This is a genomic window from Massilia sp. Masssp93 (assembly GCF_059491295.1).
On sequence record NZ_CP168502.1, the window covers coordinates 5,096,783 to 5,212,125 of the forward strand.

General features: G+C 66.0%; 95 protein-coding genes and 3 tRNA genes (1 of these 98 cut by a window edge). 54 read left to right on the plus strand and 44 right to left on the minus strand.

Annotation, left to right across the window (positions count from 1 at the left end; genetic code table 11):
* The first annotated feature begins 51 nt into the window (after positions 1 to 51).
* Both ACEN9Q_RS21060 and ACEN9Q_RS21065 read left to right on the plus strand, forming a co-directional pair.
* Positions 52 to 2,304 (plus strand): family 1 glycosylhydrolase, encoded by a 2,253-nt coding sequence (locus ACEN9Q_RS21060; protein WP_495625921.1) that lies wholly within the window; start codon positions 52 to 54, stop codon positions 2,302 to 2,304.
* Between the two features lie 209 nt (positions 2,305 to 2,513).
* A complete protein-coding gene (locus ACEN9Q_RS21065) occupies positions 2,514 to 3,455 on the plus strand; it encodes a DUF535 family protein (RefSeq protein ID WP_495625922.1) in 942 nt (313 codons plus the stop codon).
* 82 nt (positions 3,456 to 3,537) lie between these two features.
* Here ACEN9Q_RS21065 and waaF read toward each other — a convergent pair whose 3' ends face one another.
* The 3 genes from waaF to ACEN9Q_RS21080 are packed head-to-tail and all read right to left on the minus strand — an operon-like array spanning position 3,538 to position 7,593.
* Positions 3,538 to 4,626: a lipopolysaccharide heptosyltransferase II gene (waaF, locus tag ACEN9Q_RS21070; RefSeq protein ID WP_495625923.1), complete on the minus strand. Its 1,089-nt coding sequence runs from the start codon at positions 4,624 to 4,626 to the stop codon at positions 3,538 to 3,540.
* On the minus strand, positions 4,623 to 6,353 hold the full coding sequence (gene msbA, locus ACEN9Q_RS21075; protein ID WP_056449815.1) for a lipid A export permease/ATP-binding protein MsbA: 1,731 nt from the start codon (positions 6,351 to 6,353) through the stop codon (positions 4,623 to 4,625). Before msbA ends, waaF begins: the two co-directional genes overlap by 4 nt.
* Positions 6,346 to 7,593, minus strand: a complete 1,248-nt coding sequence (locus ACEN9Q_RS21080; protein ID WP_495625924.1) for an O-antigen ligase family protein — start codon at positions 7,591 to 7,593, stop codon at positions 6,346 to 6,348. Before ACEN9Q_RS21080 ends, msbA begins: the two co-directional genes overlap by 8 nt.
* Positions 7,594 to 7,648: 55 nt before the next feature.
* Here ACEN9Q_RS21080 and ACEN9Q_RS21085 point away from each other — a divergent pair, with 55 nt between their 5' ends.
* Positions 7,649 to 8,485 (plus strand): glycosyltransferase family 2 protein, encoded by an 837-nt coding sequence (locus ACEN9Q_RS21085; RefSeq protein WP_495625925.1) that lies wholly within the window; start codon positions 7,649 to 7,651, stop codon positions 8,483 to 8,485.
* A gap of 104 nt (positions 8,486 to 8,589) precedes the next feature.
* Positions 8,590 to 9,321, plus strand: a complete 732-nt coding sequence (locus ACEN9Q_RS21090; RefSeq protein ID WP_056449821.1) for a class I SAM-dependent methyltransferase — start codon at positions 8,590 to 8,592, stop codon at positions 9,319 to 9,321.
* Between the two features lie 143 nt (positions 9,322 to 9,464).
* Here the strand turns inward: ACEN9Q_RS21090 and dnaE are convergent, their stop codons facing one another.
* Entirely contained in the window at positions 9,465 to 12,959 is a 3,495-nt protein-coding gene (gene dnaE, locus ACEN9Q_RS21095) for a DNA polymerase III subunit alpha (RefSeq protein WP_056449823.1), read from the minus strand.
* Between the two features lie 89 nt (positions 12,960 to 13,048).
* A complete protein-coding gene (locus tag ACEN9Q_RS21100) occupies positions 13,049 to 14,161 on the minus strand; it encodes an acyltransferase family protein (RefSeq protein ID WP_495625926.1) in 1,113 nt (370 codons plus the stop codon).
* Positions 14,162 to 14,300: 139 nt separating this feature from the next.
* Here ACEN9Q_RS21100 and ACEN9Q_RS21105 point away from each other — a divergent pair, with 139 nt between their 5' ends.
* Positions 14,301 to 15,170, plus strand: a complete 870-nt coding sequence (locus tag ACEN9Q_RS21105) for a sulfurtransferase (protein ID WP_495628977.1) — start codon at positions 14,301 to 14,303, stop codon at positions 15,168 to 15,170.
* 16 nt (positions 15,171 to 15,186) lie between these two features.
* Here the strand turns inward: ACEN9Q_RS21105 and ACEN9Q_RS21110 are convergent, their stop codons facing one another.
* From ACEN9Q_RS21110 to ACEN9Q_RS21140, 7 genes are all read right to left on the minus strand, one after another.
* On the minus strand, positions 15,187 to 15,777 hold the full coding sequence (locus tag ACEN9Q_RS21110; RefSeq protein WP_495625927.1) for a DUF4214 domain-containing protein: 591 nt from the start codon (positions 15,775 to 15,777) through the stop codon (positions 15,187 to 15,189).
* Between the two features lie 121 nt (positions 15,778 to 15,898).
* Positions 15,899 to 16,486: a DUF4214 domain-containing protein gene (locus ACEN9Q_RS21115; RefSeq protein WP_495625928.1), complete on the minus strand. Its 588-nt coding sequence runs from the start codon at positions 16,484 to 16,486 to the stop codon at positions 15,899 to 15,901.
* A gap of 227 nt (positions 16,487 to 16,713) precedes the next feature.
* The gene (locus ACEN9Q_RS21120) at positions 16,714 to 18,060 is read right to left on the minus strand and encodes a TolC family outer membrane protein (RefSeq protein ID WP_495625929.1); all 1,347 of its coding nucleotides are present in this window, start codon (positions 18,058 to 18,060) and stop codon (positions 16,714 to 16,716) included.
* Between the two features lie 6 nt (positions 18,061 to 18,066).
* Complete coding sequence (locus ACEN9Q_RS21125; RefSeq protein WP_056449835.1) at positions 18,067 to 19,425, minus strand: HlyD family type I secretion periplasmic adaptor subunit; 1,359 nt, start codon at positions 19,423 to 19,425, stop codon at positions 18,067 to 18,069.
* Positions 19,426 to 21,219, minus strand: coding sequence for a type I secretion system permease/ATPase (locus tag ACEN9Q_RS21130; protein WP_495625930.1), 1,794 nt, complete (start codon positions 21,217 to 21,219; stop codon positions 19,426 to 19,428).
* Positions 21,220 to 21,766: 547 nt separating this feature from the next.
* Positions 21,767 to 24,331, minus strand: a complete 2,565-nt coding sequence (locus ACEN9Q_RS21135; protein ID WP_495625931.1) for a DUF4214 domain-containing protein — start codon at positions 24,329 to 24,331, stop codon at positions 21,767 to 21,769.
* A gap of 431 nt (positions 24,332 to 24,762) precedes the next feature.
* Positions 24,763 to 26,052, minus strand: coding sequence for a FecR family protein (locus ACEN9Q_RS21140; RefSeq protein WP_495625932.1), 1,290 nt, complete (start codon positions 26,050 to 26,052; stop codon positions 24,763 to 24,765).
* Positions 26,053 to 26,298: 246 nt separating this feature from the next.
* On the opposite strand from ACEN9Q_RS21140, the gene ACEN9Q_RS21145 reads away from it, so the two are divergent.
* The 11 genes from ACEN9Q_RS21145 to ACEN9Q_RS21195 all read left to right on the plus strand — a co-directional run bounded on the left by ACEN9Q_RS21145 (position 26,299) and on the right by ACEN9Q_RS21195 (position 41,393).
* Positions 26,299 to 28,143: a CHASE2 domain-containing protein gene (locus ACEN9Q_RS21145; RefSeq protein ID WP_267874988.1), complete on the plus strand. Its 1,845-nt coding sequence runs from the start codon at positions 26,299 to 26,301 to the stop codon at positions 28,141 to 28,143.
* Positions 28,140 to 29,381 (plus strand): tetratricopeptide repeat protein, encoded by a 1,242-nt coding sequence (locus ACEN9Q_RS21150; RefSeq protein ID WP_056449842.1) that lies wholly within the window; start codon positions 28,140 to 28,142, stop codon positions 29,379 to 29,381. Before ACEN9Q_RS21145 ends, ACEN9Q_RS21150 begins: the two co-directional genes overlap by 4 nt.
* Position 29,382: 1 nt before the next feature.
* Positions 29,383 to 30,507 carry an acyltransferase family protein gene (locus ACEN9Q_RS21155; RefSeq protein ID WP_495625933.1) on the plus strand — a complete coding sequence of 375 codons (1,125 nt, stop codon included), beginning with the start codon at positions 29,383 to 29,385 and terminating at the stop codon, positions 30,505 to 30,507.
* Positions 30,508 to 30,618: 111 nt separating this feature from the next.
* Positions 30,619 to 30,954, plus strand: a complete 336-nt coding sequence (locus ACEN9Q_RS21160; RefSeq protein ID WP_056449846.1) for a VanZ family protein — start codon at positions 30,619 to 30,621, stop codon at positions 30,952 to 30,954.
* Between the two features lie 35 nt (positions 30,955 to 30,989).
* On the plus strand, positions 30,990 to 31,712 hold the full coding sequence (locus ACEN9Q_RS21165) for a Crp/Fnr family transcriptional regulator (protein ID WP_157202132.1): 723 nt from the start codon (positions 30,990 to 30,992) through the stop codon (positions 31,710 to 31,712).
* Positions 31,713 to 31,872: 160 nt separating this feature from the next.
* The gene (locus ACEN9Q_RS21170) at positions 31,873 to 32,679 is read left to right on the plus strand and encodes an ABC transporter permease (RefSeq protein WP_495625934.1); all 807 of its coding nucleotides are present in this window, start codon (positions 31,873 to 31,875) and stop codon (positions 32,677 to 32,679) included.
* Positions 32,679 to 33,899 (plus strand): ABC transporter ATP-binding protein, encoded by a 1,221-nt coding sequence (locus ACEN9Q_RS21175; RefSeq protein WP_495625935.1) that lies wholly within the window; start codon positions 32,679 to 32,681, stop codon positions 33,897 to 33,899. The genes ACEN9Q_RS21170 and ACEN9Q_RS21175 overlap by 1 nt, the downstream gene beginning before the upstream one ends.
* Positions 33,896 to 35,143 carry an FkbM family methyltransferase gene (locus ACEN9Q_RS21180; RefSeq protein WP_495625936.1) on the plus strand — a complete coding sequence of 416 codons (1,248 nt, stop codon included), beginning with the start codon at positions 33,896 to 33,898 and terminating at the stop codon, positions 35,141 to 35,143. Before ACEN9Q_RS21175 ends, ACEN9Q_RS21180 begins: the two co-directional genes overlap by 4 nt.
* A 3-nt stretch (positions 35,144 to 35,146) precedes the next feature.
* Positions 35,147 to 38,053 (plus strand): glycosyltransferase, encoded by a 2,907-nt coding sequence (locus ACEN9Q_RS21185; RefSeq protein ID WP_495625937.1) that lies wholly within the window; start codon positions 35,147 to 35,149, stop codon positions 38,051 to 38,053.
* A 6-nt stretch (positions 38,054 to 38,059) separates the two neighbouring features.
* Positions 38,060 to 39,583, plus strand: a complete 1,524-nt coding sequence (locus ACEN9Q_RS21190; RefSeq protein WP_495625938.1) for a hypothetical protein — start codon at positions 38,060 to 38,062, stop codon at positions 39,581 to 39,583.
* Between the two features lie 103 nt (positions 39,584 to 39,686).
* A complete protein-coding gene (locus ACEN9Q_RS21195; protein WP_495625939.1) occupies positions 39,687 to 41,393 on the plus strand; it encodes a histidine kinase famiy protein in 1,707 nt (568 codons plus the stop codon).
* A gap of 74 nt (positions 41,394 to 41,467) precedes the next feature.
* On the opposite strand, the gene ACEN9Q_RS21200 is transcribed toward ACEN9Q_RS21195, so the two are convergent.
* Positions 41,468 to 42,922: a DEAD/DEAH box helicase gene (locus tag ACEN9Q_RS21200; protein ID WP_056449862.1), complete on the minus strand. Its 1,455-nt coding sequence runs from the start codon at positions 42,920 to 42,922 to the stop codon at positions 41,468 to 41,470.
* 361 nt (positions 42,923 to 43,283) lie between these two features.
* On the opposite strand from ACEN9Q_RS21200, the gene ACEN9Q_RS21205 reads away from it, so the two are divergent.
* Positions 43,284 to 44,108 carry an EF-hand domain-containing protein gene (locus tag ACEN9Q_RS21205; RefSeq protein ID WP_495625940.1) on the plus strand — a complete coding sequence of 275 codons (825 nt, stop codon included), beginning with the start codon at positions 43,284 to 43,286 and terminating at the stop codon, positions 44,106 to 44,108.
* Between the two features lie 311 nt (positions 44,109 to 44,419).
* On the opposite strand, the gene ACEN9Q_RS21210 is transcribed toward ACEN9Q_RS21205, so the two are convergent.
* Positions 44,420 to 45,037: an LON peptidase substrate-binding domain-containing protein gene (locus tag ACEN9Q_RS21210; RefSeq protein ID WP_056449865.1), complete on the minus strand. Its 618-nt coding sequence runs from the start codon at positions 45,035 to 45,037 to the stop codon at positions 44,420 to 44,422.
* A gap of 52 nt (positions 45,038 to 45,089) precedes the next feature.
* Complete coding sequence (locus tag ACEN9Q_RS21215; RefSeq protein ID WP_056449902.1) at positions 45,090 to 45,536, minus strand: cupredoxin domain-containing protein; 447 nt, start codon at positions 45,534 to 45,536, stop codon at positions 45,090 to 45,092.
* Between the two features lie 180 nt (positions 45,537 to 45,716).
* Here ACEN9Q_RS21215 and ACEN9Q_RS21220 point away from each other — a divergent pair, with 180 nt between their 5' ends.
* Positions 45,717 to 47,999 (plus strand): CHASE domain-containing protein, encoded by a 2,283-nt coding sequence (locus ACEN9Q_RS21220; RefSeq protein WP_495625941.1) that lies wholly within the window; start codon positions 45,717 to 45,719, stop codon positions 47,997 to 47,999.
* Positions 48,000 to 48,001: 2 nt separating this feature from the next.
* Positions 48,002 to 49,294, plus strand: coding sequence for a cytochrome P450 (locus ACEN9Q_RS21225; RefSeq protein ID WP_495625942.1), 1,293 nt, complete (start codon positions 48,002 to 48,004; stop codon positions 49,292 to 49,294).
* Positions 49,295 to 49,299: 5 nt separating this feature from the next.
* Here the strand turns inward: ACEN9Q_RS21225 and ACEN9Q_RS21230 are convergent, their stop codons facing one another.
* Complete coding sequence (locus tag ACEN9Q_RS21230) at positions 49,300 to 49,746, minus strand: glycine zipper 2TM domain-containing protein (RefSeq protein WP_495625943.1); 447 nt, start codon at positions 49,744 to 49,746, stop codon at positions 49,300 to 49,302.
* A 271-nt stretch (positions 49,747 to 50,017) separates the two neighbouring features.
* Between ACEN9Q_RS21230 and ACEN9Q_RS21235 the strand changes: the two genes are divergently transcribed.
* The 4 genes from ACEN9Q_RS21235 to ACEN9Q_RS21250 all read left to right on the plus strand — a co-directional run bounded on the left by ACEN9Q_RS21235 (position 50,018) and on the right by ACEN9Q_RS21250 (position 55,082).
* Positions 50,018 to 52,048 carry a TonB-dependent receptor plug domain-containing protein gene (locus ACEN9Q_RS21235; RefSeq protein WP_495625944.1) on the plus strand — a complete coding sequence of 677 codons (2,031 nt, stop codon included), beginning with the start codon at positions 50,018 to 50,020 and terminating at the stop codon, positions 52,046 to 52,048.
* Between the two features lie 2 nt (positions 52,049 to 52,050).
* Entirely contained in the window at positions 52,051 to 52,539 is a 489-nt protein-coding gene (locus ACEN9Q_RS21240; RefSeq protein WP_495625945.1) for a YfiR family protein, read from the plus strand.
* Complete coding sequence (locus ACEN9Q_RS21245) at positions 52,536 to 54,401, plus strand: putative bifunctional diguanylate cyclase/phosphodiesterase (protein ID WP_056449875.1); 1,866 nt, start codon at positions 52,536 to 52,538, stop codon at positions 54,399 to 54,401. Before ACEN9Q_RS21240 ends, ACEN9Q_RS21245 begins: the two co-directional genes overlap by 4 nt.
* A gap of 99 nt (positions 54,402 to 54,500) precedes the next feature.
* Entirely contained in the window at positions 54,501 to 55,082 is a 582-nt protein-coding gene (locus tag ACEN9Q_RS21250; protein WP_056449877.1) for a DJ-1/PfpI family protein, read from the plus strand.
* A 4-nt stretch (positions 55,083 to 55,086) separates the two neighbouring features.
* Here ACEN9Q_RS21250 and ACEN9Q_RS21255 read toward each other — a convergent pair whose 3' ends face one another.
* Positions 55,087 to 56,205, minus strand: coding sequence for a GGDEF domain-containing protein (locus tag ACEN9Q_RS21255; RefSeq protein WP_495625946.1), 1,119 nt, complete (start codon positions 56,203 to 56,205; stop codon positions 55,087 to 55,089).
* Here ACEN9Q_RS21255 and ACEN9Q_RS21260 point away from each other — a divergent pair.
* On the plus strand, positions 56,200 to 56,418 hold the full coding sequence (locus ACEN9Q_RS21260; protein WP_495625947.1) for a hypothetical protein: 219 nt from the start codon (positions 56,200 to 56,202) through the stop codon (positions 56,416 to 56,418). The two genes, ACEN9Q_RS21255 and ACEN9Q_RS21260, sit on opposite strands and share 6 nt — an antisense overlap.
* 129 nt (positions 56,419 to 56,547) lie before the next feature.
* Here ACEN9Q_RS21260 and ACEN9Q_RS21265 read toward each other — a convergent pair whose 3' ends face one another.
* Entirely contained in the window at positions 56,548 to 57,210 is a 663-nt protein-coding gene (locus ACEN9Q_RS21265) for a class I SAM-dependent methyltransferase (RefSeq protein WP_495625948.1), read from the minus strand.
* Positions 57,211 to 57,371: 161 nt separating this feature from the next.
* Here ACEN9Q_RS21265 and ACEN9Q_RS21270 point away from each other — a divergent pair, with 161 nt between their 5' ends.
* From ACEN9Q_RS21270 to ACEN9Q_RS21300, 7 genes are all read left to right on the plus strand, one after another.
* Complete coding sequence (locus ACEN9Q_RS21270; RefSeq protein WP_495625949.1) at positions 57,372 to 58,037, plus strand: endonuclease III domain-containing protein; 666 nt, start codon at positions 57,372 to 57,374, stop codon at positions 58,035 to 58,037.
* A gap of 292 nt (positions 58,038 to 58,329) precedes the next feature.
* A complete protein-coding gene (locus ACEN9Q_RS21275) occupies positions 58,330 to 60,972 on the plus strand; it encodes a type VI secretion system Vgr family protein (RefSeq protein ID WP_495625950.1) in 2,643 nt (880 codons plus the stop codon).
* A 17-nt stretch (positions 60,973 to 60,989) separates the two neighbouring features.
* Positions 60,990 to 61,976: a hypothetical protein gene (locus ACEN9Q_RS21280; RefSeq protein ID WP_495625951.1), complete on the plus strand. Its 987-nt coding sequence runs from the start codon at positions 60,990 to 60,992 to the stop codon at positions 61,974 to 61,976.
* Positions 61,960 to 62,556, plus strand: coding sequence for a hypothetical protein (locus ACEN9Q_RS21285; RefSeq protein WP_495625952.1), 597 nt, complete (start codon positions 61,960 to 61,962; stop codon positions 62,554 to 62,556). The genes ACEN9Q_RS21280 and ACEN9Q_RS21285 overlap by 17 nt, the downstream gene beginning before the upstream one ends.
* Before the next feature lie 152 nt (positions 62,557 to 62,708).
* A protein-coding gene (locus ACEN9Q_RS21290; RefSeq protein ID WP_495625953.1) for an IS3 family transposase occupies positions 62,709 to 63,796 on the plus strand; the annotation gives its coding sequence in 2 pieces (ribosomal slippage) (positions 62,709 to 62,961 and positions 62,961 to 63,796; 1,089 coding nt in all).
* 225 nt (positions 63,797 to 64,021) lie between these two features.
* A complete protein-coding gene (locus ACEN9Q_RS21295; RefSeq protein WP_495625954.1) occupies positions 64,022 to 64,330 on the plus strand; it encodes a hypothetical protein in 309 nt (102 codons plus the stop codon).
* Positions 64,331 to 64,780, plus strand: coding sequence for a hypothetical protein (locus ACEN9Q_RS21300; protein ID WP_495625955.1), 450 nt, complete (start codon positions 64,331 to 64,333; stop codon positions 64,778 to 64,780). It abuts the gene before it with no gap.
* A gap of 6 nt (positions 64,781 to 64,786) precedes the next feature.
* Here ACEN9Q_RS21300 and ACEN9Q_RS21305 read toward each other — a convergent pair whose 3' ends face one another.
* From ACEN9Q_RS21305 to ybiB, 8 genes are all read right to left on the minus strand, one after another.
* Positions 64,787 to 65,254, minus strand: coding sequence for a hypothetical protein (locus tag ACEN9Q_RS21305; RefSeq protein WP_495625956.1), 468 nt, complete (start codon positions 65,252 to 65,254; stop codon positions 64,787 to 64,789).
* Between the two features lie 169 nt (positions 65,255 to 65,423).
* Positions 65,424 to 65,502 (minus strand) — tRNA-Ile (locus ACEN9Q_RS21310).
* Positions 65,503 to 65,613: 111 nt separating this feature from the next.
* Positions 65,614 to 67,824, minus strand: coding sequence for an RNA polymerase sigma factor RpoD (rpoD, locus tag ACEN9Q_RS21315; RefSeq protein ID WP_056441195.1), 2,211 nt, complete (start codon positions 67,822 to 67,824; stop codon positions 65,614 to 65,616).
* Positions 67,825 to 68,093: 269 nt separating this feature from the next.
* The gene (gene dnaG / locus ACEN9Q_RS21320; RefSeq protein ID WP_495625957.1) at positions 68,094 to 69,896 is read right to left on the minus strand and encodes a DNA primase; all 1,803 of its coding nucleotides are present in this window, start codon (positions 69,894 to 69,896) and stop codon (positions 68,094 to 68,096) included.
* 161 nt (positions 69,897 to 70,057) lie between these two features.
* Positions 70,058 to 70,507 carry a GatB/YqeY domain-containing protein gene (locus ACEN9Q_RS21325; RefSeq protein WP_495625958.1) on the minus strand — a complete coding sequence of 150 codons (450 nt, stop codon included), beginning with the start codon at positions 70,505 to 70,507 and terminating at the stop codon, positions 70,058 to 70,060.
* Positions 70,508 to 70,636: 129 nt separating this feature from the next.
* Positions 70,637 to 70,849: a 30S ribosomal protein S21 gene (rpsU, locus tag ACEN9Q_RS21330; RefSeq protein ID WP_005665410.1), complete on the minus strand. Its 213-nt coding sequence runs from the start codon at positions 70,847 to 70,849 to the stop codon at positions 70,637 to 70,639.
* Between the two features lie 105 nt (positions 70,850 to 70,954).
* Positions 70,955 to 72,166: a BaiN/RdsA family NAD(P)/FAD-dependent oxidoreductase gene (locus ACEN9Q_RS21335; protein WP_495625959.1), complete on the minus strand. Its 1,212-nt coding sequence runs from the start codon at positions 72,164 to 72,166 to the stop codon at positions 70,955 to 70,957.
* A gap of 141 nt (positions 72,167 to 72,307) precedes the next feature.
* The gene (gene ybiB, locus ACEN9Q_RS21340) at positions 72,308 to 73,279 is read right to left on the minus strand and encodes a DNA-binding protein YbiB (protein WP_495625960.1); all 972 of its coding nucleotides are present in this window, start codon (positions 73,277 to 73,279) and stop codon (positions 72,308 to 72,310) included.
* A gap of 123 nt (positions 73,280 to 73,402) precedes the next feature.
* Between ybiB and ACEN9Q_RS21345 the strand changes: the two genes are divergently transcribed.
* Positions 73,403 to 74,461 carry a 3-deoxy-7-phosphoheptulonate synthase gene (locus ACEN9Q_RS21345; RefSeq protein ID WP_495628978.1) on the plus strand — a complete coding sequence of 353 codons (1,059 nt, stop codon included), beginning with the start codon at positions 73,403 to 73,405 and terminating at the stop codon, positions 74,459 to 74,461.
* A gap of 259 nt (positions 74,462 to 74,720) precedes the next feature.
* Here the strand turns inward: ACEN9Q_RS21345 and ACEN9Q_RS21350 are convergent, their stop codons facing one another.
* A complete protein-coding gene (locus tag ACEN9Q_RS21350) occupies positions 74,721 to 76,082 on the minus strand; it encodes a tetratricopeptide repeat protein (protein WP_495625961.1) in 1,362 nt (453 codons plus the stop codon).
* A 114-nt stretch (positions 76,083 to 76,196) separates the two neighbouring features.
* Here ACEN9Q_RS21350 and tsaD point away from each other — a divergent pair, with 114 nt between their 5' ends.
* Entirely contained in the window at positions 76,197 to 77,234 is a 1,038-nt protein-coding gene (tsaD, locus tag ACEN9Q_RS21355; protein ID WP_495625962.1) for a tRNA (adenosine(37)-N6)-threonylcarbamoyltransferase complex transferase subunit TsaD, read from the plus strand.
* Positions 77,235 to 77,404: 170 nt separating this feature from the next.
* The gene (locus tag ACEN9Q_RS21360; RefSeq protein ID WP_495625963.1) at positions 77,405 to 78,250 is read left to right on the plus strand and encodes an endonuclease/exonuclease/phosphatase family protein; all 846 of its coding nucleotides are present in this window, start codon (positions 77,405 to 77,407) and stop codon (positions 78,248 to 78,250) included.
* 18 nt (positions 78,251 to 78,268) lie between these two features.
* Here the strand turns inward: ACEN9Q_RS21360 and ACEN9Q_RS21365 are convergent, their stop codons facing one another.
* The 3 genes from ACEN9Q_RS21365 to ybaK form a co-directional block, all read right to left on the minus strand.
* The gene (locus ACEN9Q_RS21365) at positions 78,269 to 78,949 is read right to left on the minus strand and encodes a DsbA family oxidoreductase (RefSeq protein ID WP_056441220.1); all 681 of its coding nucleotides are present in this window, start codon (positions 78,947 to 78,949) and stop codon (positions 78,269 to 78,271) included.
* Positions 78,950 to 79,093: 144 nt separating this feature from the next.
* Positions 79,094 to 79,735, minus strand: coding sequence for a glycerol-3-phosphate 1-O-acyltransferase PlsY (plsY, locus tag ACEN9Q_RS21370; RefSeq protein WP_056441221.1), 642 nt, complete (start codon positions 79,733 to 79,735; stop codon positions 79,094 to 79,096).
* Between the two features lie 97 nt (positions 79,736 to 79,832).
* Positions 79,833 to 80,324 carry a Cys-tRNA(Pro) deacylase gene (gene ybaK, locus ACEN9Q_RS21375; RefSeq protein WP_056441225.1) on the minus strand — a complete coding sequence of 164 codons (492 nt, stop codon included), beginning with the start codon at positions 80,322 to 80,324 and terminating at the stop codon, positions 79,833 to 79,835.
* A 38-nt stretch (positions 80,325 to 80,362) separates the two neighbouring features.
* Here ybaK and ACEN9Q_RS21380 point away from each other — a divergent pair, with 38 nt between their 5' ends.
* The 3 genes from ACEN9Q_RS21380 to ACEN9Q_RS21390 all read left to right on the plus strand — a co-directional run bounded on the left by ACEN9Q_RS21380 (position 80,363) and on the right by ACEN9Q_RS21390 (position 85,935).
* On the plus strand, positions 80,363 to 81,334 hold the full coding sequence (locus ACEN9Q_RS21380; RefSeq protein ID WP_056441228.1) for an endonuclease/exonuclease/phosphatase family protein: 972 nt from the start codon (positions 80,363 to 80,365) through the stop codon (positions 81,332 to 81,334).
* A 268-nt stretch (positions 81,335 to 81,602) separates the two neighbouring features.
* Positions 81,603 to 82,832 (plus strand): efflux RND transporter periplasmic adaptor subunit, encoded by a 1,230-nt coding sequence (locus tag ACEN9Q_RS21385; RefSeq protein WP_495625964.1) that lies wholly within the window; start codon positions 81,603 to 81,605, stop codon positions 82,830 to 82,832.
* Positions 82,833 to 82,836: 4 nt separating this feature from the next.
* Positions 82,837 to 85,935, plus strand: coding sequence for an efflux RND transporter permease subunit (locus ACEN9Q_RS21390; RefSeq protein WP_495625965.1), 3,099 nt, complete (start codon positions 82,837 to 82,839; stop codon positions 85,933 to 85,935).
* Positions 85,936 to 86,300: 365 nt separating this feature from the next.
* On the opposite strand, the gene ACEN9Q_RS21395 is transcribed toward ACEN9Q_RS21390, so the two are convergent.
* The 4 genes from ACEN9Q_RS21395 to ACEN9Q_RS21410 form a co-directional block, all read right to left on the minus strand.
* Positions 86,301 to 86,483, minus strand: a complete 183-nt coding sequence (locus ACEN9Q_RS21395; protein WP_056441236.1) for a hypothetical protein — start codon at positions 86,481 to 86,483, stop codon at positions 86,301 to 86,303.
* 72 nt (positions 86,484 to 86,555) lie between these two features.
* Complete coding sequence (xerD, locus tag ACEN9Q_RS21400; RefSeq protein ID WP_056441239.1) at positions 86,556 to 87,461, minus strand: site-specific tyrosine recombinase XerD; 906 nt, start codon at positions 87,459 to 87,461, stop codon at positions 86,556 to 86,558.
* Positions 87,434 to 87,964, minus strand: coding sequence for a methylated-DNA--[protein]-cysteine S-methyltransferase (locus ACEN9Q_RS21405; RefSeq protein ID WP_056441242.1), 531 nt, complete (start codon positions 87,962 to 87,964; stop codon positions 87,434 to 87,436). The genes xerD and ACEN9Q_RS21405 overlap by 28 nt, the downstream gene beginning before the upstream one ends.
* A gap of 386 nt (positions 87,965 to 88,350) precedes the next feature.
* Positions 88,351 to 89,364, minus strand: coding sequence for a TRAP transporter substrate-binding protein (locus ACEN9Q_RS21410; RefSeq protein WP_495628979.1), 1,014 nt, complete (start codon positions 89,362 to 89,364; stop codon positions 88,351 to 88,353).
* Positions 89,365 to 89,501: 137 nt separating this feature from the next.
* On the opposite strand from ACEN9Q_RS21410, the gene ACEN9Q_RS21415 reads away from it, so the two are divergent.
* From ACEN9Q_RS21415 to ACEN9Q_RS21425, 3 genes are all read left to right on the plus strand, one after another.
* The gene (locus ACEN9Q_RS21415; protein ID WP_495625966.1) at positions 89,502 to 91,514 is read left to right on the plus strand and encodes a two-component system sensor histidine kinase NtrB; all 2,013 of its coding nucleotides are present in this window, start codon (positions 89,502 to 89,504) and stop codon (positions 91,512 to 91,514) included.
* A gap of 37 nt (positions 91,515 to 91,551) precedes the next feature.
* A complete protein-coding gene (locus ACEN9Q_RS21420; RefSeq protein ID WP_056441251.1) occupies positions 91,552 to 92,145 on the plus strand; it encodes a response regulator transcription factor in 594 nt (197 codons plus the stop codon).
* A 164-nt stretch (positions 92,146 to 92,309) separates the two neighbouring features.
* On the plus strand, positions 92,310 to 92,639 hold the full coding sequence (locus ACEN9Q_RS21425) for a DUF3052 family protein (protein ID WP_229412681.1): 330 nt from the start codon (positions 92,310 to 92,312) through the stop codon (positions 92,637 to 92,639).
* Between the two features lie 3 nt (positions 92,640 to 92,642).
* Here ACEN9Q_RS21425 and queG read toward each other — a convergent pair whose 3' ends face one another.
* Positions 92,643 to 93,746 (minus strand): tRNA epoxyqueuosine(34) reductase QueG, encoded by a 1,104-nt coding sequence (gene queG, locus ACEN9Q_RS21430; protein WP_495625967.1) that lies wholly within the window; start codon positions 93,744 to 93,746, stop codon positions 92,643 to 92,645.
* A gap of 70 nt (positions 93,747 to 93,816) precedes the next feature.
* Between queG and tsaE the strand changes: the two genes are divergently transcribed.
* The 4 genes from tsaE to ACEN9Q_RS21450 all read left to right on the plus strand — a co-directional run bounded on the left by tsaE (position 93,817) and on the right by ACEN9Q_RS21450 (position 96,867).
* Positions 93,817 to 94,302, plus strand: coding sequence for a tRNA (adenosine(37)-N6)-threonylcarbamoyltransferase complex ATPase subunit type 1 TsaE (gene tsaE / locus ACEN9Q_RS21435; protein ID WP_495625968.1), 486 nt, complete (start codon positions 93,817 to 93,819; stop codon positions 94,300 to 94,302).
* Positions 94,266 to 95,669: an N-acetylmuramoyl-L-alanine amidase gene (locus tag ACEN9Q_RS21440; RefSeq protein WP_056441258.1), complete on the plus strand. Its 1,404-nt coding sequence runs from the start codon at positions 94,266 to 94,268 to the stop codon at positions 95,667 to 95,669. The genes tsaE and ACEN9Q_RS21440 overlap by 37 nt, the downstream gene beginning before the upstream one ends.
* A gap of 34 nt (positions 95,670 to 95,703) precedes the next feature.
* Positions 95,704 to 96,522, plus strand: a complete 819-nt coding sequence (locus ACEN9Q_RS21445; protein WP_495625969.1) for a D-hexose-6-phosphate mutarotase — start codon at positions 95,704 to 95,706, stop codon at positions 96,520 to 96,522.
* A 105-nt stretch (positions 96,523 to 96,627) separates the two neighbouring features.
* Complete coding sequence (locus ACEN9Q_RS21450; protein WP_495625970.1) at positions 96,628 to 96,867, plus strand: hypothetical protein; 240 nt, start codon at positions 96,628 to 96,630, stop codon at positions 96,865 to 96,867.
* Positions 96,868 to 96,870: 3 nt separating this feature from the next.
* On the opposite strand, the gene ACEN9Q_RS21455 is transcribed toward ACEN9Q_RS21450, so the two are convergent.
* Together ACEN9Q_RS21455 and ACEN9Q_RS21460 are read right to left on the minus strand one after the other, a co-directional pair.
* Positions 96,871 to 97,932, minus strand: a complete 1,062-nt coding sequence (locus ACEN9Q_RS21455; RefSeq protein ID WP_495625971.1) for a carbonic anhydrase — start codon at positions 97,930 to 97,932, stop codon at positions 96,871 to 96,873.
* A gap of 146 nt (positions 97,933 to 98,078) precedes the next feature.
* On the minus strand, positions 98,079 to 98,723 hold the full coding sequence (locus tag ACEN9Q_RS21460; protein ID WP_056441265.1) for a VTT domain-containing protein: 645 nt from the start codon (positions 98,721 to 98,723) through the stop codon (positions 98,079 to 98,081).
* 181 nt (positions 98,724 to 98,904) lie between these two features.
* On the opposite strand from ACEN9Q_RS21460, the gene ACEN9Q_RS21465 reads away from it, so the two are divergent.
* The 6 genes from ACEN9Q_RS21465 to accD all read left to right on the plus strand — a co-directional run bounded on the left by ACEN9Q_RS21465 (position 98,905) and on the right by accD (position 104,303).
* Positions 98,905 to 99,822 (plus strand): peptidylprolyl isomerase, encoded by a 918-nt coding sequence (locus ACEN9Q_RS21465; RefSeq protein WP_495625972.1) that lies wholly within the window; start codon positions 98,905 to 98,907, stop codon positions 99,820 to 99,822.
* A gap of 141 nt (positions 99,823 to 99,963) precedes the next feature.
* Positions 99,964 to 101,937, plus strand: coding sequence for a DNA mismatch repair endonuclease MutL (gene mutL, locus ACEN9Q_RS21470; RefSeq protein ID WP_495625973.1), 1,974 nt, complete (start codon positions 99,964 to 99,966; stop codon positions 101,935 to 101,937).
* A gap of 8 nt (positions 101,938 to 101,945) precedes the next feature.
* The gene (gene miaA / locus ACEN9Q_RS21475) at positions 101,946 to 102,899 is read left to right on the plus strand and encodes a tRNA (adenosine(37)-N6)-dimethylallyltransferase MiaA (RefSeq protein ID WP_056441272.1); all 954 of its coding nucleotides are present in this window, start codon (positions 101,946 to 101,948) and stop codon (positions 102,897 to 102,899) included.
* An 86-nt stretch (positions 102,900 to 102,985) separates the two neighbouring features.
* Positions 102,986 to 103,062: transfer RNA gene (locus tag ACEN9Q_RS21480), tRNA-Met, on the plus strand.
* A 66-nt stretch (positions 103,063 to 103,128) separates the two neighbouring features.
* A tRNA-Met gene (locus ACEN9Q_RS21485) sits at positions 103,129 to 103,205 on the plus strand.
* Positions 103,206 to 103,424: 219 nt separating this feature from the next.
* Positions 103,425 to 104,303 carry an acetyl-CoA carboxylase, carboxyltransferase subunit beta gene (accD, locus tag ACEN9Q_RS21490; protein WP_056441274.1) on the plus strand — a complete coding sequence of 293 codons (879 nt, stop codon included), beginning with the start codon at positions 103,425 to 103,427 and terminating at the stop codon, positions 104,301 to 104,303.
* A 59-nt stretch (positions 104,304 to 104,362) separates the two neighbouring features.
* Here the strand turns inward: accD and ACEN9Q_RS21495 are convergent, their stop codons facing one another.
* The 5 genes from ACEN9Q_RS21495 to ACEN9Q_RS21515 are packed head-to-tail and all read right to left on the minus strand — an operon-like array spanning position 104,363 to position 109,550.
* On the minus strand, positions 104,363 to 104,692 hold the full coding sequence (locus tag ACEN9Q_RS21495; protein WP_229412684.1) for a putative signal transducing protein: 330 nt from the start codon (positions 104,690 to 104,692) through the stop codon (positions 104,363 to 104,365).
* Positions 104,693 to 104,731: 39 nt separating this feature from the next.
* Positions 104,732 to 106,033: a DUF445 domain-containing protein gene (locus ACEN9Q_RS21500; protein WP_495628980.1), complete on the minus strand. Its 1,302-nt coding sequence runs from the start codon at positions 106,031 to 106,033 to the stop codon at positions 104,732 to 104,734.
* Positions 106,034 to 106,061: 28 nt separating this feature from the next.
* On the minus strand, positions 106,062 to 107,222 hold the full coding sequence (locus ACEN9Q_RS21505) for a CaiB/BaiF CoA transferase family protein (protein WP_495625974.1): 1,161 nt from the start codon (positions 107,220 to 107,222) through the stop codon (positions 106,062 to 106,064).
* On the minus strand, positions 107,222 to 108,358 hold the full coding sequence (locus ACEN9Q_RS21510; RefSeq protein WP_495625975.1) for an acyl-CoA dehydrogenase family protein: 1,137 nt from the start codon (positions 108,356 to 108,358) through the stop codon (positions 107,222 to 107,224). The genes ACEN9Q_RS21505 and ACEN9Q_RS21510 overlap by 1 nt, the downstream gene beginning before the upstream one ends.
* Positions 108,359 to 108,368: 10 nt before the next feature.
* Complete coding sequence (locus ACEN9Q_RS21515; protein WP_495625976.1) at positions 108,369 to 109,550, minus strand: lipid-transfer protein; 1,182 nt, start codon at positions 109,548 to 109,550, stop codon at positions 108,369 to 108,371.
* Positions 109,551 to 109,667: 117 nt separating this feature from the next.
* Between ACEN9Q_RS21515 and ACEN9Q_RS21520 the strand changes: the two genes are divergently transcribed.
* Complete coding sequence (locus tag ACEN9Q_RS21520; RefSeq protein ID WP_056441295.1) at positions 109,668 to 110,303, plus strand: TetR/AcrR family transcriptional regulator; 636 nt, start codon at positions 109,668 to 109,670, stop codon at positions 110,301 to 110,303.
* 213 nt (positions 110,304 to 110,516) lie between these two features.
* Entirely contained in the window at positions 110,517 to 112,211 is a 1,695-nt protein-coding gene (locus ACEN9Q_RS21525; protein ID WP_495625977.1) for a cation:proton antiporter domain-containing protein, read from the plus strand.
* Here ACEN9Q_RS21525 and ACEN9Q_RS21530 read toward each other — a convergent pair.
* Both ACEN9Q_RS21530 and ACEN9Q_RS21535 read right to left on the minus strand, forming a co-directional pair.
* Positions 112,188 to 112,751, minus strand: coding sequence for a copper chaperone (locus ACEN9Q_RS21530; RefSeq protein ID WP_495625978.1), 564 nt, complete (start codon positions 112,749 to 112,751; stop codon positions 112,188 to 112,190). The two genes, ACEN9Q_RS21525 and ACEN9Q_RS21530, sit on opposite strands and share 24 nt — an antisense overlap.
* 32 nt (positions 112,752 to 112,783) lie before the next feature.
* Entirely contained in the window at positions 112,784 to 113,578 is a 795-nt protein-coding gene (locus ACEN9Q_RS21535; protein WP_495625979.1) for a DUF899 domain-containing protein, read from the minus strand.
* A gap of 86 nt (positions 113,579 to 113,664) precedes the next feature.
* Between ACEN9Q_RS21535 and ACEN9Q_RS21540 the strand changes: the two genes are divergently transcribed.
* Together ACEN9Q_RS21540 and ACEN9Q_RS21545 are read left to right on the plus strand one after the other, a co-directional pair.
* Positions 113,665 to 114,885 carry a helix-turn-helix domain-containing protein gene (locus tag ACEN9Q_RS21540; protein ID WP_495625980.1) on the plus strand — a complete coding sequence of 407 codons (1,221 nt, stop codon included), beginning with the start codon at positions 113,665 to 113,667 and terminating at the stop codon, positions 114,883 to 114,885.
* A 9-nt stretch (positions 114,886 to 114,894) separates the two neighbouring features.
* Positions 114,895 to 115,343: the 5' portion of a Vgb family protein gene (locus tag ACEN9Q_RS21545; protein ID WP_056441308.1), read on the plus strand. It continues 181 nt past the right edge of the window; 449 of the gene's 630 nt are visible here — the first part of the coding sequence; the start codon lies at positions 114,895 to 114,897; the stop codon falls past the right edge of the window.

Below are 115,343 nucleotides of genomic sequence, written 5' to 3' on the forward strand. Positions count from 1 at the left end.
GCCGGGCTCGCCGACTAGGCTTAGACCTTGGATCAACAGCAGGACACGCACATGAATCTTAACAGTCATATCCAGCCAGCAAGCTCGCCGCTCCAGCTCTGGGGCGGCCTCGAATGCACCGTCAACCGCGTACGCGATCAGTACTTCTCCCAAATGGAACGCAATGGACATGCCGAACGGCTCCAGGACCTGGAGCGCTTCGCTTCGCTCGGCATCCGCGCCATCCGCTACCCCGTCCTGTGGGAACGGATCGCCCCCGATGGCATCGAAGCGGCGGACTGGTCGTGGCCGGACGAGCGCCTGCCCGTGTTGCAGCAACTGGGCGTGACGCCCATCGTCGGCCTCGTCCACCACGGCAGCGGCCCGCGCCATACGAGCCTCGTGGCGCCGGACTTCGCCGAGAAACTGGCCGACTATGCCGGCGCCGTGGCGCGCCGCTATCCCTGGGTCGAGTACTGGACGCCCGTGAACGAGCCCTGCACCACGGCCCGGTTCTCCGGCCTCAACGGCGTATGGTATCCGCACGGCGACAGCGAGGACCAGTTCATCCGCGCCCTCATCAACCAGTGCCGCGCGGTCGTGCTGTCGATGCGCGCGATCCGCGCCGTGAATCCGGGTGCGAAGCTGGTGCAGACGGACGACTTATCGCGCACCTATGGCACGCCGGAAATGGCGGAGGTCGCGAATTTCTTCAACGAACGCCGCTGGCTGGCATGGGACATGTTGTGCGGGAAGATCGACCCCGGTCATGCGCTGTGGGACTATCTGCTGGAAAACGGCGCGGAGGCGGACGAGCTCCTCTGGTTCAAGGACAATGCCTGCCCGCCGGACATCATCGGCGTCAACTACTACATCACGAGCGAGCGCTGGCTCGACCACCGGGCCGAACGCTATCCGGAAAGCCATCGCAGCAATTACCGCGGCATCCCGCACGCCGACATCGAATGCCCGCGCGTGCTGGCCACGCCGACGCCTGGCATCGGCCCGCTGCTGCAGGAAACGTGGGACCGCTACGGCCTGCCCGTCGCCGTCACCGAGGCCCACATCGACGCCAACCGCGAAGATCAGTTGCGCTGGCTCGTCGAGATCTGGAACGCGGCCAGGAAAGTCCAGCAGGGCGGCGCCGACATCCGCGCCGTCACCGTGTGGGCCCTGCTCGGCTCGTTCGACTGGAACTGCCTCGTCACCGAATGCCGCGGCTACTACGAACCGGGTCCGTTCGACGTGCGCGGACCGCAGCCGCGTCCGACCGCAGTCGCCAGCCTGATGCGCGAACTGGCGAGCGGCCGGCCGCTGTCGCATCCGGTGCTGCAGGGCCAGGGCTGGTGGCGCCGGCCGGGCCGCTTCCTGGCCAGGCCCGTGGCGACCAGCACGGCCGTGGCCGACATCGCCGAGCGCAGCGCGTTCCGCTCGACCTTCCCGCAGCCGATCCTGATCACGGGCGCGACGGGCACCCTGGGCCGCGCCTTCGCCCGCATCTGCGAACGGCGCAACCTCGCCTTCCACGTGCTCACGCGCCAGGAAATGGACATCGCCGATCCGGCCTCCGTCGAGGCGGCGATCGTGCGCTTCAAGCCGTGGGCCATCATCAATGCCGGCGGCTATGTGCGCGTGGACGATGCCGAGGGCGACATCGAGCGCTGCATGCGCGAGAATACCCACGGCCCGACCGTGCTCGCCCTGGCCGCCATCCGCCACGCGCTGCGCTTCATGACCTTTTCCAGCGACCTCGTGTTCGACGGGACGCAGGACCGGCCGTACGTGGAATCCGATCCCGTCGCGCCGCTGGGCGTGTACGGCCGCAGCAAGGCGGACGCGGAACGGCGCGTGCTCGACGCCGACCCGCAGGCCCTCGTCATCCGCACGAGCGCCTTCTTCGGTCCGTGGGACGAGCACAACTTCGTGACGCACGCCCTCGACGCGCTCGACGCGGGCCGGCCGTTCGCGGCGGCGTCCGACCAGGTCACGGCGCCGACCTATGTGCCGGATCTCGTCAACGCCTGCCTCGACCTGCTGATCGACCGCGAATCCGGCATCTGGCACCTGACCAACGGTGCCGCGATGAGCTGGGCCGACCTGGCGCGGCGGGCCTGCGCGGCGGCCGGCGTCGCCGACGGCCGGCTGGAAGAACGCACGACCGGCGAGCTCGGCCTGCGCGCCGCACGCCCGCGCAACGGCGCCATGAGCAGCGAGCGCGGCCTGCTGCTGCCCTCCTTCGACGATGCGCTGGCGCGCTACCTGCGCGAGCGCGAACGGGTGGACGAACGGGCGCACAAGGTCGAATCGGCGCACTACGCCAGCTGATCGCCGGCCCGGCCACGGCCGCCCGCGCCCGCGGGCGGCCGTATTACCGTTTCATTACATCGGCTGTCGCTGTATTTACCGGGGGAATTTATTTAGTTACACTGCGTTACTTAGCGTTACTCTACGCAACCTGGTGCGACTGACATGTCCGACTTCCCTCGCCAGCCGCTACCCGCGGTTCCCTGTGCTGCCCCGGCCGGACGGCCGGCATGAAACTCTATCGTGAAGACCATGGCTGGACCGAGCGCCTGCTCGCATCCGCCGCGCCGTCCGTCACGCTGCGCTCGGCCGTGCCGCCGCACCTGGCGGGCTTCAGGAAAGTGCGCGAATTCGCGAAGATCCGGCTGCGCGCCATCCTGCATCCGCGCCAGACGCCGCAGTGGCTGCACCTGCTCAACGCGCACCCGGCGTTCTCGGAATACGTGCGCAACTGCCCGCGCTTCCTGTACAAGGTCTACCGCCCCTACATCAGCCACGCGCTGGACGCCGACGCGCGCCTGGAAGCGATCCGCGCGCATTACGACTTCATGTTCCGGCGCGGCCTGGGCCAGACGCTGGCGCGCGCCAGCCTCGGTCCCGTCGTGCTGGCCGAGGCCGCGGGCAGGAGCGGCCTGCCCTACCAGATCCAGCTGCGCACCGTGAACATGTTCGACCGCGAGGGCGAACTGGTGCTGCAGTTGGCGCAGGCCGACAGCGTCCTGTACACGGTGGCGTTCACGGTGGCGCCGCGCGACGGCCGCCCGGCCGTCAGCATCGGCTGCATCCAGGGCGGCAAGACGATCGATGCGCGCGAGGCGATCCGCACGGCCACGCGCGAACTGCACGGCATCCGGCCCAAGCAACTGATGGCGATCATCGTGCGCCAGCTGGGCCACGCCTACGGGTGCGAGCGCATGGTGATGGTCTCGAACCGCAACCGCGTGATCTACAAGGCGATCCGCCACGGCCGCGTGCTGGCCGATTACGACCAGCTGTGGGAAGAACTGGGCGCGCACGAGCGGGCCGACGGCGACTGGGAACTCGACTGCGCGCCGGTGGCGGCGCCGGACCTGGAGAGCATACCGTCGAAGAAGCGGTCGGAGGCGCGCAAGCGGCACGAGCTCGTGAGCCGGCTTGCCGATGACGTGTGCGAAGGGTTGCGAGCCCGGTAGGGTGGGCGCGGCCGGCGTAGGCACCCCGTGCCCACGCGTTCAACGTCCGCCGGCACGGACGCGAATTATTCAATGTCGCGTATCACCGCGTGGGCACGGAAGTGCCCACCCTACGGTTGTCGCGGACCGGCACCAGGATCGGCACCAACTCGCTCCACACCCGCTCCACACCCATCTTGTTCATGCAATCGTGATGCCCGAGCGGGCACTCGCGCTTGCGGCACGGCGAGCATTCGAGGCGCAGCGACACCGTGCGCGCCACTTCCGACAGCGGCGGCGCGTAGTCCGGATCGGTCGAACCGTACAAGGCCACCACCGGACGGTTCAGCGCCGACGCGATGTGCAGCAGGCCGGAATCGTTGGAGACGACGGCACCGGCCTGCGCCAGCAGGGCGATGGCGTCGTCGAGCGACGTCTTGCCGGCCAGGTTCAGCACCGCCGAACCGGCCGCGCCGGCATGCTGCTGCACCTGGGCGCACGTCTCGCGGTCGTTCGGGGAGCCGAGCAGCACGACCTGCACGCCCGGCACGGCGTCCACGACCCGGGCCGCCAGCGCGCCGTAATGCGCGGGCGGCCAACGCTTGGCGATGCCGAATTCCGCGCCCGGCGCGAACGCGACGATGGGGCGCGCGAGGTCGACGTCGAGGCGTTTCCCGACCTGCTCCGTCTCTTCCCCGCCGACGACGAGGAACGGGCGCGCCAGCTTGCCCGGCAGCGGCAGCTCGGGCTCGCGCGCGAGGGCCGCGTAGAACGGCACCATCGAGCGCGGCGGCTTCTCGTCGTGGTGCATGACGTTGACCATCCCGTAGCGCATCTCGCCCTTGTAGCCCACGCGGCGCGGAATGCGCGCCAGCCACGGGATCAGCGCGTATTTCAGCGTGTTGGGCAGCACGTAGGCGTCGCTGTAGCCGCGCTCCTTGAGCAGGCGCGCGTAGCGCCAGCGTTCGCCCAGCTGCAGGGCGCGATGGCGGAACGGCGTCACCAGGATATCGTCCGCTTCCTGGATGCGGCGCCACACGGGCACCACCTGCGGCGGCGCCAGCACGTCGATGGCGCGCTCCGGGTGGGCCTGCTTGAGCAGGCGCAGCAGGGGCTGGGCCATCACGGCGTCGCCGATCCAGTTGGGCGAAATGACCAGGGTCCGCGCCCGCTCGTTGCTCTTCCCGGTCATGTTTCTTCCACCAGGGCGGAGAACTGCAGGCGGTACAGGTTGGCGTACATGCCGCCCTGCGCCAGCAGCTGGTCGTGCGTGCCCTGCTCGACGATGCGGCCGTGTTCCATCACGACGATCAGGTCGGCGCCTTCGATGGTCGACAGGCGGTGCGCGATCACGAACGTGGTGCGGCCCGCCATCAGCGTGTCGAGGGCGGCCTGCACGGCGCGTTCCGATTCGTTGTCCAGCGCCGACGTGGCCTCGTCCAGGATCAGGATCGGCGCATCCTTGTAGATGGCGCGGGCGATCGCAACGCGCTGGCGCTGGCCGCCCGACAGGCGCATGCCGTTCTCGCCGATCATCGTGTCGACGCCTTCCGGCAGGCGCGCGACGACGTCGCCCAGGTGCGCGGCATGGATGGCCGCGTGCAGGCGCGCCTCGTCGACGTGCTCGGCGCCGTACGCGACGTTGGCGCGCAGCGTGTCGTCGAACAGCACGACGTTCTGGCTCACGAGCGCCAGCTGGGCGCGCAGCGACGACAATTCGATGTCCTGGTACGGGATGCCGTCCAGCAGGACGCGGCCGGATTCCGGCTCGTAGAAGCGCGTGACGAGGTTCACGAACGTCGACTTGCCGCCGCCCGACATGCCGACCAGCGCGACGGTCTGGCCCGGCTTCACGTCCAGCGACACGTCGTCCAGCGCGGGCGCATGCGCGTTCGGGTAGCGGAACGTCACGTGCTCGAAGCGCACGTGGCCCTGCGCGCGCGCGAGGGTGCGCGTGCCCGGATCGTGCTCGACGGGCGCGTCGATCAGTTCGAACACGGTCTCGGCCGCGGCGATCCCGCGCTGCATCGGGCCGTTCACCTCGGCCAGCGCCTTCAGCGGCGTCAGGAGCATCAGCATCAGCGTAACGAACTGGGTGAATTCGCCGACCGTCATGTCGGCCCGCAGCGCCAGCACGACGACGAGCGACAGCGCCAGCGACGTGGCGATCTGCGTCACGGGCGTCGTGGCCGCGAACGCCACCGTCATGCGTTGCGAAAAGCCGCGCAGCGCCTCGCTGCGCAGGAAGAACCTGCGGTTTTCGTAGCGCTCGCCGGAGAACACGCGGATCACCTGGTGGCCGCGCGCCGCTTCCTCGACGACCTGGGTCATCTCGGCCGTCACGCGCTGGTTTTCGCGGTTCAGGTGGCGCAGGCGGCGGCTCGTCGTCCGCACGATCACGGCCGTCAGCGGCACGACGACGATCGCGACGAGGGTCAGCTTCCAGTTCAGCCACAGCAGCGAGCCGAGCAGGCCGATGACGACCAGCACGTCGCGCACGAACGAGATGAACACGGACTGGATCATGTCCACGACCTGGCGCACGTCGCCGACGACGGTGTTGATCACCTTGCCCGTCGACTCTTCGTGGAAGCGCGCGACCGGCAGGCGCAGCAGCCGCGCGAAGGCCTGGGCGCGCAAGTCGTTCAGCACGCGCGAGAGCACCCAGTTGTTGTAGTAGGCGGTGGCGAACGTGCCGATGCCGCGCAGGACGAAGATCGACACGAGCACGCCGGGGATCCACCACAGGCTGAACGGCACCTTGTTCTTGAAGCCCATGTCCATCAGCAACTGCAAGGCCTTGCCCAGCAACGGCTGGGTGGCGGCCGTCAACGCCATCGCGAGCAGCGACAGGAAGGCGCGCCCGCGATACGGCTTCAGGATCGCCCACAGGCGCTTGATGATGACGCTGTTATCCAATTTTTTCTTTCGCGTTCAGGCAGAAGCCCATGAGCAGAAACACCATGAGCGCATAGAACAGACTGCCCTTCATAGACCAGAAAATCACTTCCGTCAGCCCGAAACCGACATAGCCGAGCACCACCAGCGCCCCGCCCAGCGCGACCGCGAACTGCGGTGCGCGCGCTTCCGTCGCCCGCCCCAGGCGGCGCAGGAAAAACCGCAGGGGCGCGGCCAGGGTGGCGGCCCAGATGACGAAGCCGACCGCGCCGCCCGTCGCCAGGGCCTGCAACCCGTCATTATGCAGGTGCGGCAGCTCGAGCACCATTGGATCGAGCCGGCCGGCCTGTGCATACTCGGCCAGGCGTGCGCGGCACGCATCGAAATCCATGCCGAACAACGGGTGTTCGCGGATCAGCATGACCGCGCCCTTCCACAATTCCAGCCGGGTCCCCACATTCGTCCACACGGTGCCGCCCTCGTACCAGGTGCGGGCGTCATGGACGCCTTCGGCGAAGCGTTCCTGCACGCCCAGCGCCGGCGTGAACCAGGCCGCGGCCAGCACGGCCACGCCGGCCGCCAGCAGCGCACGCCCGCGCCGGCTGTCGATCCGGCCCGCATGGCGCCCCAGCACGAGCGCCGCCAGCACCAGCGCCGCCCACCCGCCGCGGGTGCCGGTCAGCACGGACGCGGCGAAGCCCGCCAGCGCCCCGGCGCCGGCCAGCAGCGCATCGCGCGGGCGGTCGCGCATGTCGATCGCGCCGGCCAGCGCCAGCAGCGCCAGCAGCATCGCGAGGTCGCCGAACGTGATCGAATTGATGAAGCCCCCCGGGCGTTCGATGTGCAGGGCGAAGCGCTGCCAGGCGATGAACGGCAGCGCCGCCACCGCCCCCGCGCTCGCGCCCCACCACAGCGCGCGCCGCGGCGCGCGGCTCGCCACCACGGCGGCCAGCACGGTCAGGGACAGGAGCATGCGCACCGGTTTTTCCACCACACTCATCTTTTCGCCGCGCAGCAGCGCGCAGGCCAGCACGAACAGGAGATGCAGCAGGAAGGCTAGCACGACCCAGCGCACCTCCGGCCAGTGGCGCACGAGCGCATCACGGCACGGTTTGAACAATATCAAGGCGCTGACCAGGAAGAGGAAACTTGCAAGACTCACGCCGAACGAGGTGACGAGGCTCGAAAAGGGTAACAGGAAGGCCAGGGCGCCGATCCAGACCCGCATCGGCTCCCTCGTATTCGTCGGATTACTGTTCATTGATGTTCTTGTGGGATACTCTTGCCCCTGAATACAGCAGTGTACAACGGACCTTATGCGTCACGCTCAGACAATCTCCGTCGTGATCACCACCTATAACCGGCCAGACGCGCTGGAGGCGGTGGTGCGGGCATGTTTCATGCAGAACGACAAGAATTTCGAAATCATTATCGCTGATGATGGCTCGACTGCCAACACGCGTGCCTGCGTCGAACGGCTGGCAGCCGCTTCACCGGTGCTTCTACGCCACGTCTGGCAACCCGACGTGGGGTTTCGCGCCGCCATGGCACGCAATCGCGGCATTCTCGCCGCCACTGGTGACTACATCATCTTCCTGGACGGCGACTGCGTCCCGCAGCGCGATTTCATCGCCCGCCACCGCGCGCTGGCCCGGCCCGGCTGCCTCGTGTCAGGCAGCCGCATCCTGATGTCCGAGACCCTGACGCGCCGGGTGCTGGACGACGGGATCGATGTCGCCGCCACGTCCCCGCTCACGCGCCTGCGCTGGCGGCTGCGCGGCGACCTGAACAAGACCCTGCAGCCGCTGGGGCTGCGCTGGCCCGACCTGGGACGCACGTCGCGCAAGTTTTCCTGGCGCCGCATCAAGAGCTGCAACCTGGCCGTGTGGCGCGGCGACCTGGAACGGGTGAACGGCTTCGACGAGAGTTTCACGGGCTGGGGCCACGAGGATTCCGACCTCGTCGTGCGCCTGTTCCACGCCGGCGTGATGCGCAAGGACGGCGCCTTCGCCACCGAAGTGTTCCACCTGTGGCACCGCGAGGCCCGGCGCGACCAGGAGACGAGCAACCGGCAAGTCGTCCTTGAACGCGCCGCGAACAAGGTTACACAGGCAACGATCGGGTTGCGCGAGCACGCGAACACGGCGGCGTAGCGGGCGCCGGCCGGCGCCCGCTCAACAAATAGTCTTGTCTTGTGCGCATTGCTGCACGAGTTCATCCATTAGAATACCGTTTTTGCTGAATTCGGTACGGGCACATGGCGACGCAAGGCGAGTACGACTATTTCAAGAACATCGGCGCGGACGGCATGCGGCACGCCGCGCACAAACCGTGGTCGGACAGCCAGTGCGGCATGTACCTGATGGAACTCGGCGCCATGATGGGCCTGATGCCCGACGGGGGCCGCCTGCTGGACATGGGCTGCGGGACCGGCTGGACCAGCGTGCTGTTCGCGAAGAAGGGCTACCACGTGATCGGGCAGGACCTGGTGCCGGAAGCCATCGACGCGGCGCGCCGGCTCAAGCACGACAATGGCCTGGAACATCTCGACTTCGTCGTGGGCGACTACGAGTCGCTGGCGTTCGAGAACGAATTCGACGTGGTCGTGTTCTTCGATTGCCTGCACCATGCGGTCGACGAAGTCGGCGCGTTGAGGAGCGCATACCGGGCCCTGAAGCCGGGCGGCATCTGCATCACGTCGGAGCCGGGACGGGGCCACGAAAAACGCTCGGCCGCCGTCATGCAGGAATTCGGCGTCACGGAACGCGACATGCATCCCGCGAAAATCATCCGCGGCGCGAAGAAGGCCGGCTTCACGGGCTTTTCCGTGCACCCGCACGCCCAGTATCTGTACATCGCGCTGTACCGGCGCGAGCTGCGCGGCCTGCTCGGCAAGGTGATGCGCATCCCCGGCATGCGCGCGCTCGTGGGCGCGTGCACGGTGCTGTTCTCCAAGCACCAGGCGGGGATCGTCGTCCTCAGGAAGTAACAGGCGGCGCGATCGGTTCGCAATGGTGGGCGGGGGCCGCCCACCCTACAAATAACGGCTGACGCTGCCGGTTTCCAAAATGGCAAAGGCCGTCCGATTGCGTAGGGTGGGCACCCCGTGCCCACCAATCGCATCCCCGCCGATCAATATTCGACCGCGACCTCTTTCGCCCCGAGGTGCAGCTCGAGCGCGTATTTCAGTTCGTCCGACGGCGCCACGCGCCACGCGTCGCCCAGCTGCAGGATGCACGGGATGCCCTGCGGCGTCACGCGCAGGCTGACCGGCAGGCCGTTCTCGTGGCGGTACGGCTGCAGGATCTCGGCCAGCTTGGCCGGCGCGATGGTGCACGCCACGTCCATCTCCAGCTTGTGGCCGTACTGGATGCGCGCCGTCGCGATGTCGAACGCCTTTTCGGCCGTGATGCGCAGGCCGCCGTTGAAGCGGTCTTCCGACACCTTGCCGACGACGAGCAGGAATTCGTCCTCGCGGAAGATGTTCTTGTTGGCTTCGAACAGCTCGCTGTAGATCGTGACCTCGACGACGCCCGACTTGTCGTCCAGCGACACGATCAGGATCTTGCCGCGCTGCGTGAGCTGCGTGCGCACGCCCGTGATCACGCCGCACAGCATGCGCGGATCGCGCGACGGCTCCAGGTCTTTCAGCTTGGTCTTGGCGAAGCGGCGCACTTCCTGTGCGTACGAGTCGAACATGTGGCCCGACAGGTAGTAGCCCAGCGCGGTCTTTTCCTCGGCCAGCTTCTGGCGGTCGGTCCAGGGCGTCGCCTTCACGTATTCCGGCGGCGCGACGAGGTCGGAATCGTCGCCGCCGAACAGGCTGACCTGGTTGGCGGCGGCGGCGGCCTGGCCCGCCGCTTCCATCGCGAAGGCGACCGACGCGAGCAGCACGGCGCGGTCGGTGCCGAAGCAATCCATCGCGCCGGCGCGGATCAGCGATTCGATCGTGCGGCGGTTGATCTGCTTGCGGTCGACGCGCTTGCAGAAGTCGAACAGGTCCTTGAACCGGCCGCCTTCCTCGCGCGCCGCGATGATCGCCTCGATCGCACCCTGGCCCGCGCCCTTCACGCCGCCCAGGCCGTAGCGGATGTTTTTCACCTGCTTGCCCGTGACGGACGGCGGCGGGCCTTCCGGCGTGAAGCGGAACTGCGATTCGTTGACGTCCGGCGGCAGGATCGTCAGGCCGCACATGTCGATCGAGTCCTCGACGAGGATCTTGATCTTGTCCGTGTCTTCCATCGCCAGCGACATGTTGGCTGCCATGAACGCGGCGGTGTGGTGGACCTTGAGGTACGCCGTGTGATACGACAGCAGCGCGTACGCGGCCGCGTGCGACTTGTTGAAGCCGTAGCCCGCGAACTTCTCCATCAGGTCGAAGATCTCGTCGGCCTTTTCGGTCGACAGGCCGTCCTTCGCGGCGCCGGCGCGGAAGATCGCGCGGTGCTCGGCCATTTCCTCGGCCTTCTTCTTGCCCATCGCACGGCGCAGCATGTCCGCGCCGCCCAGCGAGTAGCCGCCGACGATCTGCGCCATCTGCATCACCTGCTCCTGGTAGACCATGATGCCGTAGGTCTCGGACAGGATGGACTCCGTGCGCGGGTCCGGGTAGTCGAACTTTTCGCCGTGCTTGCGCTTGCAGAAGTCGGGGATCAGGTCCATCGGGCCCGGACGGTACAGCGCCACGAGCGCGATGATGTCCTCGAAGCGGTCGGGACGCGCATCTTTCAGCATGCCCTGCATGCCGCGGCTTTCGAGCTGGAACACGGCGACGGTCTTCGCATCCGTCAGCAGTTTATAGGTCGGCCGGTCCGTCAGCGGCAGCCTGGCCAGGTCGAAATCCTTGTCGGCCGGGTCGAGCCCGCGGATGTAGTTGACGGCGCGGTCGAGGATCGTCAGCGTGGTCAGGCCCAGGAAGTCGAACTTCACCAGGCCGGCCGCCTCGACGTCGTCCTTGTCGTACTGCGACACGACGCCGGCGTCGCCGCCCTGCGTGTACAGCGGGCAGAAGTCGGTCAGCTTGCCGGGGGCGATCAAGACGCCGCCCGCGTGCATGCCGATGTTGCGGGTGATGCCTTCGACCTGCTGCGCGAGCTCGATCAGCTGCTTCACCTCTTCCTCGTTCTCGAGGCGTTCCTTGAGCATCGGTTCTTCCTCGATCGCCTCGGCGATCGACACCTGCTTGCCCGGCTTGAACGGGATCAGCTTGGAGATGCCGTCGCAGAAGTTGTAGCCGAAATCGAGCACGCGGCCCACGTCGCGGATCGCGCCCTTCGCCGCCATCGTACCGAACGTGGCGATCTGCGACACGGCGTCGCGGCCGTACAGGTCCTTCACGTGCTGGATCACCAGTTCGCGCTTTTCCTGGCAGAAGTCGATGTCGAAGTCGGGCATCGAGACGCGTTCCGGGTTCAGGAAACGTTCGAACAGCAGGTTGTACTTGAGCGGATCGAGGTCGGTGATCTTGAGCGCGTACGCCACCAGCGAACCCGCGCCGGAACCGCGGCCCGGGCCGATCGGCACGCCGTTGTTCTTGCCCCACTGGATGAACTCCGCCACGATGAGGAAGTAGCCCGGGAACTTCATCTTGATGATGGTGTTGTTCTCGAACTCGAGGCGCGCCTCGTAGCGCGGCCGCTCTTTCTCGCGCTGTTCCTCGTTCGGGTACAGCTCGACGAGGCGCTCTTCCAGGCCCTTCTTCGTTTCGGCGATGAGGAATTCATCGATGGTCATGCCCGGCGTCGGAAAGTTCGGCAGCTGCGGCTTGCCGAGCGTGAGCGTCACGTTGCAGCGCTTGGCGATCTCCACCGAGTTGGCCAGGGCGCCCGGCAGGTCCTTGAACAGCTCGGCCATCTCGGCCTGGGACTTGAAGCACATGCCTTCGTTGAAGCGGCGCACGCGCTTGGCGTTGGCCAGCATCTCGCCCTCGGCGATACAGACGCGCGCCTCGTGGGCGATGAATTCGTCCTTGCTGATGAACTGCACCGGATGCGTCGCGACGACGGGCAGCCCGAGCCGGTTCGCCAGCGCCACCGAGTGACGTACCTGCTGTTCCTGGTTCGGCTGGCCGGCGCGCTGGATCTCGACGTAGAAGTGGCCCGGGAAGATCTGCGCCCAGCGCCGCGCGCACGCTTCCGCCTTGTCCAGGTCGCCGTTGTCGATGGCGTGGCCGATGTCGCCGAACTGCGCGCCCGACAGCACGATCAGGGCGTTCGACTGCGGCACGTCCGGCTCCAGCGTGGACACGCTCGTCGCCAGCGCTTCCAGCCACTCGACGCGGATCTCGGCCCGGCCCTTGTACTGGTTGGTGAGCCACGCCTTGGACAGCAATTCGCAGATCTGCAGGTAGCCGGTCTTGTTCTTGGCCAGGATCAGCAGGCGGAACGGCTTCTCGCGGTTCTCGTCGTTCGTGATCCAGGCGTCGACCCCGACGATCGGCTTGATGCCCTTGCCGCGCGCCGCCTTGTAAAAACGCACGAGGCAAAATGCGTTGGCCAGGTCGGTGACACCCACCGCCGGCTGCTGGTCGCGGGCGGCGGCGGCCACGAGGTCGTCGATGCGGACGAGGCCGTCGACGATCGAGTATTCGGTATGGACGCGGAGGTGGGTGAAGATCGGGGAAGTCATCCTGTCATTTTACCTCGGACGGCCGGACGGGATGGTTGCATCCAGGCACGGTGGCGCTCTTGACAAGATGCGGCCGCGTGATCAATCCATCATTGCACGGCCACGCCCGCCTGCACCGGCCGGTCGGCACCGTAGCGGCGGCGCATGCGCAGGAACGGCTCCTCGATGCTGTTGTAGCTGAGGGTCGCCAGCATCCACGTCGCGCCATAGCTGACGGCCACCATGAGGGCGGCGTCGAGCCAGCCGCGGCCGGTCGGGTGCACGAGGCCGACGCGCTGGGCCAGCAGGTGCAGCAGCCCCATGTGTAGCAGATAGAAGGAAAAGCTGACCTTGCCGCCGTGGCACAGCACGCGCTCGACGACGTCCGGCAGGCGCGGCCGGAATCCCACCCAGGCGACGATGAAGAAGGCCCAGCCGGCGGACTCCGCCATCGACCAGAAGATCCAGAACGACGATTTCGGCGTCGCGCCGAACGGCGCCAGGCGGTGCATGGTGGCGGTGTCCCACACGACGAGCGCGGCCGCGGCCACGAGCAGCCACGGCGCGTGGCGCTGCAGCGTGGGCTGGTATTGCTGGTACAACATCGCAGCGAGCATGCCGATCAGGAACTGGTCGAAGCGGCCGACGAACGTGCAGAAATACATCAGCGTGCTGTTGTCGTTGACGGTATAGGCGGCGAGCTTGAAGAACGCCATCAGCACCAGCAGCTGGAGCACGTAGCGCTTGCCCCGCTCCAGCGCAAAGCGGGCCAGGAACGGGAAAACGAGGTAGAACAGGAATTCGAGGGAAATGGTCCAGGCAGCGCCCGTGACCACCGTGCCCGACGTCGGCGCATGGCCGAGGTTGGTGGCGAACAGGTACAGCAGGTCCTGCGGCTGGAAATTATCGCGCCCGATCGACGTCGCGACGAGGAAGATCGTCAGGAACAGGGGGAAAATGCGCAGCACGCGGTTGCGCACGAAATCGCGGTAGACGATGGTCTTTTGCGCCAGCGCGATCTGCATGAACAAGAAACCCGACAGCGTGAAGAACAGCCCCACGCCCGTATGCCCTTCCGTGATCAGGGCCGCCCAGTTGCTCGCCAGCGGCGCCCCGCCCAGGACGCGGTACTCCAGGTGGAAATGAAATAAAAAAACGATGGTGGCGGCCAGCCAGCGCAACTGGTCGATGCGCGGGTTGTATTGCAGGTTCAGCGATTGCATGGGAAGGCCGGAAGGCTTGCATGAAAGAAAAGCATTGTAATGCCAATTGCCGCGAATGCGACGTCGTCTGCTGGGCTCAGCTGCCCGCATTTTCTAGCATATAATAGAAGGCTTCATTTCACGTTCCTCCGCTTTAACGATCATGCACGTCAATATCGCCGCCTACAAGTTCGTCAGCCTCGACAACCTCGAAGAGATGCGCCTGCAATACCAGGCGCTGTGCACCGAACTGGCCCTCAAGGGTACTGTCCTGCTGACGCCGGAAGGCATCAACATGTTCGTGTCCGGCCCGCGCGAGGCGGTCGACCAGTACCTCGCCTGGGTGCGCAGCGACGCCCGCCTGGCCGACCTGGAGTGGAAGGAAAGCCTGTCGACCGACCAGTCGCACCGCCGCATGCTGGTCCGCATCAAGAAGGAAATCATCACGATGCGCATGCCGCTGATCAAGCCGGAACTGGGCCGCGCGCCATCCGTGGCGCCGAAGACGCTCAAGCGCTGGCTCGACCAGGGCCATGACGACGACGGCGTCCCGGTCGTCATGATGGAAACCCGCAACGCGTTCGAGGTGGACGTCGGCACGTTCGACAACACGCTCGACTACCGCATCGACAAGTTCAGCGAATTTCCAGACGTCGTCGAGAAACACAAGGACGAGCTCCGGGGCAAGACCGTCGTGACCTTTTGCACGGGCGGCATCCGCTGCGAAAAAGCGGCGATCCACATGCAGAACATCGGCTACGACCGCGTCTACCAGCTCGACGGCGGCATCCTGAAATATTTCGAGGAAGTGGGCGGCGACCACTACACGGGCGACTGCTTCGTGTTCGACTACCGTACCGCCCTCAACCCCAAGCTGGAACCGACGGAAACCGTGCAGTGTTTTGCCTGCCGCGCCGTTGTCACGCCGCGCCAGCAACTGGCGCCGGAGTATGTGGTGGGGAAATCGTGTCCGAATTGCGCGGGTGGCAAGACGGCCGGCAGCACGATGGCGAACGAAGCGGGCGCCTGAGCCCGCCGCCCCGTCGTCAACCCGGCTGCACCCCGACGAGGTGCACCGGTTCTTCCATGCCTGCCGTGTAGATCACGGTGCTGATCTTCGCGATCAGCGCATCGATATTGGCCGGGTCGAGGGCGTACGCCGCCGAGGCTTCGTCCTTGATCGCGGCCAGGTAATCGTGGGCCAGCGTGTTCGCGTTCGCGCCCGTGTAGGCCAGGCGCTCGTTGGCCTGGTCGAGGTGGTCCGTAAAGATTTCCGCCGTCTGGACCTTGTCCTGGAAGACGACGTTGTCGAGGCCCTGGGCGCCGCTCGCGACCGACGTCACGACGTCGGCGATGGAAATCACCTTGCTGTCCAGCAGGCCGGCCCAGTAATCGACGCCGGCCGTCTCCGCCGCGCGGCCGAACAGGTGCTCGTACACGGTGTCGACGAGCGCGCGGTTGTCCATGCCGCTCACCATGCCCTGGTATTCCGCGGAGGTGGCGAACGCCTGGACCATCCCGGCGAACCCGCTGGGCGTGGGCGCCATTTTTGTCCAGTACTGCAGTCCGAAATAATCGGCCGGGCGGCCGAAATACGCGACATACAAGTCCTGCACCTGGGTGCTCAGCTCGGCCATCGTCATCTCCTTCCTGCGCTGCATCGAGGAGGCCTTGGGCGCCGCAGCGGCCGCGCCCGCCAGCCTCGTTCACGCCTGTCCCAATCGCGAATGCGATATGAAACGTCGGGCACAACGTTGATCAGGCCAGGTGGTGCGGTACGTCGGTGCCGGTCGGGGTGCCCACGATGTCGGCGATCTGGGCGTCGATCACGCCAGGATTGATGGCATTGGCCGAGCTCGCCAAATCGACGATCGTGCCAATGAAGGCCTTGGCCTTGAGGTTCGCCGCCGTGCCCGAATAGGCCGCGATTTCGGCGGGCTGGTCGACGTGTTCGGTGAACGCCGTGGCGACGGCCACGCGGCCGTTGTAGACCAGCTTGTCGTTGTTCTGGGCACCCGCGGCGATGGCGGTCACGGCATTGTCGACGGTGATCGTGTGGTTGTTCAGCGCATTCGTCCAGTAATCGACGCCGGCCTGCTCGCCGGCACGCCCGAACAGGTTCTGGTACACGGCCTGCACGACGCCCTGGTTGTCCAGGCCGGCATACGTGTCCCTGTACTCCTGCGACCCGGCAAAGGCCGCGGAAATCTGCTGCACCCCGTTGGGATCGGTCGCCAGCACATTGTCCCAATAGGTCAGACCGTTGGGGTCCGCCGGGCGGCTGAAATATGCAATATACAACTGCTCGACGGTCGTTGTGTTCGCGGTTGCCATTATTACCTCCATGTCGAAATGTGAGGAAATACTACAATAGCTAGAATATAAATGGCGCCAGCAACCCAGCAGTGCGCATGCGGATTCCGCATGGATACTATTTCTTGAAAGAAGTGGTTACTCACTGCAATCAGGCAAATTGTTAACTAAATGCAATTTGCATGATGGAAATAATCGCGGAGAAGTCGTGCGGAAAGGAGCCGGCGGCGCCGCGCGGGGCGCCGCCGCCGGATGGACGCTCAGTGGAAGTATGCGGCAACTTCGCGTACGGCGCCTGCGTCCAGCGTGCCGGCGGCCGCGCGCATGCGAAGCAGGCCGAGCAGGTACATATAGCGCGCCTGCGCCAGGTCGCGCTGGCTCGTGTACAGCTGCTGCTGCGCGTTCAGCAGGTCGAGGTTGATGCGCACGCCGCCCTTGATGCTTTGCTCGGTGGCCTTCATGAGCTCCCGGCCGGAGGCGACGGCCTTCTCCAGCGCGTTGATCTTGGCGGTGCTGTTCTGGACGAGGTCGTACGCCTTGCGCAGTTCCACCATCACCTGATTGGTGCGGTTGTCGAAGTCGGCCTGGGCACGGTTCCAGCTGGCCGCCGCCTGGCGCGTCGTCGCATTGATCGCCCCGCCCTGGTAGATCGGGATGTTCACCTGCACGCCGATCGTGCGGTTGACCGTGTTCTGGTTGTAGGTGGTCAGGGATGCCGCGTCATCCTTGCTGTAGGCGGCGATCAGGTCGACGCGCGGCGCATGCCCGGCCTTGTCGCGCTGGATCTCCAGGCGCGCATTCTCGACGGCCAGGCGCGCCGCCGCCAGTTGCGGATTGTGCGCGAGTGCCGCCGCGCGCAAGTCCTCGAACGACTTCGGCGCCCTGTCCTGGAAGTGGAAATCGGCGCCGAGCGGATCCAGCGTGCCCGGGTCCATGCCGATCACGCCCGCCAGCGTGTCGCGCATCGCCGTCGCGTTGTCCTCGGCCTCGACCAGCTGGGCCTCGGCCAGGTCGAGGCGTGCCTGGGTTTCCAGCATGTCGGTCTTGGTGCCCTCGCCTTTTTCGAACAGGCGCCGGTTGACCTTCATCTGCTCCAGATACATGTCGCGCTGCACTTTCGAGAGCGCGACCTGGTCCTCGGCAAACAACGCGTCCGAGTACGCGCCGACCACGCGCAGGATCACCTGGGCGGTGTCGGACTCGAACTGTTTGGCCCCCTGCTCGGTCTGGACCTTGCCCTGGCGGTAGCGCATCCAGCCGTCCAGGTTGAGGATCGGCTGGCGCACCTGCACCGCCGACGAGCGGCTGATGTAGCGCGGATGCGTCAACTCGTTCCCGAGTTTCGGATTGCTCGAGATGACTTCGAGGTCCGCGATATTCCGGCTGGCCGAATAACTGGCCGACACCTGCGGCAGCAGGTTCGAGCGCCCGAGAATGCGGTTTTCCTTGGCCGATTCGTTCTCGTAAAAATTCATCCGGTACTGCGGATCGTTCTTCAGCGCGGCCTCGTAGGCCTGCTGCAGGCTGATCGCCGCGGCGTTGCCGCCGACGCCGGCCAGCAGCAGGGCCAGCGCCAGCGCCTTCTTTTTCATCGACACTTTCGCCATCGCGGATCAGTCCTCCGACATCGACGACTTGGCGCGATCGAACACCGGCTTGAGCAGGTAGTTCATCATCGTGCGCTCGCCAGTGTTGACGAACAGTTCCACCGGCATGCCGGGGATGATGTTCAGCTTGTGGGCCGCGATCATCTTCTGGCCGGCCGGCGTTACCTTCACGCGCACCTTGTAGTACGGAGTGCCGGTGCGTTCGTCGACGCTGCGGTCGGCCGACACGGTTTCCACCTCGCCCTCGATATGCGGCGTGCGGTTGGTATTGAAGGCGGCAAAGATCAACTCGACCTTCAGGCCGTCGTGCACCTTGTCGACCAGGTTGACCGGCAGCTGGCCTTCGATGATCAGCGGGTCGCCGGACGGCACGATGTCCATCATCTTGAAGCCCGGGTTGACGACGCCGCCGTTGGTGAACACGGCCAGGCCGACCACGGTGCCGGCCACCGGCGCCTTGACCTCGACGTTGGCCAGGTCATACTTCTGCGCTTCCAGGCGCGCGCCCAGGGCTTCGGCTTCCTTCTGGGTATCGGCGAGCTGGGTGCGTACTTCCTTCTGGTAGTCCTGCGTGCGTTGCGACTTGCGCAGCGTGAGCTCGATCACCTGGCTGCGCGCGCGCCCGATGTTGCCGATGTCTTCCGAGATCGCGCCCTGCAGCTGGGCATAGGTGCGCTCCAGTTCCAGCATGCGGTTGCGCGCCACATAGCCTTCCTTGGCGAGGTCGCGCATGCCGTCCAGTTGCTCCTTCAGCAGCTTGATCTGCTCCTTCTTGCTGTCGCGCGACTCTTCCAGGCCCTTGATCTGCACCTTCAGGCCGGCGATGCTCTCGTCCATGCCGGACAGCTCGCTCTGCAGGGAGCTGGTGCGCGACGCCAGCAGCTGGCTCTGCAGGGTCATCAGCTCGGCCACGCGCGGGTCGCTCCTGCGCTGTTCGAGGTCGGGCGGGAAGGCGATCGTCTTGCGGCCGTCGCGCTCCGCTTCCAGGCGCGCCTCGGTGGCGCGCGAGGTCAGGTACTGGCTGTCGGTGATCTCGAAGGCCGACTTCGCGACCACGGGATTCATGCGCACGACCGTCTGGCCGGCCTTGACGACGTCGCCATCCTTCACGAGGATTTCCTGGATCGTGCCGCCCTGCTGGTACTGCACGGCCTTGCGGTTCGACTCCTTGGCCACGGTGCCGGACAGCGGCACGCCCTTGTCGAGCGGCGCCGTCAGCGCCCACAACAGGAAGCCGCCGACGCCGAGCAGCACGATCAGCCAGCCGAGCCGGCTGTACGGACGTGCATCGGTATTCACTTCGAGCGGCGTCACGTCGTGCGCGATGACTTCCGCCGCTTTTGACTTGTTCTCAATGAGTTTCATTTACTTCCCTTCCTGGGCCGCGGTCGCCTGGCCGGCGGCCTGTGCCTGTTGTTGTGCCGGAGCCTGCTGGCGCGCCGTGGCCTGCTGTGCAGCCTGCTGCGCGGCCTGGGCCTGCTGCTGCAGCGCCGCCAGCACGTCGCTCGTCGGGCCGAACATCTGTGCGGCGCCTTCGCGCAGCAACAGCAGCTTGTTCGTCGCGCCGATGATGCTGGTACGGTGCGTGATCAGGACGATGGTCTTGCCGCGCTGGCGCAGGTCCTGGACCGCCACCACGAGGGCTTGTTCGCCGATGTCGTCGAGGTTCGAATTCGGTTCGTCGAGCACGATCAGGGCCGGGTCGCCGTACATGGCGCGCGCCAGGCCCAGGCGCTGCTTCTGGCCGCCGGACAGGCCGGCGCCGCCGTCGCCCAGGCGGGTGTCGTAGCCGTCCGGCATGTGCAGGATCATGTCGTGCACGCCGGCGCGCTTGGCCGCCTGCACGACCTTCTCGGGATCCATGTCGCCGAAGCGGGCGATGTTTTCGCTGACGGTACCGCCGAACAGTTCGATGTCCTGCGGCAGGTAGCCGATGTGCGGCCCCAGCTCGCCCTTGTTCCAGGCATAGATGTCGGCGCCGTCCAGGCGCACCTTGCCGCCGAGTGCCGGCCACACGCCGACCAGCAGGCGCGCCAGCGTCGACTTGCCGGAGCCGCTCGGGCCGATCACGCCCAGCACGTCGCCCGGCGCGATCGCGAAGCTCAGGCCGCGCACGACGGCATTCCGGGAGCCCGGCGGCGCGGCGGTGACGCCTTCGACCGACAGCGCGCCCTGCGGCTTCGGCAGCGGCATGCCCGCTTCGCGTGCGGGATTCGTTTCCAGCAAGGTGGTCAGGCGCTCGTAGGCGCTGCGCACGCTGCCCCAGGACTTCCACACGCCGATCAGCTGCTGCACCGGCTGCAGGGCGCGGCCGACGAGGATCGACGCGGCGATCATCATGCCGGCCGTGATCTTGTTCTCGAGCACCAGCAGCGCGCCGAAGCCCAGCACCAGCGACTGCTGCGCCAGCTGCACGAACTTGGTAACGGCGGAAATCTTGCCGGCGGCCTCGCTGGCCTCCGCCTGCAGGTGCAGGAACTTGCCGTGCATCTTGTACCAGCGCTGCATCAGGTTGGGCAGCATGCCCATCGATTCGATCACCTCGGCGTTGCGCAGGTTGTTGGTCGCCAGGGCCGACGACGCGATCGCCATGGTGTTGGCATCCTTCAGCGGCTGGCGCGTGACGCGGTCGTTGATGACGGCCAGGATGATCAGCACGATGGTGCCGCCGAGCGCGAACAGGCCCAGTTCCGGTTCGAACAGGAAGATGACGATCAGGTAGATCGGAAACCACGGCGCATCGAAGAACGCGAACAGCGCATTGCCGGTCAAGAACTGGCGCAGCGTGGTCAGGTCGGTCAGGGCCTGGCCCGCGTTGCCGCCGGCGCTCTTGAGGTTCTGCTCGAACGCTGCCGAATAGACGCGCTTGTTCAGTTGCATGTCGAGCTTGGCGCCGACGCGCACGAGGACAAAGGAACGGGTCAACTCCAGGCCGGCGACGATCAGATACGCGCCCAGCATCAGCAGGGTCAGCATCAGCAGCGTGATCTCGTTGCGGCTCTGCAGCACGCGGTCGTAGACCTGCAGCATGTACAAGGACGGCACGAGCATCAGGAGGTTGCTGATGGCGCTGAACGTCCCCACCGTCCAGAACGTGCTCTTGAACATGAGCAGGACCTGTCCGATTTCGTTTTTCTTGTCAAAGAGTTTGCTTTTCATTTGTTTGGGAGCACCGGGAATGCGGCGCGATCGCGCCAGGGTCACGCTTCATGCTTGAGAGTAATTAAGCTGAGCGGGCGACACATTATCGCGCAAAACCGCTGAATAATGTGACGTACATCACATTTTCGTAACCAAACTTTAATGAATACGCGCTGCTCGCACGTTGAACGACGTGGGCGAGCAACATCGGGGGCACTCACCGCGGCACCGGACAGGACGTCATCAGGTGGACGTAGGGTGCTCAAGGAAGGGCGCGCAAAGGCCAGTCCGGGCCGGCAGCCCGGCCGCCTGCCGGCGTGGCGCATAAACAAAAAGGCATGCCGTGGGCATGCCTTTTACTCTCGCTACCGGACGTGCCGCCATGCGCATTCCATTTGCGCTGAAACTCAGCAGGCATGGCCCGCATTCGACAGCACTGCAGAAACATCGTTTGGCGAAGCGCCGACCGGTACGAAATGAAAAGCCAGGACGAACCTGGCTTGTGCTTCCAGCCGCCGCGGTTTCTCCCGGAGGAGGCGCCGCGGCGTCAGGTAGCGATGACGACTTAGACGTTGTGGCCCAGGGCCAGGATCAGGGTGTCCAGATCCACGGCGCCGGTGATCTTGACGACGGTGTCAGCCGCGTCGATCTGGCCCGGGGTGCCTGCGTCGTGGAAGACGTAGGTGTCGCCGCCCAGTTGGAACACCAGGTTGTCGCCCTTGCTCGAAGCAGCTGCGTCCTTCAGTGCCAGATCGATGTCGGTCTGGGTCGTGGTGAACTTGGCCACTGGGCCGTCGATCGCGCCCACGGTGAGGTGGTCGGAAGCCGAGGTCAGAGCATCGGCGGCGCTGTTCGCGACCAGCTTCAGGCCGGTCACGGTGTCCATCGAGCCGTAGGTCGAAGCGTTCAGCGTGATGGTGTCGACAGCGGCACCCAGCTTGATGGTTTCGGCCGAGGTGTTCGACGACGTGTAGGTCAGGCCGCTCAGAGCAGCGCCGTTGTTGGCAGCCACAGCCGACGTGCCGTTCAGGCCCGACGCGTCCACGGTCACCAGCTTGCCGCCGGCGTTGGTCACGTTTGCATCGCCCGAACCGCTCAGGGTCAGGGTAGCCAGCGCGGTGTCGGTCGAGGTGTTGTCGAGGACGAAGTGAGCCACGCGGTCAGCGGTCGTGTTGCTTGCGCTGTCCACGGTGTTGGTCAGCGTGACGTTTGCAGTGCGCACGTCGCCCGACAGGGTCGCGGTCACGTCGCCAGCAGCGGCGGCCTTGACAGCCAGGTTCAGGACGTCGGCCTTGACGACGACAGCGCCGGTAGCCGACTCGGAGACGCCCAGGGTGCCGGCGTAAGTCTTGGTAGCGACGTAGCCAGCAGCGGTCAGGTCGACATCACCGTGGGCGGTGATTGCCTGGGTGCCCACGCCGGTGATGATGCTGCCCGTTGCCAGGTCGATACCGGTGTAGGTAGCGGCCAGCTTCGAAGCGTCCAGACCGGTTTCGGCGGTCGAGAAGCTCAGGGTTTCGAAGCCGGTGACCAGCTTGTTGAACACGATGTAGTCGTCGGCGGTGCGAGCGCCTGCGCCAGCGAACGAGATCGTGTCGGTACCGTCGCCGCCGTTGATGACGTCGGTGGTTGCCAGGACTTTGTCGATGGTGACGGTATCGTTACCTGCGCCGCCCAGGACCGTGACCGGGCCGGTGGTGGCCGACACGCTGATCTTGTCGTTGCCTGCGCCGGCGTCGACCGTGGTCATGCCGTCGCCGGTGCTGTTGACGTAGATCGTGTCTGCGCCGTCGCCGGTCGAGACCGTTGCGTTGACAGCAGCAGCCGAGCTCGTGGCTGCCGAGGTCACTGCGGCGAGGGTAACGACGTCGTTACCGGTGCCGGTGGTGACGTTGGCCAGGCTGGTGTTGCTGGTGCCGTCGATGGTCAGGCCGCCGGTCGAAGCCGATGCGCTGATCGTGGTGAAGGCCTTGGTCGAACCCGTGGTCTGGGCGACGCTCAGGGACGTTGCCTGGTTGGTGGTCAGGGTCAGCGACTGGACGTCCTTGCCGACGGTGACGTTCAGGGTCTGGGCCGGCATTGCGCCGTCGCCGTTGGTGTCGGCACGGGTGCCCGAGACGGTCACGGATGCCAGGGTCGAACCGCCAACGTTCAGGGCTGCAGCTTCAGCGACGTTGTTCAGCGCAACGTTAGCCGACGCGCCGGCCGCGCCGACGGTCAGGTCGGCCGTCGAGCCGCTGAACGACACGGTGGTGCCCGCTGCCAGCTTCGTCACGGACGTGGCGGTTGCGTCGAAGTTGATGTTCGTCGCGCCCTGGAAGACCGATGCGTCAGCCGTAACTGCGCCGGTCAGGTTGACGGTCTCGATGTTCTTGATGGTCACGCCCGACACGCTGTTGAGGCCGCCGGTCTGGTCCAGGTTCAGGACGTCCTTGCCTGCGCCGCCGTCGATGCTGTCGATCGCGGTCAGGTTCGTCACGCCGGTTGCGCCGGTGGTCGGATTGAAGGTCGTGACATTGATGGTGTCATTGCCGGCGGTGCCGACGATGATGTCCTGGGCACCGGTCAGGGTGAACGTCTGGCCGACGTTGTGGACGTCGACGATGCCCGACACGGTGGCGTTCAGGGCGGCCGGCGCGATGGCGGCTGCCAGCGAAGCGTCGTCGGTCACGCTGCTGATGAAGGTCTTGGCGGCTGCGTTGGCGGCGTCGCCGTCGTAACCCAGCACTTCAGCCGGGGTGTCCAGGGCTGCGGTGAACGCGGTTGCAGCGGCAACCTTGTTGTTGTAGGCGGTCATGTCGCTGCCCTGTGCGCCGGCGGCGATCTGGGTCACGACGTTGTCGACGGTCATCTGGCCGGCGAGCAGAGCCTGGCCCCAGAAGTTCAGACCCGGCAGGTCCGGCGCGTGGCCGAACAGGTTCTGGTACACCTGGGCGACGACGTGGTAAGCGTCCATGTTGGCGTAAGCAGCTTTGTACTCAGCCGAACCAGCGAAAGCAGCCGACACAGCAGCGGTGCTGCCGTTGGCATTCGCAACAACGCCTTCCCAGTAGGTCAGGCCAGCGACATCGGCCGGACGGTTAAAGTAAGCAACGTACAGCTGCTGTACTGCTTCGGTATAAACACCCATCTAAAGCTCCTAAAGAAATTCAATCGAGGTTATTTGCAGATTCGGATGTCCCTGCAATCCAACGGTCCGAATGATGACAGAGCGAATAGTGACGTTAATGTGATGGGCATCACAAAACCCAAGATTTTTTGTCACTAACTTGTATCAGCCATCAATTCAAATTGGCCGATTATTATTAACAAGTCAAACAATAAACGCAAGCCGTGATAAAACATGCAACCGAGATAATTCCCCAGTGACAAAGAGAGAGTTTTGTCCCGTTCGCCCGGCATCGACGGGCGATGCAATGTATGGAACCATGCCTACTGCCGCCCCGAATTTCTTACAATCGGTAACAATTCGTGAGAATTGGCATTGACTCCAAAAGAAAAACCCCGGAAATCCGGGGTTTTTGTTTGCTCATCCATTTATATATATGCATTTCAGGCGCGTCAGTGCGTCCAATAGGTGACGCCGTTAGCGGTTCGTGCATCGTCCAGGCGCGAATGGAAGATATAGCCGGCGCTGCCGCCGCCGGCATTGCTGAGGAAGCCGTCCACGCTCATGTTGTTGGTCACCGGCTTCAGGCCCGGGTTGTTGCCGATGCGGCCGTTCGACGCCACGTCGCCCTGCGCGTACAGTTTATAGGTCGAACCGCCGCCGACCAGGTCGAAGGTCGTCGCGAAGCTGCGCGTGCCGAAATCCACGTTCAGCTGGCCGTTCTGCATCGCGCCGGCGACCGCGGCCTTGGCCGGATCGTCGTTGGTGATATAAGCCTGCCCATCCTTCAACGAGAAGCTCACGCTGCCGCGCTCGGGCGCGACGTAGGCGTCGCCCGCGGTGCGGAACAGCACGAAATTACCGCCCAGGATACGTTCGGCGCCGGCCGGACCCACGAGGCCGGCGGTCGCCTGCTCGCCCAGCAGCGGTGCCCAGCGGCCCCACTGCAGGGCGCGCGGATTGGCCGGCGGGGTATCGACGTCGACCACCGGCGGCGGCGCCACCACCACGGGCGGCGCCGGTTGCTGCGCTGCCGGCGGCACGATCTGGGCCACCGATTCGCTCTTCTTGGCGTCCAGGACCGGGGCCAGCGGCTCGTCGCTGCGCGGCGGCGACACCTGGTCGGGCCCCGTCGCGCCGCTCAGCAGCTGCGGCGCCGTTTCGCCGCGCTTCACCTGCAGCAGCAGGCCGCGCTGGGCCGCCGTCAGTTCGCGGCTGGCCGCGCCTTCGCAGGGGCCGCCGCCTTCCGGCCGGCAACCGCCGCCGAAGCCGCTGACGATGATGCCGCCCGTGAAGACGACGACGCGCGACGTGTCGTGCTCATGGTAGACGGTGAAATCGGTCCCGCGCACGCCGATCGCCGCGACCGGCGTATTGAAACGGAAATTCTGGCGCGCCAGCTTGACCGCATCGCCCGACTTGCTGCGCGCCACACCGGCGAGCAGCTCGAGCTTGAAGCGGCTGTTGGCCGGATTGGCCTTGTCGATATGGTAGGCGGCGATCCGGGCCCGGGTGCTCGGGCGCAGGATGAACAGGCCGTTGTCCGGCGTCTTGACATACAGGAACCCATCCGTGCCGGTGGTCAGCAGGTCGCCCTCCTGCACCGCCATGCCTTCCGCGCCCGCCCGCTCGGCCACCTGCGTGACGCCGGCGGCAAATATGACGCGGCCGGCCTCGGCTGCCCGGGCCTGCGCAATGCAAGCAATGGTCGTGATGGCGATGAAGGTGGCGTGACGCAGCATGATCTTTTTCCTCATTTGCCATTATTCCGGAGCAGCAATCGCTCCTTCTGTGACGGCCATCACATTTTAGAGCAAACTCGGGCGTATTGTTCGATACTGGAGTGCTTCAACTTGTTACTTGGGGGCATACGCAACGCGTTATACTTCAGAGTTATGTCCAACAACCGCCGTTTCCAGAATCCAAGGCAGCTGGTGCAATACCCCTTTTTCTCCACATCCACGCCCCGTCCGGACCGCAGCACGCCCGTGCTGGCGCGGGTCGCCATCGCTGTCGCGGCCGTTTTGCTGACGTTCTGGTCGCAATGGGGACAATCTGGACAGATGTCGTTTTTTGGCAACGAATTGCTTCGTGACGCGTTTATCCGCCTGCGATCAACGGATGCACCCGACCCGCGCATCCTCATCGTCGACATCGACGAAGCCAGCCTGAACAAGCTTGGCCCCTGGCCGTGGCCGCGTGCGCGCATCGCCGACCTCGTCGAGATCCTGCTGACCCGCTATGCCGCGCGCGGCGTGGCGCTCGACATCGTGATGCCGGAGCCGCTCGACGCGGCGGGCGACACCCGCCTGGCCCTGCTCGCGCAACATGGTCCGCTGGTACTGGCCCAGGCGTTCGACTTCGATTTCGCGCACCTGCGCCCGCAAGCGCTGCGCAACGGCGTGCCCGCCGGCGCCGGCAACGTCTACCGTGCCGGCGGCATCGAGGCGACGGGGTATTTCGCCAACCACGCCGGCCTGGCGCGCGCGGCCCACGTCGGCAACATCGGTTTCATTCCCGATCCGGACGGCGCGCTGCGCCGGGTGCCGCTCGTCACCACGTTCGGCGGCCTGCAGTATCCGGCACTGGCCCTGGCCCTGGTCGATTGCTGCAGCGGCAAGCCGCCGCTGGCGCTGGACGACACCGGCCTGATGCGCCTGTCCTACAAGCGCGACTGGAACGCGTGGACGGTGACCAGCGCCGCCGACATCCTCGACGAACGCATCGATCCCGCCAGCGCCAGCGGCCGGCTGGTGCTGGTCGGTTCGTCGTCGATGGGCCTGGGCGACCGCGTCGCGACGCCGCACGCCAGCAGCCGCCCGGGACTGGGCGTGCAGGCGGCCGTGCTGTCCGACCTGCTCGACCGGCAACAGGGCACGAGCCCGGCGCCGTGGCCGGGACGCCTGTTCGCCTGCGCGTTCGGACTGCTGTCCGCCTTGCTGGCCGTCGTCGCCTTTCCGCGCCTGCCGGCCATCGCCAGCGTGGCCCTGCTGGGCGTGCTGTCGCTGCTGTGGATCGTCGTGGCCTATTTCACCAGCCGCCACGATCCCGTGTTCGCGACCACCGGTCCGCTGGCGACCAATCTGTTCCTGCTGGCCGTGGCCGTGCCCCATCAGTGGCAGCAGGCGCAGCGCAAGTCGCGCCGCCTGCTCGACACCTTGCGCCAGTACGTCGCGCCCAAGGTCGTCGAGCAACTGCTGCGCAGCGACCTGGACAATGCCCTGCAGCCGCGCCACCTGGACGTGACGACGATGGTCGCCGACATGGAAGGCTATACGAGCCAGGTCGAGAACCTGTCGCTGGAAGACGCGTCACGCCTGACGCGCGAATTCCTCGACTGCCTGACCGGCCCCGTGATGGCGCAGCAGGGCACGCTCGACAAGTACACGGGCGACGGCCTGGTCGCGTTCTGGGGCGCGCCGCTGCCGCTCGAGCAGCATACCGACCTGGCGCTGGACGCCGCCTGCGAGATCCTGGAGCGCGTCGCGCTCCTCTCGGCCGAGCGCCAGCGCGCGGGGCATCCGCCGCTGCGGGTGCGCATCGGCATCGAGAGCGGCCCGGCGATGGCGGGCGACTTCGGCACCTCGTTCCGCAGCATCTACACGGCCGTGGGCGACAGCGTCAACACGGCGGCGCGCCTGGAGCAGGCCGCCCGCGATTTCCCGCACGACGTGATCGTCGGCGCCGGCGCCGTCGAACGCGCCTGCCGCCACCGCTTCCTGCTGCTGGGCGAACGCCATTTGCGCGGCAAGGGCCGTCCGACCATCCTGTACACGCTGGACCGGGCCGCGCACGCCGCCGCCCCGGCCGGCACGCCCGGGCAGCCCGCATGACGCGCACGACGTTCGGCCGCGCGGCCTGGTCCGCCCTGCTCGCCTGCCTGTGGGCCGCGCCTGTCCACGCCCAGACCGGCGCCGGCAGCGACCAGCCCGACCTCTACCAGCAAGCCCTGCAATCGATCTCCGAAGGCCGCCGCAGCGACGCGTCGCGCGAGCTGGCGCAGCTGGTCCAGCAGGAACCGCTGCATGCCGGCGCCTGGTTCGACCTGGCCATGACGCAGTGCGCGCTCGGCCACGGCGACGAGGCCGAGCGCATGTTCGCGACGATCGAGAGCCGCTTCCAGCCGTCGCGTGCCCTGCTGGAACTGATCGCCCAGGCGCGCGAGGAAGGCTGCGCGCACTGGCATCCCACGACGTCGCTGCTGCTCGGGCTCGGGCGCGGCATCGAGTCGAACGTCAACCAGGGGGCGAGCTCGCGCACGTATGTGTTCGACGGCCCGGAAGGCCACTACGAGCAGACCCTGACCGACGATTTCGTCCCGAAGCACGACCAGTACACGTTCCTGAACGGCGACGCCACGCGCGAACTGACGCCCAACGGCGTCGTCGGCTTCGCCCAGTTCCAGCTGCGCCACTACGACGCCCTGCACGCCTACGACAGCGCCTCGCTGTTCGCCGGCGTCGAGGCGCCATGGCGGTTCCGCCGCTGGAGCCTGCGCACCAGCGGCGCCCTCGGCATGATCACGCTGGGCGGCCGCCCCTACCAGCACCAGGCCCAGGTGCAGGTGCGCGTCGGGCCGCCGCTGCCGCTGCCGAACAGCACCCAGTTCAGCGTGGTCGGCAGCCTCACGTACAACCAGTATCTGGCGCTGACGAATTTCGATTCGAACGTCGCGGAGCTGCGCGCCCAGTTCACGCACCGCAACGACACGATGTATGCCAGCGCCAGCCTCGGCGCGCAGCGCGATCATGCGCTGGCCCTGCGCCCCGGCGGCGACCGCGACGGCTGGTACGCCAACCTGCTGTACCGGCGCCGCCTGGGCGAGCGCGCCAGCGCCGAGCTGGGCTATGTGCACCAGGACTGGACCGGGAACGAAGCCTATTCGCCCGGCCTGATCGACAAGATCCGCGCGCAGTCGACCGACATCGGACGCGCGAGCGTCACCTACGCGCTCGGCAAGAACCAGTCGCTGCAGCTGGAAGGACGCATCGTGCGCAACCACGAGAACATTTCGATTTTCCAGTACACCGACCGCCAGTTGCAGCTGAGCTGGCAATGGCAGGGTTTCTGACATGACCGCACGCACCCTCGAACAGGCCACGGCCTCGCACGACAACGGCTTCAACCTCGTCCGGCTCGTATGCGCCACGCTCGTGGTCGTCTTTCACGCCTTCCCGATGAATTCGGCGCGGCCCGGCGCGTCCGACCCCGTCAGCCCGCTGCTGGCGCCGCACACCGACCTCGGCGCGCTGGCCGTCGGCGTGTTCTTCCTGATCAGCGGCATCTTCATCAGCCAGAGCTGGGAACGCGACCCGCACCTGGGCCGCTATGCACTGCGCCGCGTCGCGCGCATCGTGCCCGGCCTGTTCGTGTGCCTGCTGTTGACGACGGCGCTCGCGGTCGGCCTGTTTTCGAGCACCGGCTGGCGCGGCATGCTGGCGCCGGCGCCGTGGCGCTACATCTTCGGCAACACCACGCTGCACTGGCTGCACTACATCATCCCGCCGGAAGAACTCAAGCTGCCCGGCGTATTCGGCGGCGAGACGCTGAACGGGCCGCTGTGGACCCTGTACTGGGAAGGCCGGATGTATGTGGTGGTGGCGCTGGTCGGCCTGTCGGCCGCGCTGCCGCTGCGCACGTGGATGCGCGGCGCCGCGCTGTTCCTGCTGGCCGCGGCGAACCTGTTCCCGGACGTGATCGGCGGCTATGTGTGGGAGACGCGCCTGTGGTCGCTGTTCCTGACCGGCATGCTGCTGCACACGCTGGCGCGCGACCTGCGCGTCGGCTGGCGCCACGTCGCGTGCGCGCTGGCGCTGGCCGGCCTCAACTGGACACGTTCGGCCGCCCTGACGCCAAGCCCGCTGACCTGGTTCGGCATCCTGCTGGTGGCGGGCACGCTGGCGCTGGCCGTCGGGAGCGTCCGGCTGCCCGTCGCCGGCCACCTGCAACGCCACGATTATTCGTATGGCATCTACATCTATCACTGGCCCGTGCTGCTGATGCTGCGCACCGCCTTCGCGCCGCTCGGCCACTGGCGGCTGCTGGCGCTGGGTCTGCTCGTGACGGGCGCGCTGGCCGTGCTCAGCTGGCACCTCGTGGAAGCCCCCGCGCTGCGCACGGTGCGGCGCCTGCTGCGCCGTACCGCCCATGGCGCGGAGGCCACCGTGGCGCCCGCGCGTCCACGCGAACGCGCCTGACCTTTTCACTCTGCTAAGCTGCGAAAATGCCGCACCGGCGCGAGAATTGCGCCCTGTTGCGACCTCGACCGTATACAATCATGCCTGGTCGGAATGAGGATAGCGGAACGGATGGTTGTGGATATGCTGTTGCTGGGCATGGCGGGCGTCGCAGTCGTCGCTGGCTGCCTGGTGCCGAACCGCTGGCTGCCGTCCTCGCTGCCCAACGATAAATTGCTGCATTTCGCGAGCTTTGCCGGCCTGAGCCTGTTAGCCCTGCGCATCGCGCACGACCGGACCGAAGCGGCCTTGTGGCTCCTCGGCCTGTTGCTCGGCGGCTGGCTGATCGAATGCCTGCAGGCGCTCGTGCCGGACCGCGGATTCTCCTGGCGCGACATCGGCGCCAACGCCGCGGGCATCGCGACGGTCGCGCTGTGCGCCGAGTGCATCCACATGTTTTCCAGATGAAGCCCATGACGTCCACGACGAAGGAAATGCAACGCATGGATCCCGTCCCCGCGGCTGCGCCCCCGGCCGAGGAAAGGCAGATCCAGATCCACCTGCGCAAGATCCCGCTGCTGGCGGAGCTGAACGACGAGGAAATCATCCGCGTCAAGCAGGACATGCGCATCCGCCAATACAACAAGCGCGACATCGTGCTGCAGAAAGGCGGCCATGGCGACGGCCTGATGTTCCTGTTGTCCGGCCAGCTGCAGGTCATCGACGTGACCGAGGACGGCCGTGCGATCGGCCTGCGCATGCTCGCGCCGGGCGACTTCTTCGGCGAAATCGCCCTGATCAACAATTCGACGCGTTCGGCCTCGGTCGTCGCGATGACGGACGTGCTGGTCGGCTTTTTGCCGGCGCCCACGGCCATGCACCTGTTCGCCCACTCGCCGTCGGTGGCGCGGCACATGCTCACCCACCTCGCGCAAAAGATCCAGCGCGACTCCGAATTGCGCGCCCTGCTCAGCATTAACAACACGGCCAAGCGCATCTATACGTACCTGATGCAGATGCAGAAGCAGTCGCAGGAACCGGGCGCCCCGATCGTCGTCGAGAACCTGCCCACCCACCAGGACATCGCGAACATGGTCAACACCAGCCGCGAGACGGTCACGCGCGCCCTGCTCACGCTCACCCAGCTGGGCATCGCGCAAAAGGATGCGCACCGGTTGATCATCCGCGATCCGGAAGGCCTCAAGAAGCTGGCGCACGGCGTCTGAGGACGGCCCGGAACCGGTGACATCCGGACCAAACTTCGTTACAACTGTGCTAATTCGTGTGGCGGTACCGTAGAGTATAATCTCGCGCTCACTGGGCCTTGCCACTTATGAAGAACCACCCCACGTACTCTGCAAAGGCGCGGCCTGCCGGGACCGCGCCATGATGTCTCCCCTGATGCTGCGCGGCCTCTGGGCCTACCGCGGCTTCGTGCTGGGCAGCGTCAAACGCGAATTCCAGTCGAAGTACAGCAACGCGGTGCTGGGCGCGCTCTGGTCGCTGCTGTCGCCCCTCGCGATGATCGTCGTGTACACCGTGATCTTCGCGGAGGTCATGCACAGCAAGCTGCCCGGCGCGGCCGCCGACGCGCACTACGCCTACAGCATCTGGCTGTGCGCGGGCGTCCTCACGTGGGGCCTGTTCGCCGAGATCGTCGCGCGCGCCCAGGGCATGTTCATCGAACAGGCCAACCTGATCAAGAAGGTCAGCTTTCCCCGCATCTGCCTGCCGCTGATCGTCGTGCTCTCCGCCACGCTCAACTTCGCCATCATCTTCGGGCTGTTCACCGTATTCCTCGTCGCCTCGGGCGCCTTCCCCGGCTGGATCTATTTTTCCATCCTGCCCGTGCTCGCGGTGCAGGTGCTGCTGGCGATCGGCCTCGGCATGATCGCCGGCGTGCTGAACGTGTTCTTCCGCGACGTCGGCCAGTTCGTCACGATCGCCATGCAGTTCTGGTTCTGGCTCACGCCGATCGTGTATCCGGCCACGATCCTGCCGGCCGACGTGCGTGCGCTGCTGGGCTTCAATCCGATGGCACGGGTGATAGCCGCCTACCAGGCCGTGCTCGTACAGGGCGCCGCGCCCGACTGGCGTTCCCTGTTCCCCGTGTTCGTGCTCGCCGTCGTCCTGTGCCTGTTCGGCCTGCGCCTGTTCCGCCGCCGCGCCGGCGAGATGGTGGATGAACTCTGATGGGCGCGATCGTCGTCAAGGGCCTGGGCAAGGCCTATAAACAGTATCCGACGCGCTGGTCGCGCCTGGCGGAATGGGTCGTCCCCGGCCGCCCGCGCCACAAGCTCAAATGGGTGCTGCGCGAGATCGAGTTTGCCGTCGCGCCGGGCGAAGCCGTGGGCCTCATCGGCATCAACGGCGCCGGCAAGAGCACGCTCCTGAAACTGATCACGGGGACGACGCAGCCCACGACCGGCACCGTCTACATGGAAGGCCGCGTGGCCGCGTTGCTGGAACTGGGCATGGGCTTCCATCCCGATTTCACGGGCCGCCAGAACGTCTACATGGCCGGCCAGCTGCTGGGCATGACGGTCGAAGAAATCACTGCCCTGATGCCGGACATCGAGGCCTTCGCCGAGATCGGCGACTACATGGACCAGCCCGTGCGCGTGTACTCGAGCGGCATGCAGATGCGCGTCGCCTTCTCCGTCGCCACCGCGCGCCGGCCCGACATCCTCATCGTCGACGAAGCCCTGTCCGTCGGCGACGCCTACTTCCAGCACAAGAGCTTCGACCGCATCCGCCGCTACCGCGAGCAGGGCACGACGCTGCTGCTCGTCTCGCACGACAAGCAGGCGATCCAGTCCGTGTGCGACCGCGCCCTCCTGCTGGACGGCGGCCGCCTGGCGAAGGAAGGCGCGCCCGAGGAGATCATGGACTACTACAACGCCCTGATCGCCGAGCGCGAGAACGCGACGGTGCGCCTGCAGGCGACGGAGACGGGCAAGGTGCAGACCGTGTCCGGCACGGGCGAGGCGACCGTCGCCGACATCGCCCTGCTGGATGAAGCGGGCGAGCGCGTGGAAGTCGTCGACGTCGGCGCGCCCGTCACGCTGCAGGTGACGGTGAAGACGAACGCCGCGATCCCGCGCATGGTCCTCGGCTACATGATCAAGGACCGCCTCGGCCAGCCGATGTACGGCACCAACACGCACCTGAAGGAACTGCCGCTGGACGACGTGGCGGCCTTCGAGACCGTCGTGTACCGCTTCGCCTTCCCGATGAACCTGGGACCGGGCAGCTATTCGGTGGCAACGGCCATCGTCAGCACCGAGACCCACCTCGTCAACAACTATGAATGGCGCGACCTGGCGCTCGTGTTCACGGTCGTGAACATGCGCCGTCCGTATTTCGAAGGTTCGGCCTGGCTCGACCCGGCCGTCGACATCCAACGCACATGAGATTCATCTCCTACGCCCAGAACAACGAGGACGTGCTGCTGTGGCGCGCGCTCGGCCACGTCCGGGACGGCTTCTACATCGACGTGGGCGCCAACGATCCGGTCGAGCACTCGGTCACCAAGGCCTTCTACGACGCCGGCTGGCGGGGCATCAACATCGAACCGCTGCCGGCGCACATCGCCGCCTTCGACGCGCAGCGCCCCGGCGACGTCAACCTGGCCGTCGCCGCCGGCAGCGAGACCGGCACGCTCACCCTGTACGACGTGCCGGCCGTGCGCGGCTGGGCCTCGCCCGAGCGGTCCGTCGCCGACCAGCACCGCGCCGAAGGCCACGCGGTGGCCGAACTGACGGTGCCCGTGCGCACCCTGGCGGACGTGTGCGCGGAACACGTGCGCGGCGACGTCCACTTCCTGAAGATCGACGTCGAAGGCTTCGAAGGCGAAGTCCTGCGCGGCATGGACTTTGCACGCTGGCGTCCGTGGGTCCTCGTGATCGAGGCGACCCTGCCGAACAGCCGCGCAACCAACCACGCGAGCTGGGAACACCTGGTCACGAGCCAACGCTACCGCTACGCCTGGTTCGATGGCCTGAACCGATATTACGTGGCCGAGGAACACGCGGAACTGATGGACAGCTTCGGCATCCAGCCGAACGTGTTCGACGACTACATCTCGCACCACCTGGACAAGGCCTGGGCCGCGAACCGCGCGGCGACGGCAGCGCTGCACGAGACGCAACTGCAGGCCGACACGACGCGCGCGGAACTGCACGACATGATGCAGTTCGCCGAAAACCTGGAACTGGAAAAGCAGGAGGCGCTGGCCGAAGTCGCGCAGCTGCGCCACGATCTCGCGCAGGCACACGCCAGCGGGCAGCAGGCCACGCTGTGGGCGCGCGACCTCGAGCAGCGCCTGACGGCGACCTTGAGCAGCACGTCGTGGAAGGTGACGCGGCCGCTGCGCATGGCCGGCAGCCTCGTGGCCCGGCTGCGCCGGCCCGGCCTCGCGCGCCGCGTGCTGACGCGCGTGACCAAGAACCAGCGCATACGCCGCGCGCTGATCCCGTTCCTGCTGCGCTATCCGGCGCTGAACCGGCGCGTGTCCGGCGCACTGCAGGCCGTCAAGGGCAGCCTGCCGCATCCGGTCGTGAACATCGACGTCCCCGAAGAACTCAGGGGCCTGCCGGCCTCGGTCCGCAACGTGCTGGCCGACCTGCAGCGCGCCCGCAAGCACACAGGCAGTTGAACCATGCGTATCGTGATCGACTTCGACGACGGCCAGGACCGCATCGAGCCCGCGGCCCTGCTGCTGGCCCAGGACCTGGTCCGCGACGGCGCCGGCCATGACATCTGGCTGGCCGTGTCGAACCGCTCGCACGTGGCGGTGGAAACGCTGCGTGCCGTCTTCAAGGAGCGCCTGCGCGTATTCGACTTCCCGTCCAATCCGCGTTACGCCGCCGCGGTGCGCATCCACGCCTTCGCCGGCCTCGCGCCGGACGTCGTGCTGACGCTTGCCCGCGCCGGCCGCGCCCGCGCGATGCCGGGCGCGCCGTTCGCGCACATCGTGTCCGCGCCCGGCACCGAGAGCGCCGGCGCGCTGTGGACCCGCATCGCCGCCGGCGCGGCGGAAAGCGCGACGCCGCCTGCACCCGTGCCTGCACCGGACGGCCGTCCGAAACTGGCATACGTGTCGCCGCTGCCGCCCGTGAAATCCGGCATCGCCGACTACAGCGCGGAACTGGTGCCGGCACTGGCGCGGTATTACGACATCGACCTCGTCGTCGACCAGGACAGCGTGCACGATCCCCGCGTGGCGGGCTTCCCGCAAAGGAGCCCGGCCTGGCTGCGCGAGAATGCGCACCTGTTCGACCGCGTGCTCTACCACTTCGGCAATTCGCACGCGCACCAGCACATGTTCGAATTGATCCGCGACGTGCCCGGCATCGTGGTGCTGCACGATTTCTTTTTCTCGGGCGTGCTGGACAACCTGGAAAACGAAGGCTATCTGCCGCAGGCCTTCCTGCACGCGCTGTACGAATCGCACGGCTTTTCCGGCCTGCTCGACCACGCGAAGAACGGCCGCAATCCGGCCATCTGGAAGTACCCCGTCAACAAGGGCGTGCTGGACGCGGCGGCCGGCGTGATCGTGCACTCGGATTTCTCGAAGACGCTCGCCCGCGACTGGTACGGCGAACAAACGGCCGCGGACTGGCGCACGATCCCGCTGCTGCGCGGCCGCCCGGAAGGCAGTATCGGCCCGGACGCCCGCGCCGCCGCGCGCGCCCGCCTCGGCCTGGCCGGCGACGACTACCTCGTGTGCACCTTCGGCATGCTGGGCCGCACGAAGCTGAACGAAGAACTGCTGGACGCCTTCCTCGCGTCGCCGCTCGCGCTCGACGCGCACTGCAAACTGGTGTTCGTCGGCGAGAACGATCCGAGCCCGTACGGCGGCGAGCTGCTGCGCAAGGCCGGCGCCAGCGCGGCCAGGGAGCGCATCCGCATCACCGGCTTCGTCGACGCCGCCGCGTATGCGGACTACCTGGCCGCCGCCGACTGCGCCGTGCAGCTGCGCACGTCGACGCGCGGCGAGACGTCGGCGTCCGTGCTCGACTGCCTGCTGTACGCCCTGCCGACCATCGTCAACGCGCACGGCTCGACGGCCTCGATCGACGACGCCCTGCTCGTCAAGCTGCGCGACGACTTCACGGTGCCCGAGCTGGCCGAGGCGCTGACCCGCCTGCACGGCGATGCCGGCGCGCGTACGCAACTGGGGCAGCGCGCCCTCGCCCACATGGACGCCGAGCACGCGCCGGCGCGCGTGGGCCGGATGGTCTTTGACGCGATCGAACACTTCACGCGCACTGGCAGCCATGCGCATTACCGCCGGGTCGTGCGCGCCGCGGCGCCGGTATGCCCCGACGGCGAACTGGCGCCGCTCGCCGCCGCCATCGCGTTCAACCGCGCGCCCGTCGCGCCGCGCCAGTTGCTGGTCGACGTCTCGGCCCTCGTGCAGTCGGACCTCAAGACGGGTATCCAGCGCGTCGTGCGCAGCGTCCTGCTGGCGATGCTGAACGATCCGCCGCCGGGCTTCCGCATCGAACCCGTGTTCTCTCACGGCGGTGGCAATGCCTACCGCTACGCGCGCCAGTTCGCGCTGCGCCTGACGGGCAGCGCCGGCCTGGCGCTGGAAGATGCGCCCGTCGACCTGCGACCCGGCGACGTGTTCCTCGGCCTCGACCTGTTCACGAACGGCACGTCGCAGAACGAGGCGCTGCTGCGCGCGATGGCCGACCGCGGTGTATATATCCACTTCGTCGTGTACGACCTGCTGCCGATGCTGCGCCCGGACGTGTTCCCGTTCGGGACCGAACAGTATTTCGGCGACTTCCTGCGCACCGTGCACGCCGTGTCCGACGGCGTGATCTGCATCTCGCGCGCCGTGGCCGACGAACTCGCGGCGTGGTACGACGGCCAGGGCCTGCGCCGGCGCCTGCCGCTGCAACTGGGCTGGTTCCACCTGGGCGCCGACATCGACGCCAGCGCGCCGAGCACCGGCATGCCGCCGGACGCCCACGTCGTACTGGACGCCCTCGCCCCGCGCCCCACGTTCCTGATGGTCGGCACGGTCGAACCGCGCAAGGGCCAGGCCCAGGCGCTGGCCGCGTTCGAAGCTTTATGGGAACGGGGCGTGGATGCCAATCTCGTCATCGTCGGCAAGGAAGGCTGGATGGTCGAGCAGCTGGCCGCGCGCATGGCCGATCATCCGGAAAAGGGCAAGCGCATGTTCTGGCTGGCCGGGATCTCGGACGAGATGCTGCTGAAACTCTACGCCGGCTCGGCGGCGCTGCTGGCCGCGTCCGAAGGCGAAGGCTTCGGCCTGCCGCTGATCGAGGCGGCGCAGCACGGCATCCCGATCGTCGCGCGCAACCTGCCCGTGTTCCGCGAAGTCGCGGGCGAGCATGCGTATTACTTCGACGGCCTGGCCCCCGCCGACCTGGCGCGCGCGATCGAGGACTGGCTCGCCCTGAACCGTGACGGCAAGGCCCCCGCCTCGACCGGCATGCCGTGGCTGACGTGGGACCGCAGCGCGCGCCAGGTGATCGACACCGTCATTGGCGGCAAGTGGTATCGCACGCTGCCCGGCACGGACGCGTGATCCGCGATGCGGCCCGTTGACGACCCCGCCCTGCGCCGGCTCCCCGCGGGCTGGCGCGCGTGGCGTTTCCCGGCCGCGCTGCTGGCCGCATTGACCATCCTGTTCTGCCTGAACCAGCCCATCCTCGGCGGCGACATGCTCGAGTACACGCTCGACACGGTCGCCATCGCGCACCACGGCACGCCCGACATCCGCCTCACCGACATCGCCGCCGTGCGCAAGCTCGTGCCGCAGATCGGCTGGGCGTTCGATCCGCTCGAACAGGACATGCGCGCCGGCGTGAAGAACGTCTATCCCGCCTTCGCGCGCGGCCGCGGCGGCGCCGTTTTCAGCATCCACTTCTTCGGCTATCCCGCACTGGCCGCGCTGCCGCTGCGCGTGTTCGAGACGGTGGGCATTCCGCCGCTGAAGGCGTTCCAGGCCGCGAACTACGCGGCGATCTTCGTGCTCGGCCTGGCGCTGCTGCGCTTTTTCCGCTCGGCCGCGAGTGCGTCGCTGGGCGTGCTGCTGTTCCTCGGCTGCGGCGGCATGCTGTACATGAACCAGACGAGCCCCGAGTGCGTCGGCGCCGCGTCGCTGCTGGCCGCCCTGCTGTTCTGGCTGGGCGGCGCGCCGCTCGCCGGCGGCATCATGGCCGGCCTCGCGGCGCAGCAGAACCCCACCATCGTGATGTTCTTCGCCTTTGCGCCGCTGGTGAAACTGTGCGCCGACTGGCGGCGCGACGCGGGCGTGAAGGCGAACGCGAAGGCGCAGCTCACCCGCGCGAACGTCATCGGGCTCGCGGCGGGACTGGCCGTGTTCGCGCTGCCGCCGCTGTTCAACCTCGTCCAGTTCGGCGTACCGAACATCATCGCGCGCAGGTTTTCCGACCCGGCACTCATCAGCGGCACGCGCCTCGTCTCGTTCTTCTTCGACCTGAACCAGGGTGCGATCGTCGCGCTGCCCGGCGTGACGGCGGCGCTGCTCGCGTGGGGCTGGCGGCGCCGCTCGATCGCGACCGGGGCCGCCTGCCTTGCCCTCGTGCTGGCGCTGATCCTGCCCGCGCTGGCCGTGTTGAACTGGAATTCCGGCGCGGCCGGCGTCATGCGTTATGCATTCTGGGCCGGCATGCCGCTGGTGCTCGCGCTGCTCCTGCGCGTGCGCACACACGGACGCTGGCCGCCGCTGCTGGTGCTGTGGCTCGTGCTGGCGCAGGGCGGCGCCATGGTGAGTGCGGGTACCTATTCGTACGTCGAATTCAGCCCGCTCGCCCGCTTCGTGCTGGCCCATGCGCCGAACCACTACCATCCGGAACCCGAGATTTTCGCCGAGCGCATGGCGCACAACGACGACTACATCCAGCCGGAGAAGGTCTATCTCTACCGCCCGGCCGGGCTGCCGGCCAAGGCGCTGTTCAACGCGGAGAACGAGAACGCCGGCGCGCAGCTGTGCGGCCCGGGCCGCACGCTGGCGCCGGGCAACCGCATCGTCGCGAGCAGCCACGGCTGGCGCTACCTGGACGGCGATCCCGTCTGCGTGCCGGCGCGCTGACGCAGGCGCGCCGCGTCAGTGCGGTCGCGAACAGTACGGCGCAGGCGTGCGCCCTAAAATTTGCACCATCGGGCCTTGGCGGCTGAAGCGAAAGGATCGCGCGATGGTGATGGGACCGGACAAGCAGGGAAACCTCCAGAAGGCGGTGGACGAACAAGGCGGCGGCCAGAGCTTCGGCGTGCCCGCGGCCGGCGAAGTCGAGGGCAATGCCTACGAACCGATGGGCACGCCCGGCGTCAACCACTGGCAGGCCAGCTACATCAAGCGCGACGGCCTGGACGACCGCGGCAACATCTTCTTCGCCGCCGTCGCGATGACGCGCATGCCGATGACCATCACCGACCCGCGCCAGCCGGACAACCCGATCGTGTTCTGCAACGGCGCCTTCCTCGACCTCACGCATTACAAGCAGGAAGACGTGGTCGGCCGCAACTGCCGCTTCCTGCAGGGCCCGCAGACGGACCGCCGCACGGTGGACGAGGTGCGCAAGGCCGTCGCCGAACAGCGCGCCGTCGCCGTCGACATCCTGAATTACAAGGCCGACGGCAGCGCGTTCTGGAACGCCCTGTTCATCGGCCCCATCTTCGACCAGGACGGCCAGCTGCTGTACTTCTTCGCGTCGCAGATGGACATCTCGGAGCGCCGCCAGAGCCAGGAATCCCATCTGCAGGCGCAGAAGATGGAGGCGATCGGCCAGCTGACGGCCGGCATGGCGCACGACTTCAACAATCTGCTGCAAGTCATCAACGGCAACCTTGAAATCGCGCTGATCAGCCTGGAGAAGCCGGACATGGCGCGCAATGCGCTGGAACGGGCGCAGCGCGCGGCCATGCGCGCCGCGCGGCTCACCCAGCAGCTGCTGACGTTCGCGCGCAAGCAGCGCCTGGAGCCCGTCCCCGTCGACATCAACAACCTCGTCGTGGAATTCTCCGAGATGCTCGTGCGTACGCTGGGCGACAGGGTCGACCTGCGCCTCGACCTGCGCCCCGGCCTGCCGCTGTGCGACCTCGACCCGACGCACCTCGAAATGGCCCTGCTGAACGTGCTGATCAACGCGCGCGACGCCCTCCCGGACGGCGGCGAGGTGACCGTGGGAACGGCGATCGTGCGCGGCGCAGACCGCGTCAAGGCGCATGGCCTGGACCCCGGCACGTACATCATCCTGTGCGTGATCGACCACGGCATCGGCATGCCGCCCGAGGTCCTGCGCCGCGCGACCGAGCCCTTCTTCACGACCAAGGGACCGGGCACGGGCCTCGGCCTGGCAATGGTGCACGGCTTCGTGCAGCAGTCGCACGGCCGCCTGGAAATCGACAGCCGGGCGGGCGAAGGCACCACGGTGCGCATGATCTTCCCCGTGGCCGACAATGCCCCGGACGCCGCCGGCGGCGACGGCCAGGATCAGCCCGCCGCCGCGCCGGACGGGGACGGCGCGGCGGACAGCCGGCCCAGCGTGCTCGTCGTCGAAGACAACGACGACGTGCGCGAACTGGCCGAGAGCGTGCTGGGCATGGCCGGCTACACGGTGCTGGCGGCCGCCAGCGGCGAACAGGCGCTGACCCTGCTGCGCGAGGGCGCGCGGGTCGACCTGCTGTTCACGGACGTGATCATGCCGGGCGGGATGAACGGCCTGCAACTCGTCGACGAGGCGCGCCGGCTGCGCCCGCGGCTGCCGGTGCTCGTCACGACGGGCTATATGGACGAACTGCCGGAATGCGGCAAGGGCCGGCGGCTGAACGTCCTCGCCAAGCCGTACAAGCATGGCGATTTGCTGGCGCAGGTGGACGCGGCGCTGGGAAGGGAGATGTAGGGTGGGCACGCCGTGCCCGCGCGTAACGTATGCGGTACGCGAACGTTACGCGTGGGCGAAGGGCCGCCCCCGCCCTACTGCTTCGGCAAGCCGCCCAGCAGCGCGGCCAGTTTGGGCTTCGGCTTGCTCGATGCGGCCGGTGCCGCGGCCGTGTCCTTGCGCGGGGCCGCAGCCGGCTCGTAGGGCTTGAGGAACCACGGATCGACCTTGTCGCGACGCGGCGCGCCCATGCTGCGCGGGCCGCGTTCCGTGCGCTCCGGACGTTCGCCGCGCGGGGCGTCGGTCTCGCGGCGGCCGCCGCGGCGGTCGGCAGTGCGATCGGGACCGCGCTCGCCGCCGCGCGAGGGCGTGAAGCCGGTCAGCTCGCCGCGCGTGATGGTCTGCTTGATCAGCTTCTCGATGTCGGCCAGCAGGCGCTCGTCCTTGTCCGAAAACACGGACAGCGCATCGCCCGTGGCGCCGGCGCGGCCGGTGCGGCCGATGCGGTGCACGTAATCCTCGGCGTTGTACGGCAGGTCGTAGTTGATCACGCACGGCAGGTCGGTGATGTCGAGGCCGCGCGCCGCGACGTCGGTCGCGACGAGCACGTCGATCTCGCCGTTCTTGAATGCGTCCAGCGCGGCGATGCGCTCCTGCTGGGTCTTGTCGCCGTGGATGGCGGACGCCTTGATGCCGGCCTGCTCGAGATAGCGCGCCAGGCGCGAGGCGCCGATCTTGGTGTTCGAGAACACGAGGACCTGCTTCAGGTCGCGCGACCGGATCAGGTGCTCGACGACGTTGCGCTTCTGTTCTTCGTCCACCTTGTACAGCACCTGCGTGATCGCGGTGTTGGTAGCGTTGCTGCGCGCGACTTCGATCAGGAGGGGCTCGTTCAGGAAGCTGGCCGCCAGCTTCTTGATCTCGGGCGAGAACGTGGCCGAGAACATCAGGTTCTGGCGCTTCTTCGGCAGCAGGTTGATGATGCGCTGCAGGTCGGGCAGGAAGCCCATGTCGAGCATGCGGTCGGCCTCGTCCATCACGAGCATCTGGACCTGGCCCAGGCTGATGTTCTTCTGCTCCACGTGGTCGAGCAGGCGGCCCGGCGTGGCGATGACGATCTCGACGCCGCGGCGCAGGACTTCGGTCTGCGGCTTCATGTCCATGCCGCCGAAGACGACGGTGGAGCGCAGCGGCGTGTGCTGGGCATAGGCCTTGACGTTCTCGGCGACCTGGATCGCCAGTTCGCGCGTCGGCGTCAGCACCAGGGCGCGCACGGCATGGCGCGCGGGCGACATGCTCGTGTTGGCGTGCGGAAGCAGCAGCTGGATGATCGGCAGCGAGAAGCTGGCCGTCTTGCCGGTGCCGGTCTGGGCCGCGCCCATGACGTCGCGGCCCTGCAGGACGATGGGGATCGCCTGGGCCTGGATCGGGGTCGGATGGACATAGCCCTGGTCCGACAGTGCGCGCTGGATCTCAGGCGCGAGGCCGAAATCGGCGAAGCGCACGGTCGGTGCGCCGCCAGCTTCAATAGTGGTCGGTGTTTCAGACATGTTTTCTTTCGGGCAATGAATCGTTGCGTTCTACGGCCGGGCTGCTGCCCTGGCAGGGCCAACGCGGGAAAACCGGGGTGACGGGACGCGCCTCGCGCGGCTTGGCCGGGAGCGGCGAATTGGCTGCCTGGTCAGCGCACACGGCGCCGCACGGACGTAGAGAGTCTAAATCGCGCTCAAGGTTACCTCAAATCGTACCCTCTGTATATGAAATCCGCGTTTTTGGCGGCACATTGCAATAATTTCATCTTGGGCTCTTTACATTCCTTTACCCGGCTTTACACCGCCAGGCCTGCGCGCCGGACCCCGCCGGGCCGATAATTCATGCAGTCAACAATTCCGCTTAGCAAAGGATTTCAACATGGTTGCGAGCATCAGCAGCAGCAATACCGGCAACGTGTCGAACTGGGCCGATTCGGTCTTTTCCAAACTCGACACGAAGAACCAGGGATATATCGAAAAGAGCGACCTGCAAAGTGCGCTGTCGGCGACGGACGACTCGGGGTCCACGCAGTCGAGCGACATCGACGACGCCTTCAGCGCCCTCGACGGCGACGGCGACGGCAAGGTCACGAAGAGCGAATTGACGGACGCGATGACCAAGCTGTCCGACCAGCTGGGCGCCCAGTTCGATGCGTCGCGCGTGCACCGGGGCGGCGGTATGCGGCCGGATGGTCCGCCGCCGGGCCAGGACGGCCAGGACAGCCAGGACGGCAGCACCGTCGATGCGGCCAGCGCCAGCAGCGGAACGCAAGGGATGCAGGGTGCCGGCGGCCCGCCACCGGGCGGCCCGCATGGCCACCATGGCGGTGGCGGTGGCGCCACGGATTCGACCGGCTCCGCCAGCTCGACCAGCGGCACGAGCGGCACGACCGAAGCGGCCGACACCAACGGCGACGGCACGGTCAGCGCGGAAGAGCTGGCGGCGTACGAGATCTCGCAGGCAAGCACGGCGGCTTCGAACGATTCGAGCAGCGCGAACAGCTCGAACAGCTCGAGCACGAGCAGCGACGGCACCGGCACGAGCGCCACGAACGGCAGCACCGGCACGTCGAAGACCCACCACGAGCGCGACCCGATGCGCGAATTCGCACACGCGCTGCAGTTGCTGAAGGCATATGCAGACAACAGCAGCGACGGCACATCGTCGACGGACACGAGCAGCAGCGTCAGCGTCGAAGCGTGAGCATGAACGTCGAAGCGTAAGTGTAAGCGTGCCCGTGACCATGTCCGTCGAAGCGTCAACGTCGCCGCATAAATAACCACCGTCGTCCCCGCGCAGGCGGGGACCCAATTTCTGCACGCATCGCAGCAGTGCGCAAATTGGATTCCCGCCTGCGCGGGAACGACGGTTTTTCGTCCCGAAACGACGGTTTTTCGCGAGGGAACGACGGCTTTCTGTGCGGGAGTGACGGTTTTCGCAAGAAAATGACGATTTTTTGCCGGAGCAACGTCGTTCAATAAAGAGCAGACCGCGACGAGCCCATGCTCATCGAATCAGGACGTGATGAGCCCATGCTCGTCGAGCACATCGTGCAGAAGCTCCAGCCGGATCATCGGATTGTCCAGCATGAGCATGCTCTGCTTCTGGTGATTGGGCAGCGGCAGCAGCTCGCACCAGCGGTTGGCCACCCAGCCGCAATCGTCCAGGCGAAACGGCGGCTGCACCGGCCAGCGACTTTGCGGCACGTCGTGCAATGACGCCAGCACCCGGTCGAGCGCGTCGGCCGCGCCCTTGAGGTCGGACGGGATGCGCACGACGTGGTCGTCTTCCAGCAATTCGGCCTCGGCCATCCACAGGCCGTTCGTGCGGCGCTCGCTGTCCAGCACGTTGAAACGCGCGCCGCCGCGGCACACGACCTGCAGCAGGCCGGGCGTGGACGCCGTCGTGTCCTGCACGGACGCCAGCGTGCCCGCGGCCGCGAATTTTTCCTGGCCCTGCGGGGTGCGCACTTCCTGGCCGTGGGTCAGGAGCACGACGCCGAACGGCTCATCCTCGGTCAGGCAATGGCTGATCATGTCGAGATAGCGCACCTCGAAAATCTGCAGCGGCAGCACGCCGTCCGGGAACAGGACCGTGCTCAGCGGGAACAGGGGTAACGTGATCGTGGCCATGGGCGCATGATGACAGATTCGCCGCGCGGGACGGAGCACGATTGCTCCCTTCTCAGCCCTCCGGTCCTTCGATCGGCAAGGTGCGCACGGCGTCGGCCAGGACGCGCAGGCGCCAGCCCAGCCGCCCCCAGCCCGGGTCCGGATGATCCCCCACCCGCACCGTGACGAAGTGGCCGGGCGCCACGTCGCAGGCGTACACATAATCGCCGGCCTGCTCGAACGGCAGGCGCAGCGCGTGGCCCGGCAGCACGAGCACCTGGCCGAACACGTGCGGGACGGCGTCGCGGTTATGCAGCAGCAGGACGTCGCGCACGCCCAGCGCCAGGCGCACCTCGGCAGGCACGAAGCCGGCGCCGTGCGGAAACGCGAAGGTGCGCTCGCGCGTCGGATAGCGCAGCGGCGCGAGGGCGGCCCACAGCAGGAGCGCGACCAGGGCCAGCGCGGCGCCCCAGCGCACGCGCTGCAGCAGGCTCGCGTCGGTGGAAAGGTGGGAATGCATGGGCATGGCGTAAAACGCTCATTGTAGCCGCAGCACGGCCGGCGCCGCCCTGTTGTGCGCCCGTCCCGCCCGACCATGCGTATCCTGTACAGGACGGCGCGCTTGCCTTGCCGGCAACGGATCCATATCGCCACCGCCTTGTCGAGTACGCGTAAAGCAGTCATGCCGCATCCAGACCCATTGCCCCCACCACCCAACCGCACCTCGCCGCGCAGCCCAGCCCACCTCCCCTTTCTCCTGGCCGCGCTCGCCTTCCTCGCCGCGCTGATCGTGACCTATATGGTGGCCGGCAACGCGCAGCGGACGGCCGCGGCCGAACTGGCCGGCAATTTCAATTTCCGGGCGCGCGACGTCGCCGCCAACATCGACCGGCGCATGGACGTCTACGAGGAAGTGCTGCTGGCCACGCGCGGCTTCCTGCGCGGCTCGGTCGACGTCGGCCGGGCCGAATTCGCCGACTACTATGCCGTGCTGCACCTGAACGACCGCTTCCCCGGCATCGAGGCGCTGGGCATCGCCGCGCTCATCCCGCCCGGGCGGATGGACGCCCACGTCGCGGCCATGCGCGCGGAGGGATTCCGCGACTACACGATCAAGCCGCCCGGGCCGCGCCCCGTGATCACGTCGGTCACCCGCATCGAACCGTTTTCGGGCCGCAACCTGCGCGCCTTCGGCTACGACATGTTCAGCGAGCCGGTGCGGCGCGCGGCGATGGAGGCGGCGCGCGACACGGGACGCGCCGCCGCCACCGGCAAGGTCGTGCTGGTGCAGGAGGGCGGGAGGGACGAACAGTCGGGCTTCCTGATGTACGTCCCCGTATATGGGATCGGCACCGCGCGGACCGGCCCCACGCCCGATACGGTCGCGGCCCGGCGCGCCGCCATCGTCGGCTGGGTGTACGCGCCGTTCCGCATGAACGACCTGATGCGGGGTCTCGGCGGCGAGCACGCGGGCGACCTCCGGATCGAGATCTACGACGGCGTGGCGCCCACCGCCGCCGCCCTGCTCTATCGCTCGCCCGGCGCATCACCCCCCGGCCACCGTCCCATGCTGCGTTACCAGACGACGGTCGACAGCGCCGGCCGGCCGTGGACCGTCGTCGTGCATTCGGGCCCCGGTTTCGAGGCGTCGCTCGAGCACCGCGCGACGCTCGCGATCGCGCTGACGGGCATCGGCCTCGGCCTGCTGCTGGCGCTGGTCGTGTGGCTGCTGGCCTCCGAGCGCCGCCGCGCGCTGCAACTGGCGCAGGGCATGACGGTCGAACTGCGCGCCTCGCGCGACCGCATCGACGCCGAGCGCGAACGCGTGCGCCTGATCCTGCAGACGGCCTACGACGCCTTCATCGCCATCGCCCCCGACGGCCGCATCACGGACTGGAACCTGCAGGCCAGCCAGATGTTCGGCTGGCGCGAAGAGGAAGCCATCGGGCGCAACGTGCTCGAACTCGTGATACCGGCGCCGCAACGCGACGAGTGGCGCGACTGCCTGGAACGCTTCGCCCGCGACGGCGCCTGCCCGCGGTTGACGGGGCCCACGGAAGCGGCGGCGCTGACGCGCGAGGGCCACGAGATCCCGGTGGAGATCGCGATCACGCCGCTGGCGACAAGGCAGGGCTATGGCGTGACGGCGTTCGTGCGCGACATCCGCCCGCGCAAGGAAGCGGCCGAACGCGAGCAGCAGCGCCAGCAGCGCCTGGAGGAAGCGCGCGCATTGCTGCTGCGCTCGCAGAAGCTGGAGGCGGTCGGCAAGCTGACGGGCGGCGTGGCGCACGACTTCAACAACATCCTGCACATCATCAGCGCCAACGTCCAGCTGATGCTGCGCAGCGAAGACAATGGCCGCAAGCGCCTCCTGAACATCCTCGACGCGGTGGAGCGCGGCAAGAAGCTGGCCGCCCAGCTGCTCGCCTTCGCACGCCGCCAGCCGCTGCACCCGAGCGTCGTCAACCTGGCCCAGCTCATCGAACGCATGGACACCCTGCTGCACCGCGCGGCCGGCGACGGCGTCGCCATCCACATGGCGATTCCGCCCGACCTGTGGAACGTCCTCGTCGATCCGAACCAGCTGGAGAACGTGCTGCTGAACCTCGTGATCAATGCGCGCGACGCGATGACCGGTGCCGGCGGCATCACCATCGCGCTGGCCAACATGACGATCGGCGCGGCCGACCAGCTGGCGTATCCCGGCATCCGTCCCGGCGAATTCGTCACCATCGCCGTCAGCGACACGGGCGCCGGCATGCCGGCTGACGTGATGGAGCGCGCCTTCGAGCCGTTCTTCACGACCAAGCCGGAGGGCAAGGGCACGGGCCTGGGCCTGTCGATGGCGCACGGCTTCGTCAAGCAGAGCGGCGGCCATATCCGGCTGGCGAGCCGGCCCGGCGAAGGGACGACCGTCACCATCTACCTGCCGCGCGCCCTGCAGGACACGCCCGATCCGGCCTTCCTGCCGGTGCCGCACTGACCATGGCCGGCCACCCCCGCCACACCGACGCCGTCGCCGCCGCACCGCGCGCGCGCGGCCTCGATCTGTCGCTCGCCTTCCTCGCGGAGGGTTATGAGTTCATGCCGCGGCGCTACGCGGCCCTGGGCAGCGACATGTTCACGGCCCGGCTGATGCTGCGCCGCGCGCTGTGCGTGCGCGGCGAGGACGCGGCGCGCATGTTTTACCAGCCCGGGCGCTTCACGCGCCGCCACGCGCTGCCGGTGCCGACGCTGGCCCTGCTGCAGGATTTCGGCAGCGTCATGACGCTGGACGGCGAAGCGCACCGCAAGCGCAAGGCCATGCTGATGTCGCTGTTCGGACCCCAGGAGCGGCAGCGCCTCGTGGGGCTGGCCGCGGCGGAGTGGCGGACACAGTTCGCGCGCTGGCCTTCGTTGCCGCGCGTGGTCGTGCACGACGCCGCGCAGGAAGTACTGTGCCGTGCCGTGTGCCGCTGGGCGGGCATTCCCGTCAGTACCGAGGAAGCGGCGCGGCGTACGAAAGAATTCGCGCAGATGATCGCGGGCGCCGGATCGGCAGGCCCTCGCAACTGGCGCGCCCTGCTCGTGCGCACCCGCACCGAACAATGGGCCCGCGCCCTGATCGACGCCGTGCGCGCCGGCCAGGCGCAACCGCCGTTCGACAGCGCGCTGAACGTGATCGCACGGCACCGCGACGCCGACGGGGAACTCATGAGCCGCAAGCACGCGGGCGTGGAACTCATCAACCTGCTGCGCCCGACGGTGGCCGTGGCGCGCTACATCGCGTTCGCGCTGCTGGCGCTGCACGACTACCCGCACTGCCGCGCGCGCATCGGCACGGGCGACGACGACTACCTCGGCTGGTTCGTGCAGGAAGTGCGGCGCTTTTACCCGTTCATCCCGGCGATGGGCGGGCGCGCCCTGCACGGCTTCGACTGGCACGGGCTGCAGGTGAAAAAGGGGACGTGGGTACTGTTCGACCTGTACGGCACGAACCACCATCCGGCGTTGTGGGGCGACCCGGAGGTGTTCCGGCCGGAGCGCTTCGAGCGCCGGCCAGGCAGCGGCTTCGACTTCGTGCCGCATGGCGGCGGCGATCATTATTCCGGCCACCGCTGCCCGGGCGAATTCGTCACGGGCGACCTGGTGAAATCGGCGCTGCAGCTGTTCGCACGCGCGATCGCCTACGACGTGCCGCCGCAGGACTTGACGGTCGGCCTGCGCCGCATTCCGACCTTGCCTGCCAGCGGCTTCGTGATCGCGAACGTGCGGCCGGCGGATTCACGTACGGTCTGAAGGACTCAGCGCACCAGGCGCCCATCCAGCACGCGCACCCGTTCCCCGTTGTGGAAACGCGGCGCGCCCTTCTCCGTGAAGGTGCGATAGCCGCCGACCGCCATCTTCACGCGCACGTCCGTATAGGTTTCGGCCTTCACGTTGCGCTCGATGCGGTTGCCGGCATAGGCGCCGCCCACCGCGCCCGCCACCGTGGCAAGGGTACGGCCGCGACCGCTGCCGACCTGGTTGCCCAGCAGGCCGCCGACGACGGCACCGCCCACGCCGCCCACGCCGCTGGCGCGCTCGGGTTCGCGCTTGTACGTGTGGTTCGAGACGACGGTGGCGCAGTTGCGGCATTCCGCCTGCGCGTGCGCGTGGTGGTCAGGCGCAGCCTGGGCCGCGAACGGCGCGGCGGCGAAGGCCGCGAGCAGGGCAGCACGGGCGGTCAGACGGGTCGAAATGCGTTGCATGGTATTCCCCTTTGGTATCGTTGTAACAAACATGTGTATAGAGTAATGCTCATGCATCGACGTGGAAATAGTGAAACAGTATCAATTGCAAGCGAGTGTAACTTTCCTCTTTTAGTGCAATATGGAATGATGCGCACCATAAACACACAAATTTGTCTTTTCGATGCAACTTTAGGATGCTATGGGACAAAAGTTTCTTTATAGTACTTATCAGTGATTATTTGAAACAATTTGAAAGAGACGGGTCGTCACCACCGGCCTTCGTCACGCCATGTCCAAACGCATTCCGCGGCGCGCCGCCCTGTCCGTCATCATGTGCACTGTCCTGCCCTACGCCGCCCACGCGGCGCAGGCGGGCACGGACACGTCCGCGGCGGCCGGCGAGGGCATCCGGGCACTGACCACCATTCCGCTCGAGGACCTGATGCAGATGCGGGTCGTGACGGCCGCATCGAAATTCGCCCAGCCGATCAGCGACGCGCCGTCGTCGGCGGTGGTGCTCACGGCCGCGGACATCCGCGACTTCGGCTGGCGTACGCTGGCCGACGCGCTGGCCACGCTGCCCGGCCTGTACGTGACGAACGACCGCAACTACGCCTACCTGGGCGCGCGCGGCTTCCTCCGTCCGGGCGACTACAACAGCCGCTTCCTGCTGCTGGTCGACGGCGTGCGCATCAACGACGCGGTGTACGACCAGGCCCTCATCGGCACCGAAGGCCTGCTTGACATGGACATGGTCAAGCGCATCGAATTCGTGCCCGGTCCCGGCTCGGCCGTGTATGGATCGAACGCCCTGTTCGGCGTGATCAACATCGTCACCCGCGACGGCAGCGGCCTGGCCGGCCTCCAGGGTTCCGTCACCGGCGGCACCGCGGGCGAGCGCAAGGCGCGCACCAGCTACGGCTGGCACGGGCAGAACGGCGCCGACCTGCTGCTGTCCGCCAGCGCCTTCAACCGCACCGGCCGCGACCTGTATTTCCCGGAGTTCGACACGCCGGACAATGGCGCCGGCGTGGCCCGGCGCCTCGACTGGGACCGCGCGCAAAACTTCCTCGTCAAGGGCAGCTTTGGCGGCGTGACGCTGTCGGCCAGCCACGTGGCCCGCACCAAGGGCGTGCCGACCGCGTCCTTCGAAGCCGTGTTCGGTGCGCCGAACCGCACGCGCGACACCCAGACGAGCATCGGGCTGACGTGGAACGCCCAGGTCACGCCTGCGCTCTCCCTCGCGGCCCAGGTGCAATCGGGCCAGGCCGACTACGTGGGCACCGGCTGGTATCCGGACGACGCGGGCGTGCCCGTCCTGAACATCGACGGCGCCCATGCACGCTGGTACGGCGCGAGCGTGAACGCGACCCTGACGAACCTGCCGCACCAGAAGATCGTGCTCGGCGCCGAGCTGGGGCGGGATGCGCGCCGCGACCAGTACAACTACGACGTGCAGCCGTATGCGCTGCAACTGGACGACCATCACAGCGCCTCCCGCAGCGCCGTGTTCGTGGAAGACGAGATCCGCCTGCCGGCCGGCTTCCTCGTCAACGCCGGCGTACGCTTCGACGACCACGAGATGCCGGATACCCATCGCTTCAGCCCGCGCGTGGCCGTCGTCTACAAGGCGACGCCGGCCGACACGGTCAAGCTGATCGCGGGCAGCGCATTCCGCACGCCGAATGCCTACGAGATGTACTACGCCACGTCGGGCCCCGAAGGCCAGCGTCCCAATCCCGACCTGCAGCCGGAGCGCGTCGCGACGCGCGAACTGGTGCTGGAACACACGCTCGCGGGCGGCGGCCACGCGACGCTGTCGCTGTTCCGTTACAAGGTGGATGACCTGATCAGCCAGCAGGACGACCCGGACAGCGGCCTGCTCATCTTCCGCAACATCGACCACGCCGACGCCCGCGGCCTCGAAGCGGCGCTCGACCGCGACTTCGGCCCCGTGCGCCTGCGCGCCAGCTATTCCTGGCAGCTCGCGCGCGGCACGGGCGACGCGCCGATGATCGATTCGCCGCGCCACCTGGCCAAGGCCAACGTCACGGCACCGCTGGGCTGGCGCGGCGGCCGCATCGGCGCCGAACTGCTGTGCAGCGGCATGCGCCTGGCCGACCAGGGCGCGGCGGGCGGCTATTGCGTGGCCAACGTCACGCTCTCCGCGCTGCAGCTGCTGCCGCGCACGGAGCTGTCGCTGAGCGCGTACAACGCCCTCGATAAACGCTATGCCGACGTGGCCGGTCCGGCCTTCGTCCAACCGACGCTCGCGCGCGAGGGCCGGACGCTGGCGGCGAAACTGGATTGGCGGTTCTGACGATGATCCGCGTCCTCTCCGTCCTCGCGATCGTCTCCGGCCTCGGCCTCGCTGCAGGCGCATGCCGCGCCCAGGTCGACGGCCTGGACCTGAAGGCGGCCTACATCTTCAACTTCGCCATGTTCACGACCTGGCCGGACGGGAGCGCGAAAGCGCCGCTGGTCGTCTGCGCGAGTCCCGACAACCCGCTCTGGGCCGGCCTGCACGCCCTGAACGGCAAGCCGGTCAACGGGCGGCCCTGGACCGTGACGGACCTCGCGCATCCCAAGGTCCCGCACTGCGACATCGCCGTGCTGGCGCGCACGGCGCAGCAGCCGGCGCTGCCTGCCACCGGGATGCTCGTCGTGCGCGACGGCGCCGGCAGCAAAGCCGCCATCACCCTCGTCGAGGATGATGAGCACATCCGCTTCGACATCGACACGCAGGAAGCGGCCAGGAGCGGCCTGCGTTTCAGTTCCCACCTGCTGCGCCTGGCGAGGAACGTGCTATGAAGCCGACGACCGTGCGCCGCACCGGAGAACTGAGCCGCATGTTCGGCGTGGGCCAGTTGCTGGCCGCCGCCGCCGCGCTGGGCGTCGCCTGCTGCATCCTGCTCGCCTACCAGTTCGTCGCCCTGCGCCGCAACCTCACCGACGACCTCGCGGTGCAGGCGGCGATCATCGCCGACAACGTGGCGGCCACGCTGATGTTCCATGACGAGGACGCGGCGCACGAGATGCTGCGCTCGTTCCGCCACTCCTCGTTCCTGGCCGCCGCCACGGTGTACGACCGCCAGGACGTCGAATTCGCGGCCTACCGCAACGGCGCCGTCGAAGAGACGCCGTCGCTGCTGCGCGACTGGACGCTGTTCACGCCGCTCTCGGTGGCCCGGCCGATCCGCTACCGCGGCATGGCGCTGGGCCGGGTCGTGCTCACGGCCGACACGGTCGGCATCCGCAACGACCTGCTGCGCTATGGCGCCCTGCTGGCCCTGGCCTCGCTGGGGGCGCTGGTGACGACGTCGCTGCTCACGCGCCGCACCAAGGCGCGCATGCACCGCGCCGAATCCCAGCTCAAGCACCTGGCCTACACGGACACCGTGACCCACCTGCCGAATCGCCGCTGCACGTATGAAGCGCTGGAGCTGGAACTCGCCATGCACGGCGAGACGGGCGGCCGCGTCGGCCTCCTGCTGATCGACCTCGACAACTTCAAGGTCGTCAACGACACGGCCGGCCACGCCGCCGGCGACCGCCTGCTGCGCCAGGTCGCCAGCGTGCTGCGCGCGACGGCGCGCCCCAGCGACCGCATCGGCCGCATCGGCGGCGACGAATTCGCCGTCATCGTCGCGCCGCTCGATGATCCGGCCGAGCTGGAACGCGTGGGCCAGCGCATCGTCGCCGGCCTGCGCCAGCCGCTGCAGGTCGAGGGCCTGGAAGTGATCCCCACCGCGAGCATCGGCGCCTGCATCTTCCCGGACGACGCGCACACGATGAGCGAACTGCTCAGCAACGCCGACGCCGCCCTGTACCGCGCCAAGGCCAACGGCCGCGACACCGTGGCCGTGTTCGAACGCGAGATGATCCTCGCCACGCAGCGGCGCGCGCGCCTGGACCGCGACCTGCGCCGCCACCTGGAGGCCGGCCTGCTGGAACTGTGCTACCAGCCGCAATACGCCTGCGGCTCGCGCAAGATGGTCGGCGTGGAAGCGCTGCTGCGCTGGCCGCATCCCGAGCAGGGCTATATCTCGCCGGCCGAATTCATCCCCGTCGCCGAGGAGAGCGGCTTGATCGTCGAAGTCGGCAAGTGGGTGCTGGAACGCGCCTGCCTGGACGCCGTCACCCTGTACCGCCAGACCGGCATGTGGCTCAGCATGGCGGTGAACGTCTCCGCGCGCCAGCTGCGCGACAAGGACTTCATCCGTGTCGTCGAGCACACGCTGGCCGCGACGGGCCTGCCTCCGGAGCGCCTGGAGCTGGAGCTCACCGAGAGCATGCTGATGGAAGACCTGGACGTGGCCGTCGACTTCATGCACAACGTGCGCGCGCTGGGCGTGCGCCTGTCGATCGACGACTTCGGCACCGGCTATTCGTCGCTCGCGTACCTGCAGACCTTCCCGATCAACCACCTCAAGATCGACCGCAGCTTCGTCCGCCTGCTGCCCACGTCCGGCACGACGATCGCCGGCGCCGTGATCGCCCTCGCGCACGGTTTCAACCTCACCGTGGTGGCCGAAGGCGTCGAGGAACCCGAGCAGTTCGAGTGGCTGCGCCAGGCCGGCTGCGACTACGTGCAGGGCTATCTGCTGGCGCGCCCGCTGCCGCTGGCGGCCCTGCGTGCGCGCGTGCTCGAGGAACGGGTGCCGGCGGCCTGACGGCCGATCCGGCGGCGCGACCGGAGCAACGCCACGAAGCGTTCCAAACGATGGTATCTTGTCGAGGCAAGTCCAGGGAACCCTCACGAGGAGAACGCGATGGCAGCGAAGAAAATTCTATTGTTGACCGGTGATTTTGCGGAAGATTACGAGACCATGGTGCCGTTCCAGGCGCTGCAGGCGGTGGGCCACACGGTGCACGCCGTCTGCCCCGGCAAGAAGAAGGGCGACAAGGTCAAGACCGCGATCCACGATTTCGAAGGCGACCAGACCTATACCGAAAAGCCCGGCCACCAGTTCGCGCTGAACGCCGATTTCGCCGAGGCGAACGCCGACGACTACGATGCCCTCGTCATCGCGGGCGGCCGCGCGCCCGAATACCTGCGCCTGGACCCGCAGGTGATCGCGCTGGTGCGGGGCTTTGCCCACGCCGACAAGCCGATCGCCGCCGTCTGCCACGGCGCCCAGTTGCTGGCGGCCGCCGACGTCATCCGCGGCAAGCGCGTGTCGGCCTACCCGGCCTGCGCGCCCGAAGTGCGCATGGCTGGCGGCGACTATGCCGACATCCCGGTCGATGCGGCCGTCACGGACGGCAACCTCGTGACCGCCCCGGCCTGGCCCGCGCACCCGCAGTGGATCGCGCAATTCCTCAAGCGGCTCGGCACCGAGATCGCCCTGTGATGCGTCAGGCCGCGTGTGCGGTCGCGATCACGTTCACCGGCGTGTGGGCGCACACGCGGTCGCGGCCGCCCTGCTTGGCACGGTAGAGCTCCTCGTCGGCGTGCTTGATGACGACGCCGACCTCGTCGCGCTCGTGGTGTTGCGCCACGCCGAACGATGCCGTCACGCGCAGGCCCACGGGCCACGTCTGCCGGTGCAGGGCATGGCGCAGGTTTTCGGCGAGAATCTGTCCCTGGTGCACATTGGTCAGCGGACAGACGATCAGGAACTCTTCGCCGCCCCAGCGCACGAGCCGGTCGGACGAGCGGATGCCGGCCGCGATGACGTTGGCGAACTTGCGCAGCACGTCGTCGCCCACGTCATGGCCATGCGTATCGTTGATGCGCTTGAAATGGTCGATGTCGATGAAGATCACGGCCATCGGATCCGACAGCAGGTTCGAGGTGCTCATCAGCGCCGCGCGCAGGCCCTGGCGGTTCAGCACGCCGGTGAGCGGATCGATGTGCACCTGGCCGGCCAGGTCGCGCGCCTCGAGCTCCAGCGCCTTGTTGACCTCGCTGAGCAGCGCGATGGCCGCCTTGCTGTCCTTGAGCTGCGTGCGCAACGACAGCGTGAGAATCGTCAGCCAGACGACGACGCACAGCGCCCATGCGGCCACCAGCCCCATCAGCAGGGCATCCCGGCTGATTACCTTGCCGTGCAAGCGCAGGCTGTGCAAGGTAAAGACGTGTTCGCCTTCCTTGCCCCCGCCATTGATCATCAGTTCCGCGCGCGCGACGTTGTCGAGTCCGACGGCGGAATGTTCCATCGTCGGCTTGACCATGTCCTTCCACCATTGCGCCACGCCAAACCATTTCATCGGCACGAGCAGATGGCCGTTCGGCGGCAGATCGAGCGCGTCGATCTGGTTGATCTTGTAGGTTTGCCACTGGTCGCGCTTGGTCAAGCCGTCCTCGGCATCGGCGAGAACCAGGCCGAATCTCGACGTCCCCGGCCCGGCATACTCCCCGTCGATGGTCAGATAATCCAGACGGGACATGTCCACGCCGGTACCGTCCTTGACGAGATCGAAGGTGAGCTTGCAATAAGGCCAATCGCTCTTCTTGGCGATGTGGCAATGCACGATCAGATCGTGGCCCTTGCGCTCCAGCGCCCCCACGGAAGCGCCGCCGCCCGCGCGATCATCTTCGACGTTCACGGGGAAATGACCGCCAGTCAGGTCGACCACCTTTTCCATGCCGAAATGCTGCCAGCAAAACAATACAATGGTGATCAGCAGCAGGCCGCCGAACACATGGCGGGCATGGCCGAGGAGGCGGAGCAGTGGCTGGAGTGAAGATTCTGGGGTAGAGGTCGACATGGTGACCCACATAAATATTTCTTGAGGCATAGCAAGATACCTCACCATTTCGGGGCATGCAAGACAAAGGCATGGTTCGGTTCCATGTGTTGTCTTTTGGCGTTATCACGTAAGAGAACAGGCGGAAATCGGCGAGTACTCGAGAATATGGTACTTACGCCAATACTCCCGCAGGCGAAACCCATGCAGCGGCGCCAACCAGGCTTCATCGGGCAAATATAAATAGACGAGGATGACCGTGCGCGGCTGCGCCCGCAGCGCGGCATTGATATTGGCGAGCACCTGCTGCAACACGGCATGTGCGAACGGATTGAAGAAATACAGGACCAGATCCCCCGGCGGCAAGTCGAACCGCGTGGCGTCCGCATGCACCGCCGTTACCTCGCTGGCCGTTCGCCGCCGGTAGCGCGCGATGTTCTGCTCGGCCCTGCCATGCAGTTCCGCGCTGAATTCGACGCCGATCACCCTCTTGAACGGCAACTCCCCGGCAATCAGCAGGGTTCGCCCCTTGCCGGAGCCAAAGTCGACGAAGGAAAAATCGGCATGACGGATTCCCAGCCGCCTGAGCACCTGGCGCAGCGAATGCACGGGCGACGGCTGATAACGTTCGCCATGCCGTTTGTTTTCGCTGGCGATGGCCAATCCATCGAGATCGGAAAATGTGCTCGTGTCCGTGCCGTGGCGCGCATCGAAGGAATGGATGGCGAATTTTTCGAGGATCTGGCTGGGCAGGAAGCGCCACCAGGACGCGCGTGCGAAGGTCGGCATCGGATCTCCTTAAGTCCAAGAAAATCACAGTATGTCCAAGCTGGCGAATGAGTTTGTGCGCGTTGTCGCCTGATTCTCTTCTTGTGCGACACGGAACGGAAGCCGGCATGCGAACCGCTTATGCTTGGCGCTTCATTGGGTGATGATGCGGGAGGTAATCCATGGAAAAGCGTCCATTCGATATCGGTGCCGCCCTCGAACGCATCGAGGACGCGGTCACACCCTGGCCCAAGGCGGCGCTCTTTGAATTGGCCGAAGAAGGCTATACCTCCACTTTCGAGCAGCTCCTGGCGTGCATCATTTCGATCCGCACGTACGACGAGGTGACGCTGCCGGTGTCACGCAAGCTGTTCGCCAAGGCCCGCACGCCGGCGGCTGTCGGCCGGCTGTCCTGGGAAGAACTGGACGCCCTGATCAGCCCCAGTACCTTTCATGAACGCAAGGCCAATCAGATCCTGGCCATCGCACGCGAGGTGGAAGAACGGTTCGGCACGATGCTGCCCTGCGACCGCGACGTGCTGCTGTCGTTCGCCGGCGTCGGTCCCAAGTGCGCGAATCTGGTGCTGGGCGTGGCGTGCGGGACGCCCGTCATCAGTGTCGACATCCACGTGCATCGGGTGACCGGGCGCTGGGGTTATGTGCGGGCGTCGACACCCGAGAAAACACTGGCCGCGCTCGAGGCGACGCTGCCGCAGCGGTATTGGATCGATATCAATCGCTTGCTGGTGCCGTTCGGAAAGCATATTTGTACGGGGAATCGGCCGCGGTGCTCGACTTGTCCGGTGGTGGATATGTGCGAGCAGGCGGGGGTGAAGGATCATCGTTAAATTCGAAATCCTTGATCCAGTTGGTTTCCCACGTGACGCCTCCATCCGCTGAAAACAGCCGGCAAGCCGTTCCTTGAGGCGCCGATGGAGGACTGCCCAGTGACCGACGAGGAAATCGAAACCGGAGCGGCCGTCGGAGGTGATGAATACATGCGGCGTCCATTCGTTGCCCTGCTGTCACCAACACGATAAAGCAGAGTCCGTTTATTGCGTCGTATCAAGGTCGCTCGAATTCTGTTGGTTACCTTAACCGACGGAAATCTGATACCTGATAAACCATCGGAGGTGCTGCATGGATGGTAGCCAAGCGATCGCGGCGGGCGCTGCGCTGTCGGTGTTCAGCCAAAATGCGCAGCACGACCGCCTCATGCGCATGGACTTCCCCCACAGTGATGGACCGGATGCCATCCTCCTGCCGAACCGGATGACCGCGCGCGAAGAAGTCTCCCGCTGCTTCCGCGTCGAGGTTGAGCTCCTGTCGGACGACGCCCGGATTCCCCTGAAGGCGATGATGGCCAGGATGGTGACGATTTCCGTCGTGCGCGAAGACGGTTCTCTGCGCTACTTCAATGGCTACGTCACCGAATTCCGCTTCGTGCGTGCAGACGGCGGCTTCGCGTTCTACCGCATGGTGCTCGAACCGTGGCTGGCATTCGCCAGGCTGCGCAAGGACAACGTGTCGTTCCACGGCAAGAGCGTCATCGAATTGACCGAACTCACGTTCGCGCATTACCGCCAAGCCGACTGGCGCACGCACATGATCGACGCCGATCCGCGGATGACCTGCGCGAACCAGTACAACGAGACCGACTACAACCATTTGCATCGCCGCTGGGAGGCGCTCGGGCTTACGTACCATTATGAGCACCGGGCAGATGGACACACACTGTGGCTCTACGACAGGAGTACGCTCGTGCGGCCCATCGATCCGACCGGGATCGACGATTCCGGCGAAATCCCGTTCCGCGACAAGGCGGGTTCGCTCGAAGACGATGGCATCCGCGAATGGAGTCCCGTGCGGCGCATCGGTTCCGGCCAGACGACCCTGGCAAGCTTCGATTACAAGAACCCGATTGTGCAGCGTTCGACCGCCGAATCCCTCAACAACCAGGGCGACGTCTTTCCGTACGAGGTCTACGAAAACACGGGATCGTACGGTTTCCGCACCCACGACGATGGCGAAAAACTCGCCTACCGGCGCATGGGCGAGCGCGACGCGAACACCCAATATTTCGAAGCGCGAGGCAACGATCGCACCGCCCAGCCGGGCCGCTGCTTCAAGCTCGGCGGCCACTTCAGCGCCGAGCTGCAAGTCCCCAAATGGGGAGAAGCGCCCCATCCGAGCATTGGCGACCGGGACTATCTGATCCTGTCCGTCGACCACGAGGCCAGCAACAACTACCAGGCCGGAGCGGGCGCGCCGTCAGACTACGAGAACACGTTCCGGTGCGTGCGCAAAGATATTCGGTGGCGCCCGGGACGCCACTACAACAGCCAGCCCTGCACCTATCCCGGCATCCAGAGTGCCATCGTCGTCGGGCCTGACGGGGCCGAGATCCACACTGATGGCTACGGACGCGTCAGGGTCCAGTTTCACTGGGACAGGCTGGGCAATTACGACGAGAACAGCTCTCCGTGGCTGCGCGTCATGTCGCCGGGCGCGGGCAACCAGTTCGGGAACATTCGCCTGCCGCGGGTCGGCGAGGAAGTGGCGGTGGTCTTTCTGGACGCGAACATCGACCGTCCTGTCATTCTCGGGGCGCTTTATAACTACACGCATATGCCGCCGTGGAAGTTGCCGGGACAGCAAGCCTTGTCCGGGCTGCGGAGTCGGGAATTGCAGGGAGGCGCCAGTGGCAGGCGTGGCAATCACCTGATCCTTGACGACACGGCCGGCAAAATTCAGGCGCAGTTGAAAAGCGATCATCAGTGTAGCCAGTTGTCGCTGGGCCATATCAGCCGCATCGACGATACCAGCGGTCGCAAGGATGTCCGCGGCGAAGGCTTTGAGCTACGCACGGACGGACATGGGGTGGCGCGCGCGGCTGCGGGCTTGCTGGTCACGACCGAGAGTCGCCAGCGCGCGCAATCATCCATGAAAGATATGGGCGAAACCATCCAACGACTCGAAACTGCACATGAGTTGCATGCCGCTCTCGCCGTCGCTGCACTGAAGTGCGAAGCCCAGGAAAGCGGGCAGCAGCACGATGTGGCCGATGCTTTAGAGGCGCAGAACGACTCCATTCGAGGAAACGGCGACAAATTTCCCGAATTGACGGAGCCTCACCTCGTGTTGGCCAGTCCAGCTGGCATCGAAACTACCACCGCGAAGTCGACTCACATCGCGAGCAGCGAACACGCGTCGCTAACAACTGGCCGCAGTTTATCAATCGCGACCGGAGATAGCTTATTCGCTAGCATCAAGCAAACCTTTCGGCTATTCATTCAAACGGCCGGTATGAAGTTAATCGCGGCGGCCGGCAAAGTGACGGTTCATGCCCAGGACGACGACGTCGACGTCATTGCGCGTAAGGTGCTCACACTGATCAGTCAATCCGACTGGGTGGACTTGAAGGGCAAAAAAGGGGTGCGACTGCACGGTGCCGGGAGCATGGTAGAAGTCAGCGACCGGGTGCAGATCTACACCTCCACGCCTGTGCTCATTCACGGAAACTTAGAAACACTTGGCCCTCAAAATCGTCCTCATCCCAACTACACGAAAAGCACTAAAAATTTTATACCGATACCGGAACGCGGGAAATTTGATGAGCGTTTTCACTTTGTTGCTGAGGACGGAGAAACGCCACTGGCACATCGCCAGTATCGAATCCGCGCGGCGGATGGGCAATACTGGGAAGGCGTAACGAATGCACAAGGACTAACTGACCGGATTTACACCTCGTCGCCGCAAGAACTATCCGTTGAAATTCTCTAGATCAGGAGTCATCGTTTATGAGCGACAACGAATTTAAGCAAGTCGCCACTGGCGCCAAGGCGAACGAGACCAAGGGCTCCCTAGTTAAAGTGGTTGTGAAAAACAGCAGCGGATCGTGGAAAAGCCCAGCCGAAGGCGAGAAATTTTATATCGACGAAAACGGAGTGTTTCCACGAATTTTTTTCCAACCAGAAGTAGACGAGAGTCAGAAATGTATTTGGAAATGGGAAATTAAGTGGGCGGCGGCCACTAGCGGCCTTCGTGAATCAAAAAAACGAGGGCGCACTATCAAAAACTGGAGCCAAACTGGGAAAGAATTTGAAGGCGTCACTTCATGGACGGCCGATCTAAATGGCCTATGCTTAGGTGGCACCTTAACTGTAGTCGTAAAATCTGGCACCACGACCTTACGAAGATCAGTTCAAATTCTAGGAACAAATCCAACCGAAGACAAGATCAGGGAGTATATTGCAACCTTTGACAACATTCCAGGGTTCGACCGCCTTGTAGATCAAGAAAGCAAATTTAAACAATTTATCAGTGCGGATCACGAACCCATTGTCGCCTTTGATGGCGGATACGGCCTAACACAATTAACCGACCCGAAACCAAAATATAATGAGGCTTGGGATTGGAAAGCAAATATTCGCGCCGGTTTCACGCTTTATCGCACAAAAAGAAAAGAAGCAGAAATTTACCTAAAAGGAGGCGAAAAACGCACTTTTACCGAGGAGCAATTACAGCTAGAAACGTGGTGTCGCTGGAACTCGGGACATTATCACGAATGGGATAAAGAAAACAAAAAATGGATCCGAAACCCAGCAATCCTCTCAGACAATGAAACGGCAAATATCGGATGGGATATAACAAAGGAGGAAAACAAAGGCAAATCAGAACAAGAACTACATAAACGTGATAAGGACGAATACGCCAAGCCACCGACCAAAAAAAGTCTGTGGCGTTACTCAGGGGTAGTCTATGCGGACCATGTCAAGCAAAATTAGATTTTTTTTTATTCTCATTAACATTTTCGTCGCTATCCCAACGAATGCTACCGACGAGGTTTTGCTGCTGTCCTCGCACGACAGTCGGGTTTCTGTAAAAATGCAGAATCACCGCTTAGTCGCCAAAGAAACCGGGGAAAACTTAAATTATCAGGTTTCCAACGCGACATCTAATCACTTGATGCGAGCATACGATGCTCGTATGATTTCTGATAACAGCGATCAGAACGGCCCACTATTTATTGTGCTTAGCCGTGAGCCGTCGCGACCAAATTCTACGGGACGAGGTTATTGTGGTGCAGGTTATGAGGAATATCTACTACTGATTGAAATTTCCCGCGCAAAAATCGAGCTCCGTGACCAACTTCTATTGCAGAGTTGCCTAAAGAGCATCAGCATGCTCATCGACCATGGTGATGACTTGGACGACGCCGGAAATGGTTTAATTCCTAATAACGACGGTTCATTTAGCTATCGTCTCCTCGAAGACGGGGCCAGCCAAGAGAGGAATCTAGTCATCCGTGGCCGGCGGTTCCAAGTCAGTTTAGTGCCGGCAAGAGATCATTCCGGCCCAAAATGACTTGTAACCTCCTTCGTTCGTCGAAAAGGCCAAACACGCATCAATTCTCCTATTGGCGCTCCGCTACCTGCTTTAATCCTGGAGTGGGTAATCCCCCCGCAAAAAGAGCGCGTTTGGAAGTAGAATTTTCTACCTAAGACAGAAAGCTCTACATGAAGACATCCCGATTTACCGACAGCCAGATCATCGCCATCCTCAAGCAAGCCGAAGCCGGCAGCCCTGTACCGGAGCTGTGCCGCGAGCACGGAATCAGCAACGCCACGTTCTACAAATGGCGCGCCAAGTACGGCGGGATGGACGCGTCGCTCATGGCGCGCATGAAGGAGCTCGAGGACGAAAATCGGCGACTGAAGAAAATGTATGCCGAAGAACGTCTGAAGGCCGAGATCGTTGCCGAGGCGCTGACAAAAAAGTGGTAGCGCCATCTCAGCGGCGAGAGATGACGCAGTGGGCCGTGGCACAGCGGTCAGCCACGATTAACCTGGCATGTCGGGCGTTTGGCATCAGTCAGACCTGCTACCGCTACAAGGCAAAGCTGGACGCGGAAAACGCCATCATTGCTGATTGGCTGGTTCGGCTAACGAACAACCAGCGCAACTGGGGCTTCGGTCTGTGCTTCCTGTACCTGCGCAACGTCAAAGACTTCAAGTGGAACCACAATAGGGTCTACAGGATTTATCGAGAACTCGAGCTGAATCTGCGGATCAAGCCGCGCCATCGCCTAGTACGCGAGAAGCCGTTGCCGTTGGCTGTGCCGACCGCAATCAACCAATGCTGGTCGATGGACTTCATGCATGACCAACTCGCCGACGGACGCAGCATCCGGCTGTTCAACGTCATCGATGACTTCAATCGGGAAGGCCTGGGAATCGAGGTCGACTTCTCGCTGCCCGCCGAACGTGTCATCAGATCACTGGACCGGATTATCGAATGGCGCGGCAAATCGGAGGCGATCCGTTGCGACAACGGCCCTGAGTACATCAGCGCCGTGACCTTGGCGTGGGCCGCCAAACGCGGCATCCGCATCGATTTCATCCAGTCAGGCCAACCTCAGCAAAATGCTTACGTCGAACGTTACATCAGGACCGTACGCTACGATTGGCTGGCGCACCACCTCTTTGAAACGCTCGACGAAATCCAGGAATTTGCCACTCATTGGCTGTGGACCTACAATCACGACCGGCCCAATATGGCATTCGGCGGCATCACACCAAAACAGAAACTTGCCCTTGCCGCTTAACCTCTACTTTTAGAACGTTCTAAAAACGGGGGATTACCGGAGGAGACTTACATATCGTACGGGAATTTCCGTGGCTTTCCGCATACAATTGCAAACGGCACATGTGACGAAATAGGTTGGAATCCAGACGATTACATTGCACGCGACAACAAATTTCAATGCAGCGAACTGCACTGATTCAGCTGCTTACTTTGTATTATATAAACGGGGGGGGTATCGAGAATTATGGACCACGGCATTGCACAAAGCGATGCGATCGCTGCGAGCAAAGCTGTCAACGGCGGGGGAAGCCATATCGAAAATCTGAACGGTCTGGATTGCCGGCTCCAGAGTATCCTCTTTTTGCGAGATACTCTGCTCGACCGGATTGCGGATGCGACATCGGAAACCATAACGTTCGACTGGAGAAGAAATAGTGAAAAAGAACCGACTGAGGAACCGGACTCGCACGGTCACCGAAAAAAAAGGTTTTTTCTGAGAATTCCTTCTTGGAAAATTTTCGTTCCGCTTAACAAACAGAGACCAGATGCTTAAATGAATAAACTATATGCGTTTTGTGTTGCGATCCTTGGGACAAGCATAGTGCACGCTGAAGTGCAGGTGGAAGAATCGTGCTGGACCCATGCGGCACGAAGTGGTTCGGACAAGCGGATTCAATTTATTCTGAAGGCGTATACGGATACAGATCTCGGCAAGGAAGTTGGCGCGGTCGTGCAATATGTAGGATCGAAGGGCACGATGCCATTGGTGCTCACGAATTTCGTGAAAACGGGCATGGAGGACGATCCAGATGCCGGAAATTACGAGCTTACCCGAGTTGAGGTAATCGACGGGAAGATTGGCGGCGAATATGTTTTTGCTCAGATTGGCTCTGGGATCAAGCAAGGCAGGATGGTCACGTACAGGAGATCCAAGACTGCAAAACCAATAACGTTCTATCGCTCTTCCGATGGAGATGGGGGATGTGGATTTAAAGTTAACTGAACCCGGTTAAATGGTGAAGGGTTTAGTCAGGTAGCCATCCGGAGTCACGTGGTACTCCGTCGGCTTAGCCTTCCTCTTGGCGTCGACCTTGCGCACGAAGAGGCTGCTTCCCTTGACTGTAATCGTCGGCCACATACCGTCGCCGCAGTAGCTGTCCACGTCTTTCACCACATCAGGCTTACCGACAGCGGGGAACGACACCAGCAGCCACGACTGGCACTGTGCGGAGGTCGCGGCCGAGACCAGCACCACGTCGTGCCCTGCGACATCGAACTTGACCGGGTACTGTTCGGAGTCAAAGGAGAAGCCAATGACTTCGTGGTCGACGTAGAAGGGCTTACCGTCCAGCGTCAACGCGGCTTCGTAGATTGCACCGGTAGAGGCCAGTGTCCCGGCTTTGGTCTTGATGGAGTCGGCGGCGAATGCCGACATGGAGAGGGCCAGGCAGGCCAGCAGTGCGAGAATGCGTTTCATGCTATTCCTATGTGTGAGTTGTAGTAGAAAACCCGCTCATGGCGAGTCGTTTGACCAGAAAACTCCCAAACCGGGTTACACAGCGGCTACATGGAGCGATGAGCGGAGGTAGAAAAGGAAAAGGGTTACGCACTCAATCACGCAACCCTTTGTTTTCATTACTTTATTCTGGTAGGCCTCCCCGGAGTCGAACCGGGCACCAACGGATTATGAGTCCGCTGCTCTAACCAGGCATGAGCTAGAGGCCCGAAACTGGTACATCCGAAGACGCTAAAAACTCGCCACTCGCGGACGGCACCTGCGTGCCGGATTGTCCGAAGTGGCGAGAGGATATTGTTTTAGCGTGGGTCCGTCAAGCCTCAGCCGCTGTTGTTCTCGAGGAAGCTCTTCAGCTTGTCGGAACGCGACGGGTGGCGCAGCTTGCGCAGCGCCTTCGCTTCGATCTGGCGGATACGCTCGCGGGTGACGTCGAATTGCTTGCCGACCTCCTCCAGCGTGTGGTCGGTCGACATTTCGATGCCGAAGCGCATGCGCAGCACCTTCGCTTCACGCGGCGTCAGCGAGTCGAGCACGTCCTTCACCACACCGCGCATCGAGGCATGCAGCGCGGCGTCAGAAGGCGCCAGCGTGTTGTTGTCCTCGATAAAGTCGCCCAGATGCGAGTCGTCGTCGTCGCCGATCGGCGTTTCCATCGAAATCGGCTCTTTCGCGATCTTCATGATCTTCCGGATCTTGTCTTCCGGCATTTCCATCTTGATCGCGAGGGTTGCAGGGTCCGGCTCGGCGCCCGTTTCCTGCAGAATCTGGCGCGAGATCCGGTTCATCTTGTTGATCGTTTCGATCATGTGCACCGGAATACGGATCGTGCGCGCCTGGTCCGCGATCGAACGGGTAATGGCCTGACGGATCCACCACGTGGCGTACGTCGAGAATTTATAACCGCGGCGATATTCGAACTTGTCCACTGCCTTCATCAGGCCGATATTGCCTTCCTGGATCAGGTCGAGGAATTGCAGGCCGCGGTTCGTGTACTTTTTCGCGATCGAAATGACCAGACGCAAGTTTGCTTCCGTCATTTCGCGCTTGGCCTTGCGCGCCTTCATTTCACCGGCCGCCATCTGGCGGTTGATGTTGCGCAGGTCCGGCAGCGGCAGGACGACGCGGGCTTGCAGGTCGATCAGGCGCTGCTGCAGTTCCTTGATCGTCGGGATATTGCGGCCGAGGATGGCGCTGTAGGCGTGGCCGGCGTTCACTTCGCCGTCGACCCATTCGAGGTTCGTCTCGTTGCCCGGGAAGACCTTGATGAAGTGGGCGCGCGGCATGCCGCAGCGGTTCACGGCCACGTCCAGGATCTGCTTCTCGATGTGACGCACTTCGTCGACCTGGCCGCGCAGGGTATCGCACAGCTTCTCGACGACCTTGGCGGTGAAGCGGATGCCGAGCAGTTCGTTCGAGATCGATTCCTGGGCCTTGATATAGCCGTCGGAGTTGTAGCCCTGCTTTTCGTAGGCCTTGCGCATCTTGTCGAACTGCTGTTCGATGATGCTGAATTTTTCGAGGGCCGAGTTCTTCAGCTGCTCGAGCTGTTCGGCGGAATAACCGGCGGCGCCGGAATTGGCGTTCGCCTCTTCTTCCTCTTCCTCTTCTTCCTCTTCGCCGTCGTCTTCCTCGTCGTCGTCGGCGTCGGTCGCGGCCGGGGCGACGGCGCTCGGCGACGTCGCTTCGTCTTCGTCCGGGTCGACCATGCCGTCGACGATTTCGTCGATCTTGATCTCGTCCTGCTCGATGCGGCGCGCCGCATCGATGATTTCGGCGATCGTCACCGGGCAGGCGGAGATCGCCTGGATCATGTCGCGCAGGCCGTCCTCGATGCGTTTGGCGATCTCGATCTCGCCCTCGCGGGTCAGCAGCTCGACGGAGCCCATCTCGCGCATGTACATGCGGACGGGGTCGGTGGTGCGGCCGAAATCGGAATCGACGGTCGACAGCGCCGCTTCGGCGGCAGCCTCGGCTTCGTCGTCGCTCGTGACGGTGGCGACATTATCGGACAGCAGCAGCGTTTCGGCATCTGGGGCGTGCTCGTAGACGGCAATGCCCATGTCGTTGAACGTGCCGATGATGCCTTCGATTGCTTCCGGATCGACGATGTTGTCCGGCAGATGGTCGTTGATCTCGGAATACGTGAGGAAGCCGCGCTCCTTGCCCGATTTGATCAGGGCCTTGAGCTTCTGGCGGCGGATTTCCAGTTCCTCTTCGCTCGCTTCCGTGTCCGACGAGAACGCATCTTTCAGCAGCGCCTTTTCCTTGGCCTTGCGGTCCTTGGCCTTGGCCTTGTCGACGGCTTTCAGCTCGGCGCGCTCGACCGCGTTCAGGGCGGCAACTTCGTCATTCTCGGGGGTGAATTCCTTGGGCTTGCGGCCACGCCGGCCTGGCACCTTGACGGCCGGCAGCACGTAGCCCGACGTGTCGATCGCGGCGAGGGCTTCCGCGTCGGTCGTCTGGTTGACTGGGGCGACACCCGCAACGCGAGCTTCCGCCTTGTCTTGAGAATTGTCCACTTTAGCGGACATCCTGGTGGATTTGGTAGCCACTTTGGGTTCGGGTTTCTTGGTTGGCACAGGCGCTTTCGAAGTCACAACGACCACTTTACTATGGTTAAAGATAAAGTTTTGTTACCTTACATCACGCTGCAGGCACAAATCTGTTGCCCAGCTAACTGAAACACCCCGCACGGATTGATACGAAAAATCGTTTCAATGCTTGCAATAGTTAGCGTTTTATTATAGCACGCGCCCCTATACTTTCCAGTCGAGAACGCCGGCATGGCGACCGTCGTCCGTCAGGCGAATTTCGCAGGGGTGTCGTTTGCTGCTTCCCGGGCCAAGAGGTCCTGCTGAGCTGTGATTTCGCGATAGCGGGCACTCACCTGATCTGGGGTCAATCCAGAAGAAAACAACTGGTTCAACTCCTGTTTCAATACGTCCATCTTGACTTGCCTCACAGCACTTGTCAGCCATACGCGGTCGCTGTCGATATCCGATTCGGGTTCCACCGCGATCGACGCAATCAGGTTGTCGTACTCGCTGCTCGTTTCCTTCAACTGCTCGGACAACGCGGCGAACGTACCGTTCGCCCCCAATTCCTGCGCCATCGCCACGAGCTGGCGCAAGCGCTCGGCCTGCTCGACGCCGAAATGATCAAACGCGCGCAGCGCCGATTCATCCAGCCCCAATGCCAGCGCCGGATGCGCGACGAGGATGCGCGACATCTGCAATTCCAGGCCGACCGGTTCCGGCCGTCCCTGGCGCGGCGGTGCCTTGCGCGCAACCGCAACCGGCTTGGACAACTCGAACAACGCTTCGATCTCCGCCGGCGTTGACTCGGTGAGGTTCGCCAGGCCGCGCACGATCTGCAGGCGCAGGGCCGTCGGCGTCATCGATTGCAGCAGCGGTTTCGCATCGAACTGGACGCGCGCCCGGCCTTCCGGCGTATCGAGATCGTGTTCCGTCGTCACCTCGCGCAGCAGGAATTGCGACAGCGGCATCGCTTCGTTGATTTCCTGGGCGAACGCGTCCGCGCCGAATTCGCGCACATAGCTGTCCGGATCGTGTTCTTGCGGCAAGAACAGGAACCTGATCGTCTTGTTGTCCGTTACCTGGGGCAAACAGGCTTCCAGCGCACGGCGGGCGGCGCGGCGGCCGGCCTTGTCGCCGTCGAAACTGAAGATGACATTGTCCGTCTGGCGCAGCAGCTTTTGCACGTGGGTACTGGTACAAGCCGTGCCGAGCGTTGCCACGGCTTGCGGGAAGCCGAGCTGGGCCAGGGCGACGACGTCCATATAACCTTCCGTCACCAGCACATAGCCGGCGTCGCGGATCGCCTGGCGCGCCTCGAACAGGCCGTATAACTCGTGACCTTTCTGGAACAGCGGCGTTTCCGGGGAGTTCAGGTACTTCGGCTCGCCGCCGTCGAGCACCCGGCCGCCGAAGCCGATCACCTGCCCTTTCGTGTTTCGGATCGGGAACATGATCCGTTCGCGGAAACGGTCGTACCGCTTCTTATTGCTGCCATCCTCGTCGACTTTATCGATGACGAGTCCGGATTCGACGAGCGCCAGCGCGTCGTAATCGCGGAAGACCGAGCGCAGGTTGTCCCAGCCGCCGGGCGCATAGCCGAGGCCGAAGCGGGCGGCCACTTCGCCCGTCAGGCCGCGGCCTTTTAGATAGGCAATGGCGTTCGGCGCGGCGCGCAACTGGGCGCGGTAGAAGTCGCAGGCCTGGTTCAACGCGTCCGACAGGGCCAGCGTCTGCGCCTGCTGGGCGGCGCGCTGGGCCGGCGGGATCTTGTCGTCGGCCTGGGGTACCACCATGCCGACGCTTTGCGCCAGGTCCTTGACGGCGTCGACGAAACCCATGCCCGAATATTCGATCATGAAGCCGATGGCGGTGCCATGGGCGCCGCAGCCGAAACAGTGATAAAACTGCTTGGTCGGGCTGACCGTAAAACTGGGGGATTTTTCGTTGTGAAACGGACAGAGCCCCATGTAATTGGCGCCGCCCTTTTTCAACTGCACGTAACGCCCCACCACGTCGACGATGTCAACGCGATTGAGCAAGTCGGTAATGAATGATTGCGGAATCACTTGATCTAACAGTATTTGTCTCAGGTCAGACTATACCGCAGGGCTCGTTACAAGTTGATTTGCAACAATGCAACATGGCGTTGCCGCTCCGGTGCATCAAAAACAGACACGGCCGTGGCAACGATGCCGCAGCCTTGTACAAGCATCAACCTGCGCAGGCATCAAGCGCCAGCGAGGGCTTTCTTGACCTGGGCCGAAACGGCCGTCATGTCGGCACGGCCGGCCAGTTTCGGTTTCAGGATGCCCATCACCTTGCCCATGTCCTGCGGACCGGCGGCGCCCGATGCGGCGACCGCGGCAGCCACTTCGGCGGCGACTTCTTCATCCGACAGGCCGGCCGGCATATACGCCGCCAGCACGGTCAATTCGGACTGTTCCTTGTCAGCCAGATCCTGGCGACCACCACCTTCGAACTGGCTGATCGAATCCTTGCGCTGCTTGATCATCTTCTCGACGATGGCCACCACCTGCGCGTCATCCAGCTCGATGCGCTCGTCCACTTCCTTGCGCTTGATCTCGGCGATCAAGAGACGGATGGTGGAAAGGCGCTCGCTGTCCTTGGCGCGCATCGCGGCTTTCATGTCGTCGGTGATTTGGTCTTTCAGGCTCATGGAAACTCCATTCGATAGGGGCAAAAGGCAAAACCCGCTGCGGCACAACCGGAGCGGGCTTCGTCGAATTCAGGCCTTGCAAAGCCGGGACTGGCAATCGGCCGTCACCGGGTCAGGCGTGAACGTAAATCAGTACAGCTTCTTCGGCAGTTGCTGGCTGCGGATGCGCTTGTAGTGACGCTTCACGGCAGCTGCCAGCTTGCGCTTGCGCTCTGCAGTCGGCTTCTCGTAGAACTCGCGAGCGCGCAGTTCCGTCAGCAGACCGGTTTTTTCGATAGTGCGCTTGAAGCGACGCATAGCGACTTCGAACGGCTCGTTTTCTTTAAGGCGGATAGTGGTCATGTAAAAATGAAACCGTTGGATTTAGGGAAGAACGAAATTCTAACAGCTTTTCAAGATCTGTGCGAAGTTTTTCATCAGTGTGTTTGTTGCCACATCGCAGCAGTTTCACTCGATCGCCCCACCCGCCGCGACGCCGGAAGCCCATGCCCACTGGAAATTATATCCGCCGAGCCAGCCCGTGACGTCGACCGTCTCGCCAATGAAATACAGGCCCGGAATATTGTTCGCCATCATGGTCTGCTGCGACAATTCGCGCGTGTCGACGCCGCCCAGCGTCACCTCGGCCTTCTTATAACCTTCCGATCCGGTCGGCACGATGGCCCAGCGGTTGATCGCATCGCCCAGCTTGCGCAATTTCGCATCTGCCATGTCGGGCAGGCGCGCATCCAGCGCGAAACCGTTGCCGAGCACCAGTCCCTCCGCCAGGCGGGTGGGCAGCCATTGCGACAAGACATTGCCCAGCTGCTTTTTCACTGTCGTCTTCATGCCGATCAGTTCTTCCGCCACATCCATTTCCGGCAGCAGGTTCAGCACGATGGGCGTGCCCGGCTGCCAGTAGCTGGAGATTTGCAGGATGGCCGGGCCGGACAGGCCGCGGTGCGTGAACAATAAATCTTCGCGGAAATATCCGTACTTCGAATTTTTCCCTTTTTTCGAACCGGTGACGACGTCGACTTCGAGCGCGATGCCGGCCAGCGGCACGAACGGTTGCCAGCTGGGGCCGTCGAACGTCAGCGGCACGAGGCCCGGGCGCGTCTCGACGATCTTCAGGTCGAAGTGCTTCGCGATGCGGTAGCCCAGGTCGGTGGCGCCGATCTTCGGGATCGACAGGCCACCCGTTGCGACCACGACATTGCTGGCGAGGATGGGTTCGCCATCCGCGTCGATGCGGAAGCCGTCAGCGCTCCGCGTGACGCCGGCCACCTTGCACGGCATGCGCCAGTGGACGCCGCCCGCGTCGCATTCGGCCTTGAGCATCGCGATGATCTGTTCGGACGAGTCGTCGCAGAACAGCTGGCCGCGGTGCTTTTCGTGGTACGCGATGCGGTGCTTCTTGACGAGCGCGAGGAAATCGTGGGGCGTGTAGCGCGACAGCGCGCTGCGGCAGAAATGCGGATTCTCGGACAGGAAATTCTGCGGGCCGGCGTTGATGTTGGTGAAGTTGCAGCGGCCGCCGCCCGAGATGCGGATTTTTTCGGCGAGCTTGCCGGCGTGGTCGACCAGCAGGACGCGCTTGCCGCGCCGGGCCGCGGTGGCGGCGCACATCATGCCGGCGGCGCCGGCGCCGATGATCGCCACGTCGTAGTGTTTTGCCATGCCTCTTCCGTCAATGCTGCGCGCAAAAGGCGTGATTGTACGCGACGAACCGGGACAATCGTAGGGTGGGCTCTCAGAGCCCACGCGGATGTTTGCGGCATGTTGGCGTTACGCGTGGGCACAGGGTGCCCACCCTACCCGCTACCGCAATGCCCTGGCGACTTTCACGCATTGCGCCACCTGCGCCGCGATCGGCGGCGGCACGGGCTGTTCGCCCCGCAGCGCGCGCGCGATCCAGTCGGCGGTGGCGGCCGCGTCGCGGCCTTCCGGGGCCGGCGCCAGCTCGTCGGTCGGGGCGTCGCGCTCGACCAGCAGCGTCTTTTGGCCGGCGTGGAACCAGTTGATTTCCTGGGCGCGGTTGGCGTTCGCCACCGTCTCGCCTTCAGTGCCGCGCATGAGGAAGGCGTCGCCGCGCGGGTGCGGGGCGGCGGCCTGAAAATAGTCGGTCAGCATCGCCAGGTATTCCGGATGCGTGTACGACACGAGCCGCAGCGCCGGGCCCTCGAACGGTTGCAGGATCTTGACGAGGGTGTGCGTGGAATTGCGCACGCCGAGGATGCGGCGCAGCGACAGCTGGTGCGCCAGTTCCGGTGCCAGCCGTTCGATCGGCATGAAGCACGGTTTCTTGTCCGCGAAGGCGTCGAGCATGTCGGCCGTGGAACCGACGGGGCCGATGCCCATTTCGGCGAAGATCTCGGCCGTCGTCACCCGCCCCGGATCTTCCTGGACGCCATGCACGAGCACCGGCACCCCCTCGCGCGCAAGCAGCAGCGCCAGCAGCGGCGTCAGGTTGGCCAGCTTGCGCGCGCCGTTGTAGCTGGGGATCAGCACGGGCGCGAAGGCGCCGGGCGGCGCGGGCAACGGCGCGAACGAGGCTTCCGCCGCGTCCATGAAGCCGGCGATTTCTTCCACCGATTCGCCCTTGATGCGCATCGCGAGCAGGATGCCGCCCAGTTCCAGGTCGGACACCCGCCCGTCGAGTATCGCGCCGTAGAGCAGCTTCGCATCCTCGCGCGTCATGCTGCGCGCGCCCTTCACGCCGCGGCCGATCTCCTTGATGAAGCGGGCGGCGGCAAACGATTCCGGGTTCCCGGGTGTGGTGGTCGTATCCATGGATGACAGCATACCATCCCGCGCCGGCCCTCACCGATGCGAGTTTTTTGGGCAAGAGGGTGCAGGATGGCCGATTTCAGGCTAGACTCATTGATCCCTCAGGAACAAACAAGACTTGCCATGCTGATCACGCCCGATATCGAAAACACCAACGTCACCTCGTTCGCGACCATGCCGACGCCCAGCGCGCTGCACAAGAAACTGCCGCTGACGGACAAGGCCTTCACCACCGTGATGAAGGGCCGCGAGACCCTGCGCAACATCCTCGACCGCAAGGACAAGCGCCTGTTCGTCGTCGTCGGTCCCTGCTCGATCCACGACCCGGTCGCGGGCCTCGACTATGCGCGCCGCCTCAAGGCGCTGCAGGCCGAGGTGCAGGATACGATGGTGCTCGTGATGCGCGTGTATTTCGAAAAGCCGCGCACGACGACCGGCTGGAAGGGTTATATCAACGACCCGTTCATGGACGACTCGTTCCGCGTCGACGTCGGCATGGAGCGCGCGCGCCAGTTCCTGCTCGACGTGTGCGAGCTGGGCCTGCCGACCGCCACCGAGGCGCTCGACCCGATTTCTCCGCAATACCTGGGCGACCTGATCGCCTGGACCGCGATCGGCGCGCGCACGACGGAATCGCAGACGCACCGCGAGATGTCGTCCGGCCTGTCGACGCCCGTCGGCTTCAAGAACGGCACCGACGGCGACGTCAGCATCGCCGTCAACGCCGTGTTGTCCTCGTCCAGCCCGCACTCCTTCCTGGGCATCAACGACCAGGGCAGCGTGTCGATCGTGCGCACCAGCGGCAATGCCTATGGCCACGTCGTGCTGCGCGGCGGCGGCGGGCGCCCGAACTACGACTCGGTATCCGTCGCGATTGCCGAACAGGCGCTCAAGAAGGCCGGCCTGCCCGCGAACCTCGTCGTCGACTGCTCGCACGCCAACAGCTATAAAAAGCCGGAACTGCAGCCGCTCGTCATGTCGGACGTCATCCAGCAGATCAAGCACGGCAACCAGTCGCTCGTCGGCGTGATGATCGAGTCGAACATCGTCGGCGGCAGCCAGCCGATCCCGGGCGACCTGGCGCAGCTGAAGTACGGCTGCTCGGTCACGGACGGCTGCATCGCCTGGGACGACACGGAGGCCATGCTGCGCAGCGCGCACCAGGAATTGCTGCAGCGGGCGTGATGCCCTGGGGCCTTGCGCCCAAGTTCGGGATGCGCCGCGATCGCGCGCGCAACTTGGGTCCCCGCCTGCGCGGGGACGACGGGTTTCTACAAATGCATGAGGTAATTCGTCGTTCTGCAACTGCATGATGTAAATTCGTCGCTCTACAAGTGAGCGACGTAATTCGTCGTTCCTGCGCAGGCAGGAACCCAATTTTTGACTTATGGCCGCAGAACTTGGGTCCCCGCCTGCGCGGGGACGACGTTAACGCTGCCGGCATTTACGTCGGCCGCATCGGAGCCAGATCCGCGAGCGCTCCGGCGACGTCCCGGATCACCTCATCCCACGCGCCGTCGCGGCGCTGGCGGAACAGGCGCATCACGTGCGGATACCAGGGCGTGTCCGCGCGGTCCGCGAGCCAGCGCCAGTCCGTCTGCCACGCCGGCAGCAGCACCCAGCACGGTTTGCCGAGCGCCCCGGCCAGGTGGGCGCAGGCCGTATCGACCGTGATCACGAGATCCAGGCCGGCGATCAGCACGGCCGTGTCGGCAAAGTCCTCGATCGCCGGCGCCAGGTCGACCACACCTTCCTTTGCCTCGTCCTCGCCCGGCCCTTTCTGCAGGCTGAACCAGCGTACGCCGCGCACCCGCAGCAGCGGCGCCAGCGTCGCGAGACCGGGCAGCGAACGCGCGGCATCGTTCTCGAAGCGCGGATTGCCCTTCCACACGAGGCCTATCTTCATCTCGTCCGGCGCGGCCGCCAGCAGCGGCGCAAGGCGCGCGCTGCGTGCGCGGTCCGGCGCGAGGTAGGGCAGCGCGGCCGGCACCGTATCGACCGTCGTGCGGAAATGCTGCGGGAGGCTGAGCGGCGCGGCCCATACGTCCCAATCGGCGCGCTCGAACGACCGGTCGAGCGGAATGATCTCGTCCGCGCCGCGCAGGCTGCCGAACAGGGCGACCAGCCCCGGGTGGCACAGCACGCCCACGCGCGCGGCGCCGGCGGCCTTCAGTTGGTCGCAGTAGCGGCAGAACTGGATCATGTCGCCATGGCCGGCTTCCACGCCGACGAGGATGCGCCGCCCGGCCAGCGGCCCGCCGTCCCAGCGCGGCAGGCGCAGGTAATCCTGCATCGGCGCCAGCCAGTCGCGCGCTTCCAGGCGCAGCCAGCCTTCGTCCCAGCGGCCCTGGCGCAGCAGGACGTAGGCCAGGTTGAACGCGGCCTTGCGGTAATCCGGATCGAGCGCCAGCGCGCGGCGGTAGCAGGCTTCCGCGTCATCCTCGCGGCCGGCGGCGGCGAGCGCCATGCCGCGGTTCGACAGCAGCGCGGGCGACACCGGGACGAATGCCGGCACGGCATCGTAGACGGCCAGCGCGGCGTCGGCGCGGTGCCGCGCCGTGAGCATGGCGCCGAGGTTCAGGTACGTCTGCAACGCGTGCGGCGCGAGCGCGATGGCGCGGCGGTAGTGGGTCTCGGCGGCGTCGGCGTCGCCGCCGGCGGCGAGCGCGAAGGCGAGGTTGGCGTGGACGGCCGCCGCATCCGGATCGAGCGCCAGCGCGGCGCGCAGGGCATCCCGGGCGGCGGCATGGTCGCCCGCGTCGAGGTGCGCGCGGGCCGCGTGGAACAGGGATTCGGCGGGCGTCATGCGGAGGGCTGTGCTTGGCGGTGCTCGATTTTAGCCGATGCGAGGTACAATGGCGGATTGCGCGCCGCGAAGGCAGCGGCCATCTTGTCTTCCTCATACTGTTCCTGCTTGCCCATGATTGTCCTCGGCGTCGAATCCTCCTGCGATGAAACCGGCCTGGCTCTGTACGACACGGAGCGCGGCCTGCTGGCCCACGCACTGCACTCGCAGGTCGCGATGCATGAGGAGTACGGCGGCGTCGTGCCGGAACTGGCGTCGCGCGACCACATCCGGCGCGCCTTACCGCTGCTGGAACAGGTGCTCGCGCAGGCCGACCTGCCGCTGGAGCGCGTCGACGCCATCGCCTACACGCAGGGCCCGGGCCTGGCCGGCGCGCTGCTGGTCGGGTCGTCCGTCGCGTGCAGCCTCGCGCTCGCGCTGGACAAGCCGGTGCTGGGCGTGCACCACCTCGAAGGCCATCTGCTGTCGCCGCTCCTGGCCAGCGAGCGGCCGGAATTCCCGTTCGTCGCCCTGCTCGTCTCGGGCGGCCACACGCAGCTGATGCGCGTGGACGGCGTCGGCCGCTACACGCTGCTGGGCGAGACGCTGGACGACGCGGCCGGCGAAGCGTTCGACAAGTCGGCCAAGCTGCTGGGGCTCGGCTATCCGGGCGGTCCGGCGATCTCGCGCCTGGCGGAATTCGGCGATCCGGAAGCGTATAAACTGCCGCGCCCGATGCTGCACTCGAAGGACTTCAATTTCAGCTTCTCGGGCCTGAAAACGGCCGTGCTCACGGTCGTGAAGAACAGTGCTACCGACATCACCAACGTGTGCGAGCAGGACAAGGCCAACATCGCGCGCGGCTTCGTCGATGCCATCGTCGACGTGCTGACGGCGAAGTGCGTGCTGGCGCTCAAGCACACGGGCCTGAAGCGCCTCGTGATCGCCGGCGGCGTGGGCGCCAACCGCCAGCTGCGCGCGTCGCTGGACGCGGCGGCGGCCAAGAAACGGTTCAAGGTGTATTACCCGGAGCTGGAGTTCTGCACCGATAACGGCGCGATGATCGCGTTCGCGGGCGCGCTGCGGCTGGAGCGCAATCCGGAGGCGGCGCAGCGCGATTACGCATTCAATGTGCGGCCGCGCTGGCCGCTGGACGAGATCGAACCCGCCTGATACGGAAAGAGGCGGCCGGACGCCGGCGCGGCGACGCGCGCCGCTTCTGCCAGGCGGCCGTTCCGGACACTGTTCCGGTGAACTTGTTAGCTTGACATCGATCCTACCGTGTGACCGTCATTCTCCAAAGAATGGCAAACTCTGGCAGTTGAGTGTTACGGAGGTATCGAATGCGTGTGGTTAGCTGGAATATTCACTGGGGCTGTGGGAGGGACGGACGCATCCGCATCCACGCAATCATCGATGTGCTGCGCAAGCTGAATCCCGATGTGATCTGCCTGCAGGAAGTGGCTTCCAACCATCCGGAACTGGAAGGCAGTGCCAGCGCCAGCCAGTTCAAGCAGCTCGCCGGCGCGTTCGGCGGGTATCACATGATCGAGCAGGCGCCGAGCGAAATCTATCGCAACAATCTGCCTCGCCAATTCGGCAATATCCTGTTGTCCAAATTCCGCATCACCCAGGCGCAGCGCCACATGCTGCCGTGGCCCGTCGATCCGGAACACCCGTCCGGCATGCCGCGCGGGATGATCGAAACCGTGCTGGAAGCGCCCGGCGGCAAGCTGCGCCTGCTGACGACCCACCTCGAGTACTGTTCGCCCATGCAGCGCCGGGCACAGGTGCGGCGCATCCGCGAACTGCACGAGGAAACGTGCGCCCGGGCTGCCGTCTACCAGCCCGAGCCCGATCTCGAGCCGCCGTTCCAGCTCGGTTTCCGGCCCGGCACGGCCATCTACTGCGGCGATTTCAACTTCGGGCCCGACTCGGAAGACTATCGCGCCCTGCTGGCGCCCGCGCCGGCCGGCGCGCTCGGCCTGGTCGACGCGTGGCGGGTGCGCCACGGCGACATGGCGCGCGCGCCGACGGCCGGCCTGCACGGCTTCAAATGGCCCGAAAAGCCCGGCTGCTACGACTATTTTTTCGTCACCGAAGACCTGGCGGGACGCGTCGCCGACATGAGCGTGCAGTCCGAGACGTCGGCCTCGGACCACCAGCCCATCGTGCTGGATCTGAGCTGAGCTGAGCCGGGCGGGCGCTTACGCGGCCGGTTCCTCGTCCTGCTCGAGCTCCTCGTCCTGCTGCGCGATCTGGCGCAGCGCCTGCTCGAACACCTCGGGCGGCTGGCCGCCGGAAATCAGGTGGCGCTGGTTGATCACGATGGCGGGCACCGAGCGGATGCCGGCGCGCTGCCAGTAGTATTCGAGCTGGCGCACCTCGTCGGCATACGCGTTCGATTCCAGCACCTGGCGCGCGGCCTCGACGTCGAGCCCGACCTCGCCCGCCGCGCGCAGCAGCACGTCGTGCGCGCCCGGGTTCTCGCCTTGCGTGAAATACGCCTCGAACAGCTTTTCCTTGAGCGCCTGCTGGCGGCCCTGGCCTTCCGCCCAGTGCAGCAGCCGGTGCGCGTCGAAGGTGTTGTAGATGCGGCCGCGGCGGCTCATGTCGAAGGTGAAGCCGACGGCCTCGCCGCGCTGGCGGATCATCTCGCGCGACTGTTCCTGCTGGGCGGGCGTGGAACCGTATTTTTCGGCGATGTGTTCGAAGATGTCCTGGCCGTCGGGCCCCATGCCGGGATTGAGCTCGAAGGGCTGGAAGTGCATGTCGGCCGTAATCGCATCGGACACCCGCTCCAGTGCCTGCTCGAGCGATTTCAGCCCGATCACGCACCACGGGCACGACACATCCGACACGAAATCGATTCTCATCTGCTTGCTCACGTTTCACCGCCTTCCTGTTTTGTTTTCACTGACGCCACATCATGATTGCAGCGGATGGCATATGGTGACACATCGAACGAAAGGGAGCAGCGCGTCAAACAAATTCGTTAAATCGACAATCCGGGGTCAGAGCCCGGTTTTGGGCTATTTCTTTCGGGGAGTTGCCTTGGCCGCGGCGGCGGCCTTGGACTTGCTGCCGATGCGCGATTCCTTGCCGGCCAGCAGATTGCCGATGTTGCTGCCGTGACGGTACAGCAGCAGCAAGCTCATCGCGACGACGGCGAACAGTTTTTCGTCGGCGCCGAACAGGAGGCCGTAGTAGAACGGCGCGAAGATCGCCGCCACCAGCGCGGCCAGCGACGAGTAGCGGAACGCGTAGGCGACGACGAGCCACGTCACCAGCGTTGCCAGGCCGAGCCAGACGTTCAGGCCCAGCAGCACGCCCAGCGCCGTCGCCACGCCCTTGCCGCCGACGAAGCGGAAGAACACGGGCCACAGGTGGCCGAGGAAGACCGCGATGGCCACCAGGGCGACGCCGCCATCCTCGACGCCGAACCGGTCGCCGAAATGGATCGCCAGCCACACAGCCAGCCAGCCCTTGGCGCAATCGCCGGCGAGGGTCGCGATGGCCGCCTTCTTGCTGCCCGAACGCAGGACGTTGGTGGCGCCCGGGTTCTTCGAGCCGTAGGTACGCGGGTCGGCCAGGCCGAACAGGCGGCTCGCCACGACGGCGAAGGAAATCGAGCCGATCAGGTAGGCTGCGACGGTGAACAGAATTGTGTACATGAGTCTCTTTCTTATCCCAGGCCAGGCACCTGGCGCGCGTGAATATACACCATCGACCGAGCCCGGCGATAGTCGGGCAACGCCCCGGCGCGCGCCGTCAATCCGCCAGTGCGCAATGCACGGGCCGGGCTTTCAGGACGTCGACGAGCACAGCCGGATCGATTCCGACGAGGAAGCCGCGCCGTCCTCCATTGATATAGATCTTGTCCAGCTGCAGGATGCTGTCCTCGACATACACCGGCATCGCCTTGCGCACGCCGAACGGCGACGTGCCGCCGACCAGATAGCCGGAATGGCGCTGGGCGACGTCCGGCTTGCACGGTTCGACGGACTTGCACGGGATGGCGCGCGCCAGGTTCTTCGTCGAGACTTTACAGTCGCCATGCATGAGCACGATGAGGGGCCGCGCCGCCTCGTCCTGCATCACGAGGGTCTTGACGACGGCGTGTTCGACGACGCCCAGCTCGCGCGACGACACCGCCGTGCCGCCGTGTTCCTCATACTCGTAAGGGTGCTCCGAGAACGCGACGCCGTGCTTGCGCAGGAACTGGGTCGCCGGGGTTTCGGAGATATGCTCTTTCTTGGCCATGCGTGTTACGCTAAATGCAAACGGAGGAGTTGCTTATTATGCAGCAAGAGATTCGCTTTGCCACCTTCAACGTGTGTAACCTCGCTCCGCCGGGCGCCAGGCTGTACGACAACCTGGAACCGAGCACCTCCGAGGAGTACGAAGCGAAGATCGCCTGGACCGCGCACCAGATCGACATGCTCGGCGCCGATGTCATCGGTTTCCAGGAAGTGTTCTCCCAGGCCGCGCTGGCCGAGGCGCTGTCGCGCACGCGGCGCTTCCGCGATGCCCTGCACGTCGGGTTCGATCCCGATCCGGACGCCGACAAGCTGACGCCCAGCGTCGCCCTCGCCTCGCGCCTGCCGCTGGCGGACGCGCCCCGGCAGATGCCTTATTTCCCGCCCGGGATTGCGATGCCGCCCGGCAATCGCGATCCCGAACGCTTCACGCGCGCCCCGCTGCACACGGCGATCCAGCTGGCGCCCGATCTCGTCGCCGACGTGGTGGTCGTGCACCTCAAGTCGCGCCGTCCCGACTACCGCGCGGGCGACACGGGCGACGACCCGCAACTGTACGCGCTGGCGTCGCTGCGCTCGCTGATCCGGCGCGGCACGGAGGCCGCCGCGCTGCGCGTGCTGCTGACCCAGCTCGCGCACGAGCACCACCGGCCGCGCATCGTGCTGGGCGACTTCAACGACGTGGCCGACGCGGTCACGACCGGCATCGTGCTGGGCATCGGCGCGCCCAGCGGCGACCGTTTATATGACGCGTGCCAGTTGCAGGGCCGCCAGGACCTGCTGCGCCACGTCGGCTTTTCCAATGTGCATGATGGCTACCACACGACCATCGACCATATTCTCGTGTCGGCGGAATTCAATCGCGCCTTGCCGGGCGCGCTGGGCGAGGTCGTCGATGTCGTCTACCTGAACGACCATCTCGACCTCGGCTTGCCGGAGGCGTCGGATCATGGGCAGGTGCTGGCGCGGCTGCGCCTGTTCGAGCAGCCGGGAACGCCGACCGGCGACGGTTGAATGTTCGTGGGCTCAGGGAGCCCACCCTACAGCCGTAGGGACATCGTAGGGTGGGCACCCCGTGCCCACCATGCGCAGCCATCCGCGCGTCCGTCCCGGATTTTGCGCAGTTCAGCGTCCCTTTTGCACCGCTCGTCGCATTCCGATAGCGATTCGTCATCGCCAAACCTACCATGCTTTCATGCGCCGGGAGCTCCATCCTGCCCCGCAGGACGGAGCACTTGCGCTCTCCTTTCCGCTCGCGCTCACCACCACACGAAGAACAACCATGAAGATCGAGTCCCTGCCCCTGTCTGCCGAACAGCCCACCCCGCATGTCGCGCCGCGCCGTCGCACCAAGGTCATCGCGCTCACGCTGCTCGCCGTCGCGCTGGCAGGCGCCGGCGCCTACGCGCTGACGCATCGCGCCGCGCCGCCCGCGCAGGCGGCCGCGCCGGCGTCAAAGGCAGGCCCGGCGCCGGTGCAAGAGCTGTCGGCGCGCGACATCGCGCGCGTCGAGGCGCGCTCGCTGGCCGTCACGCTGCCGGTCACGGGCTCGTTGACGCCGCTGTCGCAGGCCACCGTCAAGTCGAAGGTGTCGGGCATCGTGCTGTCGACCGCGGTGCAGGAAGGCATGGAGGTCAAGGCCGGCCAGGTGATCGCGCAACTCGATCCCGCCGAGGCGCGCGCCCGCGTGGCCCAGCAGCAGGCCGTGCTGGCCGAGGCGCAGGCGCGACTGGCGCTGGCGAAGAAAAACATGAGCAACAGCGCGTCGCTGCTCAAGCAGAATTTCATCGCGCAGAACGCGTACGACACGTCCGCGAACGCCGTCGACCTGGCGCAGGCCGCCGTCGATTCCGCGCGCGCCCAGCTGGACCTCGCACGCATCGCGCTGGCCGACACCACGATCCACGCGCCGCTGTCGGGCGTCGTCAGCAAACGCCTCGCGCAGGCCGGCGAAAAGCTGGCGCCGGACAGCCCCGTGTTCGCGATCGTCGACCTGAAACACCTGACGCTCGACGCCCAGGTGCCGGCTTCCGACATCCCGCGCATCCACGTGGGCCAGGACGTGCAGTTCAGCGTCGACGGCTTCGACGGCCGCAACTTCGCGGGCAAAGTCGCGCGCATCAACCCGGCCACGGAAACGGGCTCGCGCGCCATGATCGTGTATGTGGACGTGGCGAATCCGGACGGCCTGCTGCGCGCCGGCATGTTCGCCAAGGGCACCATCGTCACCGAGAAATCGGCCCCGCATCCGCTGCTGCCGCTCGGCGCCATCCGCCGCGACAACGGCCGCGACGTCGTCTACCGCATCGACAACGGCAAGGTCGTCGTGCAGCCCGTGACGCTGGGCCTGCGCAACCAGGACGCGGGCCTCGTCGAAGCGCTCGACGGCGCCGCGGCCGGCATGACGGTGCTGGCCGTGCCGCTCGATGGCGTCAAGCCGGGCAACAGGGTCAAGCTGCCCGATGCCGCGACCGCAACCACCGACTCGACCGCCCCGGCACGGAAAGGCTGAAGCCATGTGGATCACCCGTACCAGTATCAAATACCCGGTCTTCGCCACGATGGTGATGGTCGGCCTGATGGTGCTCGGCCTGTTCGCGTACCGCGGCCTGGGCGTCGAGAGCATGCCGAACATCGAGATCCCGGCCGTCTTCATCGAGACGCAGTATCCGGGCGCCTCGCCGGAGCAGGTCGAGAATGACGTCACCCGTCCGATCGAGGAAGCGGCCAACACGGTCGGCGGCATCAAGACCATCCGCAGCACGTCGTGGGAAGGCCGGTCCGGCGTCGGCATCGAATTCCAGCTGACCGTCGACATGAACCGCGCCGTGCAGGACCTGCGCGACCGCATCGGCACCGTGCGCGGCGGCTTCCCGCGCGAAGTGAAGGAACCGGTCGTGTTCCGCGAGGAAGGCGAGAACACGCAGCCCGTGATCCTGCTGTCGCTGACGTCGAAGGAACGCAGCCTGCGCGACCTGTCGATGCTGACCGACCAGGTGATCGTCAAGCGCATCCAGGCCGTCGCCGGCGTGGGCCAGGTCCGCGTCAACGGCAAGCAGGACCGCCAGGTGCTGGTCGACATCCGCCCGGACCAGCTGCGCAGCCTGAACGTCGGCATCGACGAGGTGATGACCGCCATCACGGCGACCAATGCCAACCTGCCGGCCGGCCGCATCAGCCGCGGGGCGCGCGAGAACCTCGTGCGCATCGAAGGCAAGATGAAGGAAGCGGCCGACTTCAAGCGCATCGTCGTCGCCAACCGCACGGGCGGCCCGATCTACCTGGGCCAGGTGGCCGACATTTCGGACGGCGCCGCCGAGGAACAGTCGATCTCGCGCGTGAACGGCGAGCGTGCCGTCACGCTGGAGATCGCGAAGATCCAGGACGCCAACACGGTCCAGGTGGGCACGGGCGTGAAGGCCGCCATCGCCGCGATGAAGGACAGCCTGCCGAAGGACATCCAGTTCCGCATCCTGGACGACAAGGCGAAGAACGTGCAGGGCCAGCTCGACAACGTCAAGGAAACCATCGCCGAAGGCGCGATGCTGACGATGGTGATCGTGTTCCTGTTCCTGCACTCGTGGCGCAGCACCATCATCACCGGCCTGACGCTGCCGATCTCGGTGCTGGCCAGCTTCATCGCCATGAAGTACTTCGGCTTCACGCTGAACTTCCTCACGCTGATGGCGCTGTCGCTGTGCATCGGCCTGCTGATCGACGACGCCATCGTCGTGCGCGAAAACATCGTGCGCCACCTCGGCATGGGCAAGAACCACGTGCGCGCCGCGGAAGACGGCACCAACGAGATCGGCCTCGCCGTGATGGCGACGACGTTCGCCATCGTCGCCGTGTTCGTGCCGATCGCGTTCATGCAGGGCATCATCGGCCGCTTCTTCCTGCAGTTCGGGATCACCGTCGCCGTGGCCGTGCTGGTGTCGCTGTTCGTCAGCTTCACGCTCGACCCGATGCTGTCGTCCGTGTGGCCCGATCCGGTCAAGGACCGCTTCAAGTACGTGCCGTGGCTGGGCCGCCTGATGGCGCGCATCGAGCTCGGCATCGAGTGGCTGCACGGCGTGTACGCGAAGGTGCTGGCGCTCGCGCTCTCGTGGCGCAAATCGACCCTGCTGCTGGCCGTCGCGCTGTTCGCGGGCAGCCTGATGCTGGTGCCGAAGATCGGCGGCGAATTCGTGCCGCAGGTCGACGACGGCTTCATCCAGCTGCGCCTGAAGACGCCGATCGGCTCCAGCCTGGAATACTCGGACGCCAAGCTGCGCCAGGCCGAGGCCGCGCTGGCCGAGTTCAAGGAAATCGACAGCGTCTCGACGATCATCGGCTCGTGGGAAGGCCGCAACTACTCGCAGGTGAACGTCAAGCTGACGGACGTGCACAAGACGCACCGCCGCTCGCAGCAGGACATGGAAAAAGTCATCCGCGAGCGCCTGGAAAAAATCGCCGGCGTGTCGCTGACGGTCGGCCAGCGTCCCATCTTCATCGCCATCCTCGGCACCGACGAGGCCAAGCTGGACGCGGTCGCGCACACGCTGATGGACAAGATGCGCAAGATCCGCGGCGTGGCCGACATCGAGTACAGCCAGGAAGGCGCGAACCCGGCCACCATCGTGAAAATCAACCACGAGCTGGCGTCCGACCTGGGCCTCACCGTGCAGCAGATCGGCACGGCGCTGCGGCCGTTCGTCGCCGGCGACCAGACCAACCGCTGGCTCGCGCCGGACGGCCAGAACTACGAAGTCAACGTGCAGCTGCCGAAGTCGGGCCGCGAAAAGGTGGCCGACCTGGCCGACCTGTCGGTGGCGTCCTCCAAGCTGGATGCGATGGGCAACCCGATCATGGTGCCGCTGCGCCAGGTCGTGCAATTCATCCCGTCGACGAGCCCGCAGATGCTCAAGCGCCAGGCCCTGCAGCGCCGCGTGGCCGTCTACGCGGGCCTCAACGGCCGTCCGCTCGGCGACGTGATGGGCGAAGTGAACAAGGCGATGAAGGCCATGCAGCTGCCGGACGGCGTGCGCTTCGACGTCGGCGGCGACGCCCAGCAGATGGACGAGACGATGGCAGGCTTCGGCGTGGCGCTGGGCATCGCCGTGATCTTCATCTACCTCGTGCTGGCATCGCAGTTCGGCAGCTTCCTGCAGCCGATCGCGATCATGGTGTCGCTGCCGCTGTCGCTGATCGGCGTGCTCGTCGCGCTGCTCGTCACGAAGACGACGCTGAACATCTTTTCCGTCATCGGCGTCGTGATGCTGATGGGGCTCGTGACGAAGAACGCGATCCTGCTGGTGGACTTCGCCAACCACGGCCAGCGCGCCGGCCGCAACCAGTTCGACGCGCTGATGGAGGCTGGCCAGGTGCGCCTGCGCCCGATCCTGATGACGACGCTCGCGATGATCTTCGGCATGCTGCCGATGGCGATCGGCATGGGCGAAGGCGGCGAAACGCAGGCGCCGATGGGCCGCGCCGTGATCGGCGGCGTGATCACGTCGACCCTGCTCACGCTCGTCGTGGTGCCGGTGGCTTATACCTATCTCGACAGCCTGGGCAAGCGGGTGGCCGCGTGGTTCAAGAAAGGGCACGAGGAAGAAGCGGTCGCGACGCCGTAGGGTGGGCGCACCGTGCCCACGCGTGACGTGTGCGGTTTGTTGGCGTTGCGCGTGGGCGGAGGGCCGCCCACCCTACAAAAGCCCGGTCAAGTACTATCTCGACAGCCTGGGCAAGCGCGTGGCCGCGTGGTTCAAGAAAGGGCACGAGGAAGAAGCGGTCGCGACGCCGTAGGGTGGGCACACCGTGCCCACGCGTGACGCGTGCGGTTTGTTGGCGTTACGCGTGGGCGGAGGGCCGCCCACCCCACGTCGTCGTTCCCGCGCAGGCGGGAATCCAGGTGATGTGCCCGCGCGCGAACGCATCGGTCATGCGCCGGAAATTGGATCCCCGCCTCCGCGGGGACGACGCTCAGGCGCTCGAGACCTCAAGCCGGATCGTGCTCCTGCTGCGCCGACGGCCCGGAGTCCTCATCCAGCGCCGGCGACTCCTCCCCGCCGTCGCCCTTGTGCTGCTTGGATTCCTGCTTCTTGCGCGCTTTTTCGTCCGCCTTGCGCTTCTTTTCCAACTCCCGTTGCCGCTTTTCGTACTGGAAATTCGTCTTGGCCATGCTCACCTCGTGCTATCGGTATAAGGAACGTACGGCCCATTATGGACCAGTCATCCCACATAGTCTTGAGAATTAACCACGCGGGTGGTGCTGTGCGTGCAGGCCCTTCAGGCGCTCGCGCGCGACGTGGGTGTAGATTTGAGTCGTGGAAATGTCCGAATGGCCGAGAAGCAACTGCACCACGCGGAGGTCGGCACCGTGGTTCAGCAGGTGCGTGGCGAAGGCGTGGCGCAGGGTGTGCGGCGACAGCGGCGCCGTGATGCCGGCCCTGGCCGCGTGCTTCTTGATGACGACCCAGAACATCTGGCGCGTCATCGGGCCGCCGCGGTGCGTCACGAACAGGGCGTCGTCGACCTGGCCGTCGAGGATGATGCCGCGCGCCTCCTTCAGGTAACGTTCCAGCCAGTAGCGCGCCTGTTCGCCGAAGGGCACGAGGCGCGTCTTGCTGCCCTTGCCCGTGATGCGCAGCACGCCATCGTTCAGGCTCAGCTCGACCAGCTTCAAGGCGACCAGTTCCGACACGCGCAGGCCGCTGGCATACATCAGTTCGAGCATCGTGCGCTCGCGCAGGCCGAGCGGGGTCGCCACGTCCGGCGCGCCCAGGAGCGCGTCGACCTGGGCCTCCGTCAGCGTGTGCACGAAGCGCTGCGGCTGCTTCGCCGACGGCATGTTCAGGCACGGATCGGCGTCAATGCGGCGCTCCCGCAACGCCAGCTGATAAAAGCGTTTCAGCACGGAGAGCCGGCGGTTGGCCGAACTGGGCTTCGTGTCTTCATGGCGCTCGGCGAAATACGCGGCGATATCCTGCCCTTCGACGGCGTACAGGTCGCGCCGCTCGGGCCGCTTGACGTCGAGCCAGCGCGCGAACAGGCGCAGGTCGCGCCGGTAGGCGTCGAGGGAATTCTTCGCCAGGCCGTGCTCGAGCCAGAGCGTGTCGCAGAACGCGTCGATCAGGGAAAGATTGACTGCTGCTGCCATGGCATCTCGAGCGCCAGCGCGCCTTCGTGGCGCAGCAGCCAGCGCTTGATCCCGAGCTGGAATCCGTGTTCGTCGTCGCTGCTGGAAAAACCGCCCAGGCCGCCGGATGCCGTCACCCGGTGGCACGGAATCACGAGGGGAAACCAGTTGGCGCCGCACGCCTGGCCGACGGCGCGGGGCGCGGACTCGAGCAGCTTGGCGATCTGGCCGTACGTGCGCACGTTGCCGCGCGGGATCGCGCAAATCGTGTCCCAGACGCGGCGCTGGAAGGCGCTGCCGGCCTCCTTGAGGGGCAGGTCGAAATGGAAATCGGGATCGTCGAAATAGCGCGCCACCTGGATGGCGGCCTGCTCGGCGACGGCATCCTGCGCCGATTTTTCCTGGTAATGCGGCGGCAGGTAGACCAGTTCGCGCAGCCGGCCGTCCTCGGTGCGGATGCCCATCGCTCCAAACGGCGCCGCGATGATGGCGCTGAAGATCTCGCTGCCTTGTTGTATGTTCATCGATGCAGTGTAAGACCCGGCAGGCGCGATCGCAAGTCCCGCGCCGGGCAAAAAAAAACGCACCCGTGGGTGCGTTTTCAATTTGGTCACGTTTTCGGCTGCCTGGTCAATGCCGGCTGCATCATATAAAACGTGTGTCTCCTCCTAACTGTTTTCCGGTAATTTGTGTTACCGCTTTCTTTTCCCTCTCCCAAATCGTATTCGGTCGCTTTTTCGCACCACGTTGGTGCCAAAAGGTGCACCATCATAACGCTACCGCATAAGAAAAGTGTAGTTTTTTATATACATTCACGAAATTTATTTCGGTCATAAGCCCACAAGACATGTCATAAAACAGGCTACGGCGATGTCTCATTGATTCCAGACAACTAACGTTGGCATGGGGCTCACCACGCCTTGGCCGTCATCGGCGTGGCGGTCCGGGACGTCGTCTGATTGATCGCATCGATGAGATCCTTGCCGATCCGCCCTTCCACCTGTTTCTGCACGGGCAGCAGGGCCTGGCGCCACTCGGCCTGTTCCTGCGGCGTCAGCGTATAGACTTTCGTCTTGCCCGTCTTGCGGATCGCCTCCAGCGCCGCGTCGTTGTCGCGCTGGGCGATGGTCTTCTCGAAGGCGGTGGCTTCGCGCATCGCCTGCTCCAGCTCCTCGCGGATGTCGCGCGGCAGGCCGTCCCAGAACTTCTTGTTGACGATGACGGCGTAGCCGAGATAGCCGTGATTCGACACCGTCACGTACTTCTGCACCTCGTTCATCCTTTGCGTGAGCATGTTCGACGGCGGGTTCTCGGTGCCGTCCACGACGTGCGCCCGCAACGCGGGATAGACTTCGGAAAATGCCAGCACCTGGGGAATCGCGCCGAGCGCGCGCATCTGCACGTCGAGCACCTTGGAACCCTGGATGCGCATCCGGAGGCCGTGGAAATCCGCCGGGGTGTGCAGGGGACGGTTGGCCGACATCACCTTGAAACCGTTGTCCCAGTAGGCCAGGCCCGTGATGCCCTTGGATTCCAGTTTCTGCAGCAGGTTCCTGCCGATCGGGCCTTCCGTCACGGCATACAGCGCCGCCTTGGTCGGGAAGATATACGGCAGGTCGAAGGCTTCGAACTCCTTCACGCCGAGCGGCCCGAACTTGGCCAGCGACGGCGCCAGCATCTGCACGGCGCCCAGTTGCAGGGCTTCCAGCTCTTCCTTGTCCTTGTACAGCTGGCTGTTGGGATAGACTTCGACCCGGACCCGGCCGTGCGTCAGCTGTTCCGCCAGCACGCGAAAGCGTTCCGCCGCCTGGCCCTTGGGCGCGTCCGGCGCCACGACGTGACTGAATTTGATGACGATGGGCGCCTGGGCCCGGACGCCGCCGGCGGCGCCGGGTCCCATCAGGACGGCGAGCGCGGCCAGCATGGCTTTGATGCGCATAAATTTCCTCTTCCCGCGGTGTATATTCGATACCGACTGCCAGTGTGCCTCGTACGGCACGGCGCCGCTATCGTGGAAAACCACGACTGTACGGGGGCTGGCAAAAGATGAAACGTTATCACATGAAAACTTCTTTTACCTTGCCCCGGCCGGTTCCGGAAGGCCCGTGGCGCTGGCTGGTGCCGGTGCTGCTCGTGCTGCTGTTCCTGCTCGTCCTGCTGTGGCTGCCCTGGCAGGCACGCCAGATGGAGAGCAACGAGCGCCAGGAACAGCTGATCGCCGACACGCTGTGGGTCGAGCAGACCCTGCGCTTCGAACTGGCCCGCAGCGAGGAAGCGCTGGCCGCGCTGGGCGCCGACCTGGCCATCGAGACGCCGCCGCCGGCCGCCCTGCAGGCGCGCCTGGCGCAGATGTTCAAGAACGGCCACGAACTCCAGCGCCTCGTCTGGTACGACGCGCACGGCGACGTCAAGGCCAGCCGCGGGCTGGAGCCGCCGCAGCAGGGCCTCACGCAATCGTCGCGCGACGCCGCCACGATGGCGCGCAGCACCCGCATCGGCCGCTACAGCGATCCGTACGGCGCGCAGGGCCTCGTGCACGGCCTGATCGACTTCCACCTGCCGCTGTACCACGCGGGCAAATACATGGGCAGCCTCGTCGCCACGTACAACCTGCAGACGCTGCTGGACGAGAACGTGCCGTGGTGGTTCGCCCAGGACAACGCCCTGTCGCTGCTCGACCGCGACGACCACGTCGTGGCGCAGCGCGCCGCCGGCGGCCCGGGACGCGGCGTCTACACGCACAAGCGCGCGCTGGACCTGCCAGGCGCGCAGATCGTGCTCGCCACCGACAGCGTCAAGGGCGCGCCCAAGCTGCTGCCGAACCTGCTGGTGGGTTCCGTCGTCGTGCTGGCGCTGGGCCTCGTGATCTCGCTCGTCGCGCTGTGGCGCCACATCGCGCGCACGATCGCGGCGGAGAACGCGCTGCGCCAGCAGATGGCCTTCCGCACGGCGATGGAGGATTCGCTGCTCACGGGCCTGCGCGCGCGCGACCTCGAAGGCCGCGTCACGTACGTCAACCCCGCGTTCTGCCGCATCGTCGGCCTGCCGCCCGAAGACCTGCTGGGCAAGATGCCGCCGATGCCCTACTGGGCGCCGGAAGCGATGTCCGAGTACGAAACCCGCTTTCGCAAGGTGCTGTCCGGCCAGGTCACGCCGCAGTTCGAGACCGTGTTCCAGCGCTCGGACGGCGTGCGCGTGCCCGTGCTCGTGTTCGAGGCGCCCCTCGTCGACGCCAACGGCCGGCACACCGGCTGGATGAGTTCCATCCTCGACATCACGGACCGCAAGCGCGCCGAGGAACTCAACCGCCAGCAGCAGGAAAAGCTGGAAACGAGCGCGCGCCTGGCCACGATGGGCGAGATCTCGTCGATGCTGGCGCATGAACTGAACCAGCCGCTGGCCGCCATTTCCAGCTACACGGCGGGCGCGCTCAACGTGCTCACGCGCGCCGGCGACGCCGACGGCAACGGCGCGCCGCTCGACGTCGGCACGCTCAAGCGCGCGCTGGAACAGGCGAACACGCAGGCGCGCCGGGCCGGCCAGATCATCCGCAGCGTGCACGAATTCGTCAAGAAGCGCGAGCCGCGCCGCGAGACCGTCGCCATCCAGCACGTCGTCGACGGCATCCGCGCCCTCGTCGAACTGCAGGCGCGCCAGAGCTACGTCAGCCTGCAGGTCGACGTCCCGCCCGAACTGCCGCCGGTGCTGGCCGACCGCGTGCTGATCGAGCAGGTGCTGCTGAACCTGACGCGCAATGCGATCGAGGCGATGCAGGCCATCGACCCGGAACGGCGCGTGCTGCGCATTGCGGCCTACCGTGCGGCGCAATCCGGTTCGCAGGGACAAGTGGCGGTGTCCGTGATCGACAACGGCCACGGCATCGCGCCGGAAGTGGCCGGGCGCCTGTTCTCGCCGTTCTTTTCGACGAAGGCGGAAGGCATGGGCATGGGCCTGTCGATCTGCCGCACTGCCATCGAATTCCACGGCGGCACGCTCTCCCACGCGGCCAATCCGGGCGGCGGCACCGTCTTTACCTTCATGCTGCAGCAGGCGCAGGAAGCGGCCGTCACCTGAGCGGTGATTTACAATACGCCGAAAAAAGGAGACCTGTATGCTGCACATCGTCGACGACGAAGACGTCATCCGCGACGCCCTCGAATGGCTGGCGCAATCGCGCGGGCTGCCCGCGCGCGGCTACGCGGGCGGGCAGGCTTTCCTCGACGCCGTGGGCGACCGGTTCGCGGCCGATGCCGTCCACGGGGACTGCGTGCTGCTCGACGTGCGCATGCCGGGCATGAACGGCGTCGCCGTGTTCGACCAGCTGGTGGCGCGCGGCCTGCTGGCGCGCCTGCCCGTGATCTTCCTGACCGGCCACGGCGACGTGCCGATGGCCGTCGATTCCCTCAAGCGCGGCGCCTTCGATTTCTTCGAAAAACCGTTCAACGACAACCAGCTGATGGACCGCGTGGAGGAAGCACTGGCCGCGTCGCGCAAGGCCGCGTCGAGCGACGCCATCCGCGCGCGCCTGGCCACGCTGTCGGCGCGCGAACGCGAGGTGCTCGACCTCATCCTGGCCGGCAACATGAACAAGGTCGTCGCCGACAAGCTCGGCATCAGCATGCGCACGGTCGAGGTCCACCGCGCGCACATCTTCGACAAGATGCAGGTCAAGACTGCGGTGGAGCTGGCCGGGTTGTTGAAGTAACACCCGCGCACGGCTGCCCGCGCGTCCTGTGCTGCGCGGGGTTCGCTTGTAAAATCAACCTGAACATGGAGTGGTCGAACTCACCACGTCGAAAAATTCTTTAGGGAACGCAGATGAGCGAGAAGACGATAGCCGACAAAATGTTCTTGAGGACAGCGAAATCGATGCTGATCCTGAACGGGAACGTCCACCCCGGCATGGTGTCGCAGATGCCGCCCGACCTGATCAGGAACGATCAGGACAAGGTGGACGTCGTGTTGCTGTTCGCGATGAACCGCAAGGAACTCGAACAATTCTTCCCCATCGCCAAGGAGCGCCTCGGCGACAAGGGCTCGCTGTGGGTCGCCTACCTCAAGCAGACCGCCTCCAAGGCCACCGACATCAACCGCGATTCGATCAATGCCTATGCCAAGGAAAACGGCATCACGGGCGTCGCCATGATCTCGATCGACGGCGACTGGTCGTGCCTGCGCATGAAGCGCATCGAACCGTAAGATTCAGGCCGCCGCGCCGTGGCGCGCCAGCGCCCACGCGACATGCTCGCGCACGAGCGCCGACGGATGGTCCGCGCGGGCGCGCAGCGCGGCGACGATCCCGGCATCCCCTGACCGCGCATTGCCGAGGCCCACGGCCAGGTTGCGCAGCCAGCGCTCGTGCCCGATGCGGCGGATCGGGCTGCCCTCCAGGCGACGGTTGAATTCGTCTTCGCTCCACCCGAACAACTCGACCAGTCCCGCCGCGCCCAGGCCATTGCGTTCATCGAAATCCGGCACGGTCGAGCGCTGGGCGAACTTGTTCCACGGGCAGGCCAGCTGGCAATCGTCGCAGCCGTAGATGCGGTTGCCGATCATGGCACGCAACTCCTCGGGGATGGCACCCTTCAGTTCGATCGTCAGATACGAAATGCAGCGCCGCGCGTCCAGCCGGCCCGGACCGAGGATGGCGCCCGTCGGGCACACGTCGATGCAGGCACTGCACTGGCCGCAGTGGGCGCCGGTCGCCTCGTCGACGGGCAGCGGCAGGTCGACGAGGATCTCGCCGATGAAGAATGTCGAACCCGCCTCGCGGCTCAGCAGCAGCGTGTGCTTGCCGCGCCAGCCGAGGCCGGCCTTCTGCGCCAGCGGCAGTTCCATCACGGGCGCGGAGTCCGTGAACACGCGGTAGCCGTAGTCGCCGACGGCGCCCCGGATGCGGTCCGCGAGCTGCTGCAACCGGTTGCGCAACACCTTGTGGTAATCGCGGCCGCGCGCATAGATCGACACGACGGCCGCCTGCGGATCGTCCTGGCGCAGGCGTTCGCGCGCGCGCCAGTCGGCCTTCGTCTCCATCGGCAGGTAGTCCATGCGCGCGCTGATCACGCGCACCGTGCCGGGCACCAGCTCGGCCGGCCGGGCGCGCTTCATGGCGTGGCTTGCCATATAATCCATGTCGCCGTGATGGCCGGCGTCCAGCCAGGCCTGCAGGCCCGCCTCCTGGTCGGCGAGGTCGATGTCGGCGATGCGCACGTCGGCAAAGCCGAGTTCCGCGCCCCACGCCTTGATGGCCTGGGCGAGTGCGGGAAGATCGGGCTGGACGGGGGGCTGGGCGGACATGGCGGGCATACAAACTCATATTCTATTCGATGCGGCAGCACGTGAAGCAATAACTGATGCACAACCAATGCAACAACCGATGCAACAAATAAGCGCTTATCTTCCCGACGAAGCGGCCACGCAGGCACTGGGCGCGGCCCTCGCGCGCGCGCTGCGCCCGGGCCTCGTCATCTATCTCCACGGCGACCTCGGCGCCGGCAAGACGGCGCTCACGCGCGCGCTGCTGCACGCGGCCGGGCACAAGGGCGCCGTCAAGAGTCCGACCTACACGCTGTCGGAACCGTACCGCATCGAACTGGATGGTCAAACGATCAACCTGATCCACTACGACCTGTACCGCATGTCCAGCCCGGAGGAATTCCTCGACGCGGGCTTCCGCGAAGATTTCGACGGCAACAACATTTGCATCGTCGAATGGCCGGAAAAAGGCGAGCCGGTGTTGCCGCCACCCGACGTTAAAGTGTTGCTTAAGGTCAGCGGTCTTGGCCGTGAGGTAGAATTGAAGGCGTTGTCCGACTTGGGCCTGCTATGCCTCGAACGCCTGCACTACCCCCCGACTCCCTGATCCCAGGTTCCCTGACGCGACGTACGATCCTGAAGGCCGGCGGCACGCTGCTGCTGTCCGTCATCGCGCCGCTGTCCGCATCCGCCGCCCAGATCATGGCCGTGCGCGTCTGGCCGGCCGACGACTACACCCGCGTCACGCTGGAAAACGACGGCGAGCTCAAGACGACGCACTTCATGGTGCCGGACCCGCCGCGGCTCGTCGTCGACATCGACGGCCTCGCGCTGAACGATACGCTGAAAAGCCTCGTCGCCAAGATCGAGTCGAACGACCCGTACATCAAGCAGGTGCGCGTGGGCCAGAACCGGCCGAACGTCGTGCGCCTCGTGTTCGACCTCAAGGAAGAGGTCAAGCCGCAGGTGTTCAACCTGGAGCCCGTCGCCGGCTACCATCACCGCCTGATCTTCGACCTGTATCCCGTGAAGCCCGTCGATCCCCTCGCGAGCATGATCGCCAAGGAAAACTGGACCACGGAAGCGCCCCCCGCCACGCCGACCCCGGCCGTGCAGCCGGGCGAGCCGACGGTCGGCCAGGCCGGCCCGGATGCCATCGCCAAGCTGGAAGCCGATGCGGCCCGCGCCGGATCGACGCCCGCGCAGCCGCAGCCGACGACGCCGCAGCCGGCGCCCGCGAAGGCGGCGCCGGGCCAGAAAGTCGTGCGCATGGTGACCATCGCCCTCGACCCCGGCCACGGCGGCGAGGACCCGGGCGCGACCGGCACCACGGGCGTGCACGAGAAGGACATCGTACTGTCGGTGGCGAAACGCCTGAAGGCCAAGCTGGAAGAATTGCCGAACACGCGCGTGATGCTGACGCGCGACGCCGACTTCTTCGTGCCGCTCGGCCAGCGCGTGGAAAAAGCGCGCAAGGTGCAGGCCGACCTGTTCGTGTCGATCCACGCGGATGCCTTCGTGGAGCGGACCGCGCGCGGCTCGTCCGTATTCGTGCTGTCGGAAAAAGGCGCCAGCTCGAGCGCGGCGCGCTGGCTGGCGGCCGACCAGAACAAGGCCGACATGATCGGCGGCGTCAATCTCGGCAGCCACGACCGCGAACTGGCGAGCGTGCTGATCGACCTGTCGCAGACGGCCCAGATCAACGACAGCATGAAGCTCGGCAAGGCCGTGCTGACGGAGATCGGCGGCATCAACCGCCTGCACCGCGGCGTCGTCGAACAGGCCGGCTTTGCCGTGCTGAAGGCGCCGGACATTCCCTCGATCCTCGTCGAGACCGCGTTCATCTCCAACCCGGACGAAGAAGCGCGGCTGAAGGACGACGGCTACCAGAATCAGCTGGCCGACGCGATCACGAAAGGCATCAAGCGCTACTTCGCGTACAATCCGCCGCTGGCGAAGAGCCGCATGACTTGACGGGCGCCCACGGGCGTCCCCTAAGGAGATTCTCGTGAGCGCAACGAACATTCAATTCGGGCAATTGCCCGCTCTGCAACTTCGCGCGCCGGACGGTGCCGAGGCCACCATCACGTTGTACGGCGCCCACCTCGTGTCGTGGAAGGCCGTCACCACGGCCGGCGCGCCGGGCCAGGAACGCCTGTTCGTCAGCAGCCTGTCGGCGCTGGACGGCCAGAAGGCGATCCGCGGCGGCGTCCCCGTCATCTTTCCGCAGTTCGCCGAACGCGGCACCGGCATGCGCCACGGCTTCGCGCGCGTCGCGACCTGGCGCGTCGTCGAGCAGGGCGAGCAGGACGGCACCGCGTTCGCGGTCCTGGCGCTGAACCAGGCGGACCTGCCGCAGCCGATGGCCGCGGCCTGGCCGTACGCCTTCGAACTGCTGCTGCGCGTGGCCGTGCACGGCGCCCAGCTCGACCTGTCGCTCGACGTGCGCAACACCGGCACGCAAGCCTTCCCGTTCGCCGCCGCGCTGCACACCTATCACCTCGTCGACGACGTGGACGCCGTGCGCATCGACGGCGTACAGACCGACACGCTCGCGCTCACCGACAAGCTCGATCAGGTATTCGAACGCATCCCCGGCGCGATCACGTTCGACTCGGGCGCCGACAAGGTGACGCTGGAACAGACGGGTTTCACGGATGCCGTCGTGTGGAACCCGGGCGCGGCCGACGCGGCGGCGCTGTCCGACATGGAAGACGAGGAATACCGCCGCTTCGTCTGCATCGAACCGGCCCTGCTGGGGCCGCAACAACTGGAGCCGGGCGGGGTCTGGCACGGGACGTACCGGGCGACGGTACAGGCGGGATAAAGATCGACGCCGGCGCTTGCCGGCGTTTCATTTTGTAGCAAAAAAGAACGGCAAACCTCGCCGGGCGACCTAGACTACAGACAGGAAAGCTCACGAGGTGACGCGATGACTACCCACAAATCCGGCTGGATGAAACGCCTGGCGGTGGTACTGGCGGCAGGCGGCGCCTTGTCGGGCTGCGCCGTCTATGCGCCGCCTTACGCGGGCTACGACGCGCCCTACTCGCCTTATTACGGCTATGGCCCGGCCTATGTCGGGCCGCCCGTCTCGCTCGACTTCAGCTACCACGACTACGGTTATCGCGGCGGGCATGGACGCGGACGGGGCCACCGCGGCTGGCGTTGAACCTCAGTTCGATTCCTTGATCATGCGGCCCGCGGTCGACTGCACCGGCCGCGCATTCAGCGGATACAGGCGCGAGAACAGCGCCATCTGCGCCGGCGACGCCTGCATCGGCTGCTTGAACACCATCCACAGCACGCCTTCCGTGCACGGCGGTTCCGTCAGCGACCCCATGTAGGTGAAGTAGTCGCGGCGTTCCGGCAGCGCGTCGGTCGGATCGATCACGATCGACGGCGACACGACTTCCTGCTTTTCCAGCGGCAAGTTATCCCAGATCGTTTGCATCAGGCGGTGCGGCTGGCCGCGCTCCAGCAGCACGGCGATGATCGCGATCTTGCCTTCGGCGCTCCGGTGCACGAGGTGGATCACCATTTCCGTGCCCTTGCCATTGATCTTTTCCTCGGACGGACGGTGGAAGTGGAATTCCTGCAACTCGTAGACCGTGTTGCCGATCGTGATGAAATTGCCGCCGCCCACCATCACCTGGATCGTGTGGCCGTTGTTGACTTCGCTGAACGACGACGGGTGATAGTCGAAGCTGATCTGCTCCAGGTTGACCTTGATGCCGTCGCGCAAGTCGATGGGCGACTGGCGCTTGCCGGTGCCGCATTTGGCCCAGTCGACATTGATCTTCGACCAGTTGGCCGGGCCCGACTCGCCTTCATACGACCACACGGTGCCGTGCTTGGGTGCGGCCGCGACAGCAGCGGCGGCAAGCGCGGCCTGCTCTTCCTGCCTGCGCTTCGCGTCGGCAAGTTTTTTCGCGTGCGCGGCGGCCGCGGCGCGGGCCTGCTGGCGCTCGCGCAGGGCGGCCAGGCGCTGGGCGATCTTGGCCGACAGTTCGACCTCGGCATCTTCCTCGCTGGGCGCCGGGGCGCTGGCGGCCGGTTCGGCTTTCTTGACCACCGGCTCGGCCTTCTTCGCCACCGTGGGCGGCGGCACCATGGCCGATGCCGGTTTGGAAACGGAAGCCGCCAGCTTGGCTGCCGCGGCGGCTGCGGGATCGTTCGCGGCGCTTGCGCTCAGGACGACGCAGCTGCAAGCGAACAAGGCGATCAGGTTACGCATGGGAATCCAGTAGTGTTGCTCTCCCCTGCCTTATCGGCGCCACCAACAGTAAACTTGAGCCTCGGGAACAATTCCGTGCGTCAAGATACCCGTAAACGCACGGCGCGCCGTCCAGCGGCGCGCCATATGTGTTGCAGAAGATGCGTTTAACGGCTCATCATGCGCCGGCCCACCTTGTACAGGCCGCCCAGCGCCAGCGGCACGACCGCCGCGCCGACGCCGACCAGCACGATGACCGTCAGGTGATCGCGGATCACGGGGATATTGCCGAAGAAGTAACCGCCGGTCACCAGGCTGGCGACCCACAGCACGGCGCCGGTGACGTTGTACATCTGGAAGCGGGCATGGGTCATGTCGGAGACACCCGCCACGAACGGCGCGAACGTCCGCACGACGGGCACGAAGCGGGCGAGGATGATGGTCTTGCCGCCGTGGTGTTCGAAGAAATCGTGGGTGCGCCGCAGGGCATCCTTGTTCAGCCAGCGGTAGTCGTGCGTGAAGACGCGATGGCCGAGCGCGCCGCCAATGTAATAGTTGAGGGTATTGCCCGTCACCGCGGCCAGCACCAGCAGGGTCATCAGCAACGGATAGCTCATCTGGCCGCTGGCGCAGGCGGCGCCGGCGATGAACAGCAGGGTATCGCCCGGGAAGAAGAACAGAACCACGAGGCCGGTTTCGCAAAATACGATGGCGAACAGCACGGCGTACACATACACCCCGTATTGCGCCAGCAGCGTGTCCAGGGTTCTGTCGACATGGAGGATCATGTCGACGAATTGCATCAGATCCATAATTTTCCTAAATGGTAGCGCCGAATCATACCATCAGTCCGGCGCCGGAAATGGCTCCCGGCTCATCCTGACCGCGAATTTTCTTCGTCGGCAAATGGTTTCATTTCCGTCATTTTCCATATTACAATCGTCATCACACCCCCAACGACCAGGCACGCCACAAGCGGGCCAAGGAGACGACTTGAAGGCTTATCCAATCCTCCGGCGCGCGATCCTCGCCGCCGCCTGCGCCCTGCTCGCGGCAAGTGCCGCCGCCGCGAAAGAACTTCCGCCCAAGCCCAGCGTCGCCGATATCGTCAAGGCGTCGAAACCGTCCGACTGGCGCGCACTCGATCCGGACAACACGCTGTACATGGAACTGCCGTTCGGCCGCGTCGTCATCGAACTGGCGCCGGCCTTCGCGCCGAACCACGTCAAGAACATCAAGGCCCTCGTGCGGGCGCATTATTTCGACGGCCTGGCCATCGTCCGGGTGCAGGACAACTGGGTCGTGCAATGGGGCGACCCGAACGAGGACAACGACAAGGCCCGCGCCGTCACGGGCGCGCAGAAGACGTTGAAGGCCGAGTTCACCGTGCCCATCAAGAACGACACGCATTTCACGCGCCTGCCGGACGCCGACGGCTACGCGCCCCAGGTCGGCCACTCGAACGGCTTTCCCGTCGGCCGCGATCCGAAGACGGGCGAGACCTGGCTGGCGCACTGCTACGGCATGGTCGGCGTCGGCCGCGACAACGATGCCGACAGCGGCGGCGGCACGTCGCTGTACGCCGTGATCGGCCCGGCCCGCCACCTCGACCGCAACATCACGGTGGTCGGCCGCGTGATCTCCGGCATGCCGCAACTCGCGGCCCTGCCGCGCGGCCCGGCACCGATGGGTTTCTATGACAAGCAGGAAATGAACGTGCCGATCAGCGCCGTCAAGGTGGCGGCCGACGTCCCGCCAGACCAGCGCAGCCGCTTCGAAGTGATGCGCACCGACAGCGCCACGTACCAGGCCGTCCTCGACGCCCAGCGCAACCGCGGCGGCCCATGGACCAAGGTCGCGGCCGGCCACCTCGACCTGTGCGCGGCACCGATCCCGGTACGGGAACAATAACACCGGGGTCAGAGCCCTTGTTTTGGCAAAAACCTTCGAGCCACTTTTGTCAAGAAATTGCCTCAAACCGGGCTCTGACCCCGGTTTGGCAAAAATCAAACACCGGCGTTCCCGCGGCCGGTCGCGAGCTATAATCACCGGATGAACGCCCCGGCCCCTACCCACCGCCCCATCCAGCAGCTTCCCGACCAGCTCATCTCGCAGATCGCCGCCGGCGAAGTCGTCGAGCGGCCGTCGGCCGTGGTGAAGGAATTGCTGGAAAACGCGCTCGACGCCGGCGCCACGCAGATCACGGTCCGGCTCGAGGAAGGCGGCGTCAAGCGCATCGCCATCACCGACAACGGCCGCGGCATCCCGCCCGAGGAATTGCCGCTCGCGCTGGCGCGCCACGCGACGTCGAAGATCGCGTCGCTGACCGACCTCGAGAACGTGAACACGCTCGGCTTCCGCGGCGAGGCGCTGGCGTCGATCGCGTCCGTCGCGGCCGTGTGCATCACGTCGCGCACGCCGGGCGCGCCGCACGCGTGGGAGATCGTCGGCTCGCACCAGGGCACGGTGGCGCCGTCGTCCGGGCAGTTCGGCACGACGATCGACGTGCAGGACCTGTATTTCAATACGCCCGCGCGGCGCAAGTTCCTGAAATCCGAGCAGACGGAATACGGCCACTGCGCCGAGGTCGTACGCCGCATCGCGCTGGCGCGGCCGGACGTGTCGTTCAGCCTGACGCACAACGGCCGCACGATCGACCACTGGAACACGAGCGAGGCCGCCAAGCGCAGCGCGCAGATCCTCGGCGGCGACTTCGCCGAAGCGCGCCTGCACCTGGATGAAAGCGCCGGCCCGCTGCGCCTGCACGGCTACGTCGGCCTGCCGACGGCATCGAAGGCGCGCGCCGACAGCCAGTATTTCTATGTCAACGGCCGCTTCGTGCGCGACAAGCTGCTCGTCCACGCGGTGAAGGCCGCGTACGAGGACGTGCTGCACGGCGACCGCTTCCCGTCGTACGTGCTGGCGCTCGAACTCGATCCGGCGATGGTCGACGTGAACGTGCACCCGTCGAAGGTCGAGGTGCGCTTCCGCGACAGCCGTGCCGTGCACCAGTTCGTATTCCACGCCGTGCAGCGCGCGCTGGCCCAGACGTCGGCGACGGCGCACGGCAATGCGCCCGCGCCCGTGAGCGCGGCCGAGATCACGCCGTCGTCCACGTCGCTGGGCGACGGGGCGGCCTGGCGCCGCCCGCACGAGCAGACGTCGTTCGGATCGCAGCTGGCGTCGCCCGCGTGGGCGTCCGGCGGGTCGTCGTCATCTGGCACCGGCGGCGGCGGCGGATCGCGCGCCTCGTCGACGTTCTCGCCGTCCCCGTTCGCGCCCGGCAGCCGCTGGGACGCGCCGGCGGGCGCCGGCATCCCGCAGCGCACCGACAGCTATGGCGCGCTGTTCACCGGCGCAGCGAAGACCACGCCGCCGGGCGTGGAGGAAGCGCCGCTGCCGGAACCGGGCAAGCCCGCCTCCGACGACGACTTCCCGCTCGGCTTCGCACTGGCCCAGCTGCACGGCATCTACGTGCTGGCGCAAAACCGCAAGGGCCTCGTCCTCGTCGACATGCACGCCGCGCACGAACGCATCCTGTACGAGCAACTGAAGAACGCGCTCGACGCCCAGGCCGGCGGCGAGCAGATGCAGGTGCAGCAGATGCTGATCCCCGTGACCTTCTTCGCCGACGCCATCGAAGTGGGCACCGCGCAGGAAGAACAGGAGACGCTCAAGGCCCTCGGCTTCGACATCGCGGCCGTGTCGCCGACGACGCTCGCCGTGCGCGCCGTGCCCACGCTGCTGAAGAACGCCGACGCCCAGACGCTCGCGCGCGACGTGCTGCGCGACGTGCGCGAATTCGGCGGCTCGCGCGTGCTGATCGAGCGCCGCAACGAACTGCTCGGCACCCTCGCCTGCCACACGGCCGTGCGCGCGAACCGCATCCTCACGCAGCCCGAAATGAACGCCCTGCTGCGCCAGATGGAAGCGACGGAACGCGCCGACCAGTGCAACCACGGGCGCCCGACCTGGGTGCAGCTGGAAATCGCCGCCCTCGACAAGCTGTTCCTGCGCGGCCAGTAAAGAAACGAATGACTTCGCATCGAAAACCGCTGGCCGTGGCCATCATGGGCCCGACCGCGTCCGGCAAGACGGCGGCCGCACTCGCCATCGCACGTGAACTTCCCGTCGAGATCATCTCGGTCGATTCCGCCCTCGTCTACCGCGGCATGGACATCGGCACGGCCAAGCCTTCGCCTGCGGAACTGGCGAGCGCGCCGCACCACCTCATCGACATCATCGACCCGCTCGACGCCTATTCCGTCGCCCAGTTCCGCGACGACGCGATCCGCCTCGTGGCCGAGATCCAGGCGCGCGGCCGGCTGCCGCTGCTCGTCGGCGGCACGATGATGTACTTCAAGGGCCTGAACGACGGTCTGGACGACCTGCCCACGGCCGATGCCGCCGTACGCGCCCGCATCGACGCCGAAGCGGCGCGCATCGGCTGGCCCGGCATGCATGCGAAGCTGCGCGACGTCGACCCCGTCACGGCCGACCGGCTGGCGCCGAACGACGCCCAGCGCATCAACCGCGCGCTGGAGATCCATGCGCTGTCGGGCAAGCCGATGTCCGCGCTGCTCGCGCGGCGCGAAAAAACCGAGCTGCCGTTCGAGCTGGTGCCGTTCGCGCTGGAGCCGTCCGACCGCGCCGTGCTCCACGCGCGCATCGCGCTGCGCTTCGACCAGATGCTGGGCAAGCGCGACGACACGGGCATCGTGGCCGAGGTCGCGGGCCTGCGCGCGCGCGGCGACCTGCATCCGAACCTGCCGTCGATGCGCTGCGTCGGCTACCGCCAGGCGTGGGAATACCTCGACGGCAGCATCGACCGCGCACAGCTGCGCGAAACGGGCATCGTCGCCACGCGCCAGCTGGCCAAGCGCCAGCTGACCTGGCTGCGTTCGATGCCGGAGCGGATCGTGATCGATTGCCTGGGCACGGATCCGGCGCGCAAGATGCTCGATCATCTTGCCACGTTGCGGGCTTGAGACGATTCGAACGGGTCTGGACAGGGTGATCCGGAGCGGGTAGCCTTGACACTTCCGGGGCCGATCGGCATAATGCACCCCGTTCCGGTGATATAGCTCAGTTGGTTAGAGCATAGCATTCATAATGCTAGGGTCGGTGGTTCAAGTCCACCTATCACCACCACAGGATTCAAGCGAGATGGCTTGGCGTTCAAGGCTGAGCCATTTTGTTTTCACAGTGTTACAAGCTGGTGATATAGCTCAGTTGGTTAGAGCATAGCATTCATAATGCTAGGGTCGGTGGTTCAAGTCCACCTATCACCACCACAGAATGGTCCGCGCAACGGCCCGGCTCGCATCGAGCCGGGCCGTTTGCGTTTTACACCCTGCCCGGCCATGACCTCCGTGCCTGCCAGAACGGGCGGTGGTGGTCGTTTTTGGTGTTAGAATACCCGCGAGAATAAGTCGCGAGGCGCTCGAAACAGTTGATCATAATGCAATACTCGCGTTATGAGTTGGCATTACAACGTTCAATGAGGATTCTGAATGAGTTGGTTGGAAAGACTTCTTCCTCCGCGCATCCAACGCTCGGATAAGGACGCCCGCCGGTCGATACCGGAAGGCTTATGGATCAAATGCCCGTCTTGCGAAGCGGTGCTGTATCGAAACGATCTGGAAGCCAACCTTCACGTCTGCCCGAAATGCAGCTACCACATGCGCATCCGGGCACGCGAGCGACTTGACGCGCTGCTCGACGCCGAAGGGCGCTATGAAATCGGCCAGGAAGTGTTGCCGGTGGACAGTCTCAAGTTCAAGGACAGCAAAAAATATCCGGACCGCCTGAAGGATGCGATGGAAGCCACCGGCGAGACCGATGCGCTGGTCGTGCTGGGCGGTGCCATCATGAGCATGCCCGTCGTCGTATCGTGTTTCGAATTCGAGTTCATGGGCGGCTCGATGGGTTCGGTCGTCGGCGAACGCTTCGTGCGCGGCGCGCAAGCGGCGCTGGAGCAGAAAGTGCCGTTCATCTGCATCACCGCCACCGGCGGCGCGCGCATGCAGGAAGGCCTGCTGTCGCTGCTGCAGATGACCAAGACCACCGCCATGCTGACCAAGCTGGCGGAAAAGAAACTGCCTTTCATCTCGGTACTGACCAACCCGACGACCGGCGGCGTATCGGCATCCTTCTGCTTCATGGGCGATGTCGTGATTGCCGAGCCGAAAGCGCTGATCGCATTCGCCGGCGCCCGGGTCATCAAGAATACGGTTGGCGAAACACTGCCGGAAGGCTATCAGCGTGCCGAGTTCCTGAAGGAACGCGGCGTGGTGGACATGATTGTCGACCGTCGCAACATGCGGCAAGAAATTGCCCAAGTGCTGGCGCTGCTGATGGATCTGCCGATCGACGCGCTGGCGCCGGCCTGATCCTCATAGTCGGCACGCCGAACGGCCACCGCCTCGCAAGAGCCGGTGGCTTTTTCTTTTCACGGCGCCGCGCCGACGTCCGCATCTTCCCCCAGCGCGAACTCGCCGCGCGCGAACGCCTCCAGCACAGCCTGGGCCTGCTGCAGATGGTCTTGCGGGACGAGGATGCGCACGCCGCCGAGGGCCGGCGCCAGCAGCAGGTCGGTCTGCACGAGGTGGGCGTCGGCCAGCACGGCCGGGATGCCGGAGGCGACGAGGCAGCCCTGCACGAGGTTCGCTTCCAGCGGGATCAGGTAGCGCGCGACCTCGACCAGGTCGCGGCCCGGCAGGCGCGCCAGTTCGGGGACGCCTGCCAGCGTGGCGTTCATGGTATCGCTCGGTGCCTGCATGACGATCCTCCGATGTGAGAGTACGGCCGTGCCGTCATCTTACCCCAGCCGGTCCGCGTGAGCGAGCCAGCCCGGCAGCGCGGACAGCAGGTACAGCACGACGCCGATCGAGCCGCCCACGATGGTGCCGTTGATGCGGATGTATTGCAGGTCCTTGCCGATGTTGATCTCGACCTGATGCGACATCTCGCCGCTGTCCCAGTGCTTCACCGTGTCGGCGATGTGGCGCGTCAGGAAGCCCGCGAATTCGGGCGCCGCGCCGCGCGCGGCCAGTTCCAGGTTCTCGTTCAGCGCGGTGCGCAGCACGTCGTCCTCGGCCAGCGTCCGCCCGATCCAGGCGCCGGTGGCGACGATGCGGCTGCGCAGCACGGAGTCGGCCTGGTGCAGGTCGGCCTTGATCCAGCCTTTCAGGTCGCCCCACAGCGAACCGATGTAGCCGTTCACGGAGGCGTCGCCGATCAGGTGGCGCTTGATGTCCTCGCCCTTCTCGATGAAGGCCGGATCGCTTTTCAGGCGCTCGATGAAGTCGTGCGTGAACATGTCGAAGCGCCGGCGCAGCGGATGATCCGGGTCTTCGCTCACGCGCCTGAGGATGCCGGCCGCGAGCCGCACGGCGATGTCCGCCCCCTTGCGGCCGATGAGTTCCGACGGCAGCATCTTTTCCATGAACGCGTATTCGTCGCGCAGCCAGTCGACGATGCCCTGCGCGACGAAGGCCTGCGTCTCCTCGTTCGCCAGCAGGTGCGCGAGCTGGTCGATCCCCTCGTCGAGGATCGCCTGGTGGCGGCCGTCGCGCGTCAGGCTTTCCAGGATCGTGCCCGCCGTCTGCGACAGGTCGACGCTCTTGACCATGCCGTGCACCGCGCGCCGCACGAAGTTCTGCACGGCCGCGTCCTCCACGACGTCGAGCGCGAAGCCGGCGATGCGCACGAGGGTGTCGCCCAGGCGCGCCGTGTTCTCCGGCTTCGTGAGCCAGTCCGCGACTCTCTGCGCCGGGTCGTGGCGCTGGATCAGGCGCACGATGGAATCCGTGTCGAGGAATTTTTCGCGCACGAACGCGGCGAGGTTGTCCGCGATGCGTTCCTTGTTGGCGGGGATGATCTCCGTGTGGCGCGACACGAACGGGATCGGAATGCGCCTGAACAGCGCCACGACGGCGAACCAGTCGGCCAGCGCGCCGACCATCGCGGCTTCGGCAAACGCCTTCAGCAGGCCGATCCACACATTGCCCGGCCAGCGGGCGGTCAAGCCCAGCGACAGGACGAACAGCAAGGCGGCACCGACGAAAAAGCCCAGCGCCAGTCGCTTGGACTGGCGCAGCTCGCGCTCCTTGTGCGGCATGGTCTCCATGCCGCCATCGTAGCCCAGCCTAGACGATATTGTCGCGCCGCAGCGCGGCGATGGCGTCCGGCGCCCAGCCCCAGTCGGCCAGGATGGCCGCCCCGTCCGGCGCGGCGACCGGCCCGGCCTGCCCCGGCGTGCGCGAGAAACGCGGTGCCGGCGCCGGCTGGATCACGCCGTCGACATCGACGAAGGTCTGGCGCGCCGCGTTGTGCGGGTGGCGCGGCGCCTCGTCCATGTCGAGCACGGGCGCGAAGCAGGCGTCCGTCCCCTCCAGCAGCGCGCACCAGTCGTCGCGCGTGCGCGTGGCGAACAGCGCCGCGAATCTGTCTTTCAGCGCCGGCCAGTCGTCCTGGCGCCACTGGCGCGCGAAAGCGGGATCGTCGGCGCCCGCCAGCGCCAGCAGCCGCGCGTAGAACTGCGGCTCGATGGCGCCCACGGCGATGAACCTGCCGTCCGCGCACGCATACGTGGCGTAGAACGGCGCGCCGCCGTCCAGCAGGTTCGCGCCGCGCGCGGCCGACCACGAACCGTGCGCGCGCAGCCCGTACATCATGGCGCCCAGCAGCGCGGCGCCGTCCGTCATCGCCGCGTCGACGACCTGGCCGCGGCCGGACGTGCGCGCTTCCAGCATGGCGCAGACGACGCCGAACGCCAGCATCATGCCGCCGCCGCCGAAGTCGCCGACGAGGTTCAGCGGCGGCGACGGCGGACGGTCCGCATCGCCCATCGCCTGCAGCATGCCGGACAGCGCCACGTAGTTCAGGTCGTGCCCGGCCGCCTGCGCGAGCGGGCCGTGCTGGCCCCAGCCGGTGACGCGGCCGTACACGAGCTTCGGGTTACGGTCGTGGCACACGTCCGGCCCCAGGCCCAATCTCTCCATCACGCCGGGGCGGAAGCCTTCGACGAGCGCATCGGCCTTTGCCACGAGGTCGAGCAGCAGCTGGCGCGCGCGCGGATGCTTCAGGTCCAGCGCCAGCGAACGGCGGCCGCGCGCCATCACGTCGTGTTTCGTGCCCAGCATCGGGTACGGATTCGGCGCGGCCGAGGCGGGGTTCACATCGGGCTTTCGGTCGATGCGGATCACGTCCGCGCCCATATCGGCCAGCATCATCGCGGCGAACGGACACGGGCCGATGCCGACCATCTCGACGACGCGCAGTCCGGAAAGGGGTCCCTGGTTCGTCATCACAGCGAGCGGGCGATGATTTCTTTCATGATCTCGTTCGCCCCGCCGTAGATGCGCTGCACGCGCGCGTCCAGGTACATCTGCGTGATGGGGTACTCGAGCATGTAGCCGTAGCCGCCGAACAGCTGCAGGCAGCGGTCGACGATCTTGCATTGCAGGTCCGTGATCCAGTACTTGGCCATCGACGCTTGCACAGTGTCCATGCGGCCGGCGACGAGGTCCTCGATGCAGCGGTCGATGAAGACGCGCGCCACCGTCGCCTCGGTCTTGCACTGGGCCAGCACGAAACGCGTGTTCTGCATGTCGATGAGGGCCTGGCCGAAGGCGCGGCGCTCGCGTGCGTGCGTGACCGTGAGCGCCAGCGCGCGCTCGATGCAGGCGACGCCCGCCACGCCGACGATCGTGCGCTCGTACGGCAGCTCCGTCATCAGCTGGGCAAAGCCGCGGCCATCCTCGCCGCCCAGAACGTTCTGCAGCGGGACGAAGGCGTCGTCGAAGAACAGCTCGCAGGTGTCTTGCCCCTTCTGCCCCATCTTGTCGAGGATGCGGCCGACGCGAAAGCCCGGATTGTCGGCCGTCTCGAGCAGCATCAGCGAGACGCCTTTCGCGCCAGCGGCCGGATCGGTCCTGGCGACGACGACGATCAGGTCGGCCAGGTAGCCGTTCGAGATGAAGGTCTTGGAACCGTTCAGGCGGTAGCCCAGGTCCGTGCGGACGGCCGTCGTGCGGATGCCCTTGAGGTCGGAGCCCGCCCCCGGCTCGGACATCGCGATGGCCGCGACGATCTCGCCGCTCGCGAGGCGCGGCAGGTATTTGTACTTCTGTTCTTCCGTACCGTGATTGAGCAGGTAATGCGCGACGATCGCGTGCACGTGCAGGCCGAACGCGGTGTCGCCGGCCAGCGCCAGCTCCTCGAACACGACGGCCTGGTGGGCGAACGTGCCGCCCGAGCCGCCGAAATCGTCGGGGACGTCGGCCAGCAGCAGACCGAGTTCGCCGGCCTTTTTCCACAGCGCGCGGTCGACGTGCTGCTGCTCGCGCCAGCGCTGCTGGTGCGGCGTGACCTCCGCCGCCACGAAGCGGCGCACGGCATCGCGGAAGGTTTCCAGTTCGGGCGTCATCCAGGGTGATGTCATGGCCGTCTCCTCACACCTGATACAGCGTGACGACGCAGGCGCCGCCCAGCCCCAGGTTGTGCTGCAGCGCCGTGCGCGCGCCCTCGACCTGGCGCGCGCCGGCGCTGCCGCGCAGCTGGTGCGTCAGTTCGAAGCATTGGGCCAGGCCCGTCGCGCCGAGCGGATGGCCCTTCGACAGCAGCCCGCCGGACGGATTCGTGACGACCTTGCCGCCGTACGTGTTGTCGCCGTCGCGGATGAATTTGTCGGCCCCGCCTTCCGGGCACAGGCCCAGCGCCTCGTACGTGATCAATTCATTGTGCGCGAAGCAGTCGTGCAGCTCGACGACGTCCAGGTCGTCCGGCCCGATGCCGGCCTGTTCGTAGACTTTATGGGCCGCGTCCCGGCTCATGTCGTAGCCGACGAGGCGCATCATGTCGTTCGAATCGAAGGTGCCAGGACGGTCCGTCGTCATCGCCTGCGCGGCGATGTGGACGTCGGCGCGCAGGCCTCGCTTCCTGGCGAAGTCCTCGGACACCAGCACGGCCGCGGCGGCGCCGCACGTGGGCGGGCAGGCCATCAGCCGGGTCATCACGCCGGGCCAGATCGCGGGCGCGTCGAGCACGTCCTGGCTGCTCACCTCCTTGCGGAACAGCGCCAGCGGATTGTTGGCGGCATGGCGGCTGGCCTTGGCGCGGATGCGTGCGAACGCCTCGAGCGGCGTGCCGTATTTTTCCATGTGCGCGAGGCCGGCGCCGCCGAAGTAGCGCAGCGCCAGCGGGATCTCCGGCTTGCCGACGAGGCGGTCGGTGACGGCGTCGAAGTCGTCGAACGGCGCGGGACGATCGGTGAACACGGACGCCAGCGCGCCTGGACTCATTTGCTCGAAGCCCAGCACGAGCACGCAGTCGGCCGCGCCGCCCTGCACCGCCTGGCGTGCAAGATAGAGCGCCGTGGAGCCCGTGGAGCAGTTGTTGTTGACGTTGACGATGGGGATGCCGGTCATGCCGACGCCGTACAGCGCCTTCTGGCCGCACGTGGAATCGCCGTAGACGTAGCCGGCATAGGCCTGCTCGACGTCCGCCCAGGCGATGCCCGCGTCTTCCAGCGCGGCGCGCGCGGCCTGGGCGCCCATCTCGTGGTACGGGGCGCTCGCCCCCGGCTTGGCGAACGGGATCATCCCGACGCCAGTGACATGGACTTTGCGGCTCATCGTCGTCTCCTCGAGCTGTGCTCTGTGATGGTATGCAGACTAGGTCGGATGACCTGCCCGGAAGATTATAGGTCAGCCGTACAGGTTTTGAAAGCATGCCGTGCGATAATCCCGGCCATGAACCAGACGCTCGACCAGACCCTGCGCAACAAATCCTCCGTCACGACCGAGAAAGGTTGGGAACGCGTGCACGCGATCCTGCAGGCCGCGCGCCGGCTGCTGGCCGCGGACGGCTATGCCGGGCTGTCGATGCGGCGGGTGGCGGGCGAGGCGGGCATGACCCTGTCGAACGTCCAGCACTATTACGGTAGCAAGGAAGTGCTGCTGGAGGCCGTCCTGCTGTCCACGATGGACGAGTTCCAGGCCAAGATGGACCGCATCTCGGCCGAGATGGGCGACCGCCCGCGCCTCGACCGGTTCCTGTCGACCACGGACATGTTCCTGGAAGAGATCACGGACCCGGTCACGCACGCGCTGTTCTTCGAGATCTGGGCGCTGGCGTCGCGCAACGCGTTCGCCTCCAACCTGATGGACCGCATGCTGGGGCGCGAGCGCAAGACCGTCTACAACCTGATCCGCGGGCTGAATCCGGCCATCCCGGACGAGGAATACATGCAGCGCGCGATCCTGATGGTGGCGCAGATCGAAGGGCTGATGCTGTTCCGCCTGGACCGCGAATCGCGCCGCGAGCAGTTCCTGGCCGTGCGGGCGGCGGTGCGCAAGGCACTGTTGAATCTGGCGACCGTGCCGTAATCGTCTCGTCGCTTATACTGGACCGGCTTACGTAGGGTGGACGGCCCTCCGCCCACGCGGACGCTTGCGTAATGCCGACGTCCGCGTGGGCACGGGGTGCCCACCCTACCGCCATCGTCCAGGCACCCCGTGCCCACCAAACGTTTGCGTCCCGCATGTGTTTGGTGGGCGGAGGGCCGCCCATCTACGCCCGTTGACGACAAAGGAGTCCGGATGCAGCACGACATCAGCCTGATCACCACCATCGCCGCCGCCCTCGGTCTCGGCCTGATGTTCGGCATGCTCGCCGTGCGCCTGCGCCTGCCGGCCCTGGTCGGCTATCTGGCCGCCGGCGTCGTCATCGGTCCCGCCACGCCCGGCTTCGTCGCCGACGTGCACCTGGCGTCGCAGCTGGCCGAGATCGGGGTGATGCTGCTGATGTTCGGCGTCGGACTGCATTTCTCGCTGGACGACCTGCTCGAAGTGAAAGGCATCGCCCTGCCAGGCGCCGTGCTGCAGATCGCGGTGGCGACCCTGCTCGGCATCGGCCTCACGCACCTGTGGGGCTGGGATCTCGGCGCCGGTCTCGTGTTCGGCCTCGCCCTGTCCGTGGCGAGCACGGTGGTGCTGCTGCGCGCGCTGGAGGACCAAGGTCAGCTCGACTCCTTCAACGGCCGCATCGCCGTCGGCTGGCTCGTCGTGGAAGACCTCGTGACGGTGCTCGTGCTCGTGCTGCTGCCGGCCCTCGCCGGGCCGCTGGGCGGCAAGGGCGACAGCGGCGCTTCGCTGTGGCTGTCGCTCGGGACGACGCTGCTGCAGGTCGGCGCCTTCATCGCCTTCATGCTGCTGGTGGGCCGCAAGCTCTTCCCGTGGTTCCTGTGGCGCGTGGCCAGGACCGGCTCGCGCGAGCTGTTCACGCTGGCCGTGATCGCGGCCGCCGTCGGCATCGCCTACGGTTCGTCGCACCTGTTCGGCGTGTCGTTCGCGCTCGGCGCCTTCTTCGCCGGCATGGTGCTGCGCGAGTCGGAGCTGAGCCACCGCGCGGCCGAAGAGACGCTGCCGCTGCGCGACGCGTTCTCGGTGCTGTTCTTCGTCTCGGTCGGCATGCTGTTCGACCCGCGCGTGCTGGTCGAGCGTCCGCTGGAAGTGCTGGGCGTCGTCGCCATCATCCTCGTCGGCAAATCGCTGGCCGCGTTCGTCCTCGTGCTGGCGCTGCGCTACCCGCTCAATACGGCGATCACGGTGTCGGCGAGCCTCGCGCAGATCGGCGAATTCTCGTTCATCCTGGCCGCCCTCGGCATCTCGCTCGGCCTGCTGCCGCAGACGGGCCAGAACCTGATCCTCGCCGGCGCCATCATCTCGATCGCCGTGAATCCGCTGATGTTCAAGCTGGTCGGCCCCTTGCAGAACTGGCTGCGCCCGGACGCCGAACGCGCGCGCAGGATGGAGCGCTCGCCCGATCCGCTGGCCGAGCTGCCGATGACGGTCGCGCACGAGCGCCTGACTGGCCAGGTCGTGCTGGTCGGCTACGGCCGCGTGGGCAAGCGCATCGCGCAGGAACTGGATCGCCAGGGCGTGCACTACGTCGTGGCCGAACAGAACCGCGACATCGTCGAAGACCTGCGCCGGCGCGACCAGCCGGCCGTCGCGGGCAACGCGGCCGACGCGGCCGTGCTGATCCAGGCCCACATCGCGCGCGCCGCCATGCTCGTGATCGCGACGCCGGACACCTTCCACGTGCGCGCCATGGTCGACACGGCCAAGGCCCTGAACCCCGCCATCCGCTGCGTCGTGCGCACGCACAACGAGGAAGAGGCGCGCCTGCTGCGCGAAGAGACGGGCGGCACGGTGCTCGTCGGCGAACACGAACTGGCGCGCAGCATGACGCACCACGTGCTGGACGGGTTAGCGCTCGCGCAGGCGCACTGATTCCGCAGCCACGACGGCGATCGCGCAGACCATCGTGCTTCGCTCCATGATGCCGGCGGCCAGCAGCGCGACGCTCAGGCCCGCGCAGCGCCGTACGCAATGGCCGCCCAGGCGCGCGCCCTGCCGCAGCGCGGCGGCGAAGACGGGCGGCGCGGGCACCGCAGCGGGCGGAAGCAACCGACGCCGGCGCCATGACGCCGCATGCCAGCCGGCGCCCGCCACGCCGGCCGCCGCCGCCAGCACCGGCACCATCCGCGCCACCGGGGGCATGCCCGGCAGCGCCCGCGCCACGGCCGTGCCGATCACATACAGCGGCAGGCCCGAGGCCGTCCAGGCCACGGCCCACGCCAATCCGGCCGTCAGCGTGAGCAGCAACGGCCGCCACCGGCCCGTCCCGTCCAGCGTGGTCCGATAGCGCCGCAAGGCCGGCACGGCGAGCGGCAGCATCATCGGCACCATCATCGATGCCCACATCCGGGTGAAACCGGCCGCGGCATCGAACCACGACTGTCCGCACATCGGCAGCCATATCGTCGACATGGCCCACCCGCCGGGCATCGGTATCTCCCCTGTCATCGCGCGGGATATTCGTCGTGCCGCCGCCACCAGACGCCGTCCTCGTTGCGGCCCCTGGGTGCGCGGTCCAGCCATTGGTACATGCCCCACAGCCCGTCGAGGCCGCGCGAATACGCCGAATACGTGTGATACACGACGCCGTCCTCCAGCACGAATGCGCTCAGGCCAGGCCGGTCGCGCGTGTAGGTGGCGAGGTCGGTGCCGGTCGACGCGGCCTGCAGCTGCGCGGGACTGGCGCTGTCCTGCATCGTCCAGTCGGTCCTGGACGGGGTGCGCATCGGCGGCTCGCGGCGGTAGTTGTACTCGATGCCGCCTTCGCGCTGCTGCGTCTCGTCGAACCAGACGTTGAAGTCGGCGTTGAAATCCGCGCCGGCGTCCTGGTGCGCCGTCGCCCACGGGAACGTCCATCCCATGCGCGCCTTGTACGCGCGCAATCTGGCCTGCGGTGCGCGCGACACGGCCGTCAGCATCACGTCGTGGTTGGCGAGGTGCGTGGCGATGCCTTCGAAGCCATCGGCGATCGCCGAGCAGGACGGACAGCCGGCCGTGTAGTCGACGCCGAACATGAAGTGGTAGACAAGCAGTTGCGAGCGGCCCTGGAACAGGTCGGCCAGCGATGCGCTGCCGGCCTCGGTGTCGAACCGGTAGTCCTTGTCGATGCGGACCCAGGGCAAGGCCTGCCGCTGGCGCGCCAGCTCGTCGCCGCGGTGCGTGAGCTCGCGCTCCGCTTCCCACAGCCGCAGCCGCGCGGCCAGCCATTCGTCCCGGGTTCCCGTCTGGTGCATGGTCATCGTCTTTCTCCTGTTGGTTGAAGGTGCGGTGCTATATTAGGGACGACACGGCACACGACGGGAGTGACAAGTTTGGCGCGATTCCGATGGACTCGATGATCACGGCGGCCGCCCTGGCGCTGGCGCGCGGCGACGCGCTCGGCGCGCTGGACCGCGTCGCCTTGCGTGACGATGCATCCGCGCTGGCATTGCGCGGCATCGCGATGGCACAGCTGGGCGATCTCGCGCGCGCCCGCCTGCTGGTGCGCCGCGCCGCCCGCGCGTTTGGCGCGAAGGAAGCCGTCGCACGCGCGCGCTGCCGGCTCGCCGAGGCCGAGATTGCGCTCGCCGTGCGCGATCTGGGCGCCTGTGCGACGCTGCTCGGCGACGCGGGCCGCACGCTGGAAGCGCACGGCGACCACGCCAACGCGGCGCACGCCCGCTACCTGGAGATCCGCCGCCTGCTGCTGCTGGGCCGCCTCGACGAGGCCGAACTGCGCCTGGACGCGCTGGACCCGGCCCACATGCCGCACGCCCTGCGTGCCGCGCACGAGCTGACCGCGGCCGGCATCGCGATGCGCCGCATGCGCGCGCACGCGGCGCGCGCGGCGCTCGTCCGCGCGGCCGCCCACACGCGCGCCGCCGGCATCGCCGCGCTGGATGCCGAGATCGGCTGGGCCGCGCGCCTGCTCGATGCGCCGGCGGCGAGGCTCATCACGCCGGACGGCCGGCGCGACGTGCTGCTCGACGACGTGGAACGGCTGATGTCGTCCACCGCGCTGGTGGTCGACGGCTGCCTGCATGCCGTGCACCACCTCGCCACGGAGATCCCGTTGGCGCGGCGCCCGGTCCTGTTCGCGCTGGTGCGCACGCTGGCCGAGGCCTGGCCGCGGGACGCGCCGCGCGAGGCGCTGATCCTGGCCGCCTTCCGCATCCGCCATCCCGACGAGACGGACCGCGCCCGCCTGCGCGTCGAGGTGGGCCGCCTGCGCGCCGTGCTGCGCGGCGCCGCGGGCGTGCGCGCGACGCCGCGCGGCTTCCAGCTGGTGCCGCGCGACGGCCACGACGTCGCCGTGCTCGTGCGCCCCGTCGACGACGACCACGCACCCGTGCTGGCATTGCTGGCGGATGGCGAGGCGTGGTCCAGCTCCGCGCTCGCGCTGGCACTGGGCACCAGCCAGCGCACCGTTCAGCGATCGCTGGAAACGCTGGCGGCCGCCGGCAAGATCCAGGCGTTCGGACAGGGCCGCGCGCGCCGCTGGGCGATGCTGCCCCTGCCCGGTTTCGCGACAAACTTGTTACTCCCGACCGCGCTGGGCGCTCCCTAGAATGAACGTATGAAAACGACACCCGCCCACATCGTCCGCGAATACGGACCCTTCGACGACAAGCCCGGCGTGCACGGCGTCTCCTTCGACGGCAGGCAGCTCTGGTTCGCATCCGGCGACCACCTGAACGCGGTCGATCCCGACAGCGGCCGGCTGCAGCGCGCCCTCGAGGTCCAGGCCCACGCGGGCACGGCCTTCGACGGCCGCTACCTGTACCAGATCGCGGACAACCGCATCCAGAAGATCGATCCGGACACGGGCGCGGTCCTGTCGACCATCCCGACGCCGGAAGACGGCGGTGCCGGTCTCACCTGGGCCGAGGGCTCGCTGTGGATCGGCCAGCACCGGGCGCGCAAGATCCACCGTCTCGATCCGGAGACCGGGGCGATCCTGAACACGATCGAATCGAAGCGCTTCGTCACCGGCGTGACGTGGTTGAACGGCGAGCTGTGGCACGC

Coding starts and splice junctions, on each gene's coding strand:
- ybaK (WP_056441225.1), bottom strand. CDS start 80,324: ATGGCCAAGAAAGAGCATATCTCCGAAACCCCGGCGACCCAGTTCCTG.
- ACEN9Q_RS21090 (WP_056449821.1), top strand. CDS start 8,590: ATGGCGACGCAAGGCGAGTACGACTATTTCAAGAACATCGGCGCGGAC.
- ACEN9Q_RS21380 (WP_056441228.1), top strand. CDS start 80,363: ATGCAGCAAGAGATTCGCTTTGCCACCTTCAACGTGTGTAACCTCGCT.
- ACEN9Q_RS21455 (WP_495625971.1), bottom strand. CDS start 97,932: ATGCGTAACCTGATCGCCTTGTTCGCTTGCAGCTGCGTCGTCCTGAGC.
- ACEN9Q_RS21420 (WP_056441251.1), top strand. CDS start 91,552: ATGCTGCACATCGTCGACGACGAAGACGTCATCCGCGACGCCCTCGAA.
- ACEN9Q_RS21325 (WP_495625958.1), bottom strand. CDS start 70,507: ATGAGCCTGAAAGACCAAATCACCGACGACATGAAAGCCGCGATGCGC.
- ACEN9Q_RS21150 (WP_056449842.1), top strand. CDS start 28,140: ATGACGCGCACGACGTTCGGCCGCGCGGCCTGGTCCGCCCTGCTCGCC.
- ACEN9Q_RS21110 (WP_495625927.1), bottom strand. CDS start 15,777: ATGGCCGAGCTGAGCACCCAGGTGCAGGACTTGTATGTCGCGTATTTC.
- ACEN9Q_RS21175 (WP_495625935.1), top strand. CDS start 32,679: ATGGGCGCGATCGTCGTCAAGGGCCTGGGCAAGGCCTATAAACAGTAT.
- ACEN9Q_RS21535 (WP_495625979.1), bottom strand. CDS start 113,578: ATGACCATGCACCAGACGGGAACCCGGGACGAATGGCTGGCCGCGCGG.
- xerD (WP_056441239.1), bottom strand. CDS start 87,461: ATGGCAGCAGCAGTCAATCTTTCCCTGATCGACGCGTTCTGCGACACG.
- ACEN9Q_RS21060 (WP_495625921.1), top strand. CDS start 52: ATGAATCTTAACAGTCATATCCAGCCAGCAAGCTCGCCGCTCCAGCTC.
- ACEN9Q_RS21520 (WP_056441295.1), top strand. CDS start 109,668: ATGAACCAGACGCTCGACCAGACCCTGCGCAACAAATCCTCCGTCACG.
- ACEN9Q_RS21245 (WP_056449875.1), top strand. CDS start 52,536: ATGAAGCCGACGACCGTGCGCCGCACCGGAGAACTGAGCCGCATGTTC.
- ACEN9Q_RS21405 (WP_056441242.1), bottom strand. CDS start 87,964: ATGAACATACAACAAGGCAGCGAGATCTTCAGCGCCATCATCGCGGCG.
- ACEN9Q_RS21450 (WP_495625970.1), top strand. CDS start 96,628: ATGACTACCCACAAATCCGGCTGGATGAAACGCCTGGCGGTGGTACTG.
- ACEN9Q_RS21360 (WP_495625963.1), top strand. CDS start 77,405: ATGCGTGTGGTTAGCTGGAATATTCACTGGGGCTGTGGGAGGGACGGA.
- ACEN9Q_RS21125 (WP_056449835.1), bottom strand. CDS start 19,425: ATGAAACTCATTGAGAACAAGTCAAAAGCGGCGGAAGTCATCGCGCAC.
- ACEN9Q_RS21085 (WP_495625925.1), top strand. CDS start 7,649: ATGCGTCACGCTCAGACAATCTCCGTCGTGATCACCACCTATAACCGG.
- ACEN9Q_RS21300 (WP_495625955.1), top strand. CDS start 64,331: ATGAATAAACTATATGCGTTTTGTGTTGCGATCCTTGGGACAAGCATA.
- ACEN9Q_RS21515 (WP_495625976.1), bottom strand. CDS start 109,550: ATGAGCCGCAAAGTCCATGTCACTGGCGTCGGGATGATCCCGTTCGCC.
- ACEN9Q_RS21505 (WP_495625974.1), bottom strand. CDS start 107,222: ATGACGAACCAGGGACCCCTTTCCGGACTGCGCGTCGTCGAGATGGTC.
- ACEN9Q_RS21170 (WP_495625934.1), top strand. CDS start 31,873: ATGATGTCTCCCCTGATGCTGCGCGGCCTCTGGGCCTACCGCGGCTTC.
- tsaE (WP_495625968.1), top strand. CDS start 93,817: ATGCAACAAATAAGCGCTTATCTTCCCGACGAAGCGGCCACGCAGGCA.
- ACEN9Q_RS21285 (WP_495625952.1), top strand. CDS start 61,960: ATGTCAAGCAAAATTAGATTTTTTTTTATTCTCATTAACATTTTCGTC.
- ACEN9Q_RS21135 (WP_495625931.1), bottom strand. CDS start 24,331: ATGGGTGTTTATACCGAAGCAGTACAGCAGCTGTACGTTGCTTACTTT.
- ACEN9Q_RS21195 (WP_495625939.1), top strand. CDS start 39,687: ATGGTGATGGGACCGGACAAGCAGGGAAACCTCCAGAAGGCGGTGGAC.
- ACEN9Q_RS21230 (WP_495625943.1), bottom strand. CDS start 49,746: ATGCAACGCATTTCGACCCGTCTGACCGCCCGTGCTGCCCTGCTCGCG.
- ACEN9Q_RS21155 (WP_495625933.1), top strand. CDS start 29,383: ATGACCGCACGCACCCTCGAACAGGCCACGGCCTCGCACGACAACGGC.
- ACEN9Q_RS21065 (WP_495625922.1), top strand. CDS start 2,514: ATGAAACTCTATCGTGAAGACCATGGCTGGACCGAGCGCCTGCTCGCA.
- accD (WP_056441274.1), top strand. CDS start 103,425: ATGAGTTGGTTGGAAAGACTTCTTCCTCCGCGCATCCAACGCTCGGAT.
- ACEN9Q_RS21410 (WP_495628979.1), bottom strand. CDS start 89,364: ATGCTGGCCGCGCTCGCCGTCCTGATGGGACCCGGCGCCGCCGGCGGC.
- waaF (WP_495625923.1), bottom strand. CDS start 4,626: ATGACCGGGAAGAGCAACGAGCGGGCGCGGACCCTGGTCATTTCGCCC.
- ACEN9Q_RS21225 (WP_495625942.1), top strand. CDS start 48,002: ATGGCCGGCCACCCCCGCCACACCGACGCCGTCGCCGCCGCACCGCGC.
- ACEN9Q_RS21395 (WP_056441236.1), bottom strand. CDS start 86,483: ATGGCCAAGACGAATTTCCAGTACGAAAAGCGGCAACGGGAGTTGGAA.
- ACEN9Q_RS21280 (WP_495625951.1), top strand. CDS start 60,990: ATGAGCGACAACGAATTTAAGCAAGTCGCCACTGGCGCCAAGGCGAAC.
- queG (WP_495625967.1), bottom strand. CDS start 93,746: ATGCCCGCCATGTCCGCCCAGCCCCCCGTCCAGCCCGATCTTCCCGCA.
- ACEN9Q_RS21415 (WP_495625966.1), top strand. CDS start 89,502: ATGAAAACTTCTTTTACCTTGCCCCGGCCGGTTCCGGAAGGCCCGTGG.
- ACEN9Q_RS21165 (WP_157202132.1), top strand. CDS start 30,990: ATGGATCCCGTCCCCGCGGCTGCGCCCCCGGCCGAGGAAAGGCAGATC.
- ACEN9Q_RS21140 (WP_495625932.1), bottom strand. CDS start 26,052: ATGCTGCGTCACGCCACCTTCATCGCCATCACGACCATTGCTTGCATT.
- ACEN9Q_RS21250 (WP_056449877.1), top strand. CDS start 54,501: ATGGCAGCGAAGAAAATTCTATTGTTGACCGGTGATTTTGCGGAAGAT.
- ACEN9Q_RS21460 (WP_056441265.1), bottom strand. CDS start 98,723: ATGGATCTGATGCAATTCGTCGACATGATCCTCCATGTCGACAGAACC.
- ACEN9Q_RS21440 (WP_056441258.1), top strand. CDS start 94,266: ATGCCTCGAACGCCTGCACTACCCCCCGACTCCCTGATCCCAGGTTCC.
- ACEN9Q_RS21350 (WP_495625961.1), bottom strand. CDS start 76,082: ATGACGCCCGCCGAATCCCTGTTCCACGCGGCCCGCGCGCACCTCGAC.
- ACEN9Q_RS21205 (WP_495625940.1), top strand. CDS start 43,284: ATGGTTGCGAGCATCAGCAGCAGCAATACCGGCAACGTGTCGAACTGG.
- ACEN9Q_RS21115 (WP_495625928.1), bottom strand. CDS start 16,486: ATGGAGGTAATAATGGCAACCGCGAACACAACGACCGTCGAGCAGTTG.
- ACEN9Q_RS21540 (WP_495625980.1), top strand. CDS start 113,665: ATGGACTCGATGATCACGGCGGCCGCCCTGGCGCTGGCGCGCGGCGAC.
- ACEN9Q_RS21185 (WP_495625937.1), top strand. CDS start 35,147: ATGCGTATCGTGATCGACTTCGACGACGGCCAGGACCGCATCGAGCCC.
- miaA (WP_056441272.1), top strand. CDS start 101,946: ATGACTTCGCATCGAAAACCGCTGGCCGTGGCCATCATGGGCCCGACC.
- ACEN9Q_RS21270 (WP_495625949.1), top strand. CDS start 57,372: ATGGAAAAGCGTCCATTCGATATCGGTGCCGCCCTCGAACGCATCGAG.
- ACEN9Q_RS21130 (WP_495625930.1), bottom strand. CDS start 21,219: ATGAAAAGCAAACTCTTTGACAAGAAAAACGAAATCGGACAGGTCCTG.
- ACEN9Q_RS21335 (WP_495625959.1), bottom strand. CDS start 72,166: ATGGCAAAACACTACGACGTGGCGATCATCGGCGCCGGCGCCGCCGGC.
- mutL (WP_495625973.1), top strand. CDS start 99,964: ATGAACGCCCCGGCCCCTACCCACCGCCCCATCCAGCAGCTTCCCGAC.
- ACEN9Q_RS21080 (WP_495625924.1), bottom strand. CDS start 7,593: ATGAACAGTAATCCGACGAATACGAGGGAGCCGATGCGGGTCTGGATC.
- ACEN9Q_RS21295 (WP_495625954.1), top strand. CDS start 64,022: ATGGACCACGGCATTGCACAAAGCGATGCGATCGCTGCGAGCAAAGCT.
- tsaD (WP_495625962.1), top strand. CDS start 76,197: ATGATTGTCCTCGGCGTCGAATCCTCCTGCGATGAAACCGGCCTGGCT.
- ACEN9Q_RS21500 (WP_495628980.1), bottom strand. CDS start 106,033: ATGCCGCACAAGGAGCGCGAGCTGCGCCAGTCCAAGCGACTGGCGCTG.
- ACEN9Q_RS21235 (WP_495625944.1), top strand. CDS start 50,018: ATGTCCAAACGCATTCCGCGGCGCGCCGCCCTGTCCGTCATCATGTGC.
- ACEN9Q_RS21240 (WP_495625945.1), top strand. CDS start 52,051: ATGATCCGCGTCCTCTCCGTCCTCGCGATCGTCTCCGGCCTCGGCCTC.
- rpsU (WP_005665410.1), bottom strand. CDS start 70,849: ATGACCACTATCCGCCTTAAAGAAAACGAGCCGTTCGAAGTCGCTATG.
- ACEN9Q_RS21495 (WP_229412684.1), bottom strand. CDS start 104,692: ATGCAGGCACCGAGCGATACCATGAACGCCACGCTGGCAGGCGTCCCC.
- ACEN9Q_RS21275 (WP_495625950.1), top strand. CDS start 58,330: ATGGATGGTAGCCAAGCGATCGCGGCGGGCGCTGCGCTGTCGGTGTTC.
- ACEN9Q_RS21425 (WP_229412681.1), top strand. CDS start 92,310: ATGCTGATCCTGAACGGGAACGTCCACCCCGGCATGGTGTCGCAGATG.
- ACEN9Q_RS21100 (WP_495625926.1), bottom strand. CDS start 14,161: ATGCAATCGCTGAACCTGCAATACAACCCGCGCATCGACCAGTTGCGC.
- ACEN9Q_RS21210 (WP_056449865.1), bottom strand. CDS start 45,037: ATGGCCACGATCACGTTACCCCTGTTCCCGCTGAGCACGGTCCTGTTC.
- ACEN9Q_RS21180 (WP_495625936.1), top strand. CDS start 33,896: ATGAGATTCATCTCCTACGCCCAGAACAACGAGGACGTGCTGCTGTGG.
- ACEN9Q_RS21510 (WP_495625975.1), bottom strand. CDS start 108,358: ATGACATCACCCTGGATGACGCCCGAACTGGAAACCTTCCGCGATGCC.
- ACEN9Q_RS21305 (WP_495625956.1), bottom strand. CDS start 65,254: ATGAAACGCATTCTCGCACTGCTGGCCTGCCTGGCCCTCTCCATGTCG.
- ACEN9Q_RS21160 (WP_056449846.1), top strand. CDS start 30,619: ATGGTTGTGGATATGCTGTTGCTGGGCATGGCGGGCGTCGCAGTCGTC.
- ACEN9Q_RS21190 (WP_495625938.1), top strand. CDS start 38,060: ATGCGGCCCGTTGACGACCCCGCCCTGCGCCGGCTCCCCGCGGGCTGG.
- ybiB (WP_495625960.1), bottom strand. CDS start 73,279: ATGGATACGACCACCACACCCGGGAACCCGGAATCGTTTGCCGCCGCC.
- ACEN9Q_RS21525 (WP_495625977.1), top strand. CDS start 110,517: ATGCAGCACGACATCAGCCTGATCACCACCATCGCCGCCGCCCTCGGT.
- ACEN9Q_RS21385 (WP_495625964.1), top strand. CDS start 81,603: ATGAAGATCGAGTCCCTGCCCCTGTCTGCCGAACAGCCCACCCCGCAT.
- ACEN9Q_RS21215 (WP_056449902.1), bottom strand. CDS start 45,536: ATGCATTCCCACCTTTCCACCGACGCGAGCCTGCTGCAGCGCGTGCGC.
- rpoD (WP_056441195.1), bottom strand. CDS start 67,824: ATGTCCGCTAAAGTGGACAATTCTCAAGACAAGGCGGAAGCTCGCGTT.
- ACEN9Q_RS21120 (WP_495625929.1), bottom strand. CDS start 18,060: ATGGCGAAAGTGTCGATGAAAAAGAAGGCGCTGGCGCTGGCCCTGCTG.
- ACEN9Q_RS21265 (WP_495625948.1), bottom strand. CDS start 57,210: ATGCCGACCTTCGCACGCGCGTCCTGGTGGCGCTTCCTGCCCAGCCAG.
- ACEN9Q_RS21390 (WP_495625965.1), top strand. CDS start 82,837: ATGTGGATCACCCGTACCAGTATCAAATACCCGGTCTTCGCCACGATG.
- dnaE (WP_056449823.1), bottom strand. CDS start 12,959: ATGACTTCCCCGATCTTCACCCACCTCCGCGTCCATACCGAATACTCG.
- plsY (WP_056441221.1), bottom strand. CDS start 79,735: ATGTACACAATTCTGTTCACCGTCGCAGCCTACCTGATCGGCTCGATT.
- ACEN9Q_RS21260 (WP_495625947.1), top strand. CDS start 56,200: ATGCACGATCAGATCGTGGCCCTTGCGCTCCAGCGCCCCCACGGAAGC.
- ACEN9Q_RS21200 (WP_056449862.1), bottom strand. CDS start 42,922: ATGTCTGAAACACCGACCACTATTGAAGCTGGCGGCGCACCGACCGTG.
- ACEN9Q_RS21530 (WP_495625978.1), bottom strand. CDS start 112,751: ATGTCGACGATATGGCTGCCGATGTGCGGACAGTCGTGGTTCGATGCC.